89 protein-coding genes, 1 tRNA gene and 1 pseudogene (1 of these 91 running past the window's edge) are annotated in these 90,364 nt (G+C 64.3%); 48 read left to right on the top strand and 43 right to left on the bottom strand.

What is annotated here, in order from left to right:
* From uvrB to I6F09_RS24140, 4 genes are all read right to left on the bottom strand, one after another.
* Positions 1-2,937, bottom strand: a 2,937-nt coding sequence (gene uvrB, locus I6F09_RS24155; protein WP_225189196.1) for an excinuclease ABC subunit UvrB, incomplete at its 3' end; no start/stop codon positions are given.
* Positions 2,938-3,031: 94 nt separating this feature from the next.
* Positions 3,032-3,259, bottom strand: coding sequence for a hypothetical protein (locus I6F09_RS24150; protein WP_225189195.1), 228 nt, complete (start codon positions 3,257-3,259; stop codon positions 3,032-3,034).
* Positions 3,260-3,312: 53 nt separating this feature from the next.
* Entirely contained in the window at positions 3,313-3,534 is a 222-nt protein-coding gene (locus I6F09_RS24145; RefSeq protein ID WP_057027695.1) for a hypothetical protein, read from the bottom strand.
* 104 nt (positions 3,535-3,638) lie between these two features.
* Positions 3,639-4,553 carry a LysR substrate-binding domain-containing protein gene (locus I6F09_RS24140; RefSeq protein WP_225189194.1) on the bottom strand — a complete coding sequence of 305 codons (915 nt, stop codon included), beginning with the start codon at positions 4,551-4,553 and terminating at the stop codon, positions 3,639-3,641.
* A 190-nt stretch (positions 4,554-4,743) separates the two neighbouring features.
* On the opposite strand from I6F09_RS24140, the gene I6F09_RS24135 reads away from it, so the two are divergent.
* From I6F09_RS24135 to I6F09_RS24125, 3 genes are all read left to right on the top strand, one after another.
* Entirely contained in the window at positions 4,744-5,523 is a 780-nt protein-coding gene (locus tag I6F09_RS24135; RefSeq protein ID WP_036027212.1) for a sulfite exporter TauE/SafE family protein, read from the top strand.
* A complete protein-coding gene (locus tag I6F09_RS24130) occupies positions 5,520-5,750 on the top strand; it encodes a hypothetical protein (protein WP_225172200.1) in 231 nt (76 codons plus the stop codon). Before I6F09_RS24135 ends, I6F09_RS24130 begins: the two co-directional genes overlap by 4 nt.
* A gap of 115 nt (positions 5,751-5,865) precedes the next feature.
* The gene (locus tag I6F09_RS24125; protein WP_225189193.1) at positions 5,866-6,564 is read left to right on the top strand and encodes a glutathione S-transferase family protein; all 699 of its coding nucleotides are present in this window, start codon (positions 5,866-5,868) and stop codon (positions 6,562-6,564) included.
* Between the two features lie 6 nt (positions 6,565-6,570).
* On the opposite strand, the gene I6F09_RS24120 is transcribed toward I6F09_RS24125, so the two are convergent.
* Entirely contained in the window at positions 6,571-7,881 is a 1,311-nt protein-coding gene (locus I6F09_RS24120; RefSeq protein WP_225189192.1) for a HEPN domain-containing protein, read from the bottom strand.
* An 85-nt stretch (positions 7,882-7,966) separates the two neighbouring features.
* On the opposite strand from I6F09_RS24120, the pseudogene I6F09_RS24115 reads away from it, so the two are divergent.
* Positions 7,967-8,125 (top strand): annotated as a pseudogene (locus tag I6F09_RS24115) (glutathione S-transferase family protein); the annotation flags it as partial.
* Between the two features lie 18 nt (positions 8,126-8,143).
* On the opposite strand, the gene I6F09_RS24110 reads toward I6F09_RS24115, so the two are convergent.
* The 3 genes from I6F09_RS24110 to I6F09_RS24100 form a co-directional block, all read right to left on the bottom strand.
* The gene (locus I6F09_RS24110; RefSeq protein WP_225189191.1) at positions 8,144-8,623 is read right to left on the bottom strand and encodes a hypothetical protein; all 480 of its coding nucleotides are present in this window, start codon (positions 8,621-8,623) and stop codon (positions 8,144-8,146) included.
* Positions 8,620-9,024: a hypothetical protein gene (locus I6F09_RS24105; protein WP_225189190.1), complete on the bottom strand. Its 405-nt coding sequence runs from the start codon at positions 9,022-9,024 to the stop codon at positions 8,620-8,622. Before I6F09_RS24105 ends, I6F09_RS24110 begins: the two co-directional genes overlap by 4 nt.
* A 381-nt stretch (positions 9,025-9,405) precedes the next feature.
* On the bottom strand, positions 9,406-9,615 hold the full coding sequence (locus I6F09_RS24100; protein WP_225126804.1) for a cysteine-rich CWC family protein: 210 nt from the start codon (positions 9,613-9,615) through the stop codon (positions 9,406-9,408).
* 30 nt (positions 9,616-9,645) lie between these two features.
* Between I6F09_RS24100 and I6F09_RS24095 the strand changes: the two genes are divergently transcribed.
* Positions 9,646-9,852 carry a hypothetical protein gene (locus tag I6F09_RS24095; RefSeq protein WP_225127167.1) on the top strand — a complete coding sequence of 69 codons (207 nt, stop codon included), beginning with the start codon at positions 9,646-9,648 and terminating at the stop codon, positions 9,850-9,852.
* Positions 9,853-9,939: 87 nt separating this feature from the next.
* A complete protein-coding gene (locus I6F09_RS24090) occupies positions 9,940-10,263 on the top strand; it encodes an antibiotic biosynthesis monooxygenase (protein WP_036009456.1) in 324 nt (107 codons plus the stop codon).
* 177 nt (positions 10,264-10,440) lie between these two features.
* Here I6F09_RS24090 and I6F09_RS24085 read toward each other — a convergent pair whose 3' ends face one another.
* From I6F09_RS24085 to I6F09_RS24065, 5 genes are all read right to left on the bottom strand, one after another.
* A complete protein-coding gene (locus tag I6F09_RS24085) occupies positions 10,441-10,896 on the bottom strand; it encodes a GNAT family N-acetyltransferase (protein ID WP_036030968.1) in 456 nt (151 codons plus the stop codon).
* An 86-nt stretch (positions 10,897-10,982) separates the two neighbouring features.
* A complete protein-coding gene (locus tag I6F09_RS24080; RefSeq protein WP_225148081.1) occupies positions 10,983-11,795 on the bottom strand; it encodes a PAS-domain containing protein in 813 nt (270 codons plus the stop codon).
* A gap of 229 nt (positions 11,796-12,024) precedes the next feature.
* A complete protein-coding gene (locus I6F09_RS24075) occupies positions 12,025-12,174 on the bottom strand; it encodes a hypothetical protein (RefSeq protein WP_036009463.1) in 150 nt (49 codons plus the stop codon).
* A gap of 73 nt (positions 12,175-12,247) precedes the next feature.
* Positions 12,248-12,424 (bottom strand): hypothetical protein, encoded by a 177-nt coding sequence (locus I6F09_RS24070; RefSeq protein WP_162832045.1) that lies wholly within the window; start codon positions 12,422-12,424, stop codon positions 12,248-12,250.
* A 153-nt stretch (positions 12,425-12,577) separates the two neighbouring features.
* Positions 12,578-13,228 carry a glutathione S-transferase family protein gene (locus tag I6F09_RS24065; protein WP_025032208.1) on the bottom strand — a complete coding sequence of 217 codons (651 nt, stop codon included), beginning with the start codon at positions 13,226-13,228 and terminating at the stop codon, positions 12,578-12,580.
* A gap of 592 nt (positions 13,229-13,820) precedes the next feature.
* On the opposite strand from I6F09_RS24065, the gene I6F09_RS24060 reads away from it, so the two are divergent.
* The 7 genes from I6F09_RS24060 to I6F09_RS24030 all read left to right on the top strand — a co-directional run bounded on the left by I6F09_RS24060 (position 13,821) and on the right by I6F09_RS24030 (position 22,092).
* The gene (locus I6F09_RS24060) at positions 13,821-15,023 is read left to right on the top strand and encodes a pyridoxal phosphate-dependent aminotransferase (protein WP_036009490.1); all 1,203 of its coding nucleotides are present in this window, start codon (positions 13,821-13,823) and stop codon (positions 15,021-15,023) included.
* A gap of 384 nt (positions 15,024-15,407) precedes the next feature.
* Complete coding sequence (locus I6F09_RS24055; protein ID WP_036009480.1) at positions 15,408-15,887, top strand: DUF992 domain-containing protein; 480 nt, start codon at positions 15,408-15,410, stop codon at positions 15,885-15,887.
* Positions 15,888-16,042: 155 nt separating this feature from the next.
* Entirely contained in the window at positions 16,043-18,091 is a 2,049-nt protein-coding gene (locus tag I6F09_RS24050) for an elongation factor G (RefSeq protein ID WP_225189189.1), read from the top strand.
* Between the two features lie 283 nt (positions 18,092-18,374).
* Positions 18,375-18,647, top strand: a complete 273-nt coding sequence (locus tag I6F09_RS24045; protein ID WP_008566993.1) for a helix-turn-helix transcriptional regulator — start codon at positions 18,375-18,377, stop codon at positions 18,645-18,647.
* A gap of 105 nt (positions 18,648-18,752) precedes the next feature.
* The gene (locus I6F09_RS24040; protein WP_225189188.1) at positions 18,753-20,495 is read left to right on the top strand and encodes a SulP family inorganic anion transporter; all 1,743 of its coding nucleotides are present in this window, start codon (positions 18,753-18,755) and stop codon (positions 20,493-20,495) included.
* 66 nt (positions 20,496-20,561) lie between these two features.
* Positions 20,562-21,401, top strand: a complete 840-nt coding sequence (locus I6F09_RS24035) for a shikimate dehydrogenase (RefSeq protein WP_225158104.1) — start codon at positions 20,562-20,564, stop codon at positions 21,399-21,401.
* A gap of 64 nt (positions 21,402-21,465) precedes the next feature.
* Positions 21,466-22,092 carry a hypothetical protein gene (locus I6F09_RS24030; protein WP_225189187.1) on the top strand — a complete coding sequence of 209 codons (627 nt, stop codon included), beginning with the start codon at positions 21,466-21,468 and terminating at the stop codon, positions 22,090-22,092.
* 229 nt (positions 22,093-22,321) lie between these two features.
* Here the strand turns inward: I6F09_RS24030 and I6F09_RS24025 are convergent, their stop codons facing one another.
* The gene (locus tag I6F09_RS24025; protein ID WP_036009502.1) at positions 22,322-23,458 is read right to left on the bottom strand and encodes an alpha-hydroxy acid oxidase; all 1,137 of its coding nucleotides are present in this window, start codon (positions 23,456-23,458) and stop codon (positions 22,322-22,324) included.
* 129 nt (positions 23,459-23,587) lie between these two features.
* Between I6F09_RS24025 and I6F09_RS24020 the strand changes: the two genes are divergently transcribed.
* The 12 genes from I6F09_RS24020 to I6F09_RS23965 all read left to right on the top strand — a co-directional run bounded on the left by I6F09_RS24020 (position 23,588) and on the right by I6F09_RS23965 (position 37,113).
* Positions 23,588-23,755 carry a hypothetical protein gene (locus I6F09_RS24020; RefSeq protein ID WP_167361667.1) on the top strand — a complete coding sequence of 56 codons (168 nt, stop codon included), beginning with the start codon at positions 23,588-23,590 and terminating at the stop codon, positions 23,753-23,755.
* Positions 23,756-23,976: 221 nt separating this feature from the next.
* A complete protein-coding gene (gene glmM, locus I6F09_RS24015; RefSeq protein WP_036009507.1) occupies positions 23,977-25,320 on the top strand; it encodes a phosphoglucosamine mutase in 1,344 nt (447 codons plus the stop codon).
* 247 nt (positions 25,321-25,567) lie between these two features.
* Positions 25,568-26,812, top strand: coding sequence for an MFS transporter (locus I6F09_RS24010; RefSeq protein ID WP_275945382.1), 1,245 nt, complete (start codon positions 25,568-25,570; stop codon positions 26,810-26,812).
* Between the two features lie 237 nt (positions 26,813-27,049).
* Positions 27,050-27,880 (top strand): outer membrane beta-barrel protein, encoded by an 831-nt coding sequence (locus I6F09_RS24005; RefSeq protein WP_036009511.1) that lies wholly within the window; start codon positions 27,050-27,052, stop codon positions 27,878-27,880.
* Positions 27,881-28,046: 166 nt separating this feature from the next.
* Positions 28,047-28,934 (top strand): outer membrane beta-barrel protein, encoded by an 888-nt coding sequence (locus I6F09_RS24000; RefSeq protein ID WP_225189186.1) that lies wholly within the window; start codon positions 28,047-28,049, stop codon positions 28,932-28,934.
* Positions 28,935-29,004: 70 nt separating this feature from the next.
* Positions 29,005-29,595, top strand: coding sequence for a glutathione S-transferase family protein (locus tag I6F09_RS23995; RefSeq protein WP_036009513.1), 591 nt, complete (start codon positions 29,005-29,007; stop codon positions 29,593-29,595).
* 18 nt (positions 29,596-29,613) lie between these two features.
* Positions 29,614-30,078, top strand: coding sequence for a GNAT family N-acetyltransferase (locus I6F09_RS23990; RefSeq protein ID WP_109145289.1), 465 nt, complete (start codon positions 29,614-29,616; stop codon positions 30,076-30,078).
* Between the two features lie 160 nt (positions 30,079-30,238).
* A complete protein-coding gene (locus tag I6F09_RS23985; RefSeq protein WP_036009515.1) occupies positions 30,239-30,445 on the top strand; it encodes a hypothetical protein in 207 nt (68 codons plus the stop codon).
* Between the two features lie 79 nt (positions 30,446-30,524).
* Positions 30,525-31,697 carry a phosphoserine transaminase gene (locus tag I6F09_RS23980; RefSeq protein WP_225114088.1) on the top strand — a complete coding sequence of 391 codons (1,173 nt, stop codon included), beginning with the start codon at positions 30,525-30,527 and terminating at the stop codon, positions 31,695-31,697.
* A gap of 123 nt (positions 31,698-31,820) precedes the next feature.
* Positions 31,821-33,410 (top strand): phosphoglycerate dehydrogenase, encoded by a 1,590-nt coding sequence (gene serA, locus I6F09_RS23975; RefSeq protein ID WP_036030940.1) that lies wholly within the window; start codon positions 31,821-31,823, stop codon positions 33,408-33,410.
* Between the two features lie 355 nt (positions 33,411-33,765).
* The gene (locus I6F09_RS23970) at positions 33,766-34,938 is read left to right on the top strand and encodes an acetyl-CoA C-acyltransferase (RefSeq protein ID WP_036030944.1); all 1,173 of its coding nucleotides are present in this window, start codon (positions 33,766-33,768) and stop codon (positions 34,936-34,938) included.
* A 201-nt stretch (positions 34,939-35,139) separates the two neighbouring features.
* On the top strand, positions 35,140-37,113 hold the full coding sequence (locus I6F09_RS23965) for a methyl-accepting chemotaxis protein (protein ID WP_225189185.1): 1,974 nt from the start codon (positions 35,140-35,142) through the stop codon (positions 37,111-37,113).
* Positions 37,114-37,247: 134 nt separating this feature from the next.
* Here the strand turns inward: I6F09_RS23965 and I6F09_RS23960 are convergent, their stop codons facing one another.
* A complete protein-coding gene (locus tag I6F09_RS23960; protein WP_225189184.1) occupies positions 37,248-40,574 on the bottom strand; it encodes a PAS domain S-box protein in 3,327 nt (1,108 codons plus the stop codon).
* Between the two features lie 709 nt (positions 40,575-41,283).
* Between I6F09_RS23960 and I6F09_RS23955 the strand changes: the two genes are divergently transcribed.
* Both I6F09_RS23955 and I6F09_RS23950 read left to right on the top strand, forming a co-directional pair.
* Positions 41,284-41,718: a phasin gene (locus tag I6F09_RS23955; RefSeq protein WP_109145285.1), complete on the top strand. Its 435-nt coding sequence runs from the start codon at positions 41,284-41,286 to the stop codon at positions 41,716-41,718.
* 425 nt (positions 41,719-42,143) lie between these two features.
* A tRNA-His gene (locus I6F09_RS23950) sits at positions 42,144-42,220 on the top strand.
* A 405-nt stretch (positions 42,221-42,625) separates the two neighbouring features.
* On the opposite strand, the gene I6F09_RS23945 is transcribed toward I6F09_RS23950, so the two are convergent.
* Positions 42,626-42,781 (bottom strand): hypothetical protein, encoded by a 156-nt coding sequence (locus I6F09_RS23945; protein ID WP_225144282.1) that lies wholly within the window; start codon positions 42,779-42,781, stop codon positions 42,626-42,628.
* Between the two features lie 328 nt (positions 42,782-43,109).
* Here I6F09_RS23945 and I6F09_RS23940 point away from each other — a divergent pair, with 328 nt between their 5' ends.
* Positions 43,110-44,360 (top strand): vanadium-dependent haloperoxidase, encoded by a 1,251-nt coding sequence (locus I6F09_RS23940; protein WP_225131633.1) that lies wholly within the window; start codon positions 43,110-43,112, stop codon positions 44,358-44,360.
* Positions 44,361-44,542: 182 nt separating this feature from the next.
* Here the strand turns inward: I6F09_RS23940 and I6F09_RS23935 are convergent, their stop codons facing one another.
* Both I6F09_RS23935 and I6F09_RS23930 read right to left on the bottom strand, forming a co-directional pair.
* Positions 44,543-44,947 (bottom strand): nuclear transport factor 2 family protein, encoded by a 405-nt coding sequence (locus I6F09_RS23935; protein WP_225189183.1) that lies wholly within the window; start codon positions 44,945-44,947, stop codon positions 44,543-44,545.
* Between the two features lie 347 nt (positions 44,948-45,294).
* Complete coding sequence (locus I6F09_RS23930; protein ID WP_225189182.1) at positions 45,295-45,495, bottom strand: hypothetical protein; 201 nt, start codon at positions 45,493-45,495, stop codon at positions 45,295-45,297.
* A gap of 159 nt (positions 45,496-45,654) precedes the next feature.
* Here I6F09_RS23930 and I6F09_RS23925 point away from each other — a divergent pair, with 159 nt between their 5' ends.
* Positions 45,655-46,152 (top strand): DinB family protein, encoded by a 498-nt coding sequence (locus tag I6F09_RS23925; RefSeq protein ID WP_225189181.1) that lies wholly within the window; start codon positions 45,655-45,657, stop codon positions 46,150-46,152.
* Between the two features lie 33 nt (positions 46,153-46,185).
* Here the strand turns inward: I6F09_RS23925 and I6F09_RS23920 are convergent, their stop codons facing one another.
* The 3 genes from I6F09_RS23920 to I6F09_RS23910 all read right to left on the bottom strand — a co-directional run bounded on the left by I6F09_RS23920 (position 46,186) and on the right by I6F09_RS23910 (position 48,976).
* Entirely contained in the window at positions 46,186-46,590 is a 405-nt protein-coding gene (locus I6F09_RS23920; RefSeq protein WP_225189180.1) for a nuclear transport factor 2 family protein, read from the bottom strand.
* Between the two features lie 293 nt (positions 46,591-46,883).
* Positions 46,884-47,807 (bottom strand): CoA ester lyase, encoded by a 924-nt coding sequence (locus I6F09_RS23915; protein ID WP_225189179.1) that lies wholly within the window; start codon positions 47,805-47,807, stop codon positions 46,884-46,886.
* Positions 47,808-47,809: 2 nt separating this feature from the next.
* The gene (locus I6F09_RS23910) at positions 47,810-48,976 is read right to left on the bottom strand and encodes a CaiB/BaiF CoA-transferase family protein (protein ID WP_225189178.1); all 1,167 of its coding nucleotides are present in this window, start codon (positions 48,974-48,976) and stop codon (positions 47,810-47,812) included.
* Positions 48,977-49,438: 462 nt separating this feature from the next.
* Between I6F09_RS23910 and I6F09_RS23905 the strand changes: the two genes are divergently transcribed.
* Positions 49,439-49,789 carry a hypothetical protein gene (locus I6F09_RS23905; protein WP_036009533.1) on the top strand — a complete coding sequence of 117 codons (351 nt, stop codon included), beginning with the start codon at positions 49,439-49,441 and terminating at the stop codon, positions 49,787-49,789.
* A 460-nt stretch (positions 49,790-50,249) separates the two neighbouring features.
* Positions 50,250-50,927, top strand: coding sequence for a ParA family protein (locus tag I6F09_RS23900; RefSeq protein WP_025032179.1), 678 nt, complete (start codon positions 50,250-50,252; stop codon positions 50,925-50,927).
* Positions 50,928-50,995: 68 nt separating this feature from the next.
* Here the strand turns inward: I6F09_RS23900 and I6F09_RS37595 are convergent, their stop codons facing one another.
* From I6F09_RS37595 to trxB, 5 genes are all read right to left on the bottom strand, one after another.
* Entirely contained in the window at positions 50,996-51,124 is a 129-nt protein-coding gene (locus I6F09_RS37595) for a hypothetical protein (protein ID WP_260345777.1), read from the bottom strand.
* 147 nt (positions 51,125-51,271) lie between these two features.
* Positions 51,272-51,421 carry a hypothetical protein gene (locus I6F09_RS23895; RefSeq protein ID WP_167361666.1) on the bottom strand — a complete coding sequence of 50 codons (150 nt, stop codon included), beginning with the start codon at positions 51,419-51,421 and terminating at the stop codon, positions 51,272-51,274.
* Positions 51,422-51,712: 291 nt separating this feature from the next.
* Positions 51,713-52,621: a 4-hydroxy-tetrahydrodipicolinate synthase gene (locus I6F09_RS23890; protein ID WP_225189177.1), complete on the bottom strand. Its 909-nt coding sequence runs from the start codon at positions 52,619-52,621 to the stop codon at positions 51,713-51,715.
* A 446-nt stretch (positions 52,622-53,067) separates the two neighbouring features.
* Positions 53,068-53,991 (bottom strand): LysR family transcriptional regulator, encoded by a 924-nt coding sequence (locus tag I6F09_RS23885; protein ID WP_025032176.1) that lies wholly within the window; start codon positions 53,989-53,991, stop codon positions 53,068-53,070.
* Positions 53,992-53,995: 4 nt separating this feature from the next.
* Positions 53,996-54,961: a thioredoxin-disulfide reductase gene (gene trxB / locus I6F09_RS23880; RefSeq protein ID WP_128264079.1), complete on the bottom strand. Its 966-nt coding sequence runs from the start codon at positions 54,959-54,961 to the stop codon at positions 53,996-53,998.
* A gap of 267 nt (positions 54,962-55,228) precedes the next feature.
* On the opposite strand from trxB, the gene I6F09_RS23875 reads away from it, so the two are divergent.
* The gene (locus I6F09_RS23875; RefSeq protein ID WP_008135853.1) at positions 55,229-55,708 is read left to right on the top strand and encodes an Lrp/AsnC family transcriptional regulator; all 480 of its coding nucleotides are present in this window, start codon (positions 55,229-55,231) and stop codon (positions 55,706-55,708) included.
* Between the two features lie 239 nt (positions 55,709-55,947).
* Here I6F09_RS23875 and greA read toward each other — a convergent pair whose 3' ends face one another.
* From greA to I6F09_RS23860, 3 genes are all read right to left on the bottom strand, one after another.
* Complete coding sequence (greA, locus tag I6F09_RS23870; protein WP_036009537.1) at positions 55,948-56,421, bottom strand: transcription elongation factor GreA; 474 nt, start codon at positions 56,419-56,421, stop codon at positions 55,948-55,950.
* Positions 56,422-56,634: 213 nt separating this feature from the next.
* Positions 56,635-60,099 carry a carbamoyl-phosphate synthase large subunit gene (gene carB / locus I6F09_RS23865; RefSeq protein ID WP_225158094.1) on the bottom strand — a complete coding sequence of 1,155 codons (3,465 nt, stop codon included), beginning with the start codon at positions 60,097-60,099 and terminating at the stop codon, positions 56,635-56,637.
* 432 nt (positions 60,100-60,531) lie between these two features.
* Positions 60,532-61,233: a class I SAM-dependent methyltransferase gene (locus I6F09_RS23860; RefSeq protein ID WP_225189176.1), complete on the bottom strand. Its 702-nt coding sequence runs from the start codon at positions 61,231-61,233 to the stop codon at positions 60,532-60,534.
* A gap of 105 nt (positions 61,234-61,338) precedes the next feature.
* Here I6F09_RS23860 and I6F09_RS23855 point away from each other — a divergent pair, with 105 nt between their 5' ends.
* The gene (locus I6F09_RS23855) at positions 61,339-61,863 is read left to right on the top strand and encodes a DNA starvation/stationary phase protection protein (protein ID WP_036009542.1); all 525 of its coding nucleotides are present in this window, start codon (positions 61,339-61,341) and stop codon (positions 61,861-61,863) included.
* 139 nt (positions 61,864-62,002) lie between these two features.
* Here the strand turns inward: I6F09_RS23855 and I6F09_RS23850 are convergent, their stop codons facing one another.
* Both I6F09_RS23850 and carA read right to left on the bottom strand, forming a co-directional pair.
* On the bottom strand, positions 62,003-62,524 hold the full coding sequence (locus tag I6F09_RS23850; RefSeq protein ID WP_225189175.1) for a cupin domain-containing protein: 522 nt from the start codon (positions 62,522-62,524) through the stop codon (positions 62,003-62,005).
* A gap of 247 nt (positions 62,525-62,771) precedes the next feature.
* The gene (gene carA, locus I6F09_RS23845) at positions 62,772-63,962 is read right to left on the bottom strand and encodes a glutamine-hydrolyzing carbamoyl-phosphate synthase small subunit (protein WP_225189174.1); all 1,191 of its coding nucleotides are present in this window, start codon (positions 63,960-63,962) and stop codon (positions 62,772-62,774) included.
* A gap of 146 nt (positions 63,963-64,108) precedes the next feature.
* Between carA and I6F09_RS23840 the strand changes: the two genes are divergently transcribed.
* From I6F09_RS23840 to I6F09_RS23810, 7 genes are all read left to right on the top strand, one after another.
* Complete coding sequence (locus tag I6F09_RS23840; protein ID WP_225114075.1) at positions 64,109-64,810, top strand: alpha/beta hydrolase; 702 nt, start codon at positions 64,109-64,111, stop codon at positions 64,808-64,810.
* Between the two features lie 58 nt (positions 64,811-64,868).
* Positions 64,869-65,324, top strand: coding sequence for a GatB/YqeY domain-containing protein (locus I6F09_RS23835; protein WP_036009550.1), 456 nt, complete (start codon positions 64,869-64,871; stop codon positions 65,322-65,324).
* A gap of 221 nt (positions 65,325-65,545) precedes the next feature.
* Complete coding sequence (locus I6F09_RS23830; protein ID WP_225114074.1) at positions 65,546-66,682, top strand: epoxide hydrolase family protein; 1,137 nt, start codon at positions 65,546-65,548, stop codon at positions 66,680-66,682.
* 190 nt (positions 66,683-66,872) lie between these two features.
* Complete coding sequence (locus I6F09_RS23825; RefSeq protein WP_225189173.1) at positions 66,873-68,483, top strand: acyl-CoA synthetase; 1,611 nt, start codon at positions 66,873-66,875, stop codon at positions 68,481-68,483.
* A 26-nt stretch (positions 68,484-68,509) separates the two neighbouring features.
* On the top strand, positions 68,510-68,977 hold the full coding sequence (locus I6F09_RS23820; protein WP_225158091.1) for a MarR family transcriptional regulator: 468 nt from the start codon (positions 68,510-68,512) through the stop codon (positions 68,975-68,977).
* 83 nt (positions 68,978-69,060) lie between these two features.
* On the top strand, positions 69,061-69,429 hold the full coding sequence (locus tag I6F09_RS23815; RefSeq protein ID WP_225126766.1) for a nuclear transport factor 2 family protein: 369 nt from the start codon (positions 69,061-69,063) through the stop codon (positions 69,427-69,429).
* 2 nt (positions 69,430-69,431) lie between these two features.
* Positions 69,432-69,875 (top strand): hypothetical protein, encoded by a 444-nt coding sequence (locus I6F09_RS23810; protein ID WP_225158090.1) that lies wholly within the window; start codon positions 69,432-69,434, stop codon positions 69,873-69,875.
* A gap of 1 nt (position 69,876) precedes the next feature.
* Here I6F09_RS23810 and I6F09_RS23805 read toward each other — a convergent pair whose 3' ends face one another.
* The gene (locus I6F09_RS23805) at positions 69,877-72,105 is read right to left on the bottom strand and encodes an ATP-binding protein (protein WP_225114071.1); all 2,229 of its coding nucleotides are present in this window, start codon (positions 72,103-72,105) and stop codon (positions 69,877-69,879) included.
* Positions 72,106-72,345: 240 nt separating this feature from the next.
* Here I6F09_RS23805 and I6F09_RS23800 point away from each other — a divergent pair, with 240 nt between their 5' ends.
* Complete coding sequence (locus I6F09_RS23800) at positions 72,346-73,116, top strand: DUF2189 domain-containing protein (protein WP_128264068.1); 771 nt, start codon at positions 72,346-72,348, stop codon at positions 73,114-73,116.
* Between the two features lie 153 nt (positions 73,117-73,269).
* On the opposite strand, the gene I6F09_RS23795 is transcribed toward I6F09_RS23800, so the two are convergent.
* Together I6F09_RS23795 and I6F09_RS23790 are read right to left on the bottom strand one after the other, a co-directional pair.
* The gene (locus I6F09_RS23795; protein ID WP_036009564.1) at positions 73,270-73,782 is read right to left on the bottom strand and encodes an SRPBCC family protein; all 513 of its coding nucleotides are present in this window, start codon (positions 73,780-73,782) and stop codon (positions 73,270-73,272) included.
* A gap of 28 nt (positions 73,783-73,810) precedes the next feature.
* Positions 73,811-74,125, bottom strand: coding sequence for a helix-turn-helix domain-containing protein (locus tag I6F09_RS23790; protein ID WP_036040181.1), 315 nt, complete (start codon positions 74,123-74,125; stop codon positions 73,811-73,813).
* Between the two features lie 125 nt (positions 74,126-74,250).
* Between I6F09_RS23790 and I6F09_RS23785 the strand changes: the two genes are divergently transcribed.
* Positions 74,251-74,871, top strand: a complete 621-nt coding sequence (locus tag I6F09_RS23785; protein WP_081494564.1) for a LysE family translocator — start codon at positions 74,251-74,253, stop codon at positions 74,869-74,871.
* Between the two features lie 4 nt (positions 74,872-74,875).
* On the opposite strand, the gene I6F09_RS23780 is transcribed toward I6F09_RS23785, so the two are convergent.
* Entirely contained in the window at positions 74,876-75,679 is an 804-nt protein-coding gene (locus I6F09_RS23780; RefSeq protein WP_225189172.1) for an N-formylglutamate amidohydrolase, read from the bottom strand.
* A gap of 76 nt (positions 75,680-75,755) precedes the next feature.
* On the opposite strand from I6F09_RS23780, the gene I6F09_RS23775 reads away from it, so the two are divergent.
* Complete coding sequence (locus I6F09_RS23775) at positions 75,756-76,154, top strand: gamma-glutamylcyclotransferase family protein (RefSeq protein ID WP_225189171.1); 399 nt, start codon at positions 75,756-75,758, stop codon at positions 76,152-76,154.
* Here I6F09_RS23775 and I6F09_RS23770 read toward each other — a convergent pair.
* Positions 76,151-76,714 (bottom strand): chlorite dismutase family protein, encoded by a 564-nt coding sequence (locus tag I6F09_RS23770; RefSeq protein ID WP_225189170.1) that lies wholly within the window; start codon positions 76,712-76,714, stop codon positions 76,151-76,153. The two genes, I6F09_RS23775 and I6F09_RS23770, sit on opposite strands and share 4 nt — an antisense overlap.
* 256 nt (positions 76,715-76,970) lie before the next feature.
* On the opposite strand from I6F09_RS23770, the gene dnaG reads away from it, so the two are divergent.
* Both dnaG and rpoD read left to right on the top strand, forming a co-directional pair.
* Entirely contained in the window at positions 76,971-78,971 is a 2,001-nt protein-coding gene (dnaG, locus tag I6F09_RS23765; RefSeq protein WP_225189169.1) for a DNA primase, read from the top strand.
* Positions 78,972-79,346: 375 nt separating this feature from the next.
* Positions 79,347-81,482 carry an RNA polymerase sigma factor RpoD gene (rpoD, locus tag I6F09_RS23760; RefSeq protein WP_036009578.1) on the top strand — a complete coding sequence of 712 codons (2,136 nt, stop codon included), beginning with the start codon at positions 79,347-79,349 and terminating at the stop codon, positions 81,480-81,482.
* A gap of 397 nt (positions 81,483-81,879) precedes the next feature.
* Here rpoD and I6F09_RS23755 read toward each other — a convergent pair whose 3' ends face one another.
* The 4 genes from I6F09_RS23755 to I6F09_RS37590 all read right to left on the bottom strand — a co-directional run bounded on the left by I6F09_RS23755 (position 81,880) and on the right by I6F09_RS37590 (position 85,839).
* Complete coding sequence (locus I6F09_RS23755) at positions 81,880-82,881, bottom strand: transporter (RefSeq protein WP_225134899.1); 1,002 nt, start codon at positions 82,879-82,881, stop codon at positions 81,880-81,882.
* Between the two features lie 236 nt (positions 82,882-83,117).
* Positions 83,118-84,548: a DUF1254 domain-containing protein gene (locus I6F09_RS23750; RefSeq protein WP_036009581.1), complete on the bottom strand. Its 1,431-nt coding sequence runs from the start codon at positions 84,546-84,548 to the stop codon at positions 83,118-83,120.
* An 81-nt stretch (positions 84,549-84,629) separates the two neighbouring features.
* Positions 84,630-85,388 carry a hypothetical protein gene (locus I6F09_RS23745; protein WP_225134855.1) on the bottom strand — a complete coding sequence of 253 codons (759 nt, stop codon included), beginning with the start codon at positions 85,386-85,388 and terminating at the stop codon, positions 84,630-84,632.
* Positions 85,389-85,452: 64 nt separating this feature from the next.
* A complete protein-coding gene (locus I6F09_RS37590; protein WP_225151826.1) occupies positions 85,453-85,839 on the bottom strand; it encodes an AraC family transcriptional regulator in 387 nt (128 codons plus the stop codon).
* A 284-nt stretch (positions 85,840-86,123) separates the two neighbouring features.
* Here I6F09_RS37590 and I6F09_RS23735 point away from each other — a divergent pair, with 284 nt between their 5' ends.
* Both I6F09_RS23735 and I6F09_RS23730 read left to right on the top strand, forming a co-directional pair.
* Positions 86,124-87,125, top strand: coding sequence for an AraC family transcriptional regulator (locus I6F09_RS23735; protein WP_225189168.1), 1,002 nt, complete (start codon positions 86,124-86,126; stop codon positions 87,123-87,125).
* A gap of 398 nt (positions 87,126-87,523) precedes the next feature.
* A complete protein-coding gene (locus I6F09_RS23730) occupies positions 87,524-87,901 on the top strand; it encodes a DCC1-like thiol-disulfide oxidoreductase family protein (RefSeq protein ID WP_036009586.1) in 378 nt (125 codons plus the stop codon).
* Between the two features lie 18 nt (positions 87,902-87,919).
* Here I6F09_RS23730 and I6F09_RS23725 read toward each other — a convergent pair whose 3' ends face one another.
* From I6F09_RS23725 to I6F09_RS23715, 3 genes are all read right to left on the bottom strand, one after another.
* Positions 87,920-88,156: a hypothetical protein gene (locus I6F09_RS23725; protein ID WP_036009587.1), complete on the bottom strand. Its 237-nt coding sequence runs from the start codon at positions 88,154-88,156 to the stop codon at positions 87,920-87,922.
* 505 nt (positions 88,157-88,661) lie between these two features.
* Positions 88,662-89,000 (bottom strand): hypothetical protein, encoded by a 339-nt coding sequence (locus tag I6F09_RS23720; RefSeq protein ID WP_225134850.1) that lies wholly within the window; start codon positions 88,998-89,000, stop codon positions 88,662-88,664.
* Between the two features lie 16 nt (positions 89,001-89,016).
* A complete protein-coding gene (locus I6F09_RS23715) occupies positions 89,017-89,523 on the bottom strand; it encodes a hypothetical protein (RefSeq protein ID WP_225189167.1) in 507 nt (168 codons plus the stop codon).
* 171 nt (positions 89,524-89,694) lie between these two features.
* On the opposite strand from I6F09_RS23715, the gene I6F09_RS23710 reads away from it, so the two are divergent.
* A protein-coding gene (locus I6F09_RS23710) for a lytic murein transglycosylase (protein ID WP_225189166.1) crosses the window boundary here: on the top strand, positions 89,695-90,364 show its 5' portion. It continues 137 nt past the right edge of the window; only the first 670 of its 807 coding nucleotides appear in the window; it begins with the start codon at positions 89,695-89,697; the stop codon falls past the right edge of the window.

Here is a 90,364-nt window from a genome sequence, read left to right as displayed (position 1 = left end):
CCTTCGCCCCGGTGCCCCGCCCGTCGACTTCGGCGCGGGCCCGAACTCCGGTCCCGACTGCCGCGAATCCGTCGGCTGGATGATCCTGCTGGTGCTGCCGAACGGCTTTGACGGCAGCGCGCGGCTCTCGCGATAGGGCAACGACTCCGGGCCGTGCATCTCGTCGAGATGCGGCTTATGCACGCGGGAGCCCTTGCCGCCGCCGGCCTTGAGCGCAGTTGCGGCGCTCTTGTTCCTCATGGCGCTGACGGGCAGGTTCGCGGCATCGCCGTATTTCTTCGCTCCCGCATAAGCGCCGGCCTTGCCCGCGACGGTGCGCTGCTTGGCGGTGGGGTCGTCGACCACTGCAAGCTCGGTCGCGCGCAGGCGCTTGACCTCGTCGCGCAGGCGGGCGGCTTCCTCGAAGTTCAGATCGGCGGCGGCCTCGCGCATCCTCGTTTCGAGATCGGCGAGCACGGCTTCGAAATTATGGCCGATCGAGATGACGTCGTCGGTCATGTCGTGGCCGCCGACCTCGACCAGCACGTGGTCGCGCTCGTAGACCGAGTTGAGGATGTCGCCGATCTGCTTCTTCACGCTCTCCGGCGTGATGCCGTTGGCGTTGTTATACTCGACCTGCTTCTCGCGGCGGCGGTTGGTCTCGGCGATGGCGCGCTCCATCGACCCCGTCATCTGGTCGGCATAGAGGATCACCTTGCCGTCGACGTTGCGCGCGGCACGGCCGATGGTCTGGATCAGCGAAGTCTCGCTGCGCAGAAAACCTTCCTTGTCGGCGTCGAGAATGGCGACCAGGGCGCATTCGGGGATGTCGAGACCTTCGCGCAAGAGGTTGATGCCGACCAGCGCGTCGAAGGCACCGAGACGCAAATCGCGGATGATCTCGATGCGCTCGATCGTGTCGATGTCCGAGTGCATGTAGCGGACGCGAATGCCCTGCTCGTGCAGATATTCGGTGAGGTCCTCCGCCATGCGCTTTGTGAGGACCGTGATCAGTGAGCGATAGCCCGCCTGCGCGGTGGCGCGCACTTCGCCGACGAGATCGTCGACCTGCGTGCGGGCGGGGCGAATATCAACGGGAGGATCAATCAGCCCGGTGGGGCGAATGACCTGCTCGACGAACACGCCGCCGCTCTCGTTCAGCTCCCAGCTGCCCGGCGTCGCCGACACCGCGACAGTCTGCGGCCGCATCATGTCCCATTCCTCGAAGCGGAGTGGGCGGTTGTCCATGCAGGAGGGCAGGCGGAAGCCGTATTCGGCCAGTGTCGCCTTGCGGCGGAAGTCGCCGCGGAACATGGCGCCGATCTGCGGGATGGTGACGTGGCTTTCGTCGGCGAAGATCAGCGCGTTGTCGGGCACGTATTCGAACAGCGTCGGCGGCGGCTCGCCGGGGCGGCGGCCGGTGAGGTAGCGCGAATAGTTCTCGATGCCGGCGCAGCTGCCCGTCGCCTCCATCATTTCGAGGTCGAAGGTGGTGCGCTGCTCCAGCCGCTGCGCTTCCAGCAGGCGGCCCTGGTTGTTGAGCTGGTCGAGCCGCTGCTTCAATTCGAACTTGATCGACTTGATCGCCTGCACCAAGGTCGGGCGCGGCGTCACATAATGCGAATTGGCGTACATCTTGATGAATTCGAGCTCGTCCTGCTTGTGGCCGGTGAGCGGATCGAACTCCTCGATGGTCTCGATGGTGTCGCCGAACAGGTTCACGCGCCAGGCGCGGTCTTCATAGTGAGCCGGAAAGATGTCGATGACGTCGCCGCGCACGCGAAACGTGCCGCGGGTGAAATCGGCCTGGGTGCGCTTGTACTGCAGGGCGACGAGGTCGGCGATCAGCTGGCGCTGGTCGATGCGCTCGCCCTTCTTCAGCGCGAAGGTCATCGCGGTGTAGGTCTCGACCGAGCCGATACCGTAGATGCAGGACACCGACGCCACGATGATGACGTCGTCGCGCTCGAGCAGCGCACGCGTCGCCGAGTGGCGCATGCGGTCGATCTGCTCGTTGATCGAGGAATCTTTTTCGATGTACGTGTCCGTGCGGGGCACATACGCTTCCGGCTGGTAGTAGTCGTAATAGCTGACGAAGTACTCGACTGCGTTGTCGGGGAAGAAGTTCTTGAACTCGCCATAGAGCTGGGCGGCCAGCGTCTTGTTCGGCGCCAGGATTAGGGCCGGGCGCTGCGTCGCCTCGATCACCTTGGCCATGGTGTAGGTCTTGCCGGAGCCGGTGACGCCCAGCAGCACCTGCGAACGGTCGTTGCGGTTGATGCCCTCGACCAGCTCGGCGATTGCGGTCGGCTGGTCGCCCTTCGGCTCGTAGGACGACTTGATCTCGAAGCGGACACCGCCTTCGGACTTCTCCGGGCGCGGCGGCCGGTGCGGCGTCCACACCTTCATGGAGCCGTCGCCCTTGCGGAACTCCGGCCGGCCCTCGCGGATCAGCGATTCCAGCGCATCCGCGGTGGCCTTGACGCCGAGCGCCTCCATCTTGGAACGCGGCGGGCGCGCCAGCGCTTCGGCATCGTCCTCCTCGGTGGGCAGGCCGAGCTGCCGCGCCAGTTCCGGATCGAGCGTCGGGATGGTGGCCGCAGTTCCGTAATTGGCCTGCGGTGCCTCCTCCAGCCCGGCCAGCTCACTGGACTGACGGGCGCCCGGCGGCTGCGGATTGGGCCGCAGCGGCATCGGCCGCGCCGCATCTTGCGGAAACTCCTTCGGCGTCGAAGCCCGCGCGCGATGCGCGGCGGCCTCGCCCCCGGCGCGGCGGTCGCGCGAATTGTCCGGCGGCGGCTGCAGGCCGGTGCCCGAGCCAAGTCCGGCATCGCCGCGATTGATCGCGGGATTCAGCAGTTCGGCCAGCGCCGGCCCGATCGGCTGCACGTCGGGGCGATGAGCTTTGGATTTGGGAGATTTGCCGGATTTTTCGGAGGATGCAGGTTTCTTCGCCATGAGGCGAATATGGGACGAGTCCGCCCCGCAATAAAGGGTGAAGGCCCGTGGTCATGCAGGCTGCTGACAGCAGGTTGGCAGCAGCCTTGTGCCCTCACGCCGCCGGCAGCGGCCCCTCGTCGTCTCCGGCCGCGACATTCGGCTCGAGGATGTCGAGATGAATGCCGCCGCAATCGGTGCAGCTCATGGCCCAGTACTCGCATCCGGCGCGGCCGCCGATCACACGGAGCACCGTGAGATCGCCGTCGCATTCCGGGCAGTTGGAGAGCACTGCGCGGGCGTAGATCCGCGGCTGCACCGCATCGGTTTCGATGATGGACATGACCGGTTCCCCCCTTTTTTCGCCGCCCTGTCTCTGGTCGGCCTGCGGACCGCCTATTCGTCGTCGCCAGCCCGCCGCCGGAAACGATCGATGTGGTGCTTGGCATCGGCAATCGCGGCATCGCGATCAGGCCAGGCGAAGCCGACTTCCATGGCCGGAAACAGCACGCCGTCGATGGCCACCGGGCTGAGATCGGCCCGGCGGATCCGCGCGTGCCACAGCCCCTTGCCAGCTTCGAAGGATTCGATGTCAAAGCCGTCGTAGAGGGTCGTCATGAGTGTAGGTCCCACGTTTCTTTTCGGAGGGTCACGAGACCACGTCTGCGGAATTTGGGATGTGAAGCCGTTCACAAGCAGGCGGCTTTTTTGCCCGCCGGGCTTCAGTTCCGCGCTGCGGCGCGGCCGATCCGCCGTGGACGGGCGGCAGGTTCCGATGCCGCCCGCATGATCCAGCGGCGGAAGGCGGCAAAGTCGCGCTGCTCGGTCTGGAAGCTGCGATAGAGCAGATACCAGCGCATGCCCTTGGGCACCGAGAGGTCGAACGGCGCCACCAGCCGGCCGGCCGCGAGATCGTCGTCGATATAGGGGCGGATGCCCATCGCGATGCCGAGCCCGTCGGCCGCGGCCTGCAGCGCCTGGCCGTAGAACTGGAACTCGGGCCCGCGCGCGTTGATCCTCGCCGTGCCCGCCGCCTTCAGCCAGATCGGCCAGTCCTCGGGTGAGTGCGCGACGCGGATCAGGCTCGGTCCTTTCAGGTCGCCCGGGCGCTTCAATCCGCCGGCAAGGCGCGGCACGCAGACGGGGGTGAGGTCGCCCGCGAACAGCGGCTCGGCGACGAGGCCGGGCCAGTCGCCGGTGCCGAGCTTGATGCCGCAGTTCCAGTCTTCGCCGAACGGCACCGCGGCGCCGCCGGTGGTGAAGCGCACCTCGATGTCGGGCTCCTCGCTGCGAAACTCCGACAGGCGCGGGATCAGCCAGCGCATCGCAAAGGTGTGGCCGACGCCGATGGTGAGCACGCGCACGCTCGCAGGCGCTGTCACCTGCGCCGTGAGGCTCGCCAGCGCATCGAAGATCGGAGTCAGCCCGCTCTGATAGGCGCGGCCGGCCTGCGTCAGCACGAGCCTGTTGGCCTTGCGCCCGAACAAGGCGACGCCGAGCCGCTCTTCGAGCAGGTGCACCATGCGGCTGACGGCGGCCGCCGATACGCTCAGCTCCAGCCCGGCCGCAGCAAAGCTGCCGGTCCGTGCCGCCGCCTCGAACGCCTTGATGCCGTTGAGAAACAGCAGCCGTCGCAAATGACCCACCCTCAGGAAAGCTGATGCCAGGGCAAGATATCTCAGTTTGCGGAAGAGGCGCAAGCGAGGCACAAACATCAGCGCAATTCGTGCTGATTTGTTGAAGCAGGCGCGGTGCCTTCGCCTCTCCTCGCGGGGCGAGGGAGTGAAACAGTTTGCGTCCCTCACTCGCCCTCGGGAGATTCCTTTCGTGACGCCCATCATGATCGCTGCCCTTGGATTGCTGATGGTGGCCACGGCATTCCTGTCGGGGCTGTTCGGCATGGCGGGCGGGCTGATCCTGATCGGCGTGCTGCTGGCACTGATGCCGCTGCCGACCGCCATGGTGCTGCATGCGATCACGCAGATGGCCTCGAACGGCTGGCGCGCGTTCCTGTGGCGGGCGCATATCCGCTGGCGGCCGGTTGCGAACTATATGGTCGGCGCGGCCGTGGCGCTCGCGGCGTGGTCGCTGACCCGCTACGTGCCGGACAAGCCGGTCGCGCTGCTGCTGCTCGGCATCACCCCGTTCATGGCGCGGCTTTTGCCGGCGAACATCAAGCCGGACCCTGATAGCCTCTGGCAGGGCACGGTCTACGGTACGATCTGCATGGGCCTGATGCTGATGACCGGCGTCTCCGGCCCGCTGCTCGACACCTTTTTCCTCGGCGGCGATTTCGGCCGGCGCGAGAAGGTTGCGACCAAGGCGATGTGCCAGGTCGTCAGCCATTTCACCAAGCTGATCTATTTCGGCGGCATCATCGACCAGGCCGCGGGCCTCGATCCCGTGCTCGCTGCCGTCGCCATCGCAGCCTCGATGCTCGGCACCACGCTGGCGCGGCGCATCCTCGAAGCCATGACCGACCAGCAGTTCATCGCCTGGTCCAACAAGCTGATCACCACCATCGCCTGCTACTACATCGTCCACGGCGGCTGGCTGTTGCTGCGTGCGCCGGTTCTGGCCGCCTTCGACAAGGGAGGTTTGCAATGAGCGAGGCCGCCGATCCGCTGGTGCTGGACTTCGTCGAATGGGTCGCGCGCGAGCCGCGCGTCTACGCCGAGGTGCTCGCGACCTGGAAGACCTCGTGCCCGCGCCTCACCATCTGGGAGGACGCCGCCGAGCGCGGCTACGTCGCGCGCGAGACGATTGCCGGTCTCGGGCTGGTGATCGCGGTGACGGAAGGCGGCGAGAGGCTGTTGCGCGCGAACGGGCGGTGACGCGCACACCTCTCTCCACATCGTCATTGCGAGCGCCAGCGAAGCAATCCAGAATGTCTTTCGCGGAAGCAGCCTGGATTGCTTCGCTGCGCTCGCAATGACGGAGCACTGCTCAATGTCGCTCAAACTCTACGAACTCGTCGGCACCGATCCCGCGCGCCCCTTCAGCCCGTATTGCTGGCGCACCCGGATGGCGCTCGCGCACAAGGGCCTTGCGGCGGAATCGCTGCCCTGGCGCTTCACCGAGAAGAGCGCGATCGCGCCGCACGGCTCGGAGAAGGTCCCGGTGCTGTTGCATCATGACAAGCCGATCGTCGATTCCTGGACTATTGCGAACTATCTCGAGGACACTTTTCCGGATCGCCCGTCGCTGTTCGGCGGCGAGGGCGGCCGCGCGATGGCGCGCATGATCAATGCGTGGGGCGACATCGCCATCGTCGGCGGCATCTTTCCGCTCATCATCGCCGACATCCCGAACAATCTGAATGAGGTCGATGCCGCCTATTTCCGCAAGTCGCGCGAGGCGCGCTTCGGCGGCAAGACGCTCGAGGAGATCATGGCGGGCCGCGATGCCGGCGTCGTCGCGTTCCGCAAATCGCTCGAGATCATGCGGCAGACGTTCAAGACGCAGCCTTTTCTCGGCGGGCAGGCACCGAACTACGCCGACTACATCGTGTTCGGCGGATTCCAATGGGCGCGCGTGGTCAGCCCGTTCAAGCTGCTCGAAGCGGATGATCCGGTCTATGTGTGGCGCGAAAAGCTGCTGGATGCGTTCGACGGCATGGCGCGGAAGTCGCCGGGGCATGAGGTGTAATACACACTAGCCTTTACCCTGATCTGCTCGAAGCAGCTCGATTTCCTTCCTAATAACGCGGCGGCATATCCATCGTAGCCGAGCAAAAAGTTCTAATTCAGACGTGCTGAGCGCATGTTTGCCCGTGTGAACGATTTCCGATCGAACGTCATATATTTTCCGAAACCATTCCAGGACTTCTGCTCGATCTTCCTGGCTTGTCCCGATCAGATACGCGCAGCGGTTTCGTAGCAAAACGTTCAGACCGGTTTGGTCGGACGATGCTTTGTCCCCAAGCAATATTTCGAGAACGATCATCGTCTGAACGAATTTCAGCAATTGATCAGATCCGTGGCTATGTCCGTCAAAAAACCACTGCGATGCAAGAAAGATAAGATCGGCCTTCTTGCCTCCGGATAAGGCTGCTTGGATCAGAAAGAAAGTGCTGGTAACGAACTGGGAGCGTCGCTTCGGATCACCAAGCAAGTCGATAAAGCCGCTCAGCCTCAGACGCTTGATGGTCCGGCTTATCCCATCGTCCAGGGAGATGGTCCGCACTGCGACAAACTCTCCTCCAGCATCTTGTCGATGTAGCAGGATATCGGATGGAGGGGATTGCGGGAGGTAATCTGAGCTTACCTCGAACAAACCGAGGGCTAGACCAAGGCCAGAGAAGGCCCGCAACGCCCGTATTGCTTCTAAGTGTGGTTGCGAGCCTCCATACGGCCCGATAAAACCTTGGGCATCAACTTGAAGATATATACCATCCATCTGCCAATGTACTGCCGACAGCCATCCATTCAGTCCACCGAGCAGTCCACTGAGAGCGCCAACTTGGCTCGTTTCAGATTTGCTTGGCGGGTACTGGGAAATGATTTCGTCTGTGACTCTTACGAGGCGTAACCGAGGAGAGATTACTACGACGGATTGATCTCCCAACATGGTGGACAACTCGGTGGGAAGTTTGAAGCTAAGCGTATATTGCCGTGGGAGATCAATCAGCGCATTGAGGAGACGCTGCGCAACAAGTGCGCTTTCGTTATAGCCGTCGAGTTCAGTCAGACGCTGTCTCGCAACATCATCAAAGGGCAGATGGGATAGTTCTTCAGACAAGGTGTCGAGGATAAATTCAGTGAGTGGCCTATCGTTGTCGATGTAGAGGCTAAGCTGCGATCGGAGTTCTCCTTTGCCCGGAAGAACTTTCTCGGGCAATTCAAGCGCTGGCAGCGCGTCAGAGCGTGAAATGAACTTCCCATTCTCAACATAGAGTTGGGCTATTGCAGTCGTCAAAGTTTGCAGTAAGCGCGCTTTGCATTCTGGGTGAACGTTTAGTGGCATCGGTCCGGCCCAAATGGCGCGAGGAGATCAATCAGCTGAACGGGAATCAGCGATGCATTTAACACGACAATAGCTAACATGACTGAACTGTGCCGACTACATCGCGTTCGGCGGATTCCAATGGGCGTGCGCGGCCAGCCCGTTCAAGCTGCTCGAAGCGGATGATCCGGTCTATGCCTGGCGCGAAAAGCTGTTGGATGCGTTCGATGGCATGGCGCGGAAGTCGCCGGGACATCGCGTGTGAGCCTGCGCGCGACTTTCGTCACCCGCAGGCTTTTGCCGTGACGCGCTCGTTCCTGACGAGGGTTTCGACCATCTTGCGTGCGACGCTGTTCAGGTCAGCGAGCGTGAAATAGCCTTGCGCATAGGCTTCTTGAGTCAGGCGCTCGATGCGCCTGTCCTCACCCGTCGACCATTGTGTCGCGATGTAGTCGGCACCGGGCTTGCCGAACGTCTCGGGATAGCGCTCCATCTGGTTCTGGCGCTGATAGTAGTATTCGTCGAGACCGCTAATGAACTGCTTTCGACCCTCGCCCGTGCAGCGGGCGCCATAAGGCCGTTCCAGCGTGGCGATGGCGCTCTCGCGCTGTCTCACTCTGCCGTCCACCGAATATCTTTCGTTGGTGCCGTATCCCGGGCTATTGATCGGAACCGGTGGCCGGGTCTCTGGTTCGGGCGCGAACGCCCAAGCTGCGATCTGCCAGATGACGACCGCCCAGACGACAAACCAGATGCGGCTCATTTGCGGCTCGCCGTCGCCTGTTGCCGCGGCAGGCACACCGGTGACGGATCGGACCACAGGCCTGGACCCGCGAACGCCAGAACCGTAGGACGGATGTCCGCGGGGAAATCCTCTTTGACGACACCCTTCTGTTCGAAGGCTTCCGCGAGCGCGGCCTTGACGCGCGCGTCGAGCGGCGTCGAATATGCCGCGTTGGCTTGGTCACGCTTCTTCTCGCTGCAGAACATTCCCATGGCCGGGTTCGGGCAGCCGTAGATCTCCGCGTAGCCGCGCGCATAGGCCGTCGTGGCCGCGATGAGATTCGCCTTCATCGTGTCATCGCAAGGCGACATGGCGTAGGCAGTACCGGCCTGCAACGCGTCCATGCGTACCGCGTCGAGCTTCGGATCCTTGTCGCTCATCGTGGTGTGCTCCGCTTCCCAAATCTTGCGGGCATGGGCCTTGGAGCTTTCATCGCCGAATGTTGCAGTGAGCGTCGGCCTCAGCTCGCCGATCGGCGAAAAGGAATAGGTGGGAAATCCGCGGAGTGCCCAGGAGATACCGACGAAAGCGGAAAGGAAGGCCATGCAGGTCAGGAGAATGAAGCGGCTCATGCGCGTACTCGAATTGACGATGCGCAACCTATCCGTGTCCGGTTAAGAGATGTGGTATTTTACGGGTTCCGCCCGGGCGAAGGTAAATGGAGCTCTAAGAAGGTCGATCTGATCTTGCTCTTACGCGGTGTTTGCGTGATCGGTCGCCTGCCTCGGTCGACATCCGCCTGACGCAACGGTCGACGTCGACTATTTCGCCGCCTCCGCCTCCGCCGCCGCTTTCCGCAAGCACTCCCGGCACAGGCAGTCCTCGCCCTCGAGCGGCATCGGCAGTTTTGCCGTCTCCTCCGCGCACCAGCAGGTCCCTGAGAGATCGCAGCCGAATTCGCTGCCGCAACGGGAGCAGGTGAGACGGCGCCCAAGTGCCCGCGCAGACGGCATTTCGGTCGGATGTGTCATGATCTACGTCGAAGCTTCGCCGTCATTTTCATGCCGGGTTCATCTGCGGCTGCGGCATATTACGCGCCGTTCGCGTCGAAAGGAAAGCACCTCGCAGCGCGCGAAGGACAGATCATCCATGGCCCGCGATTAAAAGGCGTGCTGCAGGACCAGTTCGGCCTGTCCGATCGCGTGCTGGCCGAGACGGTGTTTCCCGACAGCGCAAGCGCAAGGCCGATGAAGGGGCTGGTTACCTAACCCACAGACGCTGTCATTTCGGGGCGCGCCTTGCGGCGCGTCCCGGAATGACGACATGATGAGCCGAACATCAGGAGACACCACCCCATGTACATCGCCATGAATCGCTTCCGCGTCGCCAAGGGCTCCGAGGCTGCCTTCGAGCAGGTCTGGCTCACGCGCGACACCCATCTCGACAAGGTGCCGGGCTTCGTCGAGTTTCACCTGCTGCGCGGGCCGGAAGCCGAGGACCACACGCTGTACGCCTCGCACACCGTGTGGGCGAATTATGCGGCGTTTGAGGCGTGGACCAAGTCGGAAGCATTTCGCGCGGCGCATCATAAAGCGGGCGACAACAAGCCGCTTTATCTCGGCCATCCCCAGTTCGAAGGTTTCGAGGTGATGCAGACCGTGGGGCGCGGCGCCAAGTAACGCTGCCAAGTAGCGCTGCCAGCAAAAAAATGCGGCCCCTGTCAGACGCGGCGACTGACGGGGACCGCTGGGGCGCATGATCGGTGACGGGGGGCCTGACCAGACGCAGGGGCAGCCTAGCCTTGCTGTGTTACGCGCGGGTGACAGGTGGAGTTATCCACAGGCTCCCGGCACGACTCAGAAGATCTTGCGATAGACGATGAAACCGGAGCGCTCCGCGACCTTGTCGTACAGGCGCTGCGCCGTGAGATTGGTCTCGTGCGTCTGCCAGTAGACACGCGGCGATCCCGCCAGCTTCGCCCGTTCGTAGACGCCATGGATCAGCGCCGAGCCGACGCCCTTGCCGCGCGCGGCCTCGGAGGTGAACAGGTCCTGCAGATAGCAGGACGGCTCGATCGCGGTGGTGCTGCGATGGAACAGATAATGCGTCAGCCCGAGCAGGCGGCCGTTGTCCTCGGCGACCAGCGCATGCATCGGCTCATAAGCATCGAAGAAGCGCTGCCACGTCATCGCAGTGATCTCGGGCGCGAGCGCGGTCGGACCGGAGCGGCCGTAAAAGGCGTTGTAGCCGTCCCACAGCGGCAGCCATTGATCGTAATCCTGCCTGGTGACGGCGCGAATGATGAGCGACATGTGAATTTCCGCGATCTCGGAGGTGCGCGATGAAGGGATGTCCTTCATACGTGATGATCGTATTGCCGATCAATCGCACACTCGCCTCACTCCGCAACGCGCAAGTACTGGATCAGCTTGCGGCCGGTCGGATCGCGCAGCGAGCGGTAGTAGTCGGCGCGCGCCGGCGCATCGGTGTGGCGCACGAGGTCGGTCACGGGCGTGTAGCTCAGCATCCGCCCGCCGTCCGGCAGTGCGGTGCAGACGAAGCGCAGCACCTCGCCGTTGCGCAGCGCGACGTTGATCGGCGTGGCATCGCCGACCCGCACCATCTCCATGCGCTGCGCGATGAAAGTGCCGAGCTCGTCCTCGGGCAGCGCGAACGCGCCGGTGTCGCGGCCGTGATACATCAGCGCGATGAAGGGTGGCTTCGCCTCGGCGACCTCGTCCGGCACCGCAAAATAGTCGCGGAACGCGCGGTTGATGAATTCGGCCCGGGTCTCGGCATCGAGCAGCACGATGCCGATATCGACCTTGTCGAGCGCGGCCGACAGCCGCGCGGCAATGGCGTGGCTGCGGCGCTCGGCCGCGAAACTGCCGAGCAGCCGCTCGCGCATCAGCCCGGTGATGCCGGCGGTTCCGAAAACAGTGACGGCCAGGAGGCCGAGCGGCGCCAGATCGGCGGCGCCATGGCCGGAGACGCCGTGGCGGTTGAGGAAGAACAGCGCCGCGCCGATCACCGCGACAATCGCGGTCGTCACGGCGGAGGCGAGACCTGCGAGCGCGCCGGCGAGAGCCACGATGGCGACGAACAGCGGGGCGGGCGAGGGCGCGGGGACGAAGCGATCGAGCAGCATCGCCAGCAGCAGGGTCGCTGCCGTCAGCGCCGGACCGGAGATCGCACGCCATCCGAACCGCATGGACCTGTCTCGCTCCTCCCGAAAGAGGTAAGGCCGCAACACTGGCTGATTGTTGCGTGACTGCGATGCGATTTCGTGCGGCGTGCTTAAGGCGCGGTTGCGTGCAAGCGTAAGGCTTTCGGATGATTTTAAAGCATGATCCGGAAAAGTGTGAAGCGGTTTTCCGAAAAGATCATGCTCAAACAATAACCTAAAACGCGATGACGATTCATCCTAATCGCATCGCGCTTTAGACCATGTGCGCGCGCTGCTGCAGCGTCGGCGCATGCAGCGTCGACGTGCCCGTGCCCTTGCGCGTGCCGACGATGATCAGCAGCGAGGCCGCGACCAGGATGGCCGCAGTCAGGGTGATTGCAACGACTACCACAGGTGATTTCATCGACGTCCTGTCGCGATGCCGGTCGGCGCGGGCCGCACGGCGCCCTGAAGGCTGGTCCAGGATGAAACGGGAATCAGACCGGCAGGCCCATCGCCATGGTCGCCTTGGTCGACAACACCGTCAGGGTGACGATCAGGCACAGCGAAAGCGCGGCGACGGCGAGCGAAGCCGCGACCGCATGGGTGAGCCGGGAAGACGCGACGGTAGCGGATGGGCTCTGAAACCCCGCTGTGCCGGACGCCCGCATCATGGTCTAAATCCTTCAACACGCGAGCGAATCACCCGCGACTTTCCAGAATTTCCCAGTTTCAACCGGCAATATTGCGGCGGCGACCGCGCGGAAAGTGGCGGGATTGCGGCAGAGGCGGCCCTTATGCCCGCTATTCGCCGGAGCGGACGCGCCTCAGGCGCTCGCGGCGATGCTGGCGGGGTCGTCGATGTCGGCCGGGCGCCAGTCCATGGTCACGAAGCCGGGCGCGGCTTCGACGCGTTTGAGCCAGTCCCGGATCGCCGGGAAGGCCTGGAGGTCGAAGTCGCAGCGGTCGGCGAGGTGGGTGTAGCCGTACAGCGCGATGTCGGCGACCGTGAGCTGGCGCGCGGCGAAATAGGAATTGGTCTTGAGGTGATTCTCCATCACCTGGAGCGCGCCATAGCCGCGCTCCATCCAGTCCTCCAGCGAATGGGTCTGCAGGTCGCGGCCGCCCTTGACCAGCGACAGCCAGAAATAGGCCGCGCCGATGTTCGGCTCGAGCGCGTGCTGCTCGAAGAACATCCATTGCAGCGCCTCGGCGCGGTCGATGCGGTTTTCCGGCGCGAGCGGCGTGCCGACGGCAACGTACCAGAGGATGGCGTTGGACTCGGCGAGATAGCGGTCCTCGCCGACCTCGAGCAGCGGCACCTGCCCCGACGGGTTCTTGGACAGGAAATCCGGCGTGCGGCTCTCGCCGCGCAGAATGTCCACCTCCACCGCTTCGTAAGGCAGGTTGAGCAGCGCCAGCGCAAGGCGGACCTTGTAGCTGTTGCCCGAGCGTTGCATCGAATAGAGCTTGTACATTCTGGCGTTCGAAATCCGAGGACGAGAAGACGCGGCGCCCGTTGCCCCGCGAGGCGGTTAAACAATGATGCCGATGCGAATCCGCCGCAAGTGCCGGCCGATAGAAAAACTCGAAAACCCTACCGCACTGCAATGGAGGGGAAGATCATTTTCGCGACGATGCAGTTCAGTTCACATGTACGTCAATCTGCGGACACATCGCTCTACGTAGGCTACCGCATAGACGATCGAGATTAGGACGCCAGTGTTTCCGCATCGTCATGGCCGGGCTTGACCCGGCCATCCACGTCTCACTTGCCGCACGAAGAACGTGGATGCCCGGGACAAGCCCGGGCATGACGACGAGCGGTTTCCTGGAGACGTGCACCATCCAGAATTGCTCCGAGGACAGGCCTTGTCGGATATGAGCAATTCCGGAGGCAATGTTACGGAATATTGCGGGAAACCGCGCCTCGCAGCGCTCCAAATCGTAAACTTTTCCGGGATCTGGCCGAAGTTTCTTGCGGCCCAGCGGCACACGTTTTAGGGTGGCTCATTCCCACAATTGGAGTCGTGAGGCGAAGGGCTTCACGACGCTCGCCAGGAGATGATGATGTCCTTCCTTGCCGCTGCGCTCGACCGTGTAAAGCCGTCCGCGACCATCGCGGTCACGGATAAAGCACGCGCGCTGAAAGCGGCGGGCCGCAACGTCATCGGCCTCGGTGCTGGCGAGCCCGACTTCGACACGCCCGCCAACATCAAGCTGGCGGCGATCCGCGCCATCGAGGCCGGCAAGACCAAGTACACGGCGGTCGACGGCATTCCCGAGCTGAAGGAAGCCATCATCGCGAAATTTCAGCGCGAGAACGGCGTCGCCTACAAGCCGAACCAGATCATCGTCGGCACCGGCGGCAAGCAGGTGCTCTACAACGCGTTGATGGCGACCATCAATCCGGGCGACGAGGTGATCATTCCCGCGCCCTATTGGGTCAGCTATCCCGAGATGGTCGCGCTCGCGGGCGGCGAGCCGGTGCCGGTGGTCTGCACCGCCGCGACCGGCTTCAAGCTCCAGGCCGAGGCGCTCGAGCGCGCGATCACGCCGAAGACCAAATGGGTCATCCTGTGCTCGCCGTCGAACCCGACCGGAGCTGCCTACACGCGTTCGGAGCTGAAAGCGCTCACCGACGTGCTGGTGAAGCATCCCCACGTCTGGGTGATGACCGACGACATGTACGAGCATCTCGTCTATGACGACTTCCAGTTCACCACGGTCGCGCAGGTCGAGCCGAAACTCTACGACCGCACGCTCACCGTGAACGGCGTCTCGAAGGCCTATTGCATGACCGGCTGGCGCATCGGCTACGCCGGCGGTCCCGCGCAGCTCATCAAGGCGATGTCGACGATCCAGTCGCAGTCGACCTCGAACCCGTCGTCGATCGCACAATGGGCCGCGGTCGAGGCGCTGAACGGTCCGCAGGACTTTATCCCGGCCAACAACAAGGTGTTCAAGGAGCGGCGCGACCTCGTGGTGTCCATGCTCAATCAGGCCAAGGGAATCGAGTGCCCGCGTCCCGAAGGCGCGTTCTACGTCTATCCGTCCTGCGCCGGCACGATCGGCAAGACCGCGCCGTCGGGCAAGGTGATCGCCAATGACGAGGACTTCGTCACCGAGCTCCTGGAGACCGAAGGCGTCGCCGTGGTGCAGGGGTCGGCCTTCGGCCTTGGACCGGCGTTCCGCATATCCTACGCGACCAAGACCTCGGACCTCGAAGACGCCTGCAAGCGCATCCAGCGCTTCTGCGGCAATCTGCGGTAAGACGGTCGCGACAAGAATCGGAAAGGCCCGCTTCGGCGGGCCTTTTTTGTTGTTTTTCGATAAGAGGAGTCGGATGGACTTTTTGTTTCTGGTCGGCGTTGTGCCCGGCCCCTCACCCGGATCACATCTGCGATGTGATCCGACCTTTCCCGCGGAAGAGCGGGGAGAAGTTGAGCAAGGCCGGCGACGTTGCATTGTGAGGGACGCACGGCTCTCTCACTCCCTCGCCCCGTTCTTACGGGGAGAGGGTGGGGTGAGGGGTCTCTCCGCAAGTTCGATTCTAAACGCGCGCGAGCTGGCACGGCCGCGGCTCTTGTGGCATAGACCCGCAACACGGGTGGGGCGCTCTCTCTGCTCGCATCACACTTTTCGCCGGAGACATTCATGCGCCGTTCGTTCCTCTTCGCCGGACTCACCGCTGCCAGCCTCATCGCGTCCGTCGTGAACACCGGCGCGCAGCAGCGGATGGCGCGGGTCGGCGTGCTCGAATGCCGCGGCGGCGCCAGCGTCGGCTTCATCGTGGGATCGGTGACTCATCTCGGCTGCGTGCTGCGCGCCGACGGCTTGCCCGACGACCGCTACGTCGCGACCATCCGTAAAGTGGGCCTCGACATCGGCATCACCCAGGAGACGGCTTTGGCCTGGGGCGTGTTCGCGCCGGTCGACCGGCTCGGCCCCGGCGACCTCTCCGGCAATTACGTCGGCGCGCAGGGCAGCGCCTCCGTCGGTGTCGGCTTGGGGGGCAACGTGCTGGTCGGCGGCTCCAACAATTCGATCGCGCTGCAGCCGCTGAGCGTGCAGGGCCAGGTCGGCCTCAACATCGCCGCCGGCCTCGAGAGCCTGGAACTCCGTCCGGGCCGTTGACACTTCTGCGTGTGATCGCGCCGCGCGAAGCGGCGCGATTTTGCTGACGACGCACCGCAGCGACGTTTGATGCTTGCCAAATCTCGGGGAGGGGCAGAGCATCGGCGTTTGCCGACCCAATCACGGGCCGAGCTCCACACCAAGGAGGCGGCGAAATGGGACAAGACGTCAGAAGTCCCCGAGGTCCACGGTGCATCGCGCTGGTGGGCCCTTTCCAAAGCGGTAAAACCACACTTCTGGAAGCAATATTGGCGCGAACGGGTGCAATCCCGCGCGCCGGCAGCGTCGATGCCGGAACGTCCGTCGGCGACGCCACGCCCGAGGCCCGTCATCACAAAATGACCGTCGGCCTCACTGCCGCCACAAAGAGTTTCATGGGCGACAGCTACACTTTCCTCGATTGTCCCGGTTCCGTCGAGTTTGCCCACGACATGCGCGCCGCGTTGCCGGCGGTAGACGCCGCAATCGTGGTCTGCGAGGCCGACGAGAAGAAGCTGCCGCAGCTTCAGATCATCCTGCGCGAGCTGGAAGAGCTGAAGATTCCGCGTTTCCTATTCCTCAACAAGATCGACCGCGCCAGCCAGCGCATCCGTGAGACGCTGGCGATGCTGCAGCCCGCCTCGCGCGTGCCGCTGGTGTTGCGCCAGATCCCGATCTGGAAGGGCGAGCTGATCGAGGGCTTCGTCGATCTCGCACTGGAGCGCGCCTTCATCTATCGCGAGCACAAGGCCTCCGAGGTGATCGCGCTCGAAGGCGGCAATCTCGATCGCGAGAAGGAAGCCCGCTTCTCGATGCTGGAGAAGCTCGCCGACCACGACGATGCGCTGATGGAGCAGCTGCTCGAGGACATCCAGCCGCCGCGCGATGCCGTCTTCGACGATCTCGCCCGCGAATTGCGGGAAGGGCTGATTTGCCCGGTGCTGCTGGGCGCCGCCGTGCGCGAAAACGGCGTGTTGCGCCTGATGAAGGCGTTGCGTCACGAGGCGCCCGGCGTTGCGGAGACCGCAAAACGTCTTGGCGTATCCGAGACCAAGGACGCCCTCGGCTATGTCTTCAAGACGCTGCATTCGCAGCACGGCGGAAAGTTGTCGCTGACGCGGCTGCTCGCCGGCCATCTCGACGACGGCGCCACGCTGCAATCCTCATCCGGCGGTGCCGGGCGCATCTCCGGCATCCTCGCCGTCAACGGCGCCTACGACACCAAGCGCGCCTCGGCCGAAGCCGGCGAGACCGTGGCCCTCGCCAAGCTTGATCCGGTCAAGACCGGTGACACGGTTTCGAGCGGCAAGACGGCGCCCGCGGCATTGATCACGATCGAGCCGACGCCGCCGGTGCTCGCGATCTCGGTCGCGGCCACCGACCGCAAGGACGACGTCAAGCTCGGCCAGGCGCTGACGCGCCTGCATGAGGAGGATCCCTCGCTCATGATCGTGCAGAACGCCAAGACTCACGACACTGTGCTGTGGGGCCAGGGCGAGATGCATCTGCGCGTCGCCAGCGAGCGCTTGCGCGACCGCTTCGGCGTCAAGATCACCTCGCATCCGCCTGCGATCGGCTATCAGGAGACCATCCGCAAGCCGATCACCCAGCGCGGCCGTCACAAGAAGCAGTCCGGCGGCCACGGCCAGTTCGGCGATGTCGTGCTCGACATCACGCCGCTGCCGCGCGGCGACGGCTTCAAGTTCGCCGAGAAGGTGGTGGGCGGCGCGGTGCCGCGCAACTACATCCCGGCGGTGGAGGAGGGCGTCGTCGATGGATTGGCGCGCGGTCCGCTCGGCTTCCCCGTCACCGACGTGCAGGTGACGCTGACCGACGGCTCCTATCACAGCGTCGATAGCTCCGATCTCGCCTTCCGCACGGCCGCGCGGGTCGGGCTCAACGAAGGCCTGCCGCAATGCCAGCCGGTGCTGCTGGAGCCGATCCACATGGTCGAGATCGTCTGCCCGACCGACGCCACCGCCAAGATCAACGCGATCCTGTCGGCGCGGCGCGGCCAGATTCTCGGCTTTGACACCCGTGAGGGCTGGACCGGCTGGGACTGTGTCCGTGCCATGATGCCGGAAGCGGAGATCGGCGAGCTGATCGTGGAGCTGCGCTCGGCCACCGCCGGCGCCGGCAGCTTCACGCGCCAGTTCGACCACATGGCCGAAGTCACCGGCCGCGCCGCCGACCAGATCATCGCCGCACATCAGCACGCGGCGTGATCGGTTAGGAAGGCACCGCTCTCTCGCTCCCTCTCCCCGTTCTTACGGGAGAGGGAGGGGTGAGGGGCTGTATCTACACGTGCGGCGTTTCACGGAGGCCGCGCTCTCCCCACGCGTCATTGCGAGCGAAGCGAAGCAATCCAGGATCCCTCCACGACCGGTGGCTCGCAATGAGGGAGGAGATGACGAGGCCTCCCCCCTTGCACATGCGTGCAGTTGATGTATTTTACATCGTTGTATATGTTCCAGATATCACTTATAACTGCTCGTAAGTGAGGCCAAGGTGATCACCTCGTTCCAGATGCGGGCAGCCCGCGCGTTGCTCGGCATCGACCAGAAAACCCTGGCCGAGCTCGCCGGCGTGTCGCTGCCGACCATCCAGCGGATGGAGGCCTCCACCGGCAATGTTCGTGGCGTGGTCGAGACCTTGATCAAGGTGGTCGAGGCGTTCGACCGGGCCGGCGTCGAGTTGATCGGCGAGCAGGCCCGCAGCGACAGCGGCGGACGTGGCGTTCGCTTGAAGGAGCCGGGGCCGCCGCGCCGTGTCGGAGCATGATCGCGCGTTGATCGTGCCCGGGATCAAGATGGGCTAGCGCATCGTCGCACCTTAGGACGCACGATGCTTCGGAGCATTGTGGGGCCAGCGGAGCACCTTGCTGACATGAGCATCACGAGCGATCAGGCAGGACGGCTGCACCAGCTGCGTCAGCCGACCTTTGCCGAACTGTATCTGCCGAAGCTCGTCACCGTCTTTCGCGAAGGCTACGGCCTCGCGGATTTCCGCGCCGACGTCTTCGCAGGCCTCACGGTCGCGATCGTCGCGCTGCCGCTGTCGATGGCGATCGCGATTGCCTCGGGCGTGACGCCGGACCGCGGCCTCTACACCGCCGTCGCCGGCGGCTTCATCGCCTCCTTGCTCGGCGGCAGCCGGTTCCAGATCGGCGGCCCTGCCGGTGCGTTCATCGTTCTGGTCGCGGCGACTGCGGAGCGGCATGGCGTCGACGGAGTCATCCTCGCCACCATGATGGCGGGCCTGTTCCTGATCGGCGCAGGGCTGCTCAGGGTCGGCACCTACATCAAGTTCATTCCCTATCCTGTCACCGTCGGCTTCACCGCCGGCATCGCCGTCATCATCTTTGCCAGCCAGCTCCGCGATCTCTCCGGCATCACGCTCGCGGGCAAGGAGCCCAGCGAGTTCGTGCCCAAGCTCGTCGCGCTCGCCGGCGGCCTCAACACGATCAATCCGTCCGCCGTCGCGGTCGCCCTCGTCAGCATCGGCATTATCGCCGCCTTGCGCCGCTGGCGGCCGTCCTGGCCCGGGATCCTGATCGCGGTCGTGTTTGCAGCCGTCGCCAGCGCGGTGCTGTCGTTGCCGGTCGAGACCATCGGCTCGCGCTTCGGCGGCATCCCGCGCGAATTGCCATCGCCGGCGCTGCCCGCGTTCTCACTGGAAAAGGCAAGGGCGGTGCTGCCGGATGCGATCGCGTTCGCGCTGCTGGCGGCGATCGAATCGCTGCTGTCGGCGGTGGTGGCCGACGGCATGACCGGCCGCCGTCATCGCTCCAATTGCGAGCTGGTGGCGCAAGGCGCGGCCAATATCGGCTCGGCGCTGTTCGGCGGCATCTGCGTCACCGGGCTGATCGCACGCACCGCGACCAACATCCGCGCCGGCGCGCGCGGGCCGCTCGCGGGCATGCTGCATTCGGTGTTCCTGCTGCTGTTCATGCTGGTCGCGGCGCCGCTTGCAAGCTACATCCCTCTGGCCGCGCTCGCCGCGGTGCTGGTGGTGGTGGCCTGGACCATGGCGGAGAAGCATGAATTCGCAACTCTGCTGCGCTCGTCATGGGGCGATGCCGTGGTGCTGCTCGCGACCTTCCTGCTCACGATCTTCCGCGATCTCACCGAGGGCATCCTGGTCGGCTTCGCGCTGGGCGCGGTGCTGTTCATCCATCGCATGGCGGAGATGACGGGCATCGAGGAGCGGACGCCACTGGTTGCGGATGATCGCCCCGACGACGGCAACGGCGACCGCGTGCGTTACGATCCCGCGCTTGCGGTCGACCGCGACGTGCTGGTCTATCGCATCACCGGCGCGTTCTTCTTCGGCGCGGCCTCGGCGATCGGCGGCGTGCTCGACGGCATTGCCGACCGGCGCAAGGCCTTCGTGGTCGATTTCGCCGCGGTGCCATTCCTGGATTCGACCGCGGCCAACGTGATCGGCCGCGTCGCCGCCAAGGCGCACCGCCAGGGCATCAGGCTGTTCATCACCGGGGCCTCGCCCGCGGTCCGCCGCGCGCTGCTCACCCATGGCGTCACGCCGCCGCGCGCGCGCTATCGCACGAGCCTCGAGCGCGCCATCGCCGACATCAAGGGCCGGGCCGCCGACGAGACCGCTGCGAGCTGACCGCGCGCGCTTGACAGAGCGGGCGCGACGCGAAATGGATCGCCTCGGAAACGACCCGAGGGAAAGATGACCGCGCCCAAGCCCCCTGCAGCCTGTCTGATCGGATGGCCGGCCGCGCATTCGCGCTCGCCGCTGATCCACCATCACTGGCTGCGCACGCTCGGCATCGAGGGCGGCTATGTCATCGAGGCGGTGCCGCCCGAGGATTTGCGCGATTTCGTGCTGCGGCTGTCGCTGCGCGGCTTCGTCGGTGCCAACGTCACCATCCCGCACAAGGAAGCCGTTCTGGCGCTGTCGACGCCCGACGCGCGCGCCAGGACGGTCGGCGCCGCGAACACGCTGTGGTTCGCCGACGGCGAGCTGCGCTCAACCAACACCGATGTCGAAGGCTTCATCAACAATCTCGACGCCAGCGCGCCCGGCTGGGACATGGCCGAGGCGGCGCTGGTGCTGGGCGCCGGCGGCTCCTCGCGCGCGGTCGTGTTCGGCCTGCTGGAGCGCGGCATCAGCTGCGTGCATGTCGCCAATCGCTCCATGGCGCGGGCCGAGACGCTGGCACAACAGTTCGGATCGAACGTGCATCCGTTGCCGTGGGACGCGATCGGCGACGTGCTGCCGCGCGCAAAGCTTCTCGTGAACACGACCTCGCTCGGCATGCATGGCCAGCCTTCACTCGACGTCGACCTCGCGCGCCTGCCGCAAGATGCCGTCGTCGCCGACCTCGTCTACGTTCCCCTGGTGACGCCGCTGCTCGCCGCGGCGACGGCGCGCGGCCTGAAGACCGCCGATGGGCTCGGCATGCTGCTGCATCAGGCGGTGCGCGGCTTCGAGCTGTGGTTCGGGCGGCGGCCCGAGGTCACCGCCGAGCTGCGCGCATTGGTCGAGGCCGATCTCACGAAGTCTTGAGAGGGGCGCGGCGAATAGCACACCATCTCTGGAGTTCTACGTCGTGGGACAATCGGAGACCGTCATGCCTGTTCAACGTGCAACTTTCATACGCCCCCTGATCGCCGTCGCGATGGTGGTCGTCTCGACCTACTGCGCCTTCGCGCAGAGAGCGCCGGTGCCGACGCGCGTGCGCGGCACCATCGAAAGCGTCAATGGCGACACCATGCAGGTCAAGTCGCGCAGCGGTGAAGAGGTCAAGCTTCGCCTCGCCTCCGACGTGAACGTGTCGGGCGTCACGAAGATTTCACTCGCCGACATCAAGCCGGGCTCGTTCATCGGCGCCACCACCGTGCCGGGACCGGATGGCAGCCAGAACGCCGTCGAGGTGCACGTGTTTCCGGAAAGCATGCGCGGCACCGGCGAAGGCTCGCGACCCTGGGACCTCAAGCCCAACTCCAGCATGACCAATGCGACCGTCGCGGAGAGCGTCGTCGGCAATGACGGTCACACGCTGCTGGTCAAGTACAAGGACGGCGAGAAGAAGGTGTTCGTCGCCGACGACACGCCGGTCGTGACCTTCGTGCCCGGCGACAAATCCGAGCTGAAGCCCGGCGCCAAGGTCATCGCCTTCATGAAGCAATTGCCCGACGGCTCGTTCGAGACCAACCGCGTCAGCGTCGGCCGAGACGGCCTGACGCCGCCGATGTGAGGGGCTGTGAGACGCGCACCTGCCGCCTGAAATGCCGCCGTCGTCCCGGACAAGCGTCAGCGCAGGTCCGGGACCCATAACCACAGGGAAAAGTTGTTGCGCGAAGCAGGCCACTCCGAGTCCCCATAGCCACACCCGCCTGTGGCTATGGGTCCCGGATCGGCGCGCGCTTTGGGCGCGCTTGTCCGGGACGACAGTGATTATTGCTGCGGCATCCCGGCAGACGCACTCACACCGCAATCACGTGATCGTCGATCTCGTCCACCCGGTTGACGCCGCACAGGCCCATCGTGGTGAGCAGCTCCTTCTGGATGATGTCGATCGCCTTGGCGACGCCGGCCTGGCCGCCGGCACCGAGGCCATAGGCATAGGCGCGGCCGATCATGCACGACTTTGCGCCGAGCGCCAGCGCGCGCATCACGTCCTGGCCGGAGCGGATGCCGCCGTCGAACATGATCTCCATCCTGTCGCCCACCGCGTCCGCGATCTCGGGCAGGACCTCGATCGAGGACGGCGCGCCGTCGAGCTGGCGGCCGCCGTGGTTGGAGACCACCAGCGCCTGCGCGCCGGTCTTGGCGGCTTCCTCGGCGTCCTCGACGTCGAGGATGCCCTTAATGATCAGCTTGCCCGGCCAGATGCTGCGGACCCACTCGACGTCCTTCCAATTCAAGGAGGTGTCGAACTGCGAGGCCGTCCATTCGGCGAGGCGGTTGAGATCTTCAGTGTTCTTCACGTGGCCGGCGATATTGCCGAAGGTGCGGCGCTTGCCCTGCAGCACGCCGGAGACCCAGGCGGGCTTGCTGGCGAAGTCCAGCAGCTTCGACAGCGACCATTCCGGTGGCACCGTCATGCCGTTCTTGATGTCGGCATGGCGCTGGCCGATCACCTGCAGGTCGACCGTGAGCACCAGCGCGCTGCACTTGGCGGCCATCGCGCGCTGGATCAATTCCTTGATGAAGCCGCGGTCCTTCATGACGTAGAGCTGGAACCAGAACGGCTTCTCGACACTGGCGGCGATGTCCTCGATTGAACAGATCGACATCGTCGATTGCGTGAACGGGATGCCGGCGGCCTGCGCGGCGCGGCAGGCGTGGATCTCGCCGTCGCCGTGCTGCATGCCGAGCAGGCCGACCGGCGCGAGGATCAGCGGCATCGTCGACGGCTCGCCGAGGATCGTGGTCGAGGTGTCGCGCTTGGAGACGTCGACCAGGATGCGCTGGCGGAACTTGATCGCCTGCATGTCCTCGCGGTTGGCGCGCAGCGTCTCCTCGGCGTAGGAGCCGCGGTCGCAATAGTCGAAGAATGCCTTCGGCACGCGGCGCCGATGCAGCGTGCGAAGATCGTCGATACAGGTAATATGCTTCATGTCGTTTCCCCGGCCCGTCACGTATCAAACAGTCTTGCATCGGAAGATTTCGGGGTCATCTAGCATGGTTGGATGCACAGCCAAATCGTTTGCAGAACGTTTTGGAAGGAGAGTGCCAAGGAGAGCGCCATGACGAAGCCGCACGCAGGACCTTCGCCGGAAGAGATCAAGGAGAAGCATGATCTCGAGGAGGCGCTGGAAGAAGGACTTGAGGAGACCTTCCCGGGCTCCGATCCCGTCAATGTCACCCAGCCGGCGCCGAGCCGCGCGGACGGCCATGTGAAGCGCTCGGATTAAGGCGAGTTCCACCGCTTTTCGCTGGTCACGCCGGAATTGCAATGTTAACAATGTGTTATCGGGGGCGGTCGCGGCGCCGGTTCCGTAATGATTCATCATATTTTTTGAAGCCAAGTTAGCCGCGATAGCTTTATAAGACCTCGGCAAATCAGGGATGCGGGTCCCGTTGGGGCAGCCCGTGGTTGTAGAGGGGAGTCCCTGGTTGCTGCTTGGGGGACGATATGAGCCGCAAATATTTCGGGACGGACGGGATTAGGGGCCGCGCCAACGGACTGATCACGCCGGAGCTCGCGCTCAAGGTCGGCCAGGCCGCGGGCCTTGCGTTTCAGCGCGGCGACCATCGCCACCGCGTCGTGATCGGCAAGGACACCCGTTTGTCCGGCTACATGATCGAATACGCCATGGTCGCAGGCTTCACCTCGGTCGGTATGGACGTGCTGCTGGTCGGCCCGATGCCGACGCCGGCGGTCGCGATGCTGACCAAGTCGATGCGCGCCGATCTCGGCGTGATGATCTCGGCCTCGCACAATCTGTTCGAGGACAACGGCATCAAGCTGTTCGGCCCGCAGGGCTTCAAGCTCTCCGACGATGTCGAGCGGCAGATCGAGCAGCTGCTCGACGAATCCCTCGACAAGCGGCTCGCCCAGAGCGCGAGCCTCGGCCGCGCCCGCCGCATCGACGGCGTGCATGACCGCTACATCGAATTCGCCAAGCGCACGCTGCCGCGCGACCTTTCGCTCGAGGGCCTGCGCGTCGTGATCGATTGCGCCAACGGCGCCGCCTACAAGGTGGTGCCCGAGGCGCTGTGGGAATTGGGCGCCGACGTGGTGCCGATCGGCGTCGAGCCCGACGGCTTCAACATCAACAAGGATTGCGGCTCGACCTCGCCGGAGGCGCTGTCGAAGAAGGTGCGCGAGATGCGCGCCGACATCGGCATTGCGCTGGACGGCGACGCCGATCGCGTCATCCTGGTCGACGAGCGCGGCCATGTCGTCGACGGCGACCAGCTGCTCGCGGTGATCGCGCAGAGCTGGAAGGAGGACGGACGCCTTTCGCGTCCCGGCATCGTCGCCACCGTGATGTCCAATCTCGGGCTGGAGCGCTTCCTGCAAGGGCAGGGCCTCGAGCTCGTGCGCACGCCGGTCGGCGACCGCTACGTGCTCGAGCAGATGCTGAACGGCGGCTACAATCTCGGCGGCGAGCAGTCCGGCCACATCATCCTGTCCGACTACGCCACGACCGGCGACGGTTTTGTCGCCGCATTGCAGGTGCTCGCCGTGGTGCAGAAGCTGCGCCGCCCGGTGTCCGAGGTCTGCCACCGCTTCGATCCGCTGCCGCAGATCCTCAAGAACGTCCGCCACAAGGGCGGCAAGCCGCTCGATGATTCCGACGTCAAGTCGGCGATCTCCGACGGCGAGAAGCGCCTCAACGGCCACGGCCGCCTCTTGATCCGCTCCTCCGGCACCGAGCCCGTGATCCGCGTCATGGGCGAAGGCGAGGACCGTCACCTCGTCGAGGACGTCGTCGACACCATTGTTTCGGCATTGGGGCAGGCCGCGGCTTGAGTCCTTCCTTCTCCCCTTGCGGGAGAAGGTGGCGCGAAGCGCCGGATGAGGGGTTCTATCCGCTCGCAACACAGCTCGTGAGGATAGAAACCCCTCACCCGTCTCGCCGCTAATGCGGCGAGCCACCCTCTCCCACAAGGGGAGAGGGTAAGAGGCGCATCCCAGCCATTTGCGATTGACGCTGGTCCCACCGTCGCTTGCGTCGTAATCAGCACCTCGCGGCAATCTGCCGCGCCGGATTGCCGCCTTGAACAAGCCTGTCGTCGTCTCAGAGGAAACGCTGACCGAGCCCGTCGTCGTCGCCGAATTGGCGCCGGCCGCCGCCAAGGGGCCGGCCTATATCGTGCTCGCCGGCATCAGCGTCTCGCACTTCCTCAACGACACCATGCAGTCGCTGATCGCCTCGGTGTACCCGATCCTGAAGGACGCCTACGCGCTCGACTTCGCGCAGATCGGCATGATCACGCTGGCATTCCAGTTCACGGCCTCGCTGCTGCAGCCGGTGGTCGGGCACTACACCGACAAGAAGGCGCAGCCCTATTCGCTCGCGGTCGGCATGGCCTCGACCTTCTTCGGCCTGCTGCTGCTTAGCGTCGCGCACCAATATCTCGTCATCCTCGTCGCCGCCGCGCTGGTCGGCCTCGGCTCGGCGGTGTTTCACCCGGAATCGGCGCGCATCGCGCGGCTCGCCTCGGGCGGACGCTACGGCTTTGCGCAATCGGTGTTCCAGCTCGGCGGCAGCTTCGGCACCTCGATGGGGCCGGTGCTCGCCGCGTTGATCGTGGTGCCGTTCGGGCAGGGCAGCATCGCCTGGTTCTCCTCGATCGCGTTTCTCGCCATCCTGATTCTCTGGCGCATCGGGCGCTGGTACGCGCCGCAGATCGCGACGAAGAAAGCGGCGCCCGTCCACACCCAGCCCGGTGCGCCGAGCTCGCGCCGTGTCGCGGTAGCGCTCGCAGTGCTCGTCGTGCTGTTGTTCTCCAAGCAGCTCTACGTCTCGAGCCTGTCGAGCTATTACATCTTCTACCTGATCGACCGTTTCGGCGTCTCGACGCAGGCAGCCCAGATCTATCTCTTCGTCTTTCTCGCGGCGAACGCCGTGGGTGCGTTTCTCGGCGGTCCGCTGGGCGACCGCTTCGGCCGCAAGATCGTGATCTGGATCTCGATCCTCGGCGCGCTGCCGTTCACGCTGGCGCTGCCCTATGCCGGGCTCGTTGCGAGCGCGGTGCTCAGCGTCGCCATCGGCCTGATCATCTCCTCGACGACGTCGTCGATCATCGTGTTTGCGCAGGAGCTGGTGCCGCACCGCTTCGGCATGATCTCCGGCGTGTTCTTCGGCGTCGCCTTCGGCATCGGGGGCCTGGGCGCGGCCGTGCTCGGCAAGCTCGCCGACCACACCTCGATCGAGTTCGTCTACCAGGTCTGCGCCTGGCTGCCGGCGATCGGGCTGCTCGCGGTGTTCCTGCCCAAGCTGCCGCGAAACGCGCGTTAACGCATCCTCTCTTGCCGCGTTGCGGCTTCACACATCGTTAGGGAATGCGGCGCCGATGTCGCATTTGGCGCGGCATTTTTGCAACGCTCGCACGGCGCGCGCGTGTAGGGTGAGAAAAAATCAACCTTAAAAATTAGGGTTAAGTGGCGCTTAAACATTTGCTGGCATCGTCCCCCCGTGAGTTTCCAGAACGTGAGGCGCTCGTATTCAGCCTCACCGGCCATAAGGACGAAGCCAATGCGTAGCGTTAAGTCTCTCCTTGCCGCGGGTGCGGCAACCCTGATCTCGTCGATGGCGTTCGCCGCCGATATGCCGATCGCCGCCCCCCCTCCGATGTACGCGCCGCCGGCTCCGCCCGCCGACTTCGGCGGCTGGTATCTGCGCGGCGACATCGGCATGACCAACCAGAGCGCGAAGCGCATCGAGAGCGCCCTGCCGGCCGGGTACTCGAAGACGACGGAAGGCCTCGGCTTCGACTCCTCGCCGCTGTTCGGCCTCGGCGTCGGCTATCGCTTCAACAACTGGTTCCGCGCCGACGTCATCGGCCAGTACCGGGGCAAGGCCAATTTGCACGGTAGCGACAATGTCGTGGGACCCGGCTTCGTCGGCGTCAACAACTACAGCGGCAGCAAGTCCGAGTGGCTCGTGATGGCCAACGCCTATGTCGACCTCGGCACCTGGTGGTGCGTCACTCCGTTCATCGGCGCGGGCGTCGGCGGCTCCTACAACAAGCTCAGCGGCTTCCGCGACGACGGCGTGTCCTACAGCCCGCTGCTCAACAACAGCGTCGCCTACTTTGCCGACAACGGAAAGTGGAACCTCGCCTGGGCCGCTCACGCCGGTCTTGCCTACAAGGTCAATCCCGGCTTCACCGTCGAACTGGCCTACAGCTACATGAACCTCGGCGATGCCGCGCCCGGCAACTACCGTTTGTTCGACAACAGCGCTTCCGGCCCGACCTCGATCAAGGTCAGGGACATCACCTCGCACGACGTCAAGCTCGGCGTGCGCTGGGATCTCAACAGCCCGCCGGCCTACGTGCCGCCGCCGCTGGTCACCAAGGGCTGATCGCAACCTGATCGGTTAGGACTCCTTAACGGCGCGGGATCATCCCGCGCCGTTTTGCTTTGCGTATTTTTCATGGCGAGGTGCGGCGAAGGCGCCTGGCGCAACCATTGGTTAAGGTTAACAGGCGATGATCATCGCAACAGTTCGAGTCCGATGGAGCGTGGTGATGCGTAGGCTGGTGTTGGCAGCGGCGATGTTGGGGACGGTGTCTGCCGCGCAAGCGGCCGACATGCCGGACCTGCCCGTGCTGCGCGGCGGCTTCGCCGACGGTCTGTCGAAGACCTCCGTGAATTGGAATGGCTTCTATGTCGGCGGTCATGGCGGTTATACCGCAGATGCCACGGATTTCAGCCAGAGCGTGGTCGGACTGACCAACTACATCTTTCGCGACAGCGTACTCCAGGGGCCGACCTCAACGTGGTCGCTGCTGAACAAGACTAACACTCAAAGCACCAATTTCGGTGGCTTCGTCGGCCGCAACTGGCAATGGTATGATGCCGTTGTCAGTCTCGAGGGCACTTACAGCTACTTCAACGATATGGCGACATTGACGTCGGGAACCAACTCGCTCGTCATCGTCAACCCGCCTGGTGAGGTGCGGGCGCCCGGCGTCACCAACAACTATGCCGTCACGCTGACGGGTGCCGCGGCGGCACAGGTCAAGGACATGGTGACGCTCCGCGGCCGCGTGGGTTGGGACGGCGGCAGCTTCATGCCTTATGCCTTCATGGGCGCTGCCGTCGGGCGAATGGACGTGTCGCGCACCGTGACCAGCAGCGTCTCGATGCGACAGGACACGACGACGACGGATTTCTTCGGCAACACCACGACGATACTTGGAACGTGGGGCCCGGTTCCTGCGCAGTCGGGCACGCAAGGTCAGCACAGGACCAACACGTACGCAGTGGGTTGGACCGCCGGCCTCGGGCTCGAATACTGCGTTTGGGACGGCTTGTTCGCCCGCATCGAATACGAATATGTGAGATTCTCGCCCGTCATGAACACGCAGGTGACGTTGAACAACGCGCGCCTCGGCGTCGGCTACAAGTTCTGAGCCGTCCGCTTCCTGTTGACAGCTGCGCTTCGTCCTGATGCTCTCTCGTTCCGAAAGCGGGGCGGCAGCGATGAAGATCTACGGCGACAGCAATTCCGGCAATTGTCTCAAGGTGAAGTGGGTCTGCGACAAGCTCGCTGTGCCCTACCAGTGGATCGAGATCGACACCCGCAAGGGCGAGACGCGCACGCCGCAATTCCTGAAGATGAACGGCGCCGGCCAGGTGCCGACCGTCGCATTCGACGACGGCCGTACGCTGGCGCAGTCCAACGCCATCATCCGCTATGTCGCCCGCGACAGCGTGCTGGTTCCGCGCGACGCCTTCACGGCGGCCAAGATGGACGAATGGCTGTTCTGGGAGCAGTACAGCCACGAGCCTTATATCGCCGTGTGCCGCTTCCTCATGGTCTATCTCGGCAAGGATGCCTCCGAGCTCGATCCTGAAAAGGTCAAGCGCGGCTATGCGGCGCTCGACCGCATGGAGCAGCATCTCGCCGCCAGCCGCTTGTTCGCCGGCGAGGAGGTGTCGCTCGCCGACGTGTCGCTGCTCGCCTATACGCGCCTCGCGCATGAAGGTGGCTTCGACCTCGGCCGTTATGCCTCCGTCCGCCGCTGGATCGGCGACGTCGAAGCGTTTCTCGGCCTTCCGCCGGCGCGCTGAGGTGCGGAGTCGCCTGACATGAATGCCGAAGCCGTCTCTATCCGTCCCGCGCGCCGCGAGGACGTCGTCGCGATCGTGGCGATGCTCGCCGACGATCATCTCGGCCGCGCGCGCGAGCGCGTGGAGGATCCGTTGCCGTCCTCCTATTACGACGCATTCGCGCGGATCGCGCGCGATCCGAATCTGACGCTGGTGGTTGCCGAGAGTGAGGGCAGGGTGGTCGGCTGCCTGCAACTCGCGATTCTGCCGGGCCTGAGCTCGCAGGGCGGATCCCGCGGACTGCTCGAGGACGTTCGCGTTGCCACCGAGTGTCGCAGCCGCGGCATCGGCGAGCAATTGGTGCAATGGGCCGTGACGGAAGCAAAGGCGCGCGGCTGCAATCTGGTCGAGTTGCTCACGCATCAGACGCGCGTCGATGCGCAGCGCTTCTACAAGCGGCTCGGCTTCACGGCGAGTCACGTCGGCATGACTGTCCGCTTTTGAGGCAGCGCGACGCGAGCGCTGCGCAGCCGGCGAAAAGCGGGCTTTTCATTCGGTCGTGTTAAGAGCCGGTAAACTACCGCTCCGTCGTTCACATTGATGAAGGAACGAAGGGTGCTACGGGGGCATCTGACACCGGGCTCGCTCGGTTCGGGACATTTCGATGACAAGCTATTCGATGATCAAGGTCGGCAACGACTACGTCGTGCAGGCCAATGACAAATGCATTTTGAAGGTCGGAAGCCGCCGCAAGGCGGCGCAATTGATCAGCGATGCCACGGACTTGCTGAACGCGCTCACTGTTGTCGAATCCCCTGATATTGCACCGGAAGCGCCATCACTGGCGCGTGAGGCCCCGGAACTTCCTTGACGGACCTTCCCGATTCCCGTATCAGCCGCGGCGGGACACCTCCCCCCAACGGGAGGCTTACTATCTGGAAGGGTAGATCATGACTGTAGCGAAGCCCGCTTCGCGGCCGACCGTGCCGCATTTCTCCTCCGGCCCCTGCGCCAAGCGCCCCGGCTGGAACGCCCAAAATCTCAAGGACGCAGCTCTCGGCCGCTCGCATCGCGCGAAGATCGGCAAGGCCAAGCTCAAGCTCGCGATCGACCTGACGCGCGAAGTGCTCGAGGTCCCCGCCGATTACCGCATTGGCATCGTGCCGGCCTCCGATACTGGCGCGGTCGAGATGGCGCTGTGGTCGCTGCTTGGCGCACGGCCGGTCACCACGCTCGCCTGGGAATCCTTCGGCGAGGGCTGGGTCAGCGACATCGTCAAGGAATTGAAGCTCAAGGACGTCACCAAGCTCAATGCGGGCTACGGTGAGATCCCCGATCTGTCGAAGGTCGATCCCAAGAGCGACGTCGTCTTCACCTGGAACGGCACCACGTCGGGCGTGCGCGTTCCGAACGCGGACTGGATCAGCGCGAGCCGCGAAGGCCTGACCATCTGCGATGCGACCTCCGCCGCATTTGCGCAGCCGCTCGACTGGGCCAAGCTCGACGTCGTCACCTTCTCCTGGCAGAAGGCGCTCGGCGGCGAGGCCGCGCATGGCATGCTGATCCTGTCGCCCCGCGCGGTGGAGCGGCTCGAGACCTACAAGCCGGCCTGGCCGCTGCCGAAGATCTTCCGCATGACCAAGGGCGGCAAGCTCAACGAAGGCATCTTCGTCGGCGAGACCATCAACACGCCGTCGATGCTCTGCGTCGAGGATTATCTCGATGCGCTGAACTGGGCCAAGTCGATCGGCGGTCTCAAGGCGCTGATCGCGCGCGCCGACGCCAACACCAAGGTGCTGGCGGACTGGAAGGCGAAGACGCCCTGGATCGACTTCCTCGCCAAGGACGCATCGATCCGCTCCAACACCTCGGTGTGCCTGAAGTTCACCGATCCCGCGATCACCTCGCTCTCCGAGGACGCGCAGGCGGAGTTCAGCAAGAAGCTGGTGGCCCTCGTCGAGAAGGAAGGCGCGGGCTACGACTTCGCCTATTACCGCGACGCGCCGGCCGGCCTGCGCATCTGGTGCGGCGCCACGGTGGAAGCAAAGGACGTCGAGCTGCTGACGCAGTGGATCGACTGGGCCTTCGCCGAGACCAAGGCCACGCTCGCGAAGGCGGCGTAAGCAAACCTAATCCTCGTCATGGCCGGGCTTGACCCGGCCATCCATCAATCAAGAGAGATGGATCCGCGGGTCAAGACCGCGGATGACGTGCCGTAAATGCAGCACGCACAACGGATCATCCCCATGACCAAACCCAAAGTTCTCATTTCCGACGCGCTCTCGCCCGCTGCCGTGCAGATCTTCAGGGATCGCGGCGTCGAGGTCGACTTCCAGCCCAATCTCGGCAAGGACAAGGACAAGCTGGCCGAGATCATCGGCAATTACGATGGCCTTGCGATCCGCTCCGCGACCAAGGCGACCGCCAAGATCCTCGAGAAGGCGGCCAGGCTGAAGGTGATCGGCCGCGCCGGCATCGGCGTCGACAATGTCGAGATCCCGGCCGCGACGGCCAAGGGCATCATCGTGATGAACACGCCGTTCGGCAATTCGATCACGACCGCCGAGCACGCCATCACCCTGATGCTGGCGCTCGCCCGCGAGATCCCGCAGGCCGATGCCTCGACGCAGGCCGGCAAGTGGGAGAAGAACCGCTTCATGGGCGTGGAGATCACCGGCAAGGTGCTGGGCGTCGTCGGCTGCGGCAATATCGGCTCGATCGTCGCCGACCGCGCGCTCGGCCTGCGCATGAAGGTGATCGCGTTCGACCCGTTCCTGTCGCCGGAGCGCGCCAAGGACATCGGCGTCGAGAAGGTCGATCTCGACGATCTGCTCAGGCGCGCCGACTTCATCACGCTGCACACGCCGCTGACCGAGAAGACCAAGAACATCATCGACGCGGCCGCGATCGCCAAGATGAAGAAGGGCGTGCGCCTGATCAATTGCGCCCGCGGCGGTCTCGTCGACGAGCAGGCGGTGGTCGATGCGCTCAACGCCAAGCACATTGCCGGCGCCGCCTTCGACGTCTTCGTCGAGGAGCCCGCGACCAAGAGCGTGCTGTTCGGCCATCCCAACGTGATCTGCACGCCGCATCTCGGCGCCTCCACCACCGAGGCGCAAGAGAACGTCGCGCTGCAGGTCGCCGAGCAGATGTCGGATTACCTGCTCACCGGCGCGATCTCGAACGCGGTCAACTTCCCCTCGATCACGGCGGAAGAAGCGCCGAAGCTGAAGCCGTTCATCGCGCTCGCCGAGAAGCTCGGCTCGTTCGCCGGCCAGCTCACCGAGAGCGGCATCCTCAAGGTCGAGATCACCTATGAGGGCCACGTCGCCGAGATGAAGATCAAGGCGATCACCTCCGCGGTGCTGTCGGGCCTGCTGCGGCCGATGCTGGGCGAGGTCAACGTGGTGTCAGCGCCGGTCGTCGCCAAGGAGCGCGGCATGGTGGTGGACGAGATCGTCCGCGCCGCCCAGAGCGACTATGAGAGCCTGATCACCGTCACGGTCACCACCGAGCGGCAGGAGCGGTCGGTCTCGGGCACCGTCTATGCAGACGGCAAGCCGCGCCTCGTCGACATCAAGGGCATCCGCGTCGACGCCGAGTTCGGCAAGTCGATGATCTACGTCACCAACGAGGACAAGCCGGGCTTCATCGGCAAGTTCGCGGGGCTTCTGGGCGACGCCAAGATCAACATCGCGACCTTCCATCTCGGCCGGGTCGCTCCGGGCAGCGATGCCATTGCGCTGGTCGAGGTCGACGGTGTGGTGCCGGCCGACGTGCTCGCCAAGGTGCAGGCCCTGCCGCAGGTCAAGCAGGCCAAGGCGCTGACGTTCTGAGCGGCTCCCACCGGCGTCATGGCCGGGCATAGCTGTCCGAAGGACGGCGTCGCTTCCGCTGGCCTATGACCCGGCCATCCACGTCTTGCCGCTCGGCGCGAAGAACGTGGATGCCCGGCCCTTCGCCGCGCCGAAGCGGCTTCGGCCGCGCAGGCGGGACAAGCCCGGGCATGACGTGTGGATAGAGCGGGCGCGCACGCCTCGGAATGACGATCATCATATCATATATTCCGACACGCGGAACAACGCCGTCTCCATCGCCGGAGGCGGCGTTTTCATTTTCCCCACCCCCAATCTTTGTGTACCAATGGCGTCAGGACGCTCCGTTCCAAATCGTTCGACAAGGGAGAAAACAATGCGTGAAGCCGTCATCGTTTCCTATGCGCGCACGGGCCTGGCGAAATCCGGCCGCGGCGGGTTCAACATCACGCCGCCGATGTCGCTCGCGGCCCACGCCATTCATCACGCGGTGGACCGCGCCGGCGTCGAGAAGGACTATGTCGAGGACTGCTATCTCGGCAATTGCGCCCATGGCGCGCCGAACATCGGCCGCCAGGCCGCGCTGCTCGCGGGGCTGCCGAAGACCACCGCCGGCGTGTCGGTGAACCGCTTCTGCTCGTCGGGCCTGCAGACCATCGCGATGGCCGCGAACTCGATCCGCTCCGACGGCGCCGATTGCATCGTCGCCGGCGGCGTCGAGAGCATCTCGATTCCCGGCGGCGGTACGCCGAAGGAATCGGTCGATCCGGAACTGCTCAAGGTCGCCCCCGACATCTTCATGGCGATGATCGACACCGCCGACATCGTCGCCGAGCGCTACAAGCTCAGCCGTGAATATCAGGACGAGTTCTCGCTGGAATCGCAGCGCCGCATGGCCGCGGCCCAGCAGGCGAACAAGTTCAAGGACGAGATCGTCCCGATGAAGACCAAGATGAAGGTCGTCGACAAGCAGACCAAGGCCGAGTCGATCGTGGACTACACCGTCGATCGCGACGAATGCAATCGCCCCGAAACGACGATGGAAGGATTGGCAAAACTCGAGCCGGTGAAGGGCCCCGGCAAGTTCGTCACCGCCGGCAATGCCAGCCAGCTCTCCGACGGCGCCGCCGCGGTGGTGCTGATGGAAGCCAAGGACGCCGAGAAGCGCGGCCTCAAGCCGCTCGGCCGCTTCGTCGCCTGGGCAACCGCCGGCTGCGAGCCGGACGAGATGGGCATCGGCCCGGTGTTCGCGATTCCGAAGCTCCTCAAGCGCACCGGCCTCAAGATCGACGACATCGATCTGTGGGAGCTCAACGAGGCCTTCGCCAGCCAGTGCCTGTATTGCCGCGACCAGCTCGGCATTGATCCCGCCAAGTACAACGTCAACGGCGGCTCGATCGCGATCGGCCATCCCTTCGGCATGACCGGCGCGCGTCTCACCGGCCATCTGCTGCAGGAAGGCGCCCGCCGCAAGGCCAAGTGGGGCGTGGTGACGATGTGCATCGGCGGCGGCCAGGGCGGGGCCGGCCTGTTCGAGATCTATCACTGAGCTCAAGCTCTCGCAGACAAGGAAGCACGGCGCGATCGAAGCGCCGTGTTTCTTTTTTGGAACTGTGCCTGTGCACGTCACCGTGCACAGCGGCGAGTATTGTAGCGAAATACACGTATTAATACGTGCCCGCAAATTAACGGAAGCTTTCCCCGATTATCGCTTCATCAACCGCATCGCTCACCACCAGCTTGGTTCACGATGCGGCTCCCTTCCCTGCGACTCACTCACAAGATCACCGCGATCGGCGTCATTGGCGTCATCGGCGTCGTCCTGATCGGCGGCATTCACCTCTACGGCGAGCGGAGGATGGGCGTCTATCGCGACGCGGCCGAGGATGCGCGCACCGTGTTCGAGCTGAACAACAGGATCGCGGTCGAGCTGCTCGAGGCGCGCCGCGCCGAGAAGGATTTTCTGCTGCGCAGCGATCCGGCCAGGGCGCAGCGACAGGTCGAGATCGGCCGGCAGGTGGCGCTCGACATCGAGACGCTCCGCGGCAAGATCGCAGCGCTCGGCCAGCCCGAGCTGGCGCAGAAGATCGACGCGATGAATGCGTCGCTGAAGACCTATCAGGCCCGCTTCGCCGCGGTGGTCGAGGAACGGCAGCGGCTCGGCCTCGACGAGAAGTCCGGGCTCGAAGGCCGCCTGCGCGCTTCCGTCCACGGCATCGAAAGCCAGGTCGACCAGTTCCAGAATTCCGAGCTCAAGGTGATCATGCTGATGATGCGCCGGCATGAGAAGGATTTCATGCTGCGTCGGAACGCCAGATATGGCGAGGAGATGAAGAAGCGCGCGTCCGAATTTGCCGCCGGCCTCGACGCGGCAGCCATTGCCGACGGCGCCAAGGCCGAGCTGCGCCAGAAGCTCGCCGATTATCAGCGCGACTTCTCCGCCTGGATGGAGACCGCGCTGAAGCTGGCGGCTGAATCGAAGGCGATGTCCGAGGCCTTCGCGTCGGTCGAGCCCGTGATTGAGCAGGTCTCGACATCGGTCGACCGCATCCGCGCCGATGCCGACCGTCTCAACGAGGCCGAGCGCACCAGCATCCAGTTCTGGATTGCGGTCGCGATCGCGCTGATTGCGACGGGCGTGCTCGGCCTCGGCATCTTCATCGGACGTTCGGTCTCGAGGCCTTTGACCGCGATGCGCGCGGCGATGATCGAGCTCGCCAACGGCAATTTCGCCATCGTTCTTCCCGGCCTCGGCCGGCCCGACGAGATCGGCGAGATCGCGCAAGCCGTCGAGACGTTCAAGATCAACGCCGAGCGGAAGGCGCAGGAGGAGGCCGAAGAGAAGATCAGGCAGGACAAGCTCGCCGCCGAGCGCCGCCGCGCGGACATGATCAGGATGGCCGACGATTTCGAAGGCGCGATCGGCGAGATCGTCGAGACCGTGTCGTCGGCGGCCAATGAGCTCGAGGCGTCGGCGACGTCGCTGACCACGACCGCCAGCCGCTCGACCGAGCTTGCCACGCTAGTCGAGGCGGCGTCCGAGGAAGCGGCGACCAACGTGCAGTCGGTGGCGTCCGCCGCCGAGGAGCTGACCGCCTCCGTGAACGAGATCAGCCGCCAGGTGCAGGCCTCCGCGCGCATGGCGGGCGAGGCCGTCACCCAGGCCGGGCAGACCAATGACCGCGTCAGCGAATTGTCCAAGGCGGCCGCGCGCATCGGCGACGTGGTCGAGCTCATCAACGCCATCGCCGGCCAGACCAATCTCTTGGCGCTGAACGCCACCATCGAGGCCGCGCGTGCGGGCGAAGCCGGACGCGGCTTTGCCGTGGTGGCCTCGGAAGTGAAGGCGCTGGCCGAGCAGACCGCGAAGGCGACCGGCGACATCGGTCAGCAGATCTCGAGCATCCAGGTCGCGACGCAAGATTCCGTCGGTTCGATCAAGGCCATCGGCGGCACCATCGAGCGTCTGTCCGAAATCTCCTCCACCATCGCGGCCGCGGTGGAAGAGCAGGGCGCCGCGACCAGCGAGATCTCGCGCAACGTCCAAAGCGCCGCCGCCGGCACCACGCAGGTCAGCGCCAACATCTCCAGCGTGCGCCAGGGCGCGACCGAGACGGGATCCGCCTCCTCGCAGGTGCTGTCCGCGGCGCAATCGCTGTCGAACGACAGCAGCCGGCTGAAGATCGAGGTGAGCAGGTTCCTGGAGACGGTGCGGGCGGCGTGAGCCCCCGCCGTCGTTCCGGGGCGTCGCGAAGCGACGATCCCGGAATCCATTGCACCACCATTGATGCGGATCGATGGATTCCGGGCTCGCGCCAAGAGGCGCGCCCCGGAATGACGGCTTGAGCGTGCCGCGCCCTACGCCCCCGCCAGCGCTGGCGCGAGCACCACCTCGATCAGCGTGCCGTGGCCGGCGCTCTTGATGTTGAACCGGGCGCGGTTGGCTTCGACCAGCGCTTTGGTCAGCGACAGGCTCAGCGCCGAGCTGTCGGCGGCATCGCCCGGCGGCGGCGTGCGGAACGGCTCCATCGCGGCGGCGACTTCGCGCTCGGAAAGGCCATGGCCGGTGTCGCGGATGCGCAGCGCAATCTCGCCGCGATCGGTCAGCGCGGTCGAGACGATGACCTGGCCGCCGGCGCTGGCGAGCCGGATCGAGTTCGAGATCAGGTTCATGGTGATCTGCCGCATCGCGCGCGCGTCGACGCTCACCTGCGGCAGCGCATGGGCGAGCGAGGTGCGGATGATGATGCGCTCGCGGTTGGCCTGCGGCTGCATCACCGTCACGCAGGCCTCGACCAAATCGTTCAGGTTCAAATTCGCGAAATTCAGGTCGAGCTTGCCGGTCTCGATCCGCGACAGCTCCAGGAGGTCGTCGATGATGGCGATGACACGCTCGCCGGAAGCGCGGATGTCCTTCATGTATTCGCCGTAGCGCTCGTTGCCGAGCGCGCCGAAGCGCTCGGAGATCATCACCTCGGCAAAGCCGATGATGGCGTTGAGCGGCGTGCGGATCTCGTGGCTGATCCGCGCCAGCATGTCGGCCTTGGCGTTGGCCGCGCCGTCGACGAGGCGGCGGGCCTTCGTCAATTCGCTCTCGCCCTTCTTGGCGTGCGAGAGATCGCGGAACACGGCGAAGAAGTTCGGCCCGTCGGGGCGGGTGCGGCCCATGATCATCGCGAGCGGAATGACGCCGCCCTTCTTCTCGCGGCCCAGCACCTCGCGGCCGTGATCGAGCAGGCTGGAGATGTCCTGGCTCTTCAGGCTTTCCAGATAATCCGCGACGATCTGCTGGCTCTCGGGGGCGAACAGCGTCAGCAAATTCTGCTGCAGCAGCGCCTCGCCGTCATAGCCGAACAGCGCCTCCGCGCTGCGGTTACAGGCGTGGATGTTGCCTTCGGCGTCGAACATGACGATGCCCTCGGCCGTGGTGTCGAGGATGGCGGCGAGATCCTCGGCATCGGCATCGCCGGCCGCGGGCTCCGCGTCCGCGGCGTCAGGCTCTGCGGCCACCACGGTCTCTGCGACGGCAGCCGCCGCGATCGGCGCCGCCTGCGGCAGCGCGCAGATCAGCGCATGCGCGCTGTCGCCGTCCCAGTCGATGGTGTGCAGATGCGCTTCCGTCGCGGCCGGCGGCGCTTCGCCATTCGGCGCCGTCGCGCTGATCGTGACGGGCGTGCCGCCTTGCGTGGTGCTGCTGGCCGCCGACACACCCGGCTCGACATAGAGCGCATCCAGCCCGCCGGCATGCTCCAGCGCGTTCAGGCCGTCATAGCCCATGCGCGCGAGGAAGGCGGGATTGGCGTAGAGGAGGCGGTCGAGCCGGTAGATCAGGATGCCCGTCGGCAACAGGTCGAGCAGCGTGCGGTCGCGCGCGCTCATCCCGCGCGGCGGCGGTGCGGGCTCGGTCAGCCATTCGGCGGCGGCCTGCGGCGGCTCCGGCTCCGGTGCTTCGGCGCTGATCTCCGCCACTGGTCCGGCCGCGTCGGTCGTGATGGTCTCGCGCTCGCGTTCGAGCCGCTCGGACAATTGCCGCGCGAGCTCGTTGAACGCGCTGTTCTCGACCGGCGTCAGCGTCGGCGGCCGCGTATCGCCGGCGACGCGGAACGGCACGACATTGGGAGGCGTTTCCACGGGCGTGTCCAGTTCGGTTGGGTGTGAAGGCTCGCTTGTGGGCTCTGGCAGGTCGGGTTCGGCTTGCGGTTCAGGCTCGGCTTGCGGCTCAGGCTCGGATGGCGCGATCGGCGGTGCCTCTGCTTCGCCCTCCGCCTCAGCTTCCGCCGCCGCTTCAGGCTCGGGCTCCGCATCGGACGCGACGGCCTCAGTGGAGCGATCCTGTGCCGGCGGCTCGACCAGCAGCTCGAAGCGCCTGAGCGCCTCGAGCCGGTTGAGCGCGTCGAGATCGCGGCAGACGCCGAAGCCGCGGAAGCCGGCGAATTCACGGTTGCGGTCGTAGACCGGCAGGCCCGCGAGCTCGACCGGAATGTGCTCGCCGCCGTCGACCGGCCAGTTCACTGTGATGCCGGCCCAGGTATCCTTGCTTTCGAGCGCCTTCGCCACGCGCCCCTCGGGATCGAGCGAGAATTCCTCGGCGATCTCGCGCCAGGGGCGGCCGAAGCCGGCGGCCGTATGCGTGCCCATCAGGCGGATGAATTCATCGGAGCCGAGCACAAAGCGGCCCTCTTCATCCATCTGCCAGAGGAAGCGCAGCGGATGCTGACGCGGTGCGGGCGGCTCTTGGTGGCTAGCAGAGTCCTGGCCCGAAGTCGGCTCGACCATGCCCGCATTGATCGGCGCGGGCTGCGGCGACACAATGGCTTGCGGCTGGTTTTCAACCGGAATTTTGGCCGCCGCGGGGACGACCGGCTCCGGCGTCGGCGCAATCGTCTCGGCGGGCGGTTCGGCCGGCTCAGTGAATGCGTCGAACAGCGCAATCGCAGACGGTGCCTCGTCTGGCGCAGGCTGTGCGTCCTCCGGCACCGCGGCCGGAGGCTGCGCGGGCGTGACGTCGGGCGCGGCCTCGTGCGCCGCCGTGGAGGCGGCCGGCTCGATCAGCGCGACCAGGCCGATATCGGCGCCGCTGCCGACCCGCTGCAGCACCATCTGGCCGATGCCGATCGGCGCCGCGGCGCGGCCGGTTGCCAGCGCATCGCTGCGGGCGCGGTCGAGCCCGGCCTCGAGCAGATCGCGGAAGCCGAGCAGGGGGCGCGCGGCCTCGCTCGCGCCGACGAACAGCCCGTCGGGCGCGAACGCCGCCATCGGCACCTTCGCGCCGGCCACCAGCCGATGCAGCCGCTCGACCAGCGGCATGGTGCGCAGCGTCGGGTCCATCGCGATGACCAGCACGGCATGGCCGCCATCGGCAAAGTCGAGCCGCGCGCAAGCACAGGTCATCAGCGCCCCTAACCGGGCGCCGAAGCCGCGCAGCCGCTGCAGCCGCATTGCGCCGTTCGCAGGCAGCTGGGGGGCGAGCCTGACGATTTGGCGGCGATGGCTGTCGGCGGGGCCGAACACCTTGTCCGCAAGGCCGGCGCTGTTGGCCGCGCCGAACAGCTTTGCGCCGACCGGATTGGCCCACAGCACGCGCGCGCCGTCGGTCGACCACAGCCAGACCGGCAGGGCAGAGGTCGCATGCACGGCCAGCCGCGGATCGCCCACCCCTCGCAACTGGAAATCCGAACGCGTCATCAGGCCGGCTGCATCTCACGCTTCACGAGTGGCGGCTGCCGGGAATGACAGCCTTAAGAAAGGGTTAGTATCGCCCGGAAGGCGCGACCAGGTCCACGGCCCAAAGCCCGCGAGGATCCCCAAGCGGCGATAACCTTAATCCCGTCAACCCCGCAAGCCGAGCCGACGTTGCATCCAAGGGATTCAAGGGGTGGGCGCTTGCGAAGAGACGCACCCGCGCGGCATCTCAGGTGCCGATCCTCCCCTGGAGGGTCCGGGACGAGCGAAGCTCGCCCGTAGATCGGTTCGCACGCAGCGAAGCGGAGAGCGAACCGAGGTGGGGTGACAGTCTCTCCCCACAGGCGGTCCCCGAGCGGAGAGATCACCCCACCCCGGCTCGCATCGCTGACGCGTTGCGAGCCGACCCTCCCCATCCAGGGGAGGGTAAGAGCGCGTGTGTTGCCGGGCGCATCCCACTACCTCAACCCCCGGTTCCCCCATACCGGAACCTCATCCTCCCCGAGATTAAATTTCGCATCGCACCCCTCTGCCGCGTTGCGATGCACAATGTTGACATGATAGGCAGCCATAATTCTGGCGCTGGGCGAGCCATCTCATTGTTTCGCGTTTCCAGTCTTCGTACCCGCTCAATGCGCAGGGCCCATGGTCGGGGCCGGCGGGCGCGCCAGAAAGGCTCACTCCATTTTTTCAATTAGCGTGAGGGACCAACATGACAGGTGCGACTGATCCGTTTTCTGCCTCGATCATCCCGTTCGAGGTTCCCGAGCAGGTGCGTGCGTTCGCCGAGAAGGGCGCGGCGCAGGCCCGCGAGAACTACGCCAAGTTCAAGGACGCCGCCGAGACCCACAACGGCACCGTCGAGGCCGTGTTCACCTGCGCTTCCAAGGGCGCGAGCGAGTACACCGCCAAGCTGGTCGAGTTCATGAAGGCCAATTCGAGCGCCCAGCTCGACTTCGCCCAGCAGCTGTTCGGCGCCAAGTCACCGACTGAAGCGATGGAGCTGTGGACCGGCCACGCCCGCAAGCAGCTCGAGACCTACCAGGCCCAGGCCAAGGAGCTGGTCGAGCTCACCCAGCGCGTCGCCAACGAGACCGCCGAGCCGATCAAAGCCAGCGCCTCGAAGTACTATCCGTCCGCCGCCTGAGCGGAGCGGTTCGGTGTGAGATGCGAAACCCGGGCCCGAAAGGCCCGGGTTTTTTCTTCGCCTCTCCCGCTTCCCCATGCGGAATCCAAGAATGGTCGTCATGCCCGGGCTTGTCCCGCCTGCGCGGCCGAAGCGCTTCGGCGCGGCGAAGGCCCGGGCATCCACGTTCTTGGTGCCGCGGCCAAAGACGTGGATGGCCGGGACAAGCCCGGCCATGACGATGTGGGACCTAGAACGCCCCAATCGTCGGGGTCATATGCGAGGTCTCCCCACCGCGCCCGATTTCCCCGCACCGACGATGATTTCACCCGGTTTTTCACCCCATTGCGGCCTTGCCAAACCGGGCCGTTGCACCTAGTTTCCGCCCCGTCCAGCCCCCTCAGGCATCGAGCCATTTCAGGCAGCCCAAGGCGGCTCGCAAGGATGCAGTTGTAGCTCAGTTGGTTAGAGCGCCTGTCTGTGGAACAGGAGGTCGGTGGTTCGAGCCCACCCAACTGTACCAGCGGGATCAACCAATTAGCATCGGTCGCTATTTGTTCGACCGTTTGAGTGGCGCGCTCCCTACGGCCGCTGCTTAAAGACATCGGCGAGCGTCTCGACGGGATCCTAAGGCAAAGCCACTCCCGGCGATCTCCAGATCGTCAAGAACTGACGGACTGCGTCTCGAAATCGCCGAACGACGCGGCGTGGCAGCGAGTGGAAACAATAAGTTTGCGGCGGAGCCAAACTTGCCGCGCTCTTTCGATGCTTTCCCGAGTTGCGCTTCGCACTTCTTAGGAACGCCAGTTTTCCGGCGTCAACTCGAGACGCAAACCTCAGGCTCAGCGCTAGCGCGCCACCACCCACACCACCGGTAACGTCACCGCCGCCAGCAGCGTGCCCAGCGCCACTGCGCCCGACACCGGGTTCACCATCCGCTGATACTGCACGGCGCAAATGTACGCATTGCGCCGGTCGGCATCGCCGCGAACAGCACGATGACGCCGGCGATCGGCGGCAGGTCGAGCAGTCTTGCAAACAGGAATGCAGAGGCCGGCATTGCCGCAAGCTCGAGCGCGCGCATCACCAAAATGCTCTGCCGCTCGCTCTTCACCTCGCGCGAAACAAACAGATGCCGAGATTGATCAGCGCCGTCGGCGAGCCCGAATGCGCAAAGGATGTGATGATTGTTCGGAAGACTGCCGAGATTGCAGGTCGTGCATCAGGTAAGCCAGTCGATCTTACTCTTTGGGGCGCGCCTCAAACTCTTTTCGACGAAAGCGAGGACGGGTGTAAACTGTTTCACAGCAGCCGGCTGGCTGCGACCTTAAGATCGTTCTGCACTTCTACGTTCTTGTGCGGCTCGTCCGTACAAGATGTCGCTCTCTGTTGAAACAACGAGGAGCATGAAGATGAAGACGTTTCTTGCAACGAAATCTCCATTCCTGATCATCGCCACTCTTGCAGTTTGCATCGGCACTGCGCGTGCCGATGTCATCATGGACTGGAATGCGAAAGCAGATGCGATTGCCGCTGAAAAGAAGGTGCTGCCTGTGCCACAGGCCCGCACGATGTCGATGCTTCACGTTGCCATGTTCGAGGCCGTGAACGCGATCGACAGGCGATACACGCCATACAAGCTGGATCTCGTGGCAGACCGCTCCACGTCCAAGGAAGCCGCAGCGTCGACTGCGGCTTACAACATTCTTCTGACGATCTATCCGGACCAAAAAGGTGCCCTCGATGCGGCATTGATTGCATCGCTTTCCGGCATTCCGGACACGGAGGGAAAGGCGAAGGGAATCGAGCTTGGAAAGGTCGCCGCTTCCGGCGTGATGGCGTTGCGCAGGGATGACGGCAGTGATGTCCAGGAGACTTATCGTCCCTATACAGCCCCGGGAGCCTATGTGCCGACCGTGGTGCCGATCGGCACCACGGCTGGAATAATGTCCCCTTGGGTCATGACATCGGTCTCACAATTCCGTCCAGCGCCACCTCCGGCGCTTGATTCCGAGACCTGGACCAGAGACGTCAACGAAATTCGGGAGCTCGGCGCTCGCAACAGCACCACCCGAACGGCAGAGCAGACCGCGATCGGACGAGTCTGGTTTCTGGTCGGGCCTCCCAGCTTCAATCCAATCGTCCGGCAGGTCGCCTTGGCCAAGCACATGGACGTCGTTGACTGCTCGCGCCTCTTCGCCCTCACCGAGATCGCTGCGAACGACGCAATCGTTGCCGTCCTTGATGCGAAGTATCATTACAACTTCTGGCGGCCTGTAACGGCCATACGCAACGCGGACATCACGCACAACCCGATGACGCCACGCGAAGCGTCTTGGTTGCCGCTGGGTGAAACGCCGATGCATCCCGAATACCCCTGCGCCCACTGCATCGTATCGGCGGCGGTGTCCACGGTTCTCCGGTCCATCGCGGGCGACGAGGTCGGAGAGCTAACGATGACCAGCCCCACTGCGCCAGGGGTGACTCGCAAATGGACCAAGCTCCAGGATTACAGCGATGAGGTCGCAAATGCCCGCATCTATGCCGGTTTCCATTACCGTTTCTCGACGGAGGTCGGAAAGGACATGGGCCGTAAGATCGGTGACTTGACTGTCGGGACACAGCTTCGCGGGCTGGAAGCGCGAGCTGAACCGAAGCAGTAAGCCGACGTGCAGGGACACTGCGAACCACACAGAGGTCGAGAAGCGCTCGACATCGAGGCATTCAGGCTTGAGATGGCAGAACAAGTCGACGTTCAAACATGGTGGGCACTGGCCGCCAGTGCTCTGCCCACTCATATGGCGGCTTGCTGCCCGCTCTGAAGCAAATCGAACCTCATCGTCCTTCAGGAGATCACCGCTTTGACCTGCGCCGTATCCGCAAACTCGATCAGCTCGACGATCTTGCCATCCTGAAATCTGAACAGGTCCAAAAGCTCGGTGCTGAACGTCTTTCCAGTTGGATGGTAGCGGACGTCAACGCGGGAATGGACCGCGACGCGGTCACCGTCGACCAGCTCGGCAAGGATTTTGCGATTTTCGAAGCCGAAGTCCTCGATCAATTGACCGAAAGCCCCTCGCAGGGCTGGGTGACCCTGCACGCTTCCTGCCAGTTCGAGCGTGCTCTTGTCGCCCTGCAAAGTGAATGCGCCCTCGGGATGAAAGGTCGTCACCAAGCCCTCAACGTCATCGTCGCCGCGTGCGGCGTAGGCGTGCCGGATCGTTGCGAGCATGTCTTCGCGCTGTGCCATGTTACCCTCCCTACGACGTATCAGGGCACACTAGCGACCTTTGCGTGTAAACGCAAAACTATCGCGGGTGGTGCGAGGGCTCCAGCGCGCCGAAGCAGGATCGTTCGTTTTCGTTCCCCGATACTGCAAGAAAACGGCGGCGAGCACCGGCGAACCTTTTCACGACCCCAGGTGTTTGTAGCTGCGGCAGGACTGACAACGCTGAGGGATCTGAGCTATGAACGGTATCATCTATATCATCGGGCTGATCGTCGTGATTGCTGCGGTGCTCTCGTTCTTCGGCCTGCGCTAATGATGGATTGGGCGCAGCTAGGCCGTGAGGCGTCGCCGGCAAAGCCTTCGACGCCTCACCTCGCCACCACCCACACCATCACCGGCAGCGTCGTCGCCGCCAGCAGCGTGCCCAGCGCCACTGCGCCCAACGCCGGGTTCACCAGCCGCTGATACTGCACGGCGAAGATGTACGCGTTCGCACCGGGCGGCATCGCCGCGAACAGCACGATGGCGCCGGCGGCGATCGGCGGCAGGCCCGGCAGCCTGGCCAGCATGAACGGATATTTTGGTGACAGTGCACCAACCCCCGATTCCGTAGGGGCGTCCCATTGACCACTGGTGACGACCAATTTTCTGCTGTCACCGTAACTTCCTCACGTCTGGGGCAACGTCCCGAGATCAGCCAACATCGACAACCTTTGGAGCCTGAGAAAATGATCTCAGCCGAATACTGCCGTCTTATGGCCCGCTACAATACTTGGCAGAACGCCTCTTTGGTAACGGCCGCCGACGGGCTGACCCACGAGGATCGCTGGCAAGACCGAGGGGCGTTCTTCCGGTCGATTGCAGCTACATTGAATCATCTCTATTGGGCTGATGCCCTGATACTGGAGCGGCTGAAAGGGAATGCGCGTCCAGAGGAAACCATCAAGCACTCCCTCACAAATCCTTCGGATTGGGAGGCCTTCAAGGCGCTCCGCTTGCAACGGAACGAGGAAATCGAAGCGTGGTCAGCGCGATTGCGCGACGCGGATCTGAGCGGGATGCTTGTTTGGTATCCTGGGGACGGTTCAACTCGGATCGAGAAGCCAAAGACGCTCGTTGCTGTTCAACTCTTCAATCACCAAACCCACCATCGAGGTCAGGTCCACGCGATGTTGACGGCAGCGGGTGCAGAACCGGAGCCGACTGACATTCATCATCTGGCCTAGCACGAGGACGCTTCAATCCAGCCGCATTCCGCGTCAGGAGATCATCGCCTTGATCTGCGCCGTATCCGCAAACTCGATCAACTCGGCGATCTTGCCATCCTGAAATGTGAACAGGTCCACGATCTCGGTGCTGACCGCTTTGCCGGTCGGGTGGTAGCGCACGGTGACGCGGGAGTGGACGGCGACGCGATCGCCGTCGACCAGCTCGGCGAGGATCTCGCGGCCTTCGAAGCCGAAGCCTTCGGTGAATTGATGGAAAGCTTCGCGCAGGGTCGGGTGGCCTTGCATGCGTCCTGTCAATTCGAGCGCACTCTTGTCGCCCATCAGGGTGAATGCGCCCTCGGGATGAAAGGCCGTCACCAGGCTATCGGTGTCGCCGCCGTCGCGCGCGGCGTAGCCGGCCCTGATCAATGCGAGCATGTCTTCGCGGTTTGCCATGTAGCCCCTCCCTGCAATATGTATCGGAGCAGCCTAGCGACCTTTGCGTGCAAAGGCAAAATGATCAGACATGCTGCGATTGCTCAGCCCGGTACGACCCAGATCGCCAGCTGGCGGCACAGCGGCACCGGCCGAGTGCACGCCTCGCCCTTCGAGACGCCCGCTTCGCGGTCTCCTCAGGGTGAGGCTAAGCGGCAGTGGTGCCCGCGAACTGCTGCCACGCGCTTCGCCCTCATCCTGAGGGCCCGCGAAGCGGGCGTCTCGAAGGATGCGCCGCAGGGGGACAAACGCCCCTACGACCCCAGCTCGATGATCCTCCGCGCCATCCGCACATTGGCATAGTCGATCATCTTGCCGTCCAGCGTCACCGCGCCCTGGCCTTGCGCCTCGGCTTGCTCCATCGCCTCGACCACCCGCCGCGCCTGAGCCAGCTCCTCGGCCGACGGCGTGAACGCGCGCAGCGTCGGGTCGATCTGGTCGGGATGGATCACCTGCTTGCCGTCAAAGCCCATCGCCGCGGCCTTTTGCGCGCTGGCCTCGGTCAGCCCAGCATCGCGGAACGCGCCGCAGGGGCCGTCGATGGCGCGCAGGCCGCAGGCGCGGGCGGCGACCAGCAGGCGCATCATCGGATAGGCGAACAGGTCGAGCGGCGCTGAGGCGTAGCCGCTTTGCGCAGAGCCGACGTGACGGTAGCCATCCGGCGAGATGCCGATGTCGGAGGTGCGGGCGCCGAGCGAGGCTGCGAGGTCGCCGACGCCGAGATGCAGCGCGGCCACGCTGTCGTGGCAAGCGGCGAGCGCGTCGACATTGACGAGGCCGAGCGCGGTCTCGATCAGCAGCTCGAGCGTAACAGGCGCGGCGCGCCCCAGTGCGGCTGCGCGGAAACGATCGGCGATGGCGACGATGTCGCTCACCCGCTCCGCTTTTGGCACGATCAAAGCATCGAGCCGGGGCAGGGCCGCCAGTGCGCGGATCTCCTCCGCGATGAACGGGCTGTCGACCGCATTGAGCCTGACCGCGACGTGCTTGTGGCCCCAGTCCAGCGAGGACAGCGCGCGGGCGGCTTCCGTCAGCGCAACGCCCTTCTCGGCGGGCGGCACGGCGTCTTCGAGATCCATGAACACCGCGTCCGCCGATGATGCCGCCGCCTTGGCGACGACACGGGCGCGATGCGCGGGAACGGCGAGATAAGCCCGCGTCGGGCGCTGCGAAGCCATTCTCACGTTCCCTCAACGAGGCCGAGTTCGCCGAGGATCTTCTGGTTGTGCTCGCCGACATCAGGCACCGGATCCATCCGCGGCGTCACGCCGGGAATGGTGAGCGCGGGCAGGAAGCTCATCACCGGCCCGCACGGCGATCCCACGCGTCTCACCCGCGCGCGGGCGTGCAGCTGCTCATGAGCTAAGAAAGCCTCGACCGAGTTCAGGTGCGCGTTGGCAATCGCGGCTTCGTCCAGCAGCCGCAGCACCTCCTCGCTGGTCATCGATGCAAAGCGCTGCTCGATATGCGATTGCAGCTCGTCACGGTTCTGCATGCGCAGCGGATTGGTGCGGAAGCGCGGGTCGTCGGCGAAGTCGCCATCATCAAGCACGATGCGGCACAGCGAGCGCCATTCCCGATCGTTCTGGATGCCGAAAAAGATCGTGTTGCCGTCGCCGACGCGGAACGGGCCGTAAGGCGCGATCGTCGCATGCTTGGCGCCGGTGCGCGGCAGCGGCCGGCCGGTATTCTGCGTGTAGAACGCGGGATAGCTCATCCAGTCCGTGATGGAGTCGAACAGCGAGGCCTGGAACGCCGTGCCCTTGCCGGTGCGCTCGCGGGCGTACAGCGCCATCAGCACCCCGTTCAGGATGTACATGCCGGTGGCGATATCGACGACGGAAAGCCCGACCTTGGCCGGCTCCGCCTCGGTGCCGTTGATGGCGAGCACGCCGGCCTCGCACTGCACCAGGAGATCATAGGCCTTCTTGTCGCTGTAGGGGCCATCAGTGCCATAGCCGGAGACGTCGCAGGCGATCAGGCGCGGGTACTTGCGCAGTAGCGATGCGGCATCGAGGCCGAGCCGCTCCGCCGCGCCGGGCGCGAGGTTCTGGATGAACACATCGGTGCGCGGCAGCAGGGCGTCGAGCACCTTGCGGCCCTCGGGACTCTTGATGTCGATGGCAAGGCTCTCCTTGGAGCGGTTGGTCCAGACGAACTGGCTCGACATGCCGTTCATGACGTGATCGTAGTCACGGCAGAAATCGCCGCTGCCCGGCCGCTCGATCTTGATCACCCGCGCGCCCCAATCCGCCAGGTGCCGGCTCGCCAGCGGCGCCGCGATCGCCTGCTCCAGCGAAACCACCGTCACACCCGACAGCGGCAGCTCCGCTTCATTCCCTGTCATGTGATTGTCCTCCTCGTGTGCGCTTTTCGACCAGCGCAGGAGACAGGCCGGCCACCCCACGCGCATCTTTTTGAGGGTGACATGATGCCCCTGTTTTGCCCGACAAGTCAAATTTGGCTTCGAAAATTCCTAAAATTTGGCGACGTGAGTGTTTGCAATGACTTGGCTACTGTGCATGGGGTTGTTTTCGCGCTTTTGGTTTGGGGGCTCAGACTCTCGCCGCCCACCGCTGTCATCCCCCGCGCAGGCGGGGGATCCAGTACACCGCGGCCTATCGAGGAACTTCGGACGTCTCTGGAATACTGGATCCCCGCCTTCGCGGGGATGACAGCGGTGGAGATGGCGGCCCGACCCGCCCCTGTTGCCGAGAGCGCACACGTGCCGGCTTTCGCACTTGCCCTCGGTTGCCAACGAACCGCCGTTCACCCACTATTCGCGCTGACTCGTGATGTGGGGGGATCGATGCCGGCGTTTCGCTTCAAGTCCTTTGCAAAGCCCTTGGCCGTTGCAAGCCTCGCGCTTGCCCTGGCCATCCTGGCGCTGCCGCGCGCCGGCTTCGCCTACACCCAGGAGGAGCAGCAGGCCTGCACGCCGGACGCGATGCGGCTGTGCGGCGAGTTCGTCCCGAACGTCGATGCCATCACCGCCTGCATGATCAAGAAGAAGGCGCAGCTCTCGCCGCAATGCGCGGTGTTCTTCCGCCGCGGACCGGCGCCGCGCGAGCAGCGCGCCGGCAAGCCGACCCAGATCGCGCCCAAGGCTGCGAAGAAGACCGCCAAGCCGGCGCCGAAGAAGAAATCCAGCCAAGGCTGAGCGCCCAGCGACCAAGGCTGAGTGCCCAGCGACCAAGGCTGAGCGCCCGGCAGCGCGTTCCGGTTTGAAACTCCGCCGAAGGCGCGCAATCGCGCGCTTTCCTCGTTCCGGCCCTGACATCGGCTTCGCGGGCAGCCAGCGGACTCGTTTTGTTCGCACGACGCCGAAAGGCTTGCATCGATTGACGGGCGTGCGCCCCTGAAAAGAAAGCGCGCGGCAGGTTTGCGCGGCAAGGTTGCAATTCCGCTTTTGTCCCGCGCATTGCTCAAAAAACGCACAGACGCGCGCCCGAGCGGCATTTCGATGCGGCCCGTGTCTCCGTCCTGCGAAGCAGTGTGACTCAAAAGCCAACACGTCTTGTTATTTCGTGGCTGTCGCGCAGCTCCCGACAAATTTTTCTTTCACGAATCAGCGCGCTGATTCATTTTCGCGGCCTGGGGTCAATCTGGAGGCGGAAGGTATGAACGTCATTGTTTTCGCATCACGTAAAGGCGGTTCGGGCAAGAGTACCCTCGCCGCGCATCTCGCCGCGCAGATCAAGGCGAGCAAGCAGGTCATGCTGGTTGACGCCGATCCGCAGGGCTCCCTGACGCTGTGGCACAAGCTCCGCGGCACCAACGAGCCCCCGATCAAGGCTGCCGTCAACTCCGTCAGCGGCATCGTCTCCGCGGCCAAGCGCGACGGTTATGAATGGGTGTTGATCGACACGCCGCCGAACCTGTCGGCCGTCGTCGACGACGCGATCAAGAACGCCACCATGGTGGTCATCCCGGCGCGTCCCGGCGTGTTCGACGTCAACGCGGTGCAGGAAACCATCCAGATGTGCCGCGCCGCGCGCAAGCCCTATGCGGTCGTGCTCAACGGTGCCCCGGCCAAGCGCGACGAAGCCGAAAGCCCGATCGTCACCATCGCCCGCGAAGCACTGGCGAAATTCCGCGCTCCGGTGTGGGGCGGCCAGATCACCAATCGTTCGGATTTGTTGATGGCGCTCAGCCACGGCGAAGGCGCGCGCGAATATCAGGCCGAGAGCCGTGCGGCTCAGGAAATCGCAAGACTGTGGGCGGCGATCGAGCGTTCGGTGAAGGCTATCCGCGGCACCGCGTCGGCCTCCGGCGCAATGCACAAGCAGGCAGCTTAATTTTCATTGATTATGTCGAACGGCGAAAAACGCGCGGAAGTCCGCGCGTTTTGCGTTTCTGATTTCGCTCACGCCACCATCAGCATGTAGAACACGATGACCGGCGACAGAGTCAGGATCACCGACCAGATGCCGACGGCCCAGAGAATGTCCTCGGTGCTGAAGCCCTGCTGTTCGGCGTCGAAATGCGACGCCATTTCATTCTGACTATTCACAAACGCCCCCGCGATTTCTTCGCTTATGGACGTCAGTGATAGCAGCGATGTTTTAAGATCCGGATCGCATCTGCCCGTGCATTTTGAACACAGGCGCTACCACGGATTAACCATCCCGCGCGCGCAGCTTCAGCCGACCAGCCAGACGCGAAACAGCAGCACCGGCATCAGGCCGAGCATCACGGCCCAGAACCCGAACGACGAGACGACGAGAATTCCCTTCAAGAGATCGGCGGGCGCGAACTGGCTCGCGGCGGTAGGCCGGGTGCGATACCCCATGGTCATTTCCCCTTCGGTAACTTTGGACAGAACGATAGGCGCAGTCACGTAAACGAGACGTGGATACGGATTGCGGCAGCTGCGAAGGCCGTTGGGGCGCGGTTAACCAAACGGGCACGCTTTCACCCTCTCCCCTTGTGGGAGAGGGTGGCTCGCCGCGGAGCGGCGAGACGGGTGAGGGGTCTGTCTCCACACAAACAGTCTTGAGCTTGGAGAAAACCCCTCATCCGGCGCTTCGCGCCACCTTCTCCCACAAGGGGAGAAGGAAGAGCAGCGTGCACGGAGAGAAAACTACGCCGCGATCGTCACCCGTCGCTCGATCTCGCGATCGATCGTTGCCGCGAGCTCGCTGCTCACTTCCACCATCGGCAGGCGCACCTCCGGGCTGTCGATCAGGCCGGATCGCCACAGCCAGTACTTCGCCGGCGCGGGGCTCGGCTCGGCGAACAACAGCCGCGTCAGCTCGGCGGCCTCGTGCCAGCGCGCCAGCGCCGCATCGTGGTTGCCGCGCTTGTGCTCGCTATAGATTGCCGCGAACGTCGCGGTCTCGACATGGGCTGAGAGCACGATGCCGCCGTCAGCGCCGTCACTGAGCGCCTCGAAATAATTGGCGTCCTCGCCGGTGAGCACGCGAAAGCCCTTCGGCCGGTCGCGCAAGAGCGCGATCGATTGCTCACGGCTCGCGCCGCAATCCTTCAGGCCGACGATGTTCTTGTGCTCGGCCAGCCGCAGCATGGTCTGGTTGGTGATGTTGACGGCGCAGCGATAGGGAATGTTGTAGAGCGCGATCGGCCACGCGGCGTGGTCGGCGAGCGTCTCGAAATGCGCCAGCAGGCCGCGCTGCGACGGCCGCACATAATAGGGACTGGCGATCAAGTAACCGTCGATCGGCCAGTCCGCGGTCTCGTCGAGGCGCTCCTGCAGACGCGAGGTGTCCGCGCCCGACAGTCCGAGGCAGATCGGCAGGTTGCGGCCGGCGGTCGCCATCTCCTCGCGCACCACGGCGACGAGACGTTCGAGCTCGGCCGCGCGCAGTGTCATGCCTTCACCAGATGTCGCGCCCAGGATGAAGCCGTCGATGCCGTGCGCGCAATAGTGCCGGGTCAGCCGCCGCAGCGACCTCTCGTCCAGCGCGCCGTCCTGGAACGGCGTCACCAGCGGCAACCACAGCCCGCGCAATTGGTCTCGTAGTCCGGTCATGTTTCCATCTCCTTCTCGGGAAAAATGCCTGAGACGGAGGGCACATGAAAAAACCCCGTCCAGGCGGCGGGGTTTTCGGGATTGGCTCGCGATGACGAAGTCAGCTTAGCGCGCGCAATATTCCGAGGCCCCCGGATGGGGGCCTTTTTTCGAAACGATTGCGCACGACTTCGTGATCATGGGCGAATGATGCGGGGTATGCGCGGAACTGTCAACACACGCGGAGAGCGAAGCGCATTTTGACGAAAAAAAGCCGGACCCGAGGGCCCGGCTTAGGTATTGGCCACGTGAGGCCGACACAATCACCTTCCAAGAGGGATTACTGAACTCCCGCGCCACTGGAGGAGGGGGACAAATGCGCAACGCGAAGGCTCAGCGTGCAAACATTATGGGCTTGCCGAGTGCCTTGCAGCAACAGCCGAGGCCGCATGTCAGTCATGCGGAAATCAGGACGGCCAGCGTTGCGCCTTGCTCACCACGAAGTCACGGAACACCTGCACGCGCGCGACCGTCTTCAACTCCTCGGGATAGACGAAGTAGGTGTCGAGCTGGATCGAGTCCGACTCGCCGAACAGCTGCACGAGCTTGCTCTGCTCCTCGACCAGGTAATCGGGCAGGGCGGCGATGCCGAGGCCCTGCGCGCAGGCGCGCACGAGACCGAGGATGTTGTTGACCTTGAAGTAGGCTTCGCGCGGACCCGAGCCGTTGCGCCCGGCTTCGATCAGCCAGTTGCGGTTTTGCAGGTGCGGCGCGAAATTGCCGTCCGAGAGCGTGATGATGCGGTGGGAGTCGAGCTCCTCCAGCGTGCGCGGCGTGCCGAAGCGCTTGATGTATTCCGGCGAGCAATAGGCGTGGAAGCCCATCGCGAACAGCTTGCGCTGGATCAGATCCGGCTGCGTCGGCTTGCGGGTGCGGATCGCGACGTCAGCCTCGCGCATCGACAGATCGAGCTCCTCGTCGGTGACGATCAGCGAGATGCGGATCTCCGGATAGAGCGCGGTGAATTCGCCGAGCCGCGGGATCAGCCAGTTGATGCCGACGCCGGGCGTGGTGGTGATCTTGAGATCGCCGCTCGGCCGTTCGCGGCTGTCGGTCAGCTTGGCGCGCGCCGCCTGCAGCTGCATGAACACGTCATGCGCCGTGCGGAACAACAGGTCGCCCTGCTCGGTAAGGATCAGGCCGCGGGCGTGGCGGTGGAACAGCGAGACCGAGAGCTCCTGCTCCAGCGCCGAGACCTGGCGCGACACCGCTGATTGCGACAGGCCGAGCTGCTCGCCCGCATGCGTGAAGCTGCCCGCTTCCGCCGCGGCGTGAAACACCTTCAGCTTGTCCCAGTCCATATCCGTAAATCCGTCGCGTGTTCGGGGCATGATTCTATTCCGCTGCCGCGCGCTCGCTGGCGCGAAGGGCCAAGAAACGTTCGGCTTCGAGTGCGGCCATGCAGCCGAGGCCGGCGGCCGTCACGGCCTGGCGATAGGTTTCGTCGGCGACGTCGCCGGCGGCGAACAGGCCGGGCATCGAGGTCGCGGTCGAGTTCGGGGCGACCTCGATATAGCCGGAGGGTTTCAGCTTGACCTGATCCTTGACCAGCTCGGTCGCGGGCGCATGCCCGATGGCGATGAAGATGCCGTCGGCCTTGACGTCCGTGAGCGCGCCGGTCTTGACGTTCTTGAGCCGGACATGGGTGACCTTGTTGGGGTTCTCGGTGCCGCAGATCTCGTCGACCGCGGCGTCCCAGATCACCTTGATCTTCGGATGCTTGAACAGGCGCTCCTGCAGGATGCGCTCGGCCCGGAAATGATCGCGACGATGCACGATCGTGACCTGCGAGGCATGGTTGGTGAGGTACAGGGCTTCCTCGACTGCGGTGTTGCCGCCGCCGACCACGATCACCTCCTTGCCACGGTAGAAGAAGCCGTCGCAGGTGGCGCAGGCCGACACGCCGCCGCCCTGGAACTTGGCTTCCGACGGCAGCCCGAGCCAGCGCGCCTGCGCGCCGGTGGCCAGGATCACGGTCTCGGCGAGATAGACGTCGCCAGAGTCGCAGGTGAGGCGGAACGGCCGCTGCGCCGTCTCCAGCTTGGTCACCAGGTCGGAGACGATCTTGGTGCCGACATGGACCGCCTGCTTCTCCATCTGCTCCATCAGCCAAGGGCCCTGGATCACGTCGGCGAAGCCTGGATAGTTCTCGACGTCGGTCGTGATGGTGAGCTGGCCGCCGGGTTGGATGCCCTGGATCAGGATCGGCTCAAGCATCGCGCGCGCGGCGTAGATCGCGGCGGTGTAGCCAGCCGGGCCGGAGCCGATGATGACGACCTTTGCATGAACAGGAGCGGACATTTCGATGGACGCCTTTCACGGGGGATTTGCAGCGCGGGCGCGGAATGTGCCGGGAGGCCTAGCGGAGGCGCTGAAATATCAGAGCTAATCTAAGCAATCTGGCGAGCCATGCAAGAATTGCATTCCCTATCGGCGGATTTTTCCAACAGGGAACAAAAGTCGATTGCGCTGCACGCGCAATAAAATTGCGCCGGCGGTGCGGATTGGGCTATGAGGATTTCGACAAGTCCACCCAATACCGCCGCAAAGGCCAGGAGTTCCAATCACGTGTCGCGGAACCTAGACGAGATCGACCTGAAAATTCTCACCGAGATTCAGGCCGACGGTCGAATCACCAATGTCGAACTGGCCAAGCGCGTCGGCATCTCGCCGCCCCCCTGTCTGCGCCGCGTCCGGGCGCTCGAGGAGGAGGGTTACATCCACGGCTATCGCGGCCTCCTGGACGCACGCAAGCTGGGCTTCGACGTCACCGTTTTCGCCGCCGTGCACCTGTCCAGCCAGGCCGAAGCGGATTTGCGCGCGTTCGAGGAGTTCGTCCGCGCCGAGCCCCTGGTGCGGGAATGCTGGATGCTGTCCGGCGAGGTCGATTTCATCCTGAAATGCGTCGCACCCGACATGGCGACTTTCCAGGATTTCGTCACGCATCTGACGGCGGCACCGCATGTCCGCAACGTGCGCACGTCATTGGTGCTGCACAATTCGAAGTACGAGGCGGCCGTGCCGCTCGAGGTGAAGGGACGACGGTAGGGTCTTTTCCCTCTCCCCGTTCTTACGGGGAGAGGTGAAGACCAGTCCACGGTCCTCTCCGTCATTGCGAGCGGAGCGAAGCAATCCAGTGTCTTTCCGCAGAGGCAGTCTGGATTGCTTCGCTCCGCTCGCAATGACGTGTGGTGAGAACGTGTGTCCGCCACAACTCCAGCAACACGCCAAAAAGGCCGCGCACTGCGCGGCCTTTTCGAAACGTCAGCAGACGCAGCAGCAAGTCCTTACCGCCACTCCACCTTGGTAATCTCATACGCCTTGGCGCCGCCCGGCGTGTTGACCTCGACCGTGGCGCCCTTCTTCTTGCCGATCAATGCGCGTGCGAGCGGCGAGGTGATCGAGATCCGGCCCTTCTTGGCGTCCGCCTCGACCTCGCCGACGATCTGCCACACCGTCTTCTTCTCGGTGTCCTCATCGACCAGCGTCACGGTGGCGCCGAACTTGATGGTGTCGCCGGAGAGCTTGGAGATGTCGATGATGTCGGCGCGCGCGAGCTTGTCCTCAAGCTCGGCGATGCGACCCTCATTGTGCGACTGCTCTTCCTTCGCGGCATGATATTCCGCGTTCTCCGACAGGTCTCCGTGCGAGCGCGCCTCCGCGATATGCTCGATGATCCGCGGACGGTCCACGGACTGGCGCTGCTTCAATTCTTCCCCGAGCGCGACAAAGCCGGCCTGGGTCATCGGAACCTTTTCCATCGTCTCTCTCGTCCTTCGATCGTGCGCCCCAGAATGCGGATGGGCGCCGCAACCTTGATTCGTCAGTCCTCCAGAGCCCAAAGAGGGGCTGCCGGACCTTGACAGATATGGGCTTTAGCGCCGGAACAGAACTGCCACCTGGCCGGATCGGTTCCTCCGGCCATTGTGGCTTCATTGCCAATCACTTAGCGGAAGCTTCGCTGCCGCTAGCGATCAGGTTTCCGAAAAGTAGCTCTGCAGGGTACGAACCTCAAGGTCCCCACCCAAATAGGCGCGGATGCCCTGCGCGGCCGCCACGGCCCCGGAAAGAGTGGTGTAATATGGCACTTTATGCAAGAGGGCCGCGCGCCGCAGCGAGCGGCTGTCGGCCAGCGCCTGCGGGCCTTCGGTGGTGTTGAAGACGAGCTGGACGTCGCCATTGGTGATGGCATCGACGATGTGCGGCCGCCCTTCCAGCACCTTGTTCACCTTCTCGGTCGGGATGCCCTGGTCGGTCAGGAAGCGCGCCGTGCCCGAGGTCGCCAGCACCTTGAAGCCGAGCGAATGCAATTCGCGCACGGCATCCGCGATGCGCGTCTTGTCGCTTTCGCGCACCGAGACGAACACGGTGCCCTTGCGCGGCACCCGCGTGCCGCCGCCGAGCTGACTCTTGGCGAAGGCGACCGCAAACGAGCGGTCGATTCCCATGACCTCGCCGGTCGAGCGCATCTCGGGGCCGAGCACAGTGTCGACGCCGGGGAAGCGTGCGAACGGGAAGACCGATTCCTTGACGCCGACGTGCTTGAGCGCCGCCTTCTTCAGCTTGAAATCGGCAAGCTTCTCGCCGGCCATGATGCGCGCGGCGATCTTGGCGACCGGCGTCCCGACCACCTTGGCGACGAACGGCACGGTGCGCGAGGCGCGCGGATTGACCTCGAGCACGTAGATCTCGCCGTCCTTGATGGCGTATTGCACGTTCATCAGGCCAATGACGTCGAGGCCGAGCGCGAGCTCGCGGGTCTGCCGCTCCAGCTCCTCGATCATTTTCTCATCGAGCGAGTGCGGCGGCAGCGAGCAGGCGCTGTCGCCGGAATGGATGCCGGCTTCCTCGATGTGCTCCATGATGCCGACGATGAAGGTGTCCTTGCCGTCGCACAGGCAGTCGACGTCGATTTCCGTGGCGTCCGACAGATAGCGGTCGAACAGCAGCGGGTTCTTGCCGAGCACGGTGTTGATCTGCCCGGTCTTGTCGTTCGGATAGCGCGCCTTGACGTCGGCCGGCACCAGCTCCGGCAGCGTGCCGAGCAGATAATCATTGAGCTGGTTCTCCTCGCGGATGATCTGCATCGCGCGGCCGCCGAGCACGTAGGACGGGCGCACCACCAGCGGCAGGCCGAGATCGGCGGAGACGAGGCGGGCCTGCTCGACCGAATAGGCGATGCCGTTCTTCGGTTGCTTGAGGCGCAGCTTGTCGAGCACGCGCTTGAAGCGGTCGCGGTCCTCGGCGAGGTCGATGGCGTCGGGCGAGGTGCCGAGGATCGGCACTTCGGCGGCTTCCAGCGCGCGCGCCAGCTTCAGCGGCGTCTGGCCGCCGAACTGCACGATCACGCCGTGCAGCGTGCCGTTGCTGCGCTCCTTGGCGATGATCTCCAGCACGTCCTCGGCGGTGAGCGGCTCGAAATAGAGCCGGTCGGCTGTGTCGTAGTCGGTCGACACCGTCTCCGGATTGCAGTTGATCATGATGGATTCGTAGCCGGCGTCATGCAGCGCGAAGCAGGCGTGACAGCAGCAATAGTCGAACTCGATGCCCTGGCCGATGCGGTTGGGACCGCCGCCGAGAATGATGACCTTCTTCTTGTCGGACGGCGCGCTCTCGTCCGCGGGCAGGCCGGCGAACGGCGCCTCATAGGTCGAGTACATGTAGGCGGTCGGCGAGGCGAACTCGGCCGCGCAGGTGTCGATGCGCTTGTACACCGGGTGGACGCCGAGCGCGTGGCGCTTGGCCTTGACTTCGGCCTCCGTCGTCTCGGCCAGCACGGCGAGCCGCGCGTCGGAGAAGCCCATGGCCTTCAGCGTGCGCATGCCGAAAGCGTTGCCAGGCAGGCCGTTCTTCCTGACCTTCTCCTCCATCTCGACGATGCCGCGCATCTCGGCGAGGAACCACGGATCGATCTTGCAGGAGTTGAAGATGTCCTCGTTCGACCAGCCGAGCCGCATGGCCTGGGCGACCTGGAGGATGCGGTTCGGCGTCGGGGTGCCGAGCGCGGCGCGGATCGCGTTCTTGTCGTCGTCGCGGCCGAGGCCCTCGATCTCGATCTCGTCGAGGCCGGTCAATCCCGTCTCGAGCCCGCGCAGCGCCTTTTGCAGGCTTTCCTGGAAGGTGCGGCCGATCGCCATGACCTCGCCGACCGATTTCATCGAGGTGGTCAGCGTGGTCGAGGCGCCCGGGAATTTCTCGAAGGCAAAACGCGGCACCTTGGTGACGACGTAGTCGATGGTCGGCTCGAATGACGCCGGCGTGGCACCGCCGGTGATGTCATTGGCGATCTCGTCGAGCGTGTAGCCGACCGCGAGCTTGGCGGCGACCTTGGCGATCGGAAAACCGGTGGCTTTCGAGGCCAGCGCGGAGGAGCGCGACACGCGCGGATTCATCTCGATGACGACCATGCGGCCGTCTTCGGGATTGACGCCGAACTGAACGTTGGAGCCGCCGGTCTCGACCCCGATCTCGCGCAGCACCGCCAGCGAGGCGTCGCGCATGATCTGGTATTCCTTGTCGGTCAGCGTCAGCGCCGGCGCCACCGTGATGGAATCGCCGGTGTGCACGCCCATCGGATCGAGGTTCTCGATCGAGCAGACGATGATGCAATTGTCTTTCTTGTCGCGCACCACCTCCATCTCGTACTCTTTCCAGCCGAGCACGGACTCCTCGATCAGCACTTCGTTGGTGGGAGACGCGTCAAGGCCGCGCTCGATGATGTCGAGGAACTCTTCCTTGTTGTAGGCGATGCCGCCGCCGGTGCCACCCATCGTGAAGGAGGGGCGGATGATCGCGGGCAGGCCGATCTCGGACAGCGCCATCATGGCCTGGCCGAAGGCGTATTCCTGGTAGCGCTTGCGACGCTCGCTCTCGCCGAGCGTCCACTGCCGGTCGAGCTCTTCGAGCGCGGCGCCCGACAGCTTTGCGCGTTCGGCCTGGTACTTCTCGCGGAACGACTTCTTCAGCTCGGAGGCGTTGGCGAGCCGAGACTTCGGCGTCTCGAGCCCGATCTTGGTCATGGCCTCGCGGAAGAGCTGGCGGTCTTCCGCCTTGTCGATGGCATCGGCGGTGGCGCCGATCATCTCGACGTCGAACTTCTCCAGCGTGCCCTGGCGGCGCAGCGACAGCGCGCAGTTCAGCGCGGTCTGGCCGCCCATGGTCGGCAGCAGCGCGAAGCCGCCGGGAATGACGTGACGTTCCTTCTCGATGATCTTGGCAACGATCTCGGGCGTGATCGGCTCGATATAGGTCGCATCCGCCAATTCCGGGTCGGTCATGATGGTGGCCGGGTTGGAATTGACGAGGACGATGCGATAGCCCTCTTCCTTCAGCGTCTTCACCGCCTGCGTGCCCGAATAGTCGAACTCGCAGGCCTGGCCGATCACGATGGGACCGGCGCCGATGATCAGGATGGTCGAGATGTCGGTTCGTTTGGGCATCACCGCTCACGGGCTGGGATCTGGGCACAAAAAAAGGGCGCGCTTGCCGCGCGTCCCCATTTGGCGAGAGCGCGGGGTCTCCCTCGCGCGCGGGTGGGTCTTAAACCAGTTTTTGGAGCGGCGAAACCCCGAAAAACGCCCATCAACCGCCAATTTTCAGGGGTTTGACGGTGCGTTGCCGGCATCGTCGGGGCGGGCGGGCAGTCCGTCTCCGCTTCCGCTATGCTCCAGCTACGCCGGACACGCTTCGCCCCTTCGGGTCTTGCGTGGCTGCGCCACGCGTAGCCCGCAGGGGCGAAGCGTGGAGACCCGGCCTGGATTTGAACCAGGATGAAGAGCGATGCACCGCCCCCGCGTAGACATTTCCGCCACCGGGCCATCAGGATTATTCCCGATCGGCGTGCGCCAGGCCACCTCAGCTGATCGTTATGCTTAACGGACCAGAGGCGGCCTCGCAATGAAGGTCATGCGCCAGCGGTTGTGCCCGATATTGCTGTGGGCGCGCTGGACCGCGAAGCCCGCCGCCTTCAGCTTGGCCGTGATCTCGTCCTCGCTGTAGCGCTGCAGTCCGATCTTCGAGCGCAGCTGGCGATAATCCGACAGCGCGGTGCTGATCAGCCCGATCAGCGCGTCCTTCAGAAATCCGTGACGCAGGCCGAACCCGAGCAGCGCCATCACATCCCTGACCATGCCGACATTGGGCTGTAGAATGTCGCCCAGCACCAGCTTGCCGGAGGGTTTCAGGATGCGGCGGGTGTTCAATAGCGCCGCATCGAGTTCGTCCGGCGTCATGTATTGTGCGACCGAGTTCATCACGACGAGATCGATCGACTGATCCTGCATCTTGCGGACGTCCTCGAGCGAGCGGACGCGGATCTTGGTGTTTGGGGCAAACCGCGCGATCAGCCGGCCGCGCACGCCCGGCGCGGGCTCGGCCAGGATCAGCATGCCGCAGGCGGCCGCCACCTGGCTCGCCGACAGCGCTTCGCCGCAGGCATAGTCCAGCACCGTCGCATCGGGCGAGGGGATGTAGCCGATGATGTCCCGCGCAATGATCTGGAAGTGCAAGTTGCGATGCAGCTTGCTGACATAGATCGTATGCGTCGAGTCGTAATAATCGATCCAATCGTCCATTGGTATCCCGCCCAGGGGTTCCTATCTAGGAACCGCGCTGCCCACCTTGCGTTAGGGGTGCGGCGGCGCGCCGTCAATGTCCGCGTCCTAACAGGAAGGTCTCCCGTGAGCAAAACCAACAACAAGGTCTCGCCCGAACTCGATACCCCCACGGATCTGTCGCCCGACGGGGTCAAGAAAGTCTCTGAGGCGCTCAACGTGCTTCTGGCCGACGCGTTCGCGCTTTATCTGAAGACCAAGAATTTCCACTGGCACATCAGCGGGCGCCACTTCCGCGATTACCATCTGCTGCTCGACGAGCAGTCCGACCAGATCTTCGCCACCACCGACCAGCTCGCCGAGCGCGTCCGCAAGATCGGCGGCACCACGCTGAAGTCGATCGGCCAGGTCGCAAAGCTCCAGACCATCAAGGACAACAACGAGGACTACGTTCCGCCGCGCGAGATGCTGCGCGAGCTGATGCAGGACAACAAGCACGTCGCAGCCGCGATGCGCAAGGCGCACGACGTCTGCGACGAGGCCGGCGACGTTGCCAGCGCCAGCATTTTGGAGAACTTCATCGACGAGACCGAGCGCCGCACCTGGTTCCTGTTTGAAGCGACGAGGCAGGAGGGCGGCAACGAGGCGTAACGGGATGCGCAGGGTGGGTTAGCCTCGCAGAAGCGCGAAGCGCATCTGCAAGGCGTAACCCACCACTGTCTCTGTCCGCGGAAACAGAAGAGGTGGGTTACGCCTTTGGCTAACCCACCCTACTGCACCACGCGTGTGGCTACCGCCACAACCGCATCAGCGCGCCGTCCTTCCCCGTCACGGGATCAGCCGGCGGCAGCGCCACTTGCGGAATCGTCTTCAGCGCTTTCGCATGGTTCTCCGGCGTTGCGCGCGTGATCTCCATTTTTGCGCCTGGCGGATAGGCGCCGATCACGCAAAAATCATCGCTCGCCTTGATGCATTGATGTCCGGTGCCGGCGGGCAGGATCGCAACGTCGCCGGCCTTGATCTGAAGCTCCTGGCCGTGATCGCCGCCGAAACGCACGCGGGCGCTGCCGCGCGCGACGCCGAGCACCTCATGCACCGTCGCATGATAATGCAGATAATCGTAGACGCCGTTGCGCCACGTCCCGCCCCAGCCGTTCGCTTCGAACAGATTCTCGATGGTCTCTTCCGGGCGCTTTGGGTCGAGCTTCACCGCGCCCTGGTAGACCAGGAACGGAAGGATGTTGTTCGGCACGAGCCCGTCATCCTCGAAAACAACGGCGAGCGGCTCGGCCTTGTCGCGGACGACGGACATGGCTGTGCTCCTGCGCAAGAATAGCAGGGATCAACCAAACGCGTGCGGCGACGTTCCTCGTTCCACCGTCATTCCGGGGCGACGCGCAGCGTCGAGCTATGATGCGCAATTGCGCATCAGAGAATCCATGACACTGCAAAGTCTGTTGTCAGATGGATTCCGGGCTCGCGCTACGCGCGCCCCGGAATGACGAAAAGCCCGGGGCGAGCCCGGGCTTTTGTCGTGAAGTATCCGTGGAGAACGCGCCTTACGCCCTCTTCCTCTGCCGCATCAGGTCGGCGAAGCGCTGGAACAGGTAATGCGAGTCGCGCGGGCCGGGTGAGGCCTCGGGATGATATTGCACGGAGAATACCGGCTTGCCGTCGAGCTGGATGCCGCAGTTGGATCCATCAAACAAGGAAATGTGGGTCTGCGTCGCGCCCTTCGGCAGCGTCGTCTCGTCCACGGCAAAGCCGTGGTTCATCGAGGTGATCTCGACCTTGCCGGTGGTCTCGTCCTTCACCGGGTGATTGGCCCCGTGATGGCCCTGATGCATCTTCTTGGTCTTGGCGCCGACGGCAAGGCCCAGCATCTGGTGGCCAAGGCAGATGCCGAAGGTCGGCGTGCCCGACTTGATCACGTCGCGGATCACGGGCACGGCATATTTGCCGGTCGCGGCCGGATCGCCCGGACCGTTGGACAGGAACACGCCGTCCGGCTTCAACGCCAGGATGTCTTCGGCGGGGGTCGTCGCCGGCACCACCGTCACCTTGCAGCCGACACCGGCGAGCAGGCGCAGGATGTTGCGCTTGATGCCGTAGTCGATGGCGACGACGTTGAACTCGGGCTTGTCCTGGCGGCCGAAGCCCTTGTCCCAGGCCCAGGGCATCTCGTCCCAGGTGAAGCGCTGGCCGCTCGTCACCATCGGCACGAGGTCCATGCCCTCGAGGCCCGGCCATTCGCGCGCCTCTTCCTTGAGGCCGTGCAAATCGAACTCGCCAGACTTCGAGTGCGCGATCACGGCGTTCGGCATGCCCTTGGAGCGGATCAGCGCGGTCAGCGCGCGGGTGTCGATGCCGGAGAGGCCGATGATGCCGCGGGCCTTGAGCCAGGCATCGAGATGCTTGGTGGCGCGGTAGTTCGAGGGATTGGTGATCGCGGTGCGCAGGATCACGCCGCGCGCGCCGGGCGTCGCGGCCATGTTCACCGTCTCGATGTCGTCCTCATTGGTGCCGACATTGCCGATATGCGGGAAGGTGAAGGTGATGAGCTGGCCGGCATAGGAGGGATCGGTCAGGATCTCCTCATAGCCGGTCATTGCGGTGTTGAAGCAGACCTCGCCGACGGCGTGGCCCTCGGCGCCGAGACCAAAGCCCTCCAGCACCGTGCCGTCGGCAAGCACGAGGAGCGCGGTCGGTTTGTGGTCCGGCCAGGGGGGATCGTTGTCATGTTGTGTCATGAGCCCGCTTCATAAGCCCCCCGCGTGTGCACGTCAAAGCGAGAGAGGGCCGATTCACATGCGTTTTTGCATATTTGACAGGCCTCCTCCCACCCTTAAGCTCGGACGCACAATTTCCGGCAATTTCCTGGGCTTGCGAGGCAATAATGGACCAGACCACCCCCATTGTGCTGGTTCCGGGGCTGGCGTCCTCGGCCCGGATCTATGCGCCCGTGATCCCTGCGCTCTGGCGTTTCGGGCCGGTGACGGTCGCCAACCACATCCGCGACGACAGCATGGTTGCGATCGCCCGCCGCATCCTCGCCGAGGCGCCGCCGCGCTTCGCCCTCGCCGGCCATTCCATGGGTGGCTACATCGCCTTCGAGATCATGCGCCAGGCCAGCGAGCGCGTGACAAAACTCGCGCTGATCAACACGCAGGCGCGGCCCGACTCGCCGGAGGCCACCGCGCGCCGCCGCGCTCAGATGGAGCGCGCCAGACGCGGCGAGCTGCGCGCCGTGCGCGAGGAGAGTTTTCCGGAGCTCGTGCATCCGTCGCGGCGCGACGATGCCGAGATTCTCAGGCTCGTGCATGCGCAGGACGAGGACGTCGGCGTCGAAGGCTATCTGCGGCAGCAGACCGCGATCATCGCACGGGTGGATTCGCGCTCCTTGCTGGCGACGATCACATGCCCGACGCTGGTGCTGACGGGCGATGCCGACAACACCATCCCCAACGCCTTCTCCAAGGAGATGGCCGAAGGCATCGCCGGCGCCAGGCTCGTGATTCTCGATCGCTGCGGGCACCTGCCGCAAGCCGAACAGCCGGAGGCGACGGTTCAGGCGCTGACCGAATGGCTGGGGAGCTAGGTTGTGCGACGGCCGCAAAGGGCCTAGATCAGGCGTTTATATCGAAGGGATCACGATCATGCTGCGCGACGACATCAACAATGCGGTCAAGGAGGCCATGAAGGCCAAGGACGAGCGCAAGCTGTCCACGCTGCGCATGGTCAACTCGACCATCAAGAACGCCGACATCGACGCGCGCGGCAGCGGCAAGCCGCCGCTGTCGGACGCCGACATCCTGGCAGTGCTGCAGAAGATGATCAAGCAGCGTCAGGAGGCGGTCGAGCTCTACGACAAGGGCGGCCGCGCCGAGCTTGCCGCGCAGGAGCGCGAGGAGATCGCGGTGATCTCGGCGTATCTGCCGAAGCAGATGTCCGATGACGACGTGAAGAAGGCGATCGCGGATGCGATTGCCGAGACCGGCGCTGCCGGCATGAAGGACATGGGCAAGGTGATCGCCGTGCTGCGCGCGAAATACGCGGGCCAGATGGATTTTGGCAAGGCGTCTGGTCTCGTGAAGGCAGCGCTGTCGGGCTAGCTTCTTCCCCTCTCCCCTTGTGGGAGAGGGTGGCTCGCCGCGTAGCGGCGAGACGGGTGAGGGGTCTTTCTCCGCGAGCGATCCTCTCCCAGTAGTTCACGCGGATAGAGACCCCTCATCCGGCGCTTCGCGCCACCTTCTCCCACAAGGGGAGAAGGGGCACCTTTGATGCCGCATAGGTTCGGTCTACTCTCCCGGCAGGAACAAATCGGGAGCAACCGATGACCGTCATCAAGCCGTTTCGCATCGCCATCAGCGACGACGTCCTCGCCGACCTGAAGTCACGCCTCGCCCGCACGCGCTGGCCGGAGCGCGAGCTGGTCGACGACTGGAGCCAGGGCGCGCCGCTGAAATGGATCCAGGAGATCTGCACCTATTGGGCCAACGAGTATGACTGGCGCTCGCGCGAGGCAAAGCTCAATCGCTTTGCGCAGTTCACCACGGAGATCGACGGCCTCGACATCCACTTCATTCATGCGCGCGCGAAGGAGCCGTCGGCGCTTCCGTTGATCATCACCCACGGCTGGCCCGGCTCCATCGTCGAGTTCCAGAAGGTGATCGCGCCGCTCACCGATCCCGCCGCGCATGGCGGCAATCCCGCCGATGCCTTTCACGTGATCTGCCCCTCGCTGCCTGGCTTCGGCTTCTCGGGCAAGCCGGGGACCACCGGCTGGGGCGTCGATCGCATTGCCGCGACCTGGGCCAAGCTGATGGACCGCCTGGGCTACGCGCGTTATGGCGCGCAAGGCGGCGACTGGGGCTCGGCGGTGACGACCTCGCTCGGAGCGCAGGACCCCACTCATTGCGCCGGCATCCACATCACGCTCGCCTTCAACGCGGCACCGAAGGTCGAGGGCGAGCCGACGCCAGAGGAGAAGCGGGCGCTGGCCGGCCTCAAGCACTACGCCGATCTCGACTCCGGCTATTCCAAGCAGCAGTCGACGCGGCCGCAGACGCTCGGCTATGGCCTGACGGATTCGCCGAGCGGCCAGGCGGCCTGGATCCTGGAAAAATTCTGGGCCTGGACCGATTGCAATGGCCACCCCGAAAACATCTTCAGCAAGGACGAGCTGCTCGACAACGTCATGCTCTATTGGGCGACGCAGACGGCGACCTCGTCGGCGCGGCTCTATTGGGAGAGCTTTGGCAAGCGCCGCACCACGCCGGTGGTGAAGGTGCCGACGGGTGTCGCGGTGTTCCCCAAGGAGATCGTCACGCCGGTGCGGCGCTGGATGGAGCCGAACTTCCATGACATCACGCATTGGAGTGAGATGGAGAAGGGCGGTCACTTCGCCGCCTTCGAGCAGCCGGAGCTGTTCGTGCGCGATGTCCGGAAGTTTTTTGCGACCGTGCGCTAACCACGCCGTCATTCCGGGGCGCTCGTAGGGCGAACCCGGAATCCATCGGGCCGCAGCAAACGCTGCGCAATGGATTCCGGGCTCGACGCTGACGCGTCGCCCCGGAATGACGTCGCGGGGCTCTTGTTCCGAGCACTCACAGCTTTAGACTGGGTCATAACAACAAGACACCGGGAAGACGACCAAGCCCATGCTGACCGAAGCCGCAACCTACGACGAACTCGTGCGCAACTTCCGTTGGGATATCCCTGCGCGCTTCAACATCGCGGAAGCGTGCTGCGATCGCTACGCCGACGGCACCGGCCGGCTTGCGCTGATCTATGTCGACGACACCGGCGCCACCAGCCGCACCACCTTCGACGAGATCGCGGAGATGTCGCGCCGCTTCGCCAATGTGCTGTGGGCGGACGGGCTTGTGCGGGGCGACCGCGTCGCGGTGTTCCTGTCGCAGTCGCTGGAATTGCCGATCGTGCACATGGCGGCGTTTCGCTCGGCCCTGATCTCGATCCCGCTGTTCGCCCTGTTCGGCGAGGACGCGCTGGAATTCCGTCTGTCGAACTCCGAGGCCAAGGCGATCGTCACCGACGAAGCCGGCTGGGAAAAGCTGTCCAAGATCCGCGACCGCCTGCCGGAGCTGAGGAACGTCTACATCGCCGGCGCGCGCGTGCCCGCCGGCACGACATCGTTCTGGGATGCGGTGAAGGCCGCTTCGCCCGACTTTACGCGCGCGGATACTTCGGCCGACGATCCCGCGCTGATCATCTACACCTCGGGCACGACGGGTAACCCGAAGGGCGCGCTGCATGCGCATCGTGTCGTGCTCGGCCATCTGCCGAACGTGGAGATGTGCCACAACTTCTTGCCCAAGCCCGGCGATCTCATGTGGACGCCGGCGGATTGGGCCTGGATCGGCGGGCTCATCAACGGTCTGCTCGCGTTCTGGTACCACGGCATTCCCCTGGTCGGCCATCGCGCGCGGAAATTCGAGCCGCAGGCGGCGATGCAGATGATGGCCGATCTTGCCGTCCGCAACGTCTTCCTGCCGCCGACGGCGCTGAAGCTGATGCGGCAGGCCGGCGTCAAGCATTCCGGCGTCAAGCTGCGCAGCATCTTCACCGGCGGCGAATCGCTCGGGGGTGAATTGCTCGGCTGGGTGCGCGAGACGTTTGGTGTCGACGCGCATGAGGTGTTCGGCCAGACCGAGTGCAACCTCGTGATCGGCAGCAACGCGAACCTGTTTCCGATCCGCCCGGGTTCGATGGGCAAGGCGACGCCGGGTTTCGATGTCCGCATCGTCAACGACAAGGGCGAGGAATTGCCGCGGGGGCAGCGCGGCATCATCGGCGTGCGCCAGCCGTGCCCCGTCACCATGCTCGAATATTGGCGTAATCCGGAGGCGACCGCGAAGAAATATGCCGGCGACTTCCTGCTCACCGGCGATCTCGGCGTGCAGGACGAGGACGGCTATTTCTGGTACGTCAGCCGCGAGGACGACGTCATCACCACCGCCGGCTATCGCGTCGGCCCCTCCGAGATCGAGCACACGCTGATGAAACATCCGTCGGTGGCCATGGCTGCGGTGGTCGGCATTCCCGATCCGATCCGCACCGAATCGATCAAGGCCTGGATCGTGCTGCGTCCGGGCTTTGCCGGCAGCGACACGCTCGCGCGCGAGATTCAGGACTTCGTCAAGGTGCAGCTCGCCGCGCACGAATATCCGCGCTTCGTCGAATTCACGGAGACGCTGCCGATGACGGCAACAGGCAAGGTGCTGCGCCGCGAGCTGCGGGCCAAAGGCTGACTTCTTACAAGGGCTGGCTTCCGACCATGGCAAAGACGTCTCAAGCCGCGGGGCTTCACCGCGCCTCGCTTGCAAAGCTGCACGAGCTCGATACGGCGCTGGAGCTCATGTATTACGGCTGGCGCGGCATGACGCTTGAGGCCGACGCATATCTGGCCAAGCAGGGCCTGTCGCGTCCGCACCATCGCATCCTCTACGTTGTGGCGCGCCGGCCCGACATCGCCATCGGCGCGCTGATCGAGATCCTCGGCATTTCCAAGCAGGCCCTCAACCGGCCGCTCAATCTGCTGCTGGAGCGCAAGCTCCTGACCTCGAAGCGGGCGCCGGAGCAGCACCGCTCGAAATTGCTGCGCCTGACGGAAGCGGGGCGGCGCATCGAGCAACGGGCCTCGGACCACGAGCGCCAGGTCCTGCACGAAGCGTTCGCGCGCGCCGGGGCGAGCGGTGCGGCGGGATGGATCGGCGTGATGGAGGCGATCGCCGACAACAACTGACCTAAATCTCAAGTCAACATAGTTGACATGAGGCGCGCGCTTTGCCACCTTCCGGGCCACAAGCCGAAGGGAGGATCCGTGTCGTGAGCGGACAGGCAATGGACCGCGCGGCCGCTGCAAGCTTCGTCGCGGCATGGTGCGCGAACTGGCGCAAAGTGGACATCGACGCGGTCGTCGCCCATTTCGCCGACGATGCACAGATGCGCAGCCCTCTCGCGCTCACCCTGACGGGGTCTCCGACCGTCACCGGCGCCGAGAACATTCGCGCCTACTGGCGGAAAGCCTACGGCCACATCGAAAGCGCCGACCTGAAGATCCTGGACTGGAGCTGGGACGAGGCGATCGCGCGACTGACGGTGTGGTGGCAATTGGGCGATACGCGCGCCAGCGAATTCATGGACTTCGACGATGCGGGCCGTGTGGTGCGCAGTGAAGCCTTTTACGGAAAATGACCATGCGATTTTCGGATATCGTCCTGCTTCTCAACACGCTCTGGTTCGTGGGCGCGTTCATCCAGTTCAGCATCGCGCAAACCAACACGTTGAAGATCCTGCTGCCGCGGGAGGAGCGCAGCAATCCGATCGCGCCGACCCTTGCGGCGAGCGTTGCGTTCCTCGGCGGCATGAATCTGCCGATCGGGCTCTTGTCGCTCTATCTTCTGGCCGCCCGTCCGTCCTTCTTCCAACCGGTCGAAGCGCAGCTCGCGCTGTTCCTGTTCTTTGCCGCCTGCCATTTCAGCCAGTTCGCCTATAACGTCCCGGTGCTGATGCGCGGCGGCCGCGTCGGGGTGGCCTATTGGCCGGTGTTGAAGGGCCCGATGCTCCGGATCTTCGTGATCGATGCGGCTCTGTTCGCCGCTAATCTCGCAATGGCGCTGCAGCTCACCATCGCGTCCTGATCTAGCGCGGCGGCTCCGAGAGGGCCGCGCGCAGCATCGCGGCGAGCTCCTTGCGCCGGAACGGCTTGGTCAGAATGCGCGCGTCGATCCCGTCGGGCGTCTTGACCGGATCCTGGCTGTAGCCGGACGTGAAGAGCACCTTGAGGCCAGGCCGCAGTTGAACGGCCTGCCTCGCCAGCTCCGGCCCGAACATGCCGCCGGGCATCACGACGTCGGTGAACAGCAGTTGGATGTCCGCGGACTGGCGCAGCACGTCCAGCGCCGCGGGTCCGTTTGCCGTCGTGATGACGCGGTAGCCGAGCGCCTTCAGCTCGTTCTCGACATAGGCGCGCACCATGTCGTCGTCCTCGACGACGAGGATCGTCTCGTATCCCTCGGGTGCGGCGACACGCGCTGCCGGTGACGGCTCCTCGCTCGACGACGTCGGCAGGCGAGGAAAGAACAGCCTGACCACGCTGCCTTGACCCGGTTCGGACTGCATCTGCACGAGTCCGCCGGATTGTTGCGCAAATCCGTAGACCATGCTGAGGCCAAGGCCGGTGCCCTTGCCGACCTCCTTGGTGGTGAAGAACGGCTCGAACGCGCGCTGCAACACCTCGCTGCTCATGCCGGACCCGGTATCCTTCACGGCCAGCATGACGTAGTCGCCGGGCCGCGGCTCGCCGTTGACGTCGAGGTCGGATTCACCGAGCGATGCATTCCGCACCTCGACCATCAGCTTGCCGCCGTCAGGCATCGCGTCGCGCGCGTTGAGCACGAGGTTGAGCACGGCCGTCGCCAATTGGCCGGGATCGACGCTGGCGAGCCAGAGATCCGGCGCGAACGTGAAGCTGGATTCGATGTGCTCGCCCAGGGTCCGCTGCAGAAGCTGCTTCATGCCGGTCACCTGCTCGGCGATGTCGATCTCGCGCGGCCGCAGCGGCTGCTTGCGCGCGAAGGCGAGCAGGCTCCGCGTCAGGTCGGAACCCCGCTCGGCGGCGGTCGCAATGTCGTCGGCGATCCGGTGCAATTCCTTGTTACCTGCAAGCCTGTCGGCGAGGTGCTCGGAATTGCCGAGAATGACGGTCAGGAGATTGTTGAAATCGTGCGCCACGCCGCCCGTGAGCTGGCCCATGGCTTCCATCTTCTGCGACTGGCTGAGCTTGTGGCTGAGATCGGCGATGGCGGCGCGCTGCTGCTCGAGCGATTCGGCCGTGCTGTTGAGCAGCGTCATCAACCCGCCGAGCTCGCCCCCCGGGTGGGGCTCCGGAATGCGCGCGCTGAGATCGCCGTGCCCCAGGCTCTTCGCCATGGCAGCGAGCCGCCCGACCTGCCGTCCGATGCTCACCGTCGTGAGGATCCAGAGGCCGGCGAGGAGCAGCAGCGAGGCCACCGCCAGGATCGCCATGTCCTCGTAAAGCCGGCGGTTCGCTGCCGCGATCAGTCCGTCCTTGGACCGCCCCACCAAGATATAGAGTCCGGCCTTGCGGATCGCGGGCGAGCGGGCAACGCCCCAGATCTGCGTGCGGCCGTCGCGATCGGCGATCTCCCGGAATGGTTCGCCGTCGGGATCTGCCGCGAAGCGGAACAGGTCGGAGCCCGCAATGGAGTCGCCGATGGGTACGCTCCAGCCGCCGCGCTTGGGGGCGGCCAGGACCGTGCCCTTGGCGTCGACAAGCAGGATGTCCTTCTCGGCGAGCAGCCGCTTGTCGTGAAACTCCGCGAATTTGTTCAGGTTGAAGGAGGCCAGCAGCACGAATTTCAGCGCGCCCGTATCCGATCGCACCGGATAGGCGATCTGCAGCACCGACAGTCCGGTGAGGCGGCCGAACACCGGTTCCACCGCGACGAGGCCGTGAAGAGTCTGGACCTCTTTGAAATAGCCGCGGTCGTTCAGGTCGAGCGTGCGGTTGGTCCGCAGCGAGTCGCAGAACAGCCTGCCGTCGGGATCGATGGTCAGGATACCCGTGAACTGCGGATATTCCTCGCGGACATCCGACAGAAACGCCGAGCATGCCGCCTTGTCGCGCGTGTCGAGGTCGCGGGCGCGGGCGAGCCCGTAATGAAGCTGGGCAGTCCCCTGGATCTTCTCGCCGAGATCGCTGGCGATGTCGTCGGCGGATGCGGCGAGATTGGCCAGCGCCGCGTCGATCTCGCTCGTCCGGTTCTGCACGAAGCGCAGCCCGACCAGAATCGCCGGCACGAGCATGGCCGCGATGACGAGGATAAGTAACCGGGTACGCAGGCTCATCGGTGGGCGATCGGCTCTCGGGCGGCGGTATTCGGAGGTGCAATTTGCGGCACGATCATCTGCCCCGTCCATAGCGGGCGTTGCAAAAATCGCGCGAAAGGCTAACGATTTCGCCGTGCGAGCATCGTCTTGTCACTGCCACCCTTCGCGCCGGCCGGCATCAAGTTGCGCCGCCGCGCGGCGGCGCTAATATCGCGGCATGCGCGCGACGAAGATCGCGCCGATGTGCGGAGGAAGCTGATGTCCATCTCGGGCAAGGTCGATCCGGTGGTGCGTCCCGTGGCGGCGGTCGACATCGCCGAGGCGCTGGTCGAGGGCCTGCGCGATTTCCAGGCGCTGCCGCTCTACGGTCTCTGCTTCGGCGCGCTCTATGCCGCCGGCGGCATCGTCATCATGCTCTGTCTCACTGCCTTCGGCATGGTCTACCTGGTCTATCCCCTCGCTGCCGGCTTCGCGCTGATCGGACCGTTCGTTGCGATCGGCCTCTACGAAGTCAGCCGGCGCCGCGAGCGCGGCGAGCCGGTCTCGTTCGCTGCGATCTGGTCCGCGATCCGCTCGCGCAGCGAGATCGGCTGGATGGCCTTCGTGACGTTGTTCGTGTTCGTGGTCTGGATGTACCAGGTGCGGCTCCTGATCGCGCTGCTGCTCGGCCTCAACGCCTCGTTCTCGAGCTTGCAGGAATTCATGACGGTGGTGCTGACGACCAGCGAGGGCCTGCTGTTCCTGGCCATCGGCAATGCGGTCGGGGCCGTGCTGTCGCTGATCCTGTTCTCGCTGACCGTGGTGTCGTTCCCGCTGCTGCTCGATCGCGAGGTCGATTTCGTCACGGCCATGGTGACGAGCGTGCGCGCGGTGGTGACGAGCCCGCTGCCGATGATCGGTTGGGCCGCATTGATCGTGATGCTGCTGATCGTCTCGGCGCTGCCCTATTTTCTCGGGCTGGTGGTCACGCTGCCGGTGCTCGGGCATGCGACATGGCACCTGTACCGCCGGTTGGTGGCGCCGGTGTAGGCCGTCGCCCCCGCGAAGGCGGGGGCCCATAGCCCCAGGGAGAAGTTGGGGCGCGAAGTCGTAACCACGAGTCTTCGCCAAACTTCATCCTGTGGTTATGGGTCCCGGGCTCGCGCTTCGCGCGCCCCGGGACGACAGCGGAGATTGCCTCGCTCAAGGCACCTTGATCCCCATCGCCTTCAGCGCCTCCAGCAACCGCACCGGCGGGGACATCTCGATATGCGGCGCCTTGCCGGTCTCCAGCAGGCTCTTCAATCCGGAGAGGATCGCGGGCCAGCCGGTGCGGCCGCCGGAAAGGATGTCGTCGCTGAGCTCGCGGTCGTGGCGTTGGCTCAGGGTGAGGCGGACGGCTTCGCCGGCCTGCTCGATCTCGTAGGTGACGATGGTGGTGCCGAGCTTTTCCACGAGGTCCGGCCAATTGACGTTCCAGCTCACCGTGAGCCTCCTCGGCGGATCGTATTCGAACACTTCGCCGCGGATGTGCTCGGAGCCGTCGGGCGCGTGCACGACGAAACTGCCGCCGAGCTTCGGCTCCATCTCCACCGCAAAGCCGGAAAAATATTTCCGGCTGAACTCGGCGGACGTCAGCGCCTCCCACACCTTCTCGGGCGTCGAGGCGATGTAGATGGTGTAGACGGTCAGCGGCTTGAATTGATCGAGGTTCATCGTGCATCAAATCCTTCGTTGAGCGGACTCACTCGTCGCCGTTCTCCAACTGACGTTTCAGCTCGTTGAGCGCGGCGAGCTTGCTGCGCTCGAACTTCCTGATCCAGCGTTCGCCGATCTGATGGATCGGCATCGGGTTGAGGTAGTGCAGCTTCTCGCGTCCATGCCTGATGGTGGTGATGAGGTTCGCTTCCTCCAGGATGGCAAGGTGCTTGGTGACGGCCTGTCGCGTCATCGCAAGCCCCTCGCAGAGCTCGTTCAGTGTCTGGCCGTTTCTGGCGTGAAGCCTGTCGAGCAGCGAACGTCGCGAGCTATCCGCGAGCGCCTTGAAGACCTCATCCATGGCGGCGATAATAGGCAACTAAATGGTTGCATGTCAAGGGATCGGCTTGGAGCGACTGACGCGTCTTCCGTTCCAGCGCTCGCCATGCATTAATGCGGCGAAACCGCCTTCAGCGAGTCCCTCCCATGATGTCCATGCAAGCCTACCTCGCCTTCGTCGCCGCCTGCATTGCGCTGGCGCTGCTGCCGGGGCCGATCGTCACCCTCGTCATCGCCAATGGCTTGCGCCACGGCACGCGTGCGGCGCTCATCAACGTGGCCGGCGCGCAGGCCGGGCTTGCCATCGTCATCGGCATCGTCGCGATCGGCCTGACCTCGCTGATGGCGACCATGGGCTATTGGTTCGATTGGGTGCGCTTTGCCGGCGCCGCATATCTGATCTGGCTCGGCATCAAGCTGATCTGGGAGCCGGTCGAAGGCGTCGATGTCGATGCGCCGCCTCCGCCGCCGCGCGGCGGCTTCTTCCTGCAGGGATTCCTGGTGCTGCTGTCGAACCCCAAGGTGCTGGTGTTCTTCGGCGCTTTCATCCCGCAATTCATGGACATGAGCCAACCGCATTTCCCGCAGGTCGCGCTGCTGGGTGCCACCTTCATGGTGACGGCGGTGATGACCGATGCGCTCTACGCGATTGCCGCGGGGCGCGCCCGAAAATTCTTCTCGGCGCGGCGCACGCGGATGGTGTCGCGCATCTCAGGCGGCTTCATGATCGGCGGCGGCATCTGGCTGGCACTGACGCGGGCGAAGTGACCGCTTAACTCATTCCCTGCTCGCGCAGCGTGGCGTCGATCTCGCGCAGGATCCGCGCCAGCCGCTCGGCCCATTGCTGCTGGCCGCTCTCCTCGGCGATCAGGTCCTGGCGGATCTCGATGCCGGTGTTGACGAGGCCGCGCGCCTCGCCGTGGACGGGGATGGTATAGTCGGTGATGTCGCTCACCGCATAAGGCTGGTTGTCGCCGACGACGAGCGCGCTCTCGGCCCGCAAATGCTGCAGCATCAGAAGCGGCAGCACGGTGTCGCGGTGATAGAGCGTGCCGATGTGCCAGGGCCGCGGCTCGCCGTAATAGACCGGCGTGAAGCTGTGCAGCGCCACCAGCACCGTCGGCCTGCCCGCCCTGATGCGCGCATCGATCGCAGCGCTAATCCGGCGGTGATAGGGATCGAAGATCTCGCGCCGGCGCATCTCCTTGGCCGCGGCCGACAGATCCTCATTGCCGGGGATGGCGGTCGCCTCGGAGATCACGGGAATCGAGCTTTCGACGCCGGGCGGGCGGTTGCAGTCGATCACCAGGCGCGAATAACGCTGCGCGATCAGATGCGCATCGAGCATCTCGGCGAGCCGCTCGGCGACGCCGGCGATGCCGATATCCCAGGCGATGTGCCTGACGAGATCGCTCTCCGCGACGCCGAGATCGCCGAGCGCGCGCGGCAGCACCCGTCCGTAATGGTCCGCGGTGAGCAGGAACGGCGATGTCCCTGCCGTATTCACCTCATGCACGGGCGGAATGTCGTCCTCGCCGAGCAGCTGGTCAGTTGCGTCGGCTATATCCAAAGCCATCCTGATTTGCCTATGGAATGACAAACTGTGTAAACGGAGTAGCGGTATCGCACCGATGCCGCAACGTTGGAACGGCATGAGCTCGGATCGACTTTTCGTTTACGGCACCCTGATGCGCGGCTTCGACCACCCGATGGCGCGGCTGCTGGCCGGCCATGCGGAATTCCTCAGTGAAGCCACCTGCCGCGGCCGGCTCGTTCTGGTGAAGCACTATCCGGGATTGCTGCTCTCCGAGGCGCCGACCGACATCGTCCATGGCGAGCTCTTTCACCTGCGCGTGCCGGACGAGCTCCTGCGCGAGCTCGACATGTACGAGGCCTGCGGCGAGGGCTATCCGGAGCCGACCGAATATCTGCGGCAGATGGTGGAGGTGACGTTGCCCGACGGCGCCAGCGAAAACGTGTGGACCTACGTCTACAATTGGCCCGTCACCGATCTGCCGATCATCGAGTCCGGGCGCTTCCTCGATCGCTAAGCCGACAGCACTTCCTTGACCACGCGCACGTCGACCTCGCGCTCGACATAGGTCCACTCCTCGGTCCGCCGCAGCATCGCCACCAGCTCCTCGAACAGCGAGGCGTGCACGGGGGCGAATTCGAACCAGGTCAGGAAATCGAAGGGGCCGCCGAGGTCGCGGCAATGATAGAGCTGGCGCGCGATCGCGGGCAGAAAACGAAGACTGCTGGCAATGTGGTGCGACTTGTCCTCAAAAATCTTGCGGCGCTCTTCCTGGGTCAGCTCCCACCAGGCCTGCGACTTGCGGATCGGGATCAGCGCCGCGCTGGTGGCCTCCAGCCGGCCGAGGCCGGCCTGCACGGCGACGAGCTGCTGCTTCTCGGCCCGCTCGGTGTAGCGCAGGCTGCTGGCGACGCCGACCAGCCGCCAGGCATTGCGCGAGGGCACCAGCGGCAACGAGACGGCCTCGCTGTCGGTCACCGACAGCGCCGGCACGAAGGGCAGGGACTCGCCAGTCACAGGCGAGAGCGAGGTCACCCGCCAACCCCCGGTCTGGCCGCCCCGAAAGGTCCTGAACATGGCGGTATGGAAGCGTGGAACCGGGCGCGGTTCAAGCTTTCTGTCATTCCGGGGCGCGCGCAGCGCGAGCCCGGAATCCATTTCTCCCAGCATTCCAGTGGCTCGATGGATTCCGGGCTCGCCCCTTCGGGGCGCCCCGGAATGACGGAGAGGGCTGTGAACAGCGCGGATAAGCCCGACAAACCTGGCCTTTGACCGGGCCGTCCCTATATCCCTGATCCTTCGCCCGACTCAAACGCTCGGCTAAACTCGCCCCATGCGCTTCACGCCCCAGTTCCTCGACGAGCTTCGTGCCCGGCTTTCGGTCTCCGAGGTCGTGGGCAAGCGCGTCAAGCTGAAGAAGGCCGGGCGCGAGTGGAAGGGGCTGTCGCCGTTCCAGCAGGAGAAGACGCCGTCCTTCTACGTCAACGACCAGAAGGGTTTTTATCACGACTTCTCCTCGGGCAAGCACGGCGACATCATCACCTTCGTGATGGAGACCGACGGCCTGCCGTTCGCGGAAGCCGTGGAGCGGCTCGCCAATATGGCGGGCCTGCCGCTGCCGGCGGTGACGCCCAACGCCGCGCGCGAGGAGCAGCGGCGGCGCTCGCTGCATGACGTGATGGATCTCGCGGCGAAATTCTTCGCCGAGACGCTGGCCTCGCGCGTCGGCGCGAAAGCGCGCGGCTATCTCGCCGATCGCGCCATTTCGCCGGCGACGCAATTGCAGTTCCGCCTCGGCTATGCCCCGCCCGATCGGTTCGCGCTGAAGGAGCATCTCGGCAAGCTCGGAATCTCCGTCGAGGACATGATCGAGACCGGTCTGCTGATCGGCGGCGACGACATCCCCGTTCCTTACGACCGCTTCCGTGATCGCGTGATGTTTCCGATCACCGATCTGCGCGGCCGCGTCATCGCCTTCGGCGGGCGGGCGCTGGAGAAGGACGTTCCGGCCAAATACCTGAATTCGCCGGAGACGCCGCTCTTCCACAAGGGCGACAATCTCTACAACCACCAGACCGCGCGCAAAGCCACCCATGACGGCAGCCCGCTCATCGTGGTCGAGGGCTATGTCGACGTCATCGCCATGGTCACCGCCGGCTTTGCCGGCAGCGTCGCGCCGCTCGGCACCGCGCTCACCGAGAGCCAGCTCGCGCTGCTCTGGAAGATGGCGGACGAGCCGATCCTCTGCTTCGACGGCGACCGCGCCGGACAGAAGGCGGCCTATCGTGCTGCGGACCTTGCCTTGCCGTTCCTCGCGCCCGGCAAGAGTCTTCGCTTTGCGCTGCTGCCGGAAGGGCAGGACCCCGATGATCTCGTGCGCTCGGGCGGGCGCGGCGCGATCGAGGAGGTCATCGCCGCCGCCCGTCCGCTCGCCGACATGATCTGGTCGCGCGAGCTCGAGGGCGGCAATTTCGCCACGCCCGAGCGGCGCGCCGCGCTGGAGGCGCGCATCAGGGAGCTCACGAACGGCATCCGCGATGAGGTGGTGCGGCGCTATTATCGCGACGAATTCGTCGAGCGGCTGCAGCGCGCCTTCGCGCCCGAAGGCGGCCGCGGCTTTGGCGGCCGGGGCAATTTCCGCCCCGGTGGCGGCCGGCCGTTCCAGCCCCGGGGCGGGGCGAATCGATTCGGTGGACAAGGGTTCGGCGGCGGCCGCCGCGGCGCGCCCGGTTCCATTCCGCTGCCCTCCGGCCCCTACCAGGCGGCGAGCCCGCAGCTGGCGGCGAGCCCGATCATGAAGGGCCAGCGCAGCGCCATCTCCCGCCGGGAGGCCCTAATCCTGCAATGCCTGATCAACCACCCCTGGCTGCTGCACGAGCACCTGGAGGAGGTCGCCGCCCTGGAGCTGGCCCATCCCGAGGCCCACAAGCTCCGGGCCGCCATCATCGCCGCCTTCGCCAACGACCATCACCACTCGCCGGACCCGGGCGAGCAGGCCGAAAAGATGCGCGGTGACCTCGAAAAGGGTGGATTTTCTCAAACTCTTCAAAGGGTTGAGAATGTCATCACGACCCAGGCGGTGTGGGCCGCCCGCGAGGGCGCGGCGCGGGACGACGTTCTTGCCACCTGGCACCAGCTGGTTGCCTTGCATCGGCAATGGCATTCACTACTTAGAGAGCTGAAAGACGCCGAGCTGGCCTTGGGGGAGGATCCCAGCGAGGCCAATTTGGCGTGGCTGCGTGACGTCAAGGCTCGGATAGGTGAAGTCGACGGTACCGAGGCCCTGATCGAGGGTTTTGGCGAGCTGTCGGGCCGGCTCCAGAAGAGCATGTGATGAAAGAAACATGCGGACGGCCACGGCTGGAACCGCTAAAAGACTCGCCAAATCCTAGGTTTGGCGGCAAAAACAGGGTTAATCGAGGCTTAACGGTCTTGTAGCACTTTGGCCCAGAGGCGGCCGCAGGCATAACAGACGCGTCAGGAATGAATCCGCGCAATCGCTGTTGGCACTACACCTGCATCCGCCGCGACAAAGAGGCTGACGAAGCGTTAGGCAATTCCGGCGAGAGAGAGTTGGGGGTGGCGAGAGGTTTGTGCGCCGCCCTTTCCGTGTCGAGAGCTGCCGAAGCGAGAGCGTCGAGCAACAGGTTCATGTGAATTCACGCGAAGGCGCGGCGCGTCTCGCATGAAGCGCGTTTAGGAGCAATGGATGGCCACCAAGGCAAAGACGCTGCAGGCGAAGGACAAGGAAAAAGACGACAAGGCAGCGGATGCGCCGGAGAAGGATTCCCAGGACGCGCCCTCGCCCTTGCTCGATCTGTCCGACGCCGCCGTGAAGAAGATGATCAAGCAGGCCAAGAAGCGCGGCTTCGTGACCTTCGATCAGCTCAACGAAGTCTTGCCGTCCGACCAGACCTCGCCCGAACAGATCGAGGACATCATGTCGATGCTCTCGGACATGGGCATCAACGTCACCGAAGCCGACGACACCGAAGGCGAGGAAGAGAAGGACGAGGGCGACGACGAGACCGATAACGAGCTCGTCGAGGTCACCCAGAAGGCCGTCACCGAGGTCAAGAAGAGCGAGCCTGGCGAACGCACCGACGATCCCGTGCGCATGTATCTGCGCGAGATGGGCACGGTCGAGCTGCTCTCCCGCGAGGGCGAAATCGCGATCGCCAAGCGCATCGAGGCCGGCCGCGAGGCGATGATCGCGGGTCTCTGCGAAAGCCCGCTGACCTTCCAGGCCATCATCATCTGGCGCGACGAGCTCAACGAAGGCAAGATCTTCCTCCGCGACATCATCGATCTCGAAGCCACCTATGCCGGCCCGGATGCCAAGGGCGGCATGAACGCCGCGATGATCGCAGGACCCAATGGCGAGGGCGGCGAAGCCTCGGCCGAGGGCGGCGAAGCCACCGCGTCCGCCGCTGCGCCCGCGCATGTCGCGCCGCCTGCCGCGCCCCCGTCGCCGACGCCGTTCCGCGCCGCGCCCGCGGCCGCCCCCGAGGGCGAGGAGAAGGATCCGGGCGAGGCCGCCGCCGAGTCCGACATGGACGACGACGAGTTCGAGAACCAGATGTCGCTCGCGGCGATCGAGGCCGAGCTCAAGCCGAAGGTGGTCGAGATCTTCGATCGCATCGCCGACAGCTACAAGAAGCTGCGCAAGCTTCAGGAGCAGGACATCCAGAACCAGCTCCAGAACGAGTCGCTCTCGCCGCACCAGGAGCGCAAGTACAAGAAGCTGAAGGACGAGATCATCGTCGAGGTGAAGTCGCTGCGCCTCAACCAGGCGCGCATCGACAGCCTCGTCGAGCAGCTCTACGACATCAACAAGCGCCTCGTCTCGCATGAGGGCCGCCTGATGCGCCTTGCCGACAGTCACGGCGTCGCGCGCGAGGATTTCCTGCGCAACTATACCGGCTCGGAGCTCGATCCGCGCTGGCTCAACCGCGTCTCGAAATTGTCGGCCAAGGGCTGGAAGAACTTCGTCCACCACGAGAAGGACCGCATCAAGGACCTCCGCCACGAGGTGCATCAGCTCGCCGCGCTGACCGGCCTCGAGATCGTCGAGTTCCGCAAGATCGTGCATTCCGTGCAGAAGGGCGAGCGCGAGGCCCGCCAGGCCAAGAAGGAGATGGTGGAAGCCAACCTCCGTCTCGTGATCTCGATCGCCAAGAAGTACACCAACCGCGGCCTGCAGTTCCTCGACCTGATCCAGGAAGGCAACATCGGCCTGATGAAGGCGGTCGACAAGTTCGAGTACCGCCGCGGCTACAAGTTCTCGACCTACGCCACGTGGTGGATCCGGCAGGCGATCACCCGCAGCATCGCCGACCAGGCCCGCACCATCCGCATCCCCGTGCACATGATCGAGACCATCAACAAGATCGTGCGCACGTCCCGCCAGATGCTCAACGAGATCGGCCGCGAGCCGACCCCGGAGGAGCTCGCCGAAAAGCTCGGCATGCCCTTGGAGAAGGTGCGCAAGGTTCTCAAGATCGCCAAGGAGCCGCTCTCGCTGGAGACGCCGGTCGGTGACGAAGAGGATTCGCATCTCGGCGATTTCATCGAGGACAAGAACGCGATCCTGCCCATCGACGCCGCGATCCAGTCCAACCTGCGCGAGACCACCACGCGCGTGCTCGCCTCGCTCACCCCGCGCGAAGAGCGCGTGCTGCGCATGCGCTTCGGCATCGGCATGAACACCGACCACACGCTGGAAGAGGTGGGGCAACAGTTCTCGGTGACGCGCGAGCGTATTCGTCAGATCGAAGCGAAGGCGCTGCGGAAGCTGAAGCATCCGTCGAGGAGCCGGAAGCTGCGGAGCTTTTTGGATAATTGATCCGATTTCAATCAGAACGAAAACGGCGGGCCAACAGCCCGCCGTTTTTCTTTGACCCGGCTCTCGCCCCGTCATTGCGAGGAGCGCTTGCGACGAAGCAACCACCAGGCGATTGCCCTACCCATGTCCGATTCCATTCCAACAGCAACAAAAGTGCGGACGGTGCCCGACTTCCGAGATGGGCCGAAAGCGGAAGTGCCGGTCCGGGGGGCGACTTTCCTTCTTCAAAGTGCGGGATTTCGATGCAGGTAGATCTTCTCGACTACCTTCACGCCAGCTTTGTTCAGCAGGTGGAAGGTTCGAGGCTACGCAGATAACCAGCTCAGTTCGATATGTTCACGTGAGACGTTCGACCGACCCATGGTGTGTCGGCGAGATCGGCTAAGCGGCCACGCTGCTATTTTGTGATCCGCCGGGTTGATGCGACAGTTCTGGTCGGCGCTATCGGCGATATTGAGAACGTCAGCCAAGTGTTCCAGCCAGCCGGCCGATTCTCCGCAGCGAACTCGCCATATCCCTTCAGATTCAAATACCCCTGCATATCGCCTACCGGAAATAGAAAGCCAATCTGCGGACCAACTGCGAAGACTCGGGACCGAAAGCCGCCTAGGGCGGGATGCTGGCCAAAGTCATCAGTTATCTGCTGATAGGCATAACCAACGAGGCCGACGAAAGTTTGCTTTGACAGAAACTGCGAGGCTCCCCAGTCAACGTGAAGATCGATGCCGTTCTGGTACTGCGTATCCGGATTCTTGAAATTGTAGGTGAGGCCCGCCACCGCGGAAAACTCGTGGCCAGTTTGCGGATTGAAGTAGGTGTAGCCGGCGCCGCCGTCGATGGCGCCATGCCCGATGCCGAGATTGGCGAGACGGGACGAACTGTAAGCGCCGACGGGAACATCTCCGGTTACGTAGGTCATGAAGTTATGGACGCCTGCATTCCACTTGAGCGTCGCCTGCGGGTAGAGATCCCCGACTGACGTGATCGAGTCGCCGAAGCTGCCCGTGCGCGTCACGGCCAGGGGGCCGACAGTTGCGGTGAGCGTTCCTGCTAGATCAGCGCTCGATCGTCCGAACAGTCCTGTCACTCCGATGGCCAGTTGCCCGCCCAGCACGGGGGTTGCGAACGTGTATGTAGGATTGAGCAGGACGAGATCCCCTCGCCCATTCAGACGCAAGTTCAGATCGACGTTTACTGTTGCGGGGATTCTGCCGACGTGAATTTCCCTTGCGGCAGCCGCGGTGCCGAATGCACTTACGCTGGTGTGGTAGTAGACCGCTGCCATTGACCAGCCGGGGGCTTGAGGGGTGGCGGCAAGGCTGCTGAAGCGGCCAGGGAGCCAGTAGGAAACGCCACCTTCGTCGGCGTAAGCCGTGGCAGCAGGCACCGACAGCGTCATGACTGCCGAGGCAATGGCTGCATTCCTGAACGCAGAAGAGAGAGACGGCTTTGTCGCGCTCCGTCCAACGCGCTGTTTTCCTTTTCCAAGGTGAAGTGCCGACATCATGGCCTCCTGCATCGCGAATGCCGTGTCATTCGCCCCAGAAAACCCAAAGCGAGTACAGCGTGCTGTGGGGCATCTGGGAGCGGCCTAGCAATCATGCCGGCGCATGCGCGCCGGCATGATTGCCTGCTCTAGGCTCCAACTTTTCTGGCGGCCGGGACCGTCCATGTGCCGTTGATGATCGAGGGGTCCGTCTCCTGGGGCCAGTACATACGCAACATGAGGATGAAATCTCCCTCAGGCGCAGGTAGCCAGTTCGACTCCTTCTCTTTGCCGGGAGAGTCCTTCTGGATGTACAGATCAGTTGATCCGTCCGGATTCTCCTTCAAGTCTTCCCGAGCGCTGACGGAGTACCTGTTGAGCGGGTTCTTCACGAAGAAATAGCCGCTGTCGTACATCGTAAGCGACCAGAATCCCTCCGCTGGAGGCAAGTGACCTTTCGGAAATCGCATCACGTACTTGTTCGCGCCGCTGTACTTGTGACCGTCGGCGTCTTTTTGCGAGGTCGGATAGACGGCATCCTGCGGCCGGTTGGCACCAAGCCCGATCGCGGTTACCAAAGCCCGCATCAAATAGTCGGTGCCGTAGATGCCGGTCTTGGTCGTGAACGCGAACCCATTCTCGTCTTTGATGGCCTTGTTGATTTTGAACTGAAGCATGATCCGGTCGAACGACACCTCCGGCAGGCGCCTCAGAAAATCTGCCTTCAGCTTACTCTCATCAAAATCCTGCCCTGGGACGATGCCGATGCGGGCAAACTTCGCAAGTTGAGGCGCGTCCGCGGCGTATGGCGGATTAGTCTTCATGAGTTCGCAAAGCAGCTTGAAGTATGAGACCGCGTCCATGCGATTGACCTGCTCGCGGACCGCCGTCTTCATATCGATTGTTGGATCCACCTTCCCGGGGGCGGGCGTGTAGGCTTTGCCATAAGCGCTGAGCGGAACGAGCTTGCATTCGTCTTGCAACTTGTGCACCGCAGCGTAATCGTCCGCCGTGCCGGTGCAATAGATGCGGCCGAGCAGCCACACGATATTGGTGGCCGACTTGTACTCCTTGACACCCGCCGGCAGCGTGCCCTTCCAACCCGGCCCCGTGATCGCGTAGGTCTGCGCCCCGGTGCCGGTGGTGCGCTTACCTGGCACGTGAAACACGGTGGTCCAGCCGTCCAGCATCGGCATCAGGAAATAGCGGCCCTTCATGTCCGGAATGCTGAGTATCCAGGGCTCCTTTCCGACGTCGAAGAAGGATGTCGTGTACAAGGTGTCGGCATTCGGTGCCGTCACATCCCTGAAGGTGGCGTCGGGATACTGGCGCAGCTTGATGATGTGTCCCATCGGACCGCGCGTGCCGACGGGCTCGGCGACATTCGTGATGATCCGCCGGGTCATCTCCATCGTCACCAGCGGGTAGCCAAAGATGTAGGCGTCGCTGGCCAGCCAGAAATCCTCCAGGCCTTGTCCCACTCCGAAAAATGAATCCTGGGCAAGAGCCGGTCGTGTGGCGGCGGCTCCCGCGAGCAGCCCCATTCCGCCAAATGCAAGGGATCGACGGGTGATGTTCATCGCTAATCTCCTTCCTATAGAAAACCAGTCACGTGGATTCGCAGTTCACGCCTTTGCAACGGAGCCACTCGGGCGAACGGCTCAATAGCAGGGCGGATAGGGGTAGTAGCCGCAGCGCGGTGAGTAATAGGGATACGCCGCAGCCCCGGCCACAGCAGCGGCTCCTGCCACGGCAGCGCCGCGGTAGAACGCTCCGCGCCAGGCGGTGCGGCGAGCGACGCCGGCGAAAGACAACGGCGTCAACGGACGGCCAATGATATCGATAAAGACCGATGCCGGCCCGTCCGCCCCGGCGAGATCACCTTCGAGGATATCGACGTCGAACGTCAGCTTATCACCTTCAAGCTTGGGGGATTTCAACACGACGACGGCATCCAACACCGACGATCCGTCTTTCTTGAATCCTGACACCGTGGCGTTGGGCGGGTCTTTAGCGAAGTTGTCGCTGCCATGGCCCCAGTCCTCGACAATCCGGGAGGTCAGATCATGCCCGGCGGCACGAACGGGTCGGTCGGCAAACACAATCGCATTCGGAGAAACGCCGCTTAGCACCAGCTTACCCTCTTTCAGGCTCACCCCGCGCGAGTTGAGGACAAAAAGCGATGGGACCACTTCCGGCTTGGCCTGACCAATCGATTTCTCAAGCGGAATGTGCGGCTTGGGTTCGGCCGAAGATTGAGCAAGGAGCTTGTGCGGAATTACCACTAAGCCAGCGGCGCAGACCGCGATCAAGGCCAGGCGGATTGTCATAGCGGTCTTCTCCTTTGCAGGCTGGTTGTTTTCCTCGAGCAGCACGTGAGCAATTCGGAAGCGATAAACCGTCGCTAGTGCCGGCGGCATCTCTGCATTTCGCGCCAAATCACGCGGCGCGTCTTGCCATTTCGCGCCAATCGTCAGGAATCATTCAGCGGCTAGTAGTGCGAGAACGTCGGCGGACAAGCGACCGATCATGCTCGCGGCCACGTTGCTGTCGCCGATAAACGATAGGTTGAATTTTCATCAAACGCACGAAAGCGCGGCTGAAGCTGCTCGCGTTCGTGTATCCGAGAAATTCTGCAATATCCGACAAGCGCTTACTCGTATCGGCCAGCAGGCGGCACGCAATCTCTAGTCGGACTTCGTCGAGCATCTTGCTGTGGCTCGTGCCCATGCGTTCGAGATGACGCTGCAATGTGCGCCCACTAATTCTGAGCGCATGCGCTGTGCTATCAAGGGTTGCGTCACCGTGCCGCAGTGATGCAACGATGGCGGCGCGGACCGCCGTGGATGAAGGCAAGCGGACGGCTCTCATCGTTTGGCGGCAGGCCTGAAGCCCATGCTCCCACAGTGAAAAATCAGGCCATGGGACTAGGGGAAGCTGAAAGGCCCATCTGGCCATCGGGCGCCAAAACTTTCGTCGAATGGAATGAGGTGGGACTGAGATCCTCTGGAGGCATTGCCAGACGACAAAAACAAGCAAAGAGCCTTGCAGTCCTGATAATCTAAGCGCGTGACAGGCGTCAGCTCTCCCCGGGTAGGGAGCTGTCGTCCTGCGACGCCGCTCGTGCGCTGAATTTTAGTGATCGAGACGCACCAATGCCAAAGATTCATTTGACGCGTTGTCAGCACCTCAGTCCATTCGCTGACATTTTGAATAATCTCGGCGCGCCAACCGCTTCGTTATTGGAAAAATATCGGTTGCCCGCTTCTCTGGAGGAAAAAGCCGATCATTACGTGCCGATCTTACCTGCGATCGAATTTGCGGAGTTTGCCAGCCGGTCGCAAGGTATCGAGGATTTCGGATTCCACGCTGCTAGGTCGCTCGATTTCGGGCACCTGAGTGAGAAGACCAGGTATCTAATCAGTCATTCTCCGACTTTGCTCGTCGCGCTGCACCAGGCCTGTAGATTGGCTTCGCTCGAAGATTCAAACTTGAGCAACTGGGTTGAGCGCCACGGCGACCATGTTCGCTATTGCAGCAAGCTAGCCGGCACTGCCGGACTTCAGCATCTCGAGCATTCACAATGGCTTCAGAACGTTTTCCCGATTTACATCGTCCGGCAATTCGCCGGGCCGGACTGGGCACCGGCAACTATCGCCTTTGAGGCGCGGTACACGCCGGGTCCGGCATGTCGGTCTTTCTGGCCGACGTCCAGCTTCCTGTCTGGTCAAGAAGCTTCGTGGATCGACGTACCTGTTTCATTGCTGGGCCTTCCTAACAGATTGAAGCAAGCTCCTTCTCATCCGAAGAGCGACTTTGTCGAACATTCGAACTTTGACTTTATCCACGCACTTAAGCTGATGCTGCCATCCTACATGGACGAGCGGCCTCCGGCGCTGGCGGAAGTCGCGGAGATGGCGGGGGTCAGCGCACGCAGCCTTCAACGCAAGCTATCTCGCGCCGGGATGACATATTCGCGGCTGTTGGATACCGTGAGGTTTGAAAATGCCAGAAAGCTTTTGCGAGATACGGATTCCAAGATCATCGAGATTGCGTTTGCTTCGGGCTACGCAGATCCCGCCCATTTTACCCGTGCATTCCGCCGGGTTGCAGGCGTGACGCCCGGGCAATTCCGCGAGCAATGGAGGGCTCGATAGTCGAGTTGTCATTCGCTGCATCATGTCCGCTTCGGGGGCACAATGCGAAGAACTCAAGTTGAGCAAATCAGGTCTGCTCTGCCGCCCATCCCCACAGACGCATCTCTGGATTGCTTCGCTGCGCTCGCAATGACGGGGATAGGGCCGAACCCTACTTCTTCTTCGCGCCACCCTTTGAATCCGCTCGATCTGCAGGCGCCGGCCTCCCGCTCTTTTGCGCGACTCGCGATCCTGCTCCCCAATGAAGCTGCGCGCGGGCTCGTCGCCGTCGAGGCTGCCGCGCAATTCGGCGGGCCTAGGTCGGATTGCCCTTCCTTGTGGCCTTGTAACGCCATCTTCAGCATAGGTGTTTATCTGGCTTTCTCTCGGACTATTCTTCCGACGAGAAATGCGCATCGATGCCACCCCACCTCACCGTCTACTACAACACCCGCTGCCCCGTCTGCGACGCCGGCATTGACTGGCAGCGCAACAAGCTGCTGGCGCTGGTGCGCGCGGGCACCGTTGAGTTTAGGGACATCAACGAGCAGCCTGATGCACTGGCGCACTTTGGCGCTTCGCTCGACGACATCAGGCGGCGCCTACATGCGACGGATGAGGCCGGGCGGCTCGTCGTCGGCGCTGATGTCGCGATTGCGCTGTGGCGGTTGACGCCGGGGCAGGGGTGGCTTGCGGTGCTGTTCGGCAATCGCGTGGCGCTGCCGATCACGCGGTTTGCCTATGACCGGTTTGCCGATCTGCTATTTGCCTGGAATAAATGGAGCGGGCGCTGGTGAACGCCCCGCTGTGCCCGCCTACTTCTTCTTCGCTCCCACCCGCTCGATCCGCTTGATCTCCAGCGCCGGGCGGCCGCTCTTTTCCGCGATCTCGCGGTCCTGTTCCATGATGAAGTTGCGGGCGGGTTCGTCGCCGTCGAGGCCGCCGAGCAGTTCGGAAGGGACGCGGCGGTTGGAGCGTTGGGAATCGTCTTCGTAGACGACGTTGAAGAAGGCGAATTCGCCTTTGGGGTTGGTTCCGGGTTTTTTGGCCATGGCGGCTTGTCCTCGATCAGGACGCCGCAGTCAAATTACTTTCGGGATTGTGACCTTCGCGATCGTCGCCACGCCCTTCAATAAACGGCGGGCCGAAGCCCGCCGTTTATCTTTTCAGCGTCGCCCGGGGCTGGCAGGGCGACAACCTAAAATAGAAGGCTATAGAAGGCGCGCCGCGATGGCAAGGTAAATCGTCGCGCGACGATGTCGCAGCAGGCGCATCAGATATGCAGCTGATGGATATCGCGATTTCCCACAATTTCGAAAATCAGATGCTTTGGATCCTCGAAGTACTTTGTTCATCTTGCTGCGCTCTCCGAAGGCAACGAGAGCGCGCGGGCGTCAGCGTCTGGAGTCTTGCGATGTTGGCACCATACCACTGTTTTGTCCGACGGTCAACGTCGATTCGGAAAAAGCGCAAAGATCACATCAAGACTTCTACTGTGCATGGGGTTGTTTTGCGGTTTTGTTTCGGCGCCGACGCGCACGCTTCGCGCTGCGCGCCTCAATCCCGCCGGCGGTGCACCACCTCCTGCACGGCGAGCCGCGATCCCCGTCCGCCGCCTTTGTTGCTACGCTCCTTGCGTCCCTGCGCCATGATCGCGCTGCCCATCGCGGCCGAGCCGAAGGTGATGAGGAAGGAAGCGAGCAGCAGCACGAGCGCAATGGCAGGTGCGCGGTCGGCGAAGATCAGCTCCCGCAGATGCCCGGGATTGAGCCAGAGCAGGCCGCCGACCAAGAGCACGGCGGCGCAGGCGCCGATCGCGAGATTGATGGCGAGCAGGCGAAATAGCGGGATGCGGAGGAGCGAGCGGGTTGATGGAGGCTGCTGGCGGTTGGGCATGGCGATGCCGCCTCCCTCACGCCGCCGGCGCGGCACGCGCGGCCTGCTGCCGTTCCACCATGGTCTGCCACAGTGTCGCGATGCTCTGTTGCGTCTGCGGCGCGATCAGGCAATGGCCCTCGTTGTCGAAGCCGCAGAACCGCACGGACGCGTCCTTCTTCACCTCGGTCAGCGCCTGGTTGATCATCTCGAGACACGTCATGACCTCGCTGACGTCCGAGAGGCGCGTGTGATGCAGGAGGTCCATCAGGCGGAACGTCATCACCGCGGGGCGGCCGAAGCTGATGCCGGGGCGGCCGAGCTCGAACAGCACGTTCACGGCCGGAAGCACGCCGCGGATGTGCTCGAGCACGCCGGCCATGTCTTCCACGCTGCAGGCGACGAGGTGGGGGACTTGCGGCGGCGCGGCCGCCGGCGTCCGTGGCGCAAGGCCGAGCGCGGCGATCACCTCCTGCTCGATCCATTGCAGCACCGGGGCGGGCGCATTGCGGATCTGCTCGGCGGTCAAGGTAATTCCGGTCATGTGCGGTTCTCCTGCTCGGTCCAGTCTAGAAAGCATGGCGTGAGACGGTTTGATGCGGATCAAGCCTTGCTTCGAGCCTTGTCCTTCGAGCCTTGCGCTTTGACGCTCGTGGCGTTCCCGGGCATGATCCTCAGCGCTGCTTCGCGCTGGGATTCTTGGGGATTGCTCCACATGCTGAGACTGCTTCTCGCTGCCGCCTTTGTCGTGTCTCTGGCCGGCGGGTCGGCGCAGGCCGCCCGCTGCGGCGGCGACTTCAACAGTTTTGTCGCCAGCATGGCGCAGGAGGCTCAGGCCGCCGGCGTCTCGGCTGGCGTGACCAATGCGGCGCTCGGCGGCGTGACGCCCGACCCTGCGGTTCTCGCCTTCGACCGGCGCCAGCGCTACACCTTCAACAAGACCTTCGAGCAGTACGTCTCGACCCGGGTCGGCCCCGGCCGCATCAATGGCGGGCGCGCGATGCTGCAGCGGCATGCCGCGCTGCTGTCGCGCGTCGAGCAGAAGTTCGGCGTGCCCCGTTATATCCTGGTCGCGATCTGGGGGCTGGAGAGCGATTTCGGCAAGGGCGACACCGGCAAGCTGCCGGTGGTCCGCACGCTGGCGACGCTCGCGCATGATTGCCGCCGCACCGATCTGTTCCAGGGCGAGCTGCTGGCCGCGCTCAAGATCGTGCAGCGCGGCGACCTGCAGCTGCGCGACATGATCGGCGCCTATGCCGGCGAGATCGGCCAGACCCAGTTCCTGCCATCGTCCTACATCAAGTACGGCGTCGATTTCGACGGCGACGGCCATGTCGACCTCCGCCACAGCATCCCCGACGTGCTCGCCTCGACCGCGAACCTCC

This window comes from Bradyrhizobium sp. IC3195 (assembly GCF_020193585.1).
Classification (GTDB): Bacteria; Pseudomonadota; Alphaproteobacteria; order Rhizobiales; family Xanthobacteraceae; genus Bradyrhizobium; species Bradyrhizobium yuanmingense.
This window is presented reverse-complemented; position numbering and strand designations above follow the sequence as displayed.

Bases quoted from the DNA above. Each gene is read 5' to 3' on its own strand.
- carA (WP_225189174.1), bottom strand. From the start codon at position 63,962: ATGACACAACATGACAACGATCCCCCCTGGCCGGACCACAAACCGACC.
- I6F09_RS23890 (WP_225189177.1), bottom strand. From the start codon at position 52,621: ATGACCGGACTACGAGACCAATTGCGCGGGCTGTGGTTGCCGCTGGTG.
- I6F09_RS23925 (WP_225189181.1), top strand. From the start codon at position 45,655: ATGATCTCAGCCGAATACTGCCGTCTTATGGCCCGCTACAATACTTGG.
- I6F09_RS24145 (WP_057027695.1), bottom strand. From the start codon at position 3,534: ATGACGACCCTCTACGACGGCTTTGACATCGAATCCTTCGAAGCTGGC.
- I6F09_RS24040 (WP_225189188.1), top strand. From the start codon at position 18,753: ATGAGCATCACGAGCGATCAGGCAGGACGGCTGCACCAGCTGCGTCAG.
- rpoD (WP_036009578.1), top strand. From the start codon at position 79,347: ATGGCCACCAAGGCAAAGACGCTGCAGGCGAAGGACAAGGAAAAAGAC.
- I6F09_RS23715 (WP_225189167.1), bottom strand. From the start codon at position 89,523: ATGACCGGAATTACCTTGACCGCCGAGCAGATCCGCAATGCGCCCGCC.
- I6F09_RS23980 (WP_225114088.1), top strand. From the start codon at position 30,525: ATGACTGTAGCGAAGCCCGCTTCGCGGCCGACCGTGCCGCATTTCTCC.
- I6F09_RS23940 (WP_225131633.1), top strand. From the start codon at position 43,110: ATGAAGACGTTTCTTGCAACGAAATCTCCATTCCTGATCATCGCCACT.
- I6F09_RS23970 (WP_036030944.1), top strand. From the start codon at position 33,766: ATGCGTGAAGCCGTCATCGTTTCCTATGCGCGCACGGGCCTGGCGAAA.
- I6F09_RS23920 (WP_225189180.1), bottom strand. From the start codon at position 46,590: ATGGCAAACCGCGAAGACATGCTCGCATTGATCAGGGCCGGCTACGCC.
- serA (WP_036030940.1), top strand. From the start codon at position 31,821: ATGACCAAACCCAAAGTTCTCATTTCCGACGCGCTCTCGCCCGCTGCC.
- I6F09_RS23960 (WP_225189184.1), bottom strand. From the start codon at position 40,574: ATGACGCGTTCGGATTTCCAGTTGCGAGGGGTGGGCGATCCGCGGCTG.
- I6F09_RS23790 (WP_036040181.1), bottom strand. From the start codon at position 74,125: ATGGATGAGGTCTTCAAGGCGCTCGCGGATAGCTCGCGACGTTCGCTG.
- I6F09_RS23955 (WP_109145285.1), top strand. From the start codon at position 41,284: ATGACAGGTGCGACTGATCCGTTTTCTGCCTCGATCATCCCGTTCGAG.
- I6F09_RS23755 (WP_225134899.1), bottom strand. From the start codon at position 82,881: ATGACGCTGTCGGTGCCTGCTGCCACGGCTTACGCCGACGAAGGTGGC.
- I6F09_RS24075 (WP_036009463.1), bottom strand. From the start codon at position 12,174: ATGAAATCACCTGTGGTAGTCGTTGCAATCACCCTGACTGCGGCCATC.
- I6F09_RS24035 (WP_225158104.1), top strand. From the start codon at position 20,562: ATGACCGCGCCCAAGCCCCCTGCAGCCTGTCTGATCGGATGGCCGGCC.
- I6F09_RS23945 (WP_225144282.1), bottom strand. From the start codon at position 42,781: ATGCGCGCGCTCGAGCTTGCGGCAATGCCGGCCTCTGCATTCCTGTTT.
- I6F09_RS24030 (WP_225189187.1), top strand. From the start codon at position 21,466: ATGCCTGTTCAACGTGCAACTTTCATACGCCCCCTGATCGCCGTCGCG.
- I6F09_RS23905 (WP_036009533.1), top strand. From the start codon at position 49,439: ATGCCGGCGTTTCGCTTCAAGTCCTTTGCAAAGCCCTTGGCCGTTGCA.
- I6F09_RS23735 (WP_225189168.1), top strand. From the start codon at position 86,124: ATGCCAAAGATTCATTTGACGCGTTGTCAGCACCTCAGTCCATTCGCT.
- I6F09_RS23965 (WP_225189185.1), top strand. From the start codon at position 35,140: ATGCGGCTCCCTTCCCTGCGACTCACTCACAAGATCACCGCGATCGGC.
- I6F09_RS24130 (WP_225172200.1), top strand. From the start codon at position 5,520: ATGAGCGAGGCCGCCGATCCGCTGGTGCTGGACTTCGTCGAATGGGTC.
- I6F09_RS24065 (WP_025032208.1), bottom strand. From the start codon at position 13,228: ATGTACAAGCTCTATTCGATGCAACGCTCGGGCAACAGCTACAAGGTC.
- I6F09_RS24090 (WP_036009456.1), top strand. From the start codon at position 9,940: ATGTACATCGCCATGAATCGCTTCCGCGTCGCCAAGGGCTCCGAGGCT.
- I6F09_RS23745 (WP_225134855.1), bottom strand. From the start codon at position 85,388: ATGCCGCCGGCACTAGCGACGGTTTATCGCTTCCGAATTGCTCACGTG.
- I6F09_RS24100 (WP_225126804.1), bottom strand. From the start codon at position 9,615: ATGACACATCCGACCGAAATGCCGTCTGCGCGGGCACTTGGGCGCCGT.
- I6F09_RS24005 (WP_036009511.1), top strand. From the start codon at position 27,050: ATGCGTAGCGTTAAGTCTCTCCTTGCCGCGGGTGCGGCAACCCTGATC.
- I6F09_RS23810 (WP_225158090.1), top strand. From the start codon at position 69,432: ATGCGATTTTCGGATATCGTCCTGCTTCTCAACACGCTCTGGTTCGTG.
- I6F09_RS23820 (WP_225158091.1), top strand. From the start codon at position 68,510: ATGGCAAAGACGTCTCAAGCCGCGGGGCTTCACCGCGCCTCGCTTGCA.
- I6F09_RS24025 (WP_036009502.1), bottom strand. From the start codon at position 23,458: ATGAAGCATATTACCTGTATCGACGATCTTCGCACGCTGCATCGGCGC.
- I6F09_RS23725 (WP_036009587.1), bottom strand. From the start codon at position 88,156: ATGGCCAAAAAACCCGGAACCAACCCCAAAGGCGAATTCGCCTTCTTC.
- I6F09_RS23935 (WP_225189183.1), bottom strand. From the start codon at position 44,947: ATGGCACAGCGCGAAGACATGCTCGCAACGATCCGGCACGCCTACGCC.
- I6F09_RS23800 (WP_128264068.1), top strand. From the start codon at position 72,346: ATGTCCATCTCGGGCAAGGTCGATCCGGTGGTGCGTCCCGTGGCGGCG.
- I6F09_RS23985 (WP_036009515.1), top strand. From the start codon at position 30,239: ATGACAAGCTATTCGATGATCAAGGTCGGCAACGACTACGTCGTGCAG.
- I6F09_RS24080 (WP_225148081.1), bottom strand. From the start codon at position 11,795: ATGCGGTTCGGATGGCGTGCGATCTCCGGTCCGGCGCTGACGGCAGCG.
- I6F09_RS24020 (WP_167361667.1), top strand. From the start codon at position 23,588: ATGACGAAGCCGCACGCAGGACCTTCGCCGGAAGAGATCAAGGAGAAG.
- I6F09_RS24150 (WP_225189195.1), bottom strand. From the start codon at position 3,259: ATGTCCATCATCGAAACCGATGCGGTGCAGCCGCGGATCTACGCCCGC.
- I6F09_RS24120 (WP_225189192.1), bottom strand. From the start codon at position 7,881: ATGCCACTAAACGTTCACCCAGAATGCAAAGCGCGCTTACTGCAAACT.
- I6F09_RS24105 (WP_225189190.1), bottom strand. From the start codon at position 9,024: ATGAGCGACAAGGATCCGAAGCTCGACGCGGTACGCATGGACGCGTTG.
- dnaG (WP_225189169.1), top strand. From the start codon at position 76,971: ATGCGCTTCACGCCCCAGTTCCTCGACGAGCTTCGTGCCCGGCTTTCG.
- I6F09_RS23730 (WP_036009586.1), top strand. From the start codon at position 87,524: ATGCCACCCCACCTCACCGTCTACTACAACACCCGCTGCCCCGTCTGC.
- I6F09_RS37590 (WP_225151826.1), bottom strand. From the start codon at position 85,839: ATGAGAGCCGTCCGCTTGCCTTCATCCACGGCGGTCCGCGCCGCCATC.
- trxB (WP_128264079.1), bottom strand. From the start codon at position 54,961: ATGTCCGCTCCTGTTCATGCAAAGGTCGTCATCATCGGCTCCGGCCCG.
- I6F09_RS23900 (WP_025032179.1), top strand. From the start codon at position 50,250: ATGAACGTCATTGTTTTCGCATCACGTAAAGGCGGTTCGGGCAAGAGT.
- I6F09_RS24125 (WP_225189193.1), top strand. From the start codon at position 5,866: ATGTCGCTCAAACTCTACGAACTCGTCGGCACCGATCCCGCGCGCCCC.
- I6F09_RS24095 (WP_225127167.1), top strand. From the start codon at position 9,646: ATGCCGGGTTCATCTGCGGCTGCGGCATATTACGCGCCGTTCGCGTCG.
- I6F09_RS23720 (WP_225134850.1), bottom strand. From the start codon at position 89,000: ATGCCCAACCGCCAGCAGCCTCCATCAACCCGCTCGCTCCTCCGCATC.
- I6F09_RS23850 (WP_225189175.1), bottom strand. From the start codon at position 62,524: ATGTCCGTCGTCCGCGACAAGGCCGAGCCGCTCGCCGTTGTTTTCGAG.
- I6F09_RS23770 (WP_225189170.1), bottom strand. From the start codon at position 76,714: ATGTTCAGGACCTTTCGGGGCGGCCAGACCGGGGGTTGGCGGGTGACC.
- I6F09_RS24060 (WP_036009490.1), top strand. From the start codon at position 13,821: ATGTCCTTCCTTGCCGCTGCGCTCGACCGTGTAAAGCCGTCCGCGACC.
- I6F09_RS23910 (WP_225189178.1), bottom strand. From the start codon at position 48,976: ATGACAGGGAATGAAGCGGAGCTGCCGCTGTCGGGTGTGACGGTGGTT.
- I6F09_RS23990 (WP_109145289.1), top strand. From the start codon at position 29,614: ATGAATGCCGAAGCCGTCTCTATCCGTCCCGCGCGCCGCGAGGACGTC.
- I6F09_RS24050 (WP_225189189.1), top strand. From the start codon at position 16,043: ATGGGACAAGACGTCAGAAGTCCCCGAGGTCCACGGTGCATCGCGCTG.
- I6F09_RS23795 (WP_036009564.1), bottom strand. From the start codon at position 73,782: ATGAACCTCGATCAATTCAAGCCGCTGACCGTCTACACCATCTACATC.
- I6F09_RS23805 (WP_225114071.1), bottom strand. From the start codon at position 72,105: ATGAGCCTGCGTACCCGGTTACTTATCCTCGTCATCGCGGCCATGCTC.
- I6F09_RS23825 (WP_225189173.1), top strand. From the start codon at position 66,873: ATGCTGACCGAAGCCGCAACCTACGACGAACTCGTGCGCAACTTCCGT.
- I6F09_RS24110 (WP_225189191.1), bottom strand. From the start codon at position 8,623: ATGAGCCGCATCTGGTTTGTCGTCTGGGCGGTCGTCATCTGGCAGATC.
- I6F09_RS23930 (WP_225189182.1), bottom strand. From the start codon at position 45,495: ATGCTGGCCAGGCTGCCGGGCCTGCCGCCGATCGCCGCCGGCGCCATC.
- I6F09_RS24085 (WP_036030968.1), bottom strand. From the start codon at position 10,896: ATGTCGCTCATCATTCGCGCCGTCACCAGGCAGGATTACGATCAATGG.
- I6F09_RS23780 (WP_225189172.1), bottom strand. From the start codon at position 75,679: ATGGCTTTGGATATAGCCGACGCAACTGACCAGCTGCTCGGCGAGGAC.
- carB (WP_225158094.1), bottom strand. From the start codon at position 60,099: ATGCCCAAACGAACCGACATCTCGACCATCCTGATCATCGGCGCCGGT.
- I6F09_RS24055 (WP_036009480.1), top strand. From the start codon at position 15,408: ATGCGCCGTTCGTTCCTCTTCGCCGGACTCACCGCTGCCAGCCTCATC.
- I6F09_RS23995 (WP_036009513.1), top strand. From the start codon at position 29,005: ATGAAGATCTACGGCGACAGCAATTCCGGCAATTGTCTCAAGGTGAAG.
- I6F09_RS24000 (WP_225189186.1), top strand. From the start codon at position 28,047: ATGCGTAGGCTGGTGTTGGCAGCGGCGATGTTGGGGACGGTGTCTGCC.
- I6F09_RS23885 (WP_025032176.1), bottom strand. From the start codon at position 53,991: ATGCCCCGAACACGCGACGGATTTACGGATATGGACTGGGACAAGCTG.
- I6F09_RS23915 (WP_225189179.1), bottom strand. From the start codon at position 47,807: ATGGCTTCGCAGCGCCCGACGCGGGCTTATCTCGCCGTTCCCGCGCAT.
- I6F09_RS23835 (WP_036009550.1), top strand. From the start codon at position 64,869: ATGCTGCGCGACGACATCAACAATGCGGTCAAGGAGGCCATGAAGGCC.
- greA (WP_036009537.1), bottom strand. From the start codon at position 56,421: ATGGAAAAGGTTCCGATGACCCAGGCCGGCTTTGTCGCGCTCGGGGAA.
- I6F09_RS23895 (WP_167361666.1), bottom strand. From the start codon at position 51,421: ATGGGGTATCGCACCCGGCCTACCGCCGCGAGCCAGTTCGCGCCCGCC.
- I6F09_RS37595 (WP_260345777.1), bottom strand. From the start codon at position 51,124: ATGGCGTCGCATTTCGACGCCGAACAGCAGGGCTTCAGCACCGAGGAC.
- I6F09_RS24070 (WP_162832045.1), bottom strand. From the start codon at position 12,424: ATGATGCGGGCGTCCGGCACAGCGGGGTTTCAGAGCCCATCCGCTACC.
- I6F09_RS23840 (WP_225114075.1), top strand. From the start codon at position 64,109: ATGGACCAGACCACCCCCATTGTGCTGGTTCCGGGGCTGGCGTCCTCG.
- I6F09_RS23775 (WP_225189171.1), top strand. From the start codon at position 75,756: ATGAGCTCGGATCGACTTTTCGTTTACGGCACCCTGATGCGCGGCTTC.
- glmM (WP_036009507.1), top strand. From the start codon at position 23,977: ATGAGCCGCAAATATTTCGGGACGGACGGGATTAGGGGCCGCGCCAAC.
- I6F09_RS23860 (WP_225189176.1), bottom strand. From the start codon at position 61,233: ATGGACGATTGGATCGATTATTACGACTCGACGCATACGATCTATGTC.
- I6F09_RS23830 (WP_225114074.1), top strand. From the start codon at position 65,546: ATGACCGTCATCAAGCCGTTTCGCATCGCCATCAGCGACGACGTCCTC.
- I6F09_RS23785 (WP_081494564.1), top strand. From the start codon at position 74,251: ATGATGTCCATGCAAGCCTACCTCGCCTTCGTCGCCGCCTGCATTGCG.
- I6F09_RS23750 (WP_036009581.1), bottom strand. From the start codon at position 84,548: ATGAACATCACCCGTCGATCCCTTGCATTTGGCGGAATGGGGCTGCTC.